This window comes from Clostridioides sp. ZZV14-6154 (assembly GCF_020657785.1).
Lineage (GTDB): Bacteria > Bacillota > Clostridia > Peptostreptococcales > Peptostreptococcaceae > Clostridioides.
In genome coordinates, this window is the sequence record NZ_JAGWCY010000012.1 from 1 (window position 1) to 87,581 (window position 87,581).

The window sequence follows — 87,581 nt, forward strand, 5'->3', positions numbered from 1 at the left end:
CGCATCTAGTCAATTATGTTCTAAATGTGGATATAAAAATCCATTAGTGAAGAACTTAGGACTAAGAGAATGGGAATGTCCAGAGTGTGGAGCATTCCACGATAGAGATATCAATGCAAGTATCAATTTACTAAACTTAGCCATATAAATGGTAATCATAAGGGTTAGGAACTAGCCTAATAGCTTGGAGATACTGATAACAATAGTTATCTTGACCAAGAAGCCACCACTTCAAACATTACTGTAGGTAGTTAAGTGGATGGTAGTTCACTATAATAGTTCCAGCTTATGCAAATACAACTGTTGGCAATTCATTTATGTCAGCAGAACAATCATATAAATACTACAATGAATTTATATGGAATGGAAGATATGCAGAGTGTATTTCTTTAGAAGAAACACTTAAAAGAATGAAATAGATAAGTATAGACTACTATATAAGAAAGAAAATTTAGCTAAATAAGGCACATTAATTTGAATTGATGTGCCATTTTAGGTGTAATAATTTATGTAAAATTGATGTGATTTTTATTTCTTTAAATCTAATTTTTCTTGAGTTCCTTTATTTAAGAAACTCTTTTTTTATGTATTTTATGTATTTTATGTATAGAATATATACTTGTATTATAGTTTGTATTTTAGATAAGTTTAATTTTTGTCTTAATCTAAAACAAAAGTTAGACTTAAATGAAATTGAAAAGGCTAAAATTATCAAATAAAATAAATATTGTGGAGGTGATGAAAATCCAGCGATAATATAAAGACTAATCTTAATAAGAAAGTAGGGATTAATAGAAGTGGACAAAGAAATTGTATCAATTCTTCAGATTTTATTAAATAGCACATTGATTACAGCTGATGAACTACAAGAAGAATCTAATGCATCAAAAAGGCAAATTACTTATAGAATAAATAAAATCAATGACATACTTAAAGTAAAAAAAGTACCACTTATATATTTAAGAGCTGATAAAGATATTATTGTTAAAAAAGATACAAAAGATGCAATTAAAGAAATCCTAGAAAAAAACTATTCTAAGAATACTTACTACTTTAGCAAAACAGAAAGACTTTTATATATGTATTTAATGCTTTTTATTAATATGGAGGATATTTCAATTAATCATTTTATAGATTCTATAAAAGTAAGTAGGTCTACTGTAAATCTTGATTTTAAAGATTTGATACCAGAGCTTGAGAAAAAGAACATTAAAGTTAAGAACAATCGTATAAACGGATATTACTTAGTCGGGAATGAGATGGAAATTAGAAGAGTACTTATTAAAAACATTATAGAAACGCTATCTAATGAGAAAAGTTCAAGAGTATTTGATATTTTTATTGAAGAGTATAAGTTAGATAGTTTTGAAGAAGCTAAAAAAATTATATTAACGCTTGTAAAAAAATATGAAATTACTTTTGTTGAAGATAGATTAATAGAGTTCATATATATCTTTATCTTTCTAAAAGCAAGAATGTATTCAAATAGAATAGTTATTCAAGAAAATATAGATATTCCTAATATTGCAGTCATGAGTTCGATGAAGGAATACAAATTTGCTAGGGAACTATTAGAAGTATATGAGAGTAAAGAGAAGATAAAATCTCATAATATAATGTATATTAGTGCTTGGATTTTAGGTATATCAGTAGGAAATGATGAAGAAGATACAGAAGATAGAGCTGTTATTTCAAAAATTGTAAATAAAATGATGACAAAGTTTGGATATTTAAGTGGAGTTTATTATATAAGCCAAGAAAAAATATTTAAGAGACTATATTCTCATTTTAGACCAGCCTATTACAGACTTTTATTTAAATTGCCTATTTATAATCCAATTTGTGAAAAGGTAAAAGAAGAATATAGATTAGTTTACAGAATTGTGAGTAATGCAATGAAAGAGTTTTGTGGGCTATTTGGAGAAGACATTCAAGAAGAGGAATTAGCATATTTAACTATGCATTTTGCAACCCTTTTCTCAGATAAAAAAGAGTTTGATGGACCTAGAAAAAGGAGAGCATTGATAGTTTGTTCAAATGGTGTTGGTAGTTCAGCTATTTTACATGCAGAACTTACAAGCTTGTTCCCTGATTTGCATTTTCTACCAATATTAGAATCCTCTGAGTTGGGAAATATCAGTGAATCTGTAGACATTGTGTTTACTACTAATTATAAGGCAGAGGGTTTAAAAACAGACGTTCCAGTAATTAAAGTTAATCCTGTTATGACCCCAAAAGAAAAATATAAGGTTACACGTGAAGTGTACATTCAATTGGGTGATATTTTTTTAAGGCAACCTAAAATAGATGAGGTTATGGATATAATAAAAAAATATGCAAAAGTAACTTCTGAGAGTATGCTTTCAAGTGAGTTATTAGCTTATTTTATACAGATAGAAAATTTTACGTCTAAGGAAGGAGAAGGACCTATGCTAAGTGACATTACTAATGAAACACTAATAAAACTAAGGATAAAAGCTAAAGATTGGGAGGAGGCTATTAGACAGTCAGCTTCTGTCTTAGTTGAAAATAATAAAGTAACTGAAGACTATGTCGATGCTATGGTTAACTCAGCAAAGGCATCTGGACCATACATAGTAATTACAAAACATGTGGCGCTTCCACATGCTAGGCCAGAAGCAGGGTCAAAAGAAATTGCAATAGGGATTGCTACTTTAGAAAATCCTATTGAGTTTGGAAATGATGATAATGACCCTGTAAAATATGTATTTTGCTTAAGTGCAATAGATAATAATAGTCATTTACGTGCTATGTCTGAGTTAGTTGAATTATTGGAAGAAGAGGAATTCTTTAGAGTTTTAGATAATGCTAAGGAAGCCAATGAAATTATTGATTTTATAAAAAAACACGAATTATAAAAGGGGGATTTAATTATGTATAAAATTTTAATCGCATGTAGAGCAGGAGTTGGCTCAAGTTTGATGTTAAAAATAAAGACTCAACAAATTATTAAGGAAAATAATTTTCCAATTGAAGTAGAGCATGGTTCATTAGACTCATTAAATGGATTCAATGGAGATGCTGTAGAAACATTAATTGATGTTGCTGAAGAGTTAAAAAATAAAGATTTGAAATTTGATATAATTGGAATTCACAACATTGTTGACCGTAATGAAATTAAAACGGCATTAGAAAAATTTCTTGCATCCAAAGAAAAATAAAATTTAATAGAATAAGGAGGGCTATTTATGGAGTTTATTATTAGTTTATTGAGTACACCAGCTGTTTTACTTGGTGTAGTTGCATTTATAGGATTGATTCTTCAAAAGAAACCAGCTGTTGAAGTATTTACTGGAGCTTCAAAAACACTTATAGGTTTCTTGATATTTGGTATTGGTGCTTCAGCTATGACTGGAGCATTACAGAACTTCAATAAATTATTCCAACAAGGTTTTGGAATTACAGGTGTTATAGCTTCACCAGAAGCAGCTACTGCACTTGCACAAGGTACATATGGTTTTGCGGTTTCATGTACATTGATTCTTGGATTCATATTAAACTTAGTTTTTGCACGTATTACAAGATTCAAAAATATTTTCTTTACAACAGGTCATAGTTTATTCTTTTCTTGTGTATTAGTTTTGATTATGAAAGCACATGGATTCGATAATACAATTACTATTTTAGTAGGTGGTACTATCTTAGGATTTATGTCTGCTGCATTACCTCAATTCTGTCAGCCATTTATGCGTGAACTAACAGGTGGGGATGAACAAGCTATTGGTCACTTCAACATGATTGGCTATGGTTTATCAGGTTATATTGGTCGTTTATTTTCAAAGCATAAAGAAGAAACAACAGAAACGATTAAATTTCCTAAGTGGTTATCAATATTCAGAGATTTCTTAATGGGTCTGTCTATAGTTATGCTAATCTTATTCTATGTAGCAACATTAAAAGCTGGTCACGCATTTACTCAGGAACTTGCTGGCTCAACACACTGGTTGGTGTTCCCTCTTATAGAAGCATTTACATTCGTAGCTGGTATGTCAATATTAATGTCAGGTGTTCGTATGTTCTTGGCTGAAATAACTGCAGCATTCGTAATTATTTCAGAAAAATATATTCCAGGTTCACGTCCTGCATTAGATGTACCAACAGTATTTCCATACGCACCAAATGCAGTTATTATTGGATTTATTTCAGCATATGTGGCTGGTCTATTAGCAATTGTTATTATGGCATCACTTCCTAATATATTCCCTGTAGTAATTATTCCAGCCGCTCATATATGTTTCTTTTCAGGTGGTACAGCTGCGGTATTTGGTAATGCATCAGGTGGATGGAGAGGAGCTATTGTCGGCTCATTCGTTGTAGGATTATTTCTTGCATTCTTACCAGTTATACTATATCCAGTTTATGGGACACTTGGTATAGAAGGTGCAACCTTCCCTAACATTGATTATAACGTGGTTGGTTCAATATTACATAATATTTTACAATTTATAAAACCTATCTAAGACATATTAATATTATACAAGGACAATAGGTATTACCATTATAATTTTAAGGAGGATAAATCTATGGTAGAAAATACATTACCTGTATTTCTAGAGAATCTATCTAATGAAGTTGCGACGTTCATTGCTTCAATAGATGAAGTATCTATAAACAAAGCACGTGATTTAATTTTCGAAGCAGAAAGGAATCATGGACGTGTGCATGTAACTGGTATTGGTAAGCCAGGCCATGTATCAGGATATATTTCCTCATTACTTTCTTCAACTGGGACACCAGCATATATATTGCATGGTACAGAAGCAGTACATGGGTCAAGTGGTCAAGTACTTGAGGGTGACGTTGTTATTGCAATATCTAATAGTGGTGAAACTAAAGAATTAAAAGCAACTGTTGAAACATTAAAAGCAAATGGAGCAAAAATAATTGGTGTAAGTGGCAATGTTGATTCATACTTAAAAAATTCTTCTGATATATTCTTATTTGCAGGTGTTAAACAGGAAGGAGATTGCCTTAATAAGGCTCCTCGTGCGTCAATTCTTGCTGAAACTATAGTATTACAATCATTAAGTGTTGCACTTCAGTACGCTAAAGGTCTTGATGCACAGCAGTATTTGAAGTGGCATCCAGGAGGAAGTCTTGGAAAGTCTATTAGAGAGGGAATGTAATTTTATGAAATACAAAGGTATTATATGTGCAATGATAACGCCATTTGATGAAAATCAAAATATCAATCCACATGCAACATGTGAGTTGATTGATTATCTAATTGATAGAGGAATCTATGGATTATTTATTTTAGGAACTAATGGTGAATGCCATGTACTTACAGATGATGAAAAGGTTGAATTTGCAAAAATTGTTATCAATCATACTAATAATCGTGTACCAGTTTTTGTTGGTACTGGTGGCAATTCAACTCGTGAAGTTATAAATTTATCTAAGAGAATGGAAGGCATAGGTGCAAGTGCATTATCGATTATTACGCCATACTTTGTGGCACCAACACAACAGGAATTAATTTTACACTATAAAGCTATTGCTAAGGCAGTTAACTTACCAATTATGATGTATAACATGCCAGGTAAGACAGGAATTAATATTGAACCTGAGTCAGTATATGAATTATCTAAGGTAAAGAATATTGTTGGAATAAAGGATAGTAGTGGTAAGCTTGATAATATAAAAGCTTATATTGAAATAACTAGGAATGAAGACTTCAGTGTATTTTCAGGTTCAGATTCCCTTATTCTTGATACCTTGAAATCTGGTGGGCAAGGTGCTGTAGCAGCCACAGCAAATTTTCTAACAGAGATTGATATTGCTATTTATGATAACTTTATCAAGGGTGATTTAAAAGCAGCTCAAAAAGCTCAAAATAGTATTGAAGAACTTCGTCGTATCCTAAAATTTGGGACTATCCCATCTGTTATAAAGAAAACTGTTGTCTTAAATGGAATTAATGTTGGAACTGCACGACTTCCTGTAACTGAGCCGACTGGAGAAGTACTTGAAGAAATTAAGCAAGTAGTTGAAAATTATAGATCAACGTTTAATAAAGTGTTATAAATAGAGCAGGCAATCATGTTAATGTGTAGAGAATATATGCCTTATAAGCAATATTAATAAATTAAATAGAGATTAAAACGCTTTAATGAATACAGAGGTGAACGATATGAAAAAGATGAATATAACCAAAAAAATGGTAGAATGTGGAGCTCTAGCAATTGTAAGGGCGGAAACACTTGAGCGTGCATGTGAGATTGCTGAAGGCTGTATTAAAGGTGGAGTACCAGTTATAGAAATGAGTTATACCTTGAATAATGCTGGCGAAATTATTCAAGGGCTTAGCAAGAAGTATGGTAAAGTACTTTGTGTAGGAGCAGGAACAGTTTTGGATAGCGAAACAGCTCGTCATGCCATTTTACATGGAGCTCAGTTCATTATTGCACCGAATTACAATGAAGGTGTAGCAAAAACTTGTAATAGATATCAAATTCCTTACGCACCAGGGTGTACATCATTGACAGAAGCAGTAGATGCATTGAGTTTAGGGGCTACCTTTATCAAAGCTTTTCCAATATCAGATTTCTATGGACCTAAACTAGTGAAGGTATTCAAGACACCAATACCTGATATGCCGATATTGGCAAGTGGTGGAATTACTCTTGATAACTTACATATATGGTTGGAAAATGGTGTTGATGTGTGTGGGTTTGGTGGGTTATTAACCAAAGGTAGCGTTGAAGATATTGCTGAAAATGCTAGAAAGATTCGTGAAATAATTAAAAATACAAGAGAAGCTTAAAGTTGGAGCTGTTGCATGAACAATTATAAATTGATGTGTAACAGCTTTCTTTTTTATGTAGAGTAGCTTATTTTTAATATACAAGGAGAAATTCCTCTTCCTCACTGTAGGAGGTGCTCTACTAGATTTTATAAAACAATACATAGAAAATAAAATATCCTAATAGGTGTAACAGATAACCATATTACAAGTAAGTGATACGGTTTATTATTTATAATTTTATTATTTGAAATGTAGATAAATCCAGCAATGCAACTAATAGTTAACAAGATGCAACCATATAAGTCTTGTGAATAAACCAATAGATAAATATAATTTAAATTGAGATGAGGTGATTATGTTGAACTTGGGGGAAAATTTAAAAAGACTAAGAAAAGAAAGAAATTTATCACAAGAACAACTTGCTGAAATGCTAAATGTATCTAGGCAAGCTATATCAAAATGGGAATCTAATAAAACATATCCAGATATAGAAAATCTAATATTATTAAGAAATCTATTTAATGTAACTTTAGATGATTTGATAGTTAATGAAAATAAAACTGAAGTTGAATATACGATTGTACCAAGTAAATTACCTACTGATAATATCACAGATTATGATAAAAATGAGGAAGAAAATGACCCATCAGATAATTTAATTATAGGTGGTTTTATAATTGGTATATCAATTGGATTCATTACAGATAATTTTATGTGGGGGGTAGTTGGTAGTTTTATAGGTATGGGAATTAGCTATATACTGGAATATATAAAAAAAGAGATAGAATAAGTTAAATTTTAAAAAGGTTAAACCTATAGATTTGCAAGATGAGGTATATGAAATGAGTCCAATAGAAATTTTTAAGGCATTAATAGATAACAGGATTAGATTAGGATTATTTTCTTATGCTATATTAAATGATTATAAATTGAGCCAGGGAGAAAAGTATTTTATTAAATTTATTTAAACAATTTTAGTATATCTACTGTAGGATATTTAAAAATAAAACTTTATAATAATGAATAATTAACATAGACCATATAAGATAATTACTTATGTGGTTATTTTTTAGTGAAGAAAGTACTTTTAAAAGTATAACAGAGAACTATATTATAAGTAATAGATACAGTATTTATGTGTATAGTATATAACATAAATATAGAATCAAAAAAATAAAAATAGCAATGGTCAATCGGACTTGTAGAGTTACTACAAAACACTGTAAATAGTATATTTAAATGTATATGATTTTCTATTATTTTGTACATAATTTCAATGGTTTTATCTTATTTTTTCTATTTAGAAAAGGACTGATTTAAAGTTCAAGTTATGATATAATTTCATTAAAAGAAGGCAAATTTTAGATAAATATCAGAAAATTATGGTTAAGAAACAATAAATTCTATCCTATGTATAAAATGAATCAAGTTTTGTTTGCAATAAATCAAACCTAGTGCCTAAATTAAAAGAAATCAACTTTACAAATTGAAGTTTTGTAATAATGTCAATAAATTTTGAAGTTATAGCATTAGGTAAATCAACAATAGCCACACCTTTAGCATTCGAGCTGGACAAAGAAGTATATCTTCGTTGGATTGTATTTTATAAAAAATTGTATTAGGAAGTGAAAAAATTTATACTAAGCCATCAGAAGAAGCAATTAGACAATTCTATTTACAATATTATCTAAGTGTAAATGAATTAGAGCAATCCTGTAATGATATTGAAATATTGATTGATAAAAAATAAATTTTATTTTTAAAAGCGGTTGAGTATGACAGATTGACTGTTTTTTCTTTTATAAACTTAACTACAATAGGTAAGTATTAAAAAGAGATATTTACTTTTCTAAGTATAGGGCTGTATTTGTCAATATAAGTATAATGTGGTATCATATAGGCTCAAAAGAAATTTTATATATTTAAAAATAAAATTAAAAATAATAAATGGAGGACATATAAATATGGAAAATTTGCCAAATTGCCCGAAATGTAATTCAGAATATACTTATGAAGATGGAACGCTTCTAGTTTGTCCAGAATGCTCTCATGAGTGGACATTAGGATTAGATGCAGAAGAAGATACAGACATTATTAAAGATGCAAATGGAAATGTGTTAAATGATGGAGATGCTGTAACAGTAATAAAAGACCTTAAAGTAAAAGGAAGTTCATCCTCTATAAAGATAGGAACAAAAGCAAAAAGTATACGTTTAATTCATGACCCATCTGATGGGCATGATATAGAATGTAAAATAGATGGTTTTGGAGCTATGAAACTAAAGTCTTCTGTTGTCAAAAAAGCATAGTATAAAAAATTTGTGGTATTTATGAAATAATCTATATAGCTATTGTACAGATATAAATTTAAGATTTTAATGTAGTGAAAATTCATTAGGAGGGTAGCTTATGTGTTATTTTTTAAAAGGTGAAAAACAAGATTACTATGTAAATAAAGTAATGGAAGAAATGAAAAAAGTAGTACCTATAGTGTACAGATGCTGTGAAGATAGTGAAGATGGAGAAGCAGTAGCTGGATGTGATAAAAATGGTGAAGTAAAGTTATGGATAACATTTGACCCAAATGAAAGATTAGAAATGGATAAGCATATAGAAAAAGGTACATTACTAGAATATATTATTGGTTAAGAAAGAAATCTTAGTATTTCTTTCTTTTTTTGTGGCAAATTTAGCTTATAGATTTTTAAAGGATAATTTATATATTTTCTTGTGTGAGTGTAATAGATTATTTTTCAATGGGGGTTCTAAATATTTTACCTGTCCTCCTTAATATACTATTATCGCTTTTATCTGGATTTATAAGATATTGTATGTATAAGATATGTAGATAAAAATCAAGGCAAAATTTAAAATAATACAATTTAAAAATGTAACATAAAATTATATTATAAACAAAATTATAATCAGGCGTGGAAAAGAGCAATTACTTTTATTAAGATGTGATAAGATAAATATAAATAAGAAAATCCTAATATACTAGAACTAAGTATCTTCAAAAAATTACTTTATTTTAAATTCATTAAAATAAAAAATTATAACCATATTTTTAATAAATTTTAAAATATAGCTAATATTGACTAAGGAGTTATTTACTAAAAAATAATCAAAATATTTAAAGATATTTTAGGATATAGGTTAAGTCTAAAATAAAAAATAAATGTATGTTAGAAGTATAATCAAATCTAACATATAGTAGGGTTATATGAGAGAGATAGTAATTTATTCGTTATGCGAAAGAGAGGAAAGTTCTAATAAATATTATAAAGATGTATCACTTTTTACCAATCAAGTAATAGATAAAGTTTCCAAATCTACTGGTATATATACAGAAGAATTTAGAGCGTTTATATATCAAAATGAGATAGAATGTGTAAGAAGTAATATAGAATATGTACTTGAACTATTAGTCTTAGGTTTATTATGGAAAATATATATAAATAAATCAATAACATTAAAGAAAATACCGAAAAGTATGCTTATAAAACTATCCAAATTAAGGGAAAAAAACAATCTAAAAAGAACAGCAGATTTTTGTAGAGGAATTTTAGCAACGATATTTTTGAATAAAGAGTATAGAAATAATATAGATTTAACACTGAAAAACTTTAGAAAACTAATTGATTAGTTATCAGCTACAGGAGAATTTAATCAAGAAGTCAAGAGGTTAAAAATATGGTTGGAGCTGAAATAATTAATAGGTGCTATAGAGAAGAATTTTTGAATGCAAAAGAAAAAAGACTGCTTTTACAAAACAAATGGTAGATGTTGAGGATGTAGGTATAATTGGTGTAGCATGCGTACTTAACCTTATATCTGGAGGATGGAAAGTGAAAAATTTTGGATTTGTTCCTCAATGTGTAGTATTAGATTATTGTGGATGCAAAAATCATTGGCATGAAAAAGGTATTGTTACAGATATTAACGTTGATAGATTACTGTATACTATTGGAATAAAGGACACTTTAACTTATAATTAAGAAGAAGTAATTTTGTACAAATAGTTTAAAAATGACTTATTAATAAATATTAATTTATAAAATGCAAAAACAAAAGGAGAATAGATATGAAAGCTATACATAAAGATAAATATAATAATCAACTATTTGAAAGTTTAAAAATTGACTGTGAAAAGTGTTTTGGACTTTGTTGTGTGGCCCTTTATTTCTCTGCTTCAGAAGACTTTCCTGTTAATAAGGAATCAGGTAAACCATGTACTAACTTACAATCAGATTTTAAATGTTCTGTACATAAAAATCTTAGAAGGCAAGGATTTAGAGGTTGTACTACATATGATTGCTTTGGTTCAGGTCAAAAGGTAGCTCAAGTAACATACAAAGGAAAAAACTGGATACAAGAGCCAGAGTTAGCAAACCAGATGTTTGAAGTATTTTTAGTTATGAGGCAGTTACATGAAATGTTATGGTATCTTAAAGAAGCATCTACATTAGATATATCTGATGCAACCAAAGAAAAACTTAATCTAATAATTGAAGAAACTGATAAGATAACTAATATGAGTCCAGAACAACTAATAGATTTAGATATAATATCACATCGAGCAAAGGTTAATTCATTATTGTCACAGGCTAGTGACTCTGTATTAGAAAAAGTCAAATCTTTTGTAAAGAGTTCCAATTTTAAAAATAAGAAAAAATTAAGTAAAAGTATGGATTTAATAGGAGCTGACCTTAGAAAAACAAATTTAATAGGAGCAGATTTAAAAGGTAAATTTCTTATAGCAGCTAATCTAAGGGAGACAGATTTAAGTGGTGCTAATTTGATAGGAGCAGATTTAAGAGACTGCGATATTAGAGGAGCAAATCTTAAAAATAGTGTATTCCTTACACAATTACAGATTAATACTGCAAAGGGAGATTCTAATACAAAGTTACCAGAGATACTAGTACGTCCTAAATACTGGGATAAATAATTAAATTATTACATAACTTTACAAAATATGAACTTTTTTGACTCCAGTTCATAGTATATATTAGAGGTTCTTTAGAGGAATTTCTTAATATATAATATAATAGGAGAGATATAAAAATGAGTTATCAAAATTGTAAATGTGAAAAAGATTATATGTATGAGGATTATAAATATAATAAATGTAATAAATGTAATAAGTGTTATAATGACTATGAAGAAATGACACATGTTCATGAATACTCAGAAAGTGTTAAATTAGCAGAAGAATGTGACGATAGACATAATCATCGTGCTGCAGGAGTTACAGGTGAAGTTATACCAATAAATGGTGGAACAAATCATGTTCATAAAATAAATGATAATGTAGATTTTCTTGACCATTTCCACAAGATATGTGTTACAACAGGTCCAGCAATTAATATACCAGGAACTAATAAGCATGTTCACTTAGTATGTGGAAATACTACTGTTAATGATGGCCACTGCCATAAATTCCTTTTTACTACTCAAATAGAAGCACCTTTAGTATAAACTAAGGTAAATTATTGTAGTAAATTTATTAAATGTAAGTATGTAAATTATAAAAGTGTATTAGAGATAATATTTAAATTTAATGAGGACTATGATATTAACTTTCATAGTCCTTTATAATTTCTATCTTTGATAAAAAAGAATATTAATTATGGAGAGGAGATTATTATGAGTTCTGAAATAGTTTTTGAAATGAAACAAAGAAGTGCAAAAGAATTTCAAGAGATGTTACAAGTTTGGGAATCATCAGTAAGAGCAACACATGATTTTTTAATAGAAAAAGATATTGAATCTTTGAAGCCATTAGTTAAAATTGGTTTGACACAAGTAGAAACTATGGTTTGTGTAAAAGATGATAATATGATTAAAGCCTTTATGGGAATAGATAAAGATAAAATTGAAATGTTATTTATAAAAGGTGAATATAGGAGTAATGGTATTGGAAAAAAACTAATATTATATGCCATAAATAAATACAATATAAAATATGTTGATGTAAATGAACAAAATAAAAAAGCAGTGGGATTTTATACTCACTTAGGGTTTAAAGAGTTTGATAGGTCTGAAATAGATGGGCAAGGGAATCCATATCCAATATTACATATGAAACTAGGTTAGTATAGATTTAGTACTATATTAAATATATAAGCAAATACAAGTTAATAGTAGAAAGCACTTTTTTAAGAAGAAGAAAGTGCTTTTTTTATTTGTGAATAGTCGTAAATAGAATAATTTGTAAGATATTAAATTATAAATTATTAAAAGATAATATATATTTAAGTTATTTACAGGTTAAAATATAATAAAAAGATTAAGGGGATATCATGAAAAAGAGAATTTTAAATAATTTTATAAAATTGGTGAAATATAACTGGAGTACATTAATTCTATTTGAGTTATTTCATAAAGGATTAGCTTTGTTGATTATATTACCATCAATTAAATTTGTATTAAGTAGTTCTATGAAAAGTGCAAATATAGTGTATTTAAGTACTGATAACATAGGAGAAATATTAACGAATCCTCTATCAATAATATTAGCTATACTGTCAATTATAATATTGGCATTTTATATGTTTTTTGAATTTACTTCAGTAATTATTTGTTTTGATAAATCACGAATTTTTGAAAAAATTACTTTGTTTAAACTTATTAAATTATCCTTAAAAAAATCTATAAACATATTGAATCCTAAAAATATATTATTATTTGTGTTTGTATTACTAATAGTTCCATTAACGAATATAGCCTTAACCTCAGGTTTTATAGGGAAAATAAAACTTCCTGAATATATATTGGATTATATAAGTTCTAATATTGTTCTAAATATAATTTATATAGTTTTAATTTTAATATTATATGTATCAGTTATTAGGTGGATTTTTAGTATACATGAAGTAACTCTAAATACAAATAGTTTTAAAGAAGCAAGAAATAAAAGTGCTAGCCTTACAAAAGGAAAAGCAATAAAATTAATACTTTATTCTTTAGGATTGTCTCTAATAGTTACTGTCATAGGGTATATAATTTATCATGTTATTATTATATTGATAGGAATATGGACTAAAAATTACACCAATGCAAACTTTTTAAAAGATATATTTATTAGTAGATGTATTATGTTTAATGATTATGCAGCATTTATTTCATCAATAGCTATATTTATAATTAGTACTGGATTTATTTCTGCATTTTATTATGAATATAATGACATTCGTGTCTATAAAAAGAATCTAGAAAAACAAAAAAACTCAATAGGGGCAGTATTAAAAGTTACTTTGAAAATAGTAGTAATTTTATTTGTCCTACATATTGAGTCAATGATGTACTCTTTAAACAATGATATTTTATTTAATACTTCATTTTTTTATAACACAACAGCAACGGCTCACAGGGTTTCAGCGTTGGTTGCTCCAGAAAACACTATAGCAGCATTTAAAGAAACCTTTATAACTCAAGCTGAATATGCTGAAATTGATGTTCAAGAAACTAAAGATGAAGAGTTGATTTTATTTCATGATTCTAATTTTGAAAGAGTCACTGGTGTAGATAAAAATGTTTGGGAAGTAGATTATGATGAAATTAAGACATATGATGCAGGAAGTCATTTTAGGTCAGATTTTGCTGGAGAGAAAATACCAACTCTTGATGAGGCAATGAAGTATTCTAAGGGGAAAATAAAATTGCTAATAGAAATAAAGTTTAATGGTCATGAAAAAACTGATGTAGAAAAAAGAGTATTAGAGCTAATTAAATCAAATAGACTAGATAGTCAATGTGTTGTAGCATCAATGAATAAAAATGTATTAAAGAGGGTTAAAAAATTAAATCCCAATATGGTAACTTGTTATTTAACAGCAGTTGCATATGGGAATTTTTATGACTGGGACTATGTTGATATATATGGAATAGAGTCCACATTTATAAACAAAAAAGTAGTAGATAACATACATCAAAAAGGAAAACAAGTTTTTGTATGGACTATTAATAGTAGTAAATTAATGAAAAAAATGATTAATTTAAATGTAGATAGTATAATTACAGATAATCCATTTTTAGTAGATGATGTAATTTATTGGCAGAAAAATGGATTTATAAATAGAGTAGCTAATTATTTATTTAGGTAGATTCTTATAAAGATATAATTGAAGTATATTAGACTAAAAATGTGCAAATTGTAAAATAATATATTTATTTTACAATATTTTAAATAACCGTATCATAGTGAAGCGATACGGTTATTTTTATTTGTTAATAACTTTATGTCTGTAATCATTTCCCCATTCATGCATTGAATTTAGAACTGGTTCAAGACTATAACCAGTTTCCGTTAGGGTATATTCTACCTTTGGAGGAACTTCTGGATAAACTTTTCTAGTTACTAAATCACTTTCTTCCATAGACCTTAAGTTTGATGTTAAAACTTTTTGAGTTATGTTTCCAATAGATTTTTTGATTTCACCAAACCTTTTAGTACCATCTAATAGTTCTCGTATAATTAATACCTTCCATCGATTACTGATGAGTTGTAAAGTAATCTCTACAGGACATTCAGGTAAATCTTTTTTCATAAATCATAACATCCTTTCTTTAATAATCCTCTTTAAAGTATTATATCATTTTAGGTAATATGCATAAAAATTTATTTTAAATATATAAGTATTTAAAAATGAAATATACCAATAGTTTCTATTAGGTAACTATAGTACTTTAAAGTGCTTACTATACAGTAGATACTAATGAGTTTATTATATTATTAAAGAAATAAAAAATACAACAAATTATTTTAGGGGGTAGATGAAATGAATGAAGTAGTAAAGTTTTTAAAGGAAAATCCAGTTCAATATTTTGCAACAATAGGAACTGATGGAAAGCCAAAAGTTCGCCCATTCCAATTTATGATTGAAGAATGTGGGAAATTATATTTTTGTACAAGTAATGAAAAAGATGTATTTAAACAAGTTAAAAAAAGTCCATATGTAGAAATAACTACATCAACTCCTGAATTTGCTTGGATAAGACTATGTGGAAAAGTCATATTCTCAGATAATAAGGATATAAAGAAAAAAATAATTGAATCTAGTGAGCTTGTTAAATCAATCTATAAGAATGAAGAGAATCCTACTTTTGAAATCTTTTATCTTGAGGATGCTAAGGCTGTAATCTCAGATTTTTCAGGGGAGCCACCAAAAGAATATAGTATTTAATACAAAAAAATTAATGCTAATAGCTAACAATATTATTCTAACAACATTAAAATAGAATTTAAGTTAGATGATAATATTATCCTTGCTTTAACATAATTAATTCTAATAAAAAGATAAATGTTTAAAAATATTATACGAATCCATCACATTACAAATAAACAAGAGAGTCATATTATATGAAATTAAATGATTCTCTTATTTATTTGTATAAGTTTATATATTGACATTGACGCTACGTAATTCTATATACTTTATTTTAAAGGAGATGATAAAAATGAATATTATAGAGGTACGCTCAGATAAAATATATAAAAAAATAATTAATGCACCTATAAATAAGAAAGAGGATATATACAGATATGAATTGATGAAACCTTTTGAGTTTAAATGGAAGTGTATAAACGTTCCAATCACTGCAAAACAAGAAGGTGGATATGATGTAATTATGGCAAGTGATATGATGGGGGTTTTATCTCCAAGAGATATTAATGAAAATCAAATAAATAGCATAAATATTTTATCTAATGACAAGCTTTGGAACAGGTGTAAAGAAACTATTGAAAATTCCCTAAAGTCTTTTATAAAAGAGGGATATAAATTGAATACTGAGGAGTATAAATTTTCAATATTATTAGCAAATCCAGAAAGCCCTTATACAATATTAAGTGATGGATATTTTGGTGATGGTGGAATTCCAGGATATATATTTTTATCAATAGTTCCAAATGAGTACACTATTAATAGGTTACCAGTAGCACTAGCGCATGAATGTAATCACAATATTCGATTTCAATTTATAAAATGGAGCAATGACATAACTTTGGAAGAAATGATGATAAATGAAGGTCTTGCAGAAAACTTTGCAACATGGATGTTTGGAGATGATATGGTAGGACCTTGGGTTAGTAAGACTGACCTTGAAACACTGAATACCTATATAAAGCCAATAATTAAAAGTGGCTTAAAGGAAACTGGATTTCAAAATATAATATCATATCTTTATGGTGATGATATAGCTAAAATGCAAGGATATTTTCCAGTAGGACTACCTTATTGCGCAGGGTATGCCTGTGGTTACTATATGATTAAGTATTATTTAGAAAAAACAAACAAGTCAATAGTGGAGGCTACATTATTACCATATAGTGAAATTATAGAGGTAATAAGGGAGTTTTGGGATTAAATCTATAAATTGCATAATCTAAAAAAAGATTATGCAATTATTCTATTTTTGAGAAAAATAAATTGACAATGATTTGTAAGAAATATACAATAATATATATAAAGAAATATTTCAATGATAAAATTTTGAAGATTTCATATCTAGTGTATCTAATACTACATGCTAGTTTCTTATTACTTATCTAAATATTATGTATTTCATAGTTACCTGTAAATTTACTATAAAAATATGAAATACACTAAATAATCGACTGAAAAATGAAATATTAATTAAATAAAATTCAAACTATAAAGATTAAATGAATATAATTAAAGTAAATATATAAAATTGAGTACAATACTCAATTTTTAATAGATTGTTAAATTTTAATTACACTTTGTACAATATAACTTATATCATATTTATACTTAAAGAAGCAGTATAATTACAGATATAATTTAATCTGTAAAATTTATATGAAATGGAGATGATGCTATGACAGAATTGATGATTATAAGTGGATTAGTGCTATTGATTTGTATAACCTCAAGCAAGGTATTATATAAATTTGGAGTACCAATATTATTGATTTTTATCTTATTGGGCATGTTATTTGGGTCTGATGGAATGGTAGGAATCTATTTTGATAACTATGAGTTAACAAAGCAATTATGTTCTATTGGATTGATATTTATAATGTTTTTTGGAGGATTTGGAACAAACTGGAACATGGCTAAACCAGTTGCAGTACCTTCTATACTGATGTCTTCATTAGGCGTAATAATTACAGCAGGTGTTACAGGTATCTTTTGTTACATGGTAATAGGAACTAGTTTATTTGAAGGTTTGTTAATTGGAGCAATTGCAGCTTCAACAGATGCTGCATCTGTATTTGCTGTATTACGTTCTCAAAAACTAAACTTAAAAGGTTCTCTTGCTTCATTATTAGAAGTTGAAAGTGGAAGTAATGACCCAATAGCATATATGTTAACATTAATTATTTTGACATTGATGAATAATTCTGGAGTAGAACTTATTATTCCAATGGTAATAAAACAAATAACTTTTGGATTGGCAATAGGATTTATATTGGCAAAATTATCTGTTTATATTTTGAGAAATTCAAATTTTGAAATAGAAGGATTTTATACTATATTTATTACAGCTATTGCGTTACTTTCTTATGCACTTAGTGAGTATGTTGGAGGAAATGGATATTTAAGTGTATATATTTCAGGTATTATTATAGGTAATAGTAAGATACCTCATAAAAGGAGTCTAGTTCATTTCTTTGATGGAATTTCATGGATTATGCAAATAATGTTATTCTTTATGTTAGGATTGTTATCCTTCCCTTCAAAACTACCAAGTGTATTTGGTATAGCAATAGCCATATCTATATTTATGATAATTATTGCAAGACCATTAGCCACATTTATAACTCTAGCAAAATTTAAATTTTCAAACAAAGAAAAATTGTTTATATCATGGGTAGGTCTTAGAGGTGCTGCGTCAGTAGTTTTTGCAATTTATGCAGTTACTCAAGGAGTAGTCATAGAGAATGATATATTTCATATAATATTTTTCATAGCGTTACTTTCAGTAGGACTACAAGGTACGTTGATACCAACTGTAGCAAGGAAGTTAGACTTGGTTGATGATAATACACCTGTATTAAAAACATTTAATGACTATGATGGTGAAATTAGTTCTAAACTTATAGAAGTAAATATAGACGATGATAGTAAGTGGGCTGACAAGAGTATAATGGATTCTAATATACCAGAGGACATATTAATAGTTATGATAAAACGAAAAGAGCAGGTTTTAGTACCTAAAGGGTCAACTGTTATAAAAAGAGGGGATACTTTAGTATTAAGTGGAGACAGAATTGAAGAATTAATATAATTATAATTTATTTAATATTGACTTTAACCTAAGGGTAAGGTTTAAACTTAAATTAATCAAATCTAATGCGCAGGTGATGAGATGTTTTCTATAGGAATGTTTTCTAAAATAAATAAAATAACTACAAAGACACTAAGGTATTATGAAGATATAGGGCTGTTAGAACCAGAATACGTAGACGAATTTACAAAATACAGATACTATACAACAGAACAATTACCAAAATTGCATCAAATAATCACCTTAAAACAAATGGGCCTATCACTAGTTGAAATAAAAGAAATAATAGAAAAGCCTGAAGAGGTGGAAAAGATTTTAATAAACAAAGAAAAAGATATATTAGATGTAATGAGGAATGAAGAATATAAGCTTATTAAACTACGTAATTACCTTAAAAACTTAAAAGGAGAAGTCGATATGAATAATGTAATTATTAAGTCCCTACCAAAAGTTAAAATTGCTTCTATGAGAAAAGTATTAAAGAATTATGATGAGCTTTTCAATTTGTTTCCAAACGTAATGGCTGGAGAAATGATGAAATCAGGATGCACATGTATGGTTCCAGACTATTGTTTCAATATATATCATGATGGTGAATATAGAGAAACAGATATGGATGTTGAGATGTGTCAAGCGATAAATGACCTAAAAGAAGACACGGATTTATTAAAATTTAAAGAAATAGACGAAGTTGAAAATGCAGTTTGTATATTGCATAATGGGCCATATTCAACATTAGGAAAAACTTATGCAGATGCATTTAAATGGATACAAGATAATAAATATGAAGTAATAGGGCATTTTAGGGAATCTTATATAGATGGTATATGGAATAAAGAAAATGAAGAAGAATGGTTAACAGAAATCCAGATACCTGTGAAACATATTTTATAATAAATTAAAATAATATATAAGTAATTAAGTAAGGTCTGTCTAAATAAAAAGATAGACCTTATTTTTATCATATATAGATTTAGATAGAACTGACAAGATAATACTAAATGAAAGGTATTTTAAAATAGATAGTTTTCCTAAAATGATGGATATAGAGTCTCCACATAGTATCCTTGATGTATTTTGGGATTTAGATAAAGTAAAAGATAAGTATTTTATACAAGAAAATAAGTTTTTAAGGGCACTATTAATTATAATGAGTTACAGTAAATAAATAATAATTGCAAGTGAATATTTTGTAAGTGAAAATAAAAAACATATAAAAATAGCACTAAGTAAAAAGGAGAGGACATATCTAGAACAATTAAGTGATACCTTATTTGATTTTGAAGAAATAGGGTATAATTATTATATAATTGATGCTCTTATGAAGTTGGCACTAAGAGAAAGAGTTTCTCTCTATATATATCTGTTGGATTTGGAAATAGGATTAGAAATAAATGGATTATTTAGCAATGTATATATGGGGTTAAATGGAAGTATAGATATAGTTAAGTATATTTGCAGTGTAGAAGGCTTATATGTAAGATAGAGTATCAATTGTATAAAATAGTAATTCTAAGAATAGTAGGTGATTGTATGGAAATATTTGCAATAGGACATTCAAATTATCCATTTGATAAGCTTATTAATATGATAAAAAAATATAATATAAATTGTGTAGTTGACATTAGAGAAACTCCATATTCTAAATATAATATTCAGTATAATAGAGAAACATTCAATGAATCACTAAGAAAGGCTGGATTTGTATATATATACATGGGTAAGGAATTTGGGGCAAAAAGAACTAATAAAGATGTATATACACAAGAAGGTTATGCAGATTTTGAAGAGGTAATAAAGGAAGATATATTTTCAAAAGGAATAGAGAGATTAAAAAAGGGATGTCAAATGGGTTATAAAATAGTTTTATTAGGTGCAATGCAAGAGCCTATAAGATGTCATAGAAGTATTTTATTAGGAAAAATATTAAATAAAGAAGGTTTCGATGTAAAATATATAATGCATGAAGGACATTTAGCATCTCAAGAAGATATAGAAGAGTCATTGTTAGATAAGTATTTTAGTGATAGAAAACAACTTAGTATTGATAATTTGTTAGGAAATGCATTAACAAGAGAAGAGAAGATAAAAGAAGGTAACGAAACAGTTTATAAAAACTTGTAAATACTTATAAAATATTACAATATTTTATAAGTAAAACTGTAGCCTCGTACGTGTAGAAATATACGTAGGACACGACTTGAAAACCAGTAACTCCTAAAGCCTAACGACTACAATAAGAGATAATCAAACTCTTATGAATGTGAAGAAATTCTGAAACAACAGTTAGGATGATATATGGCGAGAGCCTAAGTATTAATACAATGGATGTTTGGTCGCCAAGCCTAGAAATAGGAAGGTCAAACGACTATCTCGAAAGAGAGTACAACTCAAGTGATTGGAGTTGGAAGCGGGTCGCCCTTAACACGTAATGGTGAAGGTGAAGAAATAGTCTACGCACGTTCTGAAAGGAAGTGACTATTAGTGTGAGCGAAATAGTGTCATAGAAGTAGCGTTCTATGGTAAATAGCATAATACTTATAATATTAAATATAAAAACATATAAAAACATATAAAAACATATAAATATAATATTGTTGATGTTTTGTACCCTTGATATAATAAACATATTGGAGGTGTGAAGTATGAAATATTATTCAATAAGTGAATTTGCTAAAAAAATTAGAGTTACTGAACAAACACTTAGAAATTGGGATAAAAAAGGGACTTTTAAGCCACATCATACATCAGATTATGGAAAAAGATTTTATTCTCAAGAACAACTTAATGATTATTTAGGAATAAATCCAGTAGAAGTATCAGATAGAAAAGTGATTGGTTATTGTAGAGTAAGTTCTCATAAGCAAAAGGATGATTTAACAAGGCAAATTGAAAATGTGAGAATGTATATGATAGCAAAAGGATACCAATTTGAAATAATCACAGATATTGGGAATGGGATAAATTATGATAAAAAAGGACTTAAAAAACTTCTAAAGATGATACAGTCTAATAAAGTTGAAAAAGTTGTGATTCTTTACAAAGATAGACTTTTAAGACTTGGATTTGAATTGTTTGAAAACATTTGTAACTATAACAATACTAAGATTGAAATTATAGATAGTACTAATAAAATAGATGAAGAAGAGTTAGTTGAAGATTTAGTGCAGATAATTACTGTATTTAGTTGTAGGTTACAAGGTAAACGAGCAAAGAAAACTAGAAGAATTATTAAGGAGTTAGCAGAAAATGATAAAAGCGAAGAAAGTTAGATTACTCCCAACTAAAGAACAAGAAGAAATGTTTTTTAAGTGTTCTAACATAGCAAGATTTAGTTATAATTATTCTTTAGGTCTTAGAATCAGATATTATAAGATGTTCAAAAAAACTATATCAGAACAGAGATTAAGAAAACATATAACTAAAAGAAAGAAAACTAAATTAAAATTTTTAAGTGAAGTATCTAATGATATACCTAAGCAAGCAGTTAAAGATATGAACCTAGCTTTTAAGAATTTTTTTCAAAAAGGAAACAAAGGATTTCCAAAATTTAAAAGTAAAAGAAAGTCTAAATTATCTTTTTACAATGATGTTTGTAAATTAAAGATAGAAGATAATAATATAATCCAACTTGCTAAAATAGGTAAAGTTAAAACAAGTGAGCAACTTCCAATAAACACTAAATTTACAAATCCTAGAATAAGCTATGATGGTAAGTATTGGTACATATCTATAGGAATTGAAGTAGACGAAAATCAAGTCGGCTTAAATAAAGATTTAGTGATTGGGGTAGATTTAGGACTTAAAAATCTTGCAATATGTTCAGATAACTCTGTATTTAAAAATATCAACAAAACTCACAAAGTCAGAAAAACTGAAAAGAGGTTAAAAAGATTGCAACGTAAGGTTTCAAGAAAATATGATATGAATAAGCAAGGTAATAAGCATTTGAAAACCAAAAATATCTTAAAACTTGAAAAAGAGATAAAACTTATTCATAGAAAACTTACAAATATACGTAATAATCATTTGCATCAGACCACAAACAGTATCATTAAAAAATATCCTTGCAAAATAGTAATGGAAGACTTGAATGTTGGTGGAATGATGAAAAATATCTACCTATCAAAAGCAGTTGCAAACCAAGGTTTCTTTGAATTTACAAGACAAATGGAATATAAATGTAAATTTAATGGAATTGAGTTTGTAAAAGTAGATAGATTTTACCCTTCAAGTAAAAAATGCAGTCAATGTGGTTCTATCAAAAAGAACTTAAAATTGAGTGATAGAATTTATAAATGTGAGTGTGGACTTGAAATTGATAGAGATTTAAATGCAAGTATAAATTTAGCCAACTATGAAAAATTAGCATAGAATCACTTAAAAGACAATGCTGATATGTAGGGTACGTTGTACCCGAATTTACGCCCTTGGAGTGTACTAGAACTTGTGAGTAGAGTATTTGTCAAAAGCATACACATTGAATAGGGAAGAAAAATAATTTTATGAGTTTTAATATGTTTTTATATTAAATTATAAGTATTATGCAACGGTTATAGATTAGCTAATAAAGAAATAGGATATAGAACAGAAAAAATAGGTAAGTAAAATATATTAACTACCCAAAAACTTAAATACTATTTAATAAGAAAAGTTATTATAAATTTGTAACAGTTAAACATGATGTACTAGCTAAGGTCGTTATGTTAAATTAATATTATTATCTAAAGGGTTACATTGTTTTAAAGAGCACATCATGTTGTACTGTTAAAAAATAAAATCTCTAATATTGCCATAATCAACTGTTCTATTAAGAGTAGGATGGCTAGATATAAATCTAACTGTAATCTTTGAATTTAACAAACAAGGATTTGAAGTTAAAAATATTCTATCTCCATTGACAATAGAAGTAATAGCTACTGGTAAAATATCAACAAAGGTATCATATCTATTTCTAGCAATTTGATAAGGATAGTTTCCTACAAAAACAAATAGATTTAAGTCATATATATTATCAATGAACCAAGCCCATTGACCATAAACTTTGTCAATACTTACTGTACCTAAACCAAGTGTATCAAAGTATGTTGCTATAGTTAAATAAATATTTTCCATGTTTTCTAAGTATGAAACAGTATATCTTCTGAAACGTATAGGTGCTGTGGCAGAAATAGGGTAAACCATATTTACATTTAAATTATTAGCATTCAAATTAACCAAATTATCACATCCTAAAAAGAGTCTATAAGATACAATATTTAAATTGATGTGATTTTGTTACAGATATATTATAAGATTTTATAAATTTGTTTTTAGTAGATGTGACTTAAATGACCATGTCCATTACAAAAAATTTTATGAAGCTAATAAAAAATATGTTTATTGTTATTGTTATATAATAGTGGTACAATATTATCGAAATACAGTGATTGCATTTGATATCCAGCTATATTAATCAGTTAATTTAACTCATAAATATTTTAAATCTAGTATCCATAAAAAATAATAAACATAAGATAATTATAAAGATATACTGTGTTCAAATGATATTAAACAAGATTTATATTATTTGAACACAGTATATTATAACGTTAAAAATACAATTCTAAACCTTATGGTATCAATTCATAGTTCGATAAAATAATTAAAAATTAAATTTATATAAAGAGGGAAAAGAGGAAAAGGGATGTTTATAAGGAAGAATGTTATAAAATTAGCGATTCCTATAATGATAGAGCAGACATTTGTTATGCTTCTAGGGGTATTTAATACAATGATGGCAGGTCATATTGGGGAAGAGGCTGTATCTGCAGTTGGAATGGTTGATTCAATCAATAATATATTTATATCTGTATTTGCTGCGCTATCTGTTGGTGCTACTGTTGTTGTAGCTCAACAAATAGGAAAAAGAGATACTGAAAAAGTAAATGAAACTATCAAGCAAGCATTAATATCTGGTGTAATATTATCACTTACAATAACAATATTAATGTGGATTTTTAGAACAGGTGTAATCAATTTGTTTTATGGTTCAGCAGAAGAATTGGTAAAATCAAATGCAAAACTGTACATAGAGTTTACATTATTCACCTATCCATTTATTGCAACACAGCAGATAGCAAATGGTATTCTAAGGGGTTGTGGAGATGTAAAGAAACCTATGTATGTGACTATGTTTATGAATATAGTAAATGTAACATTAGGATATATACTTATATATGGTGTTGATTTAAATACTTTAGGGATAAATTTACAGACACCTTCTTATGGCATAACAGGAGCAGCTATGTCTATTGCCATAGCTAGAATAATTGGATGTATAGTTATTATAAGAGCTTTATTTAAAGGAAATGAATTTATATCTATAGGTAAAATATTTCCATTTAAGATTGATGTTGAAACTCAAAAATCTATATTTAATATAGGTATACCAGCAGGGGTTGAACAATTACTTTTTAATGCAGGTAAATTGATTGTTCAAGTATTTATAGTTACTATGGGAACATCAGCAATTGCATCAAACGCAATAGGAATGTCAATTGCATCTATTATAAATGTAATTGGAAATGCATTAGCCCTGTCTGCTACGACTTTGGTGGGGCAATATATAGGACGGGGAGACATCAAAGGGGCTAAGAGCACTTTGTTATATCTAACTAAATTTGCAACAGTTTGTTTATTTGCAGTAGGTGCTATATTTATACCAATTGCACCATGGATTTCAAGCATGTATACTCAAAACTCTAATGTAATTGATGTATCAACACAATTAATTCGAAGTGATTGTTTAGCTATGGTAATATGGCCTATATCCTTTGTACTATCCGCAGGTCTAAAAGGAGCTGGAGATACTAGATATACAATGATGACAGCTGTAATAGGAATGTGGATTTTTAGGATTTTTACAGGCTACGTATTAGGGGTTGTATTAGAATTTGGAGTGCTAGGAATTTGGATAGGTATGTATACAGATTGGCTTGTTAGAGGAACCTTATATTGTTTGAGATTAAGAGGAACGAAGTGGCTAAAACATAAAGTTGCATAGAATATAAAAAATCACTTTTAGATAGTAAATTCTATTTAAAAGTGATTTTTTATTTAGAGAATATCATAATTATAAGTATGATATATAGAAAAATTAAAATATGTAAATTAAGGCTATAATTATATGGATACTATAAATTATATATTGTATAGAATTACATAATTTGGCGATAAATATTATAAGTATATATCTATAGAAAATAATATATATGGGTATATTATTAAATATAAAAAATATTAGATATTTATTTAATAATAAAGGTGGGTATTTTTATGATAAATAAAATAGGAAAAATAACTCTCTATGTAAATAATCAAGAGGATGCAAAATTGTTTTGGACAGAAAAATTAAACTTTGTGGTAACTTATGAAAAAGAAATGGGTCCAAATATGAAATGGGTGGAAGTAGCACCAAGTAAAAATGAATTTACAACATTTGTATTGTATGATAAAAATTTGATGATGAAGCAAAATCAAGATGTAAGTTTATCGCATCCATCAATAATTTTAAGTACAAGAGATATTAATGGAACTTATGAACAGATGGCAAAGAATAAAGTTGAAGTAGGAGAATTAATGGAGATGCCTTATGGAAGAATGTTTTCTTTTAAAGACCAAGATGGAAATTCTTACTTAGTCAGAGAGGATAAATAATTTTGCAAAGTGTTAAATTTACTCAATATCTGATATAATTAGAGACAATAATAATTATAATTTAGTATTAAACTATAATTATATAGTTAAAAATCAATTGTAAAATTTGAGTAGAGGTGATGAAATGTTTAAGAAAATGGCAGTGCTAAAAGATATAGCAACTAAAATAGGACGTAAAAAAGCGTATGAATTATTAGAAATGGTTGAGGGTAATGACGCTTTTGTAGCTGAAGTAAAAATAAAAAAGAATGGGATTGAATCTAAAAAAGAAGAAATTATGTTAAAAGATAATCAAAAAATAATACTAGAGTATATAGAAGGTTAATTTTTAGATACATATATAATTAAATAATACTGATTTTTAAAGATGAGTTAGAAAAACTCATCTTTTTTATTTTTTAATAAATTTGTTTTATATTTAATATATATTTTATCCCTTAGAGTTGCTGAGATATAAAAAGTACTGATATAATAAAAGAATGGATATAAATGTAATATTTTACAGAAAAGAGGGGTATTATGCTTGAAATAAAAAATCTTTCCTTTAATGTCGAGTCTAACAATGAGGAGCTAGGAATAATAAATGATGTTAGCCTTTCATTTGAAAAAGGCAAACTTATTGTTATCACAGGTCCAAATGGTGGAGGAAAATCCACAATTGCTAAGCTTATTATGGGAATTGAAAAAGCCACTAGTGGTCAAATACTTTTAGATGGAGAAGATATAACTAATCTTAGTATCACAGAAAGAGCAAAAAAAGGAATAGGATACGCATTTCAACAACCACCAAGAATAAAAGGGATGACAGTTGAAAACCTGCTTACTCTTGCTCATGGAAAACCATTGTCTACTGATGTGTGTTGTCAATATCTTACAGATGTTGGATTGTGTTCAAAAGATTATTTAAATCGTGAAGTTGATAACTCTCTTTCTGGAGGGGAAATGAAAAGAATCGAGATAGCAACTCTTTTTGCTAGAGATTTAAAGGTTTCTATATTTGACGAACCTGAAGCAGGTATAGACCTTTGGAGTTTTGGAAAGCTTAATGAAAGTTTTAAGAAAATTCATGGGGAATCTGACCAAACTATAATCATAATTTCTCACCAAGAAAGAATATTAGAGTTAGCTGATGAAATAATTGTTTTACAAGATGGTTCAGTAAAAAGCCATGGAACAAAAGATGCTATATTACCTGAAATCATGTGCCAAGTTAATTCAAATTGTGAATTAATGAAAGATATGAATTAATTAGAAAGGAAGGCAAATTAAATGAACAAAATAGACTTAAATCTTTTAGAAAAAGTTGCTGAACTTCGCGGAACTCCATTAGGAGCATACAATATACGTAAAAATGGACAAGGTATAGAAAGACATTCAACTGAAAATGTAACTATAGCTCCAAAGACTGATAAACCTGGAATTGATATTATAGTAAAACCAAATACTAAAGGAGAAAATGTTCATATACCAGTAATAGTAACAGAAGCTGGTGTACAAGACATGGTTTATAATGATTTTGAAATTGGAGAAAATGCGGATGTTGTTATAATTGCTGGTTGTGGTATACATAATTGTGGTAATGATGACAGTGAACACAATGGAATACATAGATTCTTCTTACATAAAGGAGCTCGTCTAAAATATGTGGAAAAACATTATGGCGAAGGTGATGGAGAAGGAAAAAGAATTTTAAATCCAGTTACGATTGTTAATATGGGCGAAGATTCATATTGTGAAATGGAAACAATTCAGATTAAAGGTGTTGATTCAACTAAAAGAGAAATGGATGCTACTTTAGGTAAAGGAGCAAAGATAGTTGTATTTGAAAAGTTGTTAACTCATGGAAATCAAGTTGCAGAATCTAATATGAAGGTTATATTGGAAGGTGAAAATTCTTCTGCTCAAGTAATTTCTCGTACAGTTGGTCAAGATAACTCTAAACAAAAGTTTAATCCTTGTGTTATTGGGGATTCTCTTTGTTCTGCACATGTTCAATGTGACTCAATAATTATGGGCAATTCTCAAATTAGTGCGATACCTGAAATTGCTGCAAATCATCCAGATGCTCTTTTAGTACATGAAGCAGCAATTGGAAAGATTGCAGGAGACCAAATTTTAAAGATGATGACATTAGGCCTTACAGAAGAAGAAGCAGAACAACAAATACTAAATTGTTTTTTAAAGTAAGTCCAAGTTTTTATTTAATTTAATATAATTAATATAGTATAATATAATGAATAAGTCTAGAATATTTTTATTTTTAGACTTATTTTCTTTATGTAAGAAAAAACTATTAGAGAAATTATACTGTAATTAGGATGTGGAATAAATGAAAAACTTACTTATAAGGAATGGGACAATAATATCTCCAAAGGATGGTATCAAATTTGAAAAAAGAGATATCTTAGTTTTACATGGAAAGATATATGATATTGGATTAAATCTTAAAGAAATGATAAGAAAAGAAAAAATACTCATAAACAAAGAGTTTGAGATAATAAATGCTAATAACATGTATATTTCTCCTGGATTTATAGATGTTCATACCCATTGTTATAAGAGAAAATTACCTACAGGTATGGATTCTGATTCAATTGGAATTGAAAAAGGTTCAACAGTTATATTTGATGCAGGTACAGCAGGTCCTGTAAATTACTACGATTTTAAGAAAAAATATATGGATGAATGTAAGACTGAAGTATATTCATTTTTAAATGTAACTAATGAGGGATTAAATATATTGAATGAATCAACATCTTTAGATGTTATAAATTTTGATAACATTGAGTCCATTGTAGAAAAAAATATGGAAAAGATAAAGGGTATAAAAGTAAAAGCAAGTAAATTTCAATCTAGTACAGATGGTATAGATATAATTAAAAAGTCAAAACAAATTGCAGAAAAATTAAATTTACCATTAGTGGTATATATAGGGGAGTATCCATCATATATAGATGAAGTAATGAATATTTTAGGAAAGGGAGATATAGTTACACCTGTATATGGAAATAGCACAAATGGAATATTTAATGAATCTGGTGGCTTGAGAGAATCTGTATTAAATGCAAAAGATAGAGGTGTATTATTTGATGTATGTCATGGGTTAGAACAGTTTGACTTTGAAGTCTTTAAAAAAGCAGTAAATCAAGGATTAGAGCCAGATTTAATAAGTACAGATATGCATATAAAAAATATGAAAGATATACATTATTCTCTTTTAAATGTTGTAAATAAAATTATGGAACTTGGTATACCTCTAGAAAAATGTATAGAAAAAGTAACTGAATATCCAACAAAAGTTTTTAATTTGCAAGGAAGTCAAGGTAGGATAAAAGTTGGTGGAGAAGGCGATTTTACAATATTTACAATAGATGATAGTAAAGAAATTATAACAGATTATAATAATAATGAACTAATGCTAAATAAAAAATTGAGCTTACAATATACTATAAAATCATGGATGAAAAGTAGTGAAGTTTATAGACATTGGTATGATGGGACTGTAATAAATTAAGTCATATTGATAAAAAAGGAAAAATATGTTTAAATTAGTATATATTGGATAAATATGTAAGGAACAATAATTATAATTTTAGGGGAGGTATTTTAGTATGAAAGCATTTGTTGATAAGGATGTATGTGTAGCTTGTGGAGCGTGTATAGGAACATGTCCAGACGTTTTTAGTATGAGTGATGAAGGTCATTCAGTTGCAATTGAAGGAGAAATACCAGCAGAATTACAGGATTTATGTAAAGAAGCAGAAGAAGGATGTCCAGTTTCAGCTATAACAGTTAAATAAAACTGTTTAAATTTAGTTTAAAGACAACATATAAGATTTGATTATTATTTAAGCTATAGTATTAGATTAAGATTCTATTACTATAGCTTTTTAAAATAGATAAACTCAAAAGATAAAGTATTATTTTTATAAAAAGTGGAGGATTTAAATATGAAAAAAAATTATGAAATAGTGTTATTTGACCTGGATGGAACACTTACAGACCCTAAAGAAGGAATAACAAAGTCTATTCAATATTCTTTAAGTAGTTTTGGGATAGAAGAAGAATTGGATAACTTAGAACAATTTATAGGGCCACCCCTACATGCTACTTTTAAAGACTATTATAAATTTGAAGATGAAAAGGCAACAGAAGCTGTTGAAAAGTATAGAGAATACTTTTCTGACAGAGGAATATTTGAAAATAAAATTTATAAAGATATAAAAGAGACTTTAAAAATACTTTATGAAAATGGAAAAACATTATTATTGGCTACTTCTAAACCAACAGTTTTTGCAGAAACCATACTTAAATATTTTGGTATAGATAGATATTTTAAATATATCGCAGGCAGTAATCTTGATGGTACAAGAGTAAATAAAAATGAAGTTATAGAATATGTGTTAGATTTGTGTGATGTAACAGATAAAGATAAGGTCATTATGATTGGCGATAGAAAATACGATATAATTGGAGCTAATAAAATAGGTGTAGATTCTATAGGTGTATTGTATGGATATGGCTCTTTTGATGAGATTAGTAAAAGTAATCCTACTTATATTGTCGAAAGTGTTAAATCTATAAAAGATATTTTGCTATAAATATCTTTTATAGACAAAAACAATACAAAATGGTGTAGCATATTTAAAAATATGATATTATAATTAAGGAAGCCATTTAAAAAAGAGGAGGATGCACTTGAAATGAAATCTATTTTAATCATGGGTGGAAGCGACTTTATAGGTTCTGCACTTGCTAAGCGTTTAATTAAATGTGGGTATCAAATAGATATACTTACGAATGGTAAAAAGGAAATAGATTATAAAGGTTTTAGAGAGCACTTAATTTGCGATAGAAAAGTACGCAAAGATATGGAAAACATTATCAATGGAAGACAGTATGATTACATATATGATATGACAGCATATACAAAAGAGGATGTTGGTAATCTTATTGATTTTGTAAACTTAGATAATTTAAAAAAATACATAGTATTGTCAGCAGGAGCCGTATACAAAGATAGTGGAAGAAATGTAAAAGAAGATAATGAAAAAGGTGAAAATGAAAATTGGGGTAAATATGGACTTAACAAAAAAGAAACAGAAGATTTTGTTATAAATAGCTCTATACCATATATAATTATTAGGCCAACTTATATATATGGGGAAAATAATAATTTGTATAGAGAATATTATTTCTTTGAAAAAATAGAAAAAAACGAAAAAATACCAGTACCTAAAGGAAAACAAGTAAGCAATCAATTTATATATATTGGGGATTTAGTAAAAGTGCTAGAAAGTGTAATGAAAAATTCTCATGTAAGAGAAGCGTATAATGTAACAAATCCACAGTTAATATCTTGGGATGAACTTATATATACATGTGGAGAAGTTATTGGGAAGGAACCTATTATAAAATATGTAGACATGGAAAAAGTTGAGTTTAGAGAGAGAACTTACTTCCCATTTAGGAATATAGACTTTAATCTAGATATAAATAAGCTTATTGAACATGGTCTTTATATACCAAATATTTTATTAAAAGAAGGTCTTACAAGAACATATAAATGGTTTTTAGCTAATAAGCCAAAATTACACGATAGAAAAATGGACAAAGTTGAGTCTGTAATTCAAATAGTTTAATATAATAAATAAGTAGGTAGATACTTTGAAATTAAAGACAAAACGTTTTTTAAAATTTTTTATATTGATATTTGTTTTAATTTTTATATACTCAGTTGCAATAGAACCGAGTCTATTAATTGTGAAAACATATAATATAAATGAAGATGGAAACATGATTAAAGAAAATATAGTAAAAAATGAGAACGAGACTATAAAAGTAGTTCAGATTTCAGATACTCAAATAGGCAGTTTTTATTCAACTAATAAACTCAAAAAAGTAGCTAATAAGGTGAATGCCTTAAATCCAGATATATTAGTATTTACTGGAGATTTAATTGATTATTCTAATAAAAATCCAGATATAGATGAAATTACAAAGATTTTATCTAGTATGAATGCAAGGTTAGGAAAATTTTCAGTATTTGGTAATCATGATTATATGTATGAACTTCCTAGGTATTATAGACAAATTATGAAAAATTCTAACTTTCATCTTTTAGTTAATGAAAATAAGAAAATAAAACTTGAAGACAATAAGTATATTAATATACTTGGAGCTGATGAGATATTAAATGGTAACCCAAATATACAAGATTTGGAAAGTAAAACTGATTATAATAGTTTTAATTTATTGCTAGCACATGAACCAGATTTGGTAGATATGCTCAGTAAAGATACCATGAATTTAGTTTTATCTGGACATAGTCATGGCGGTCAAATAAGATTGCCTTTCAAGGGAGCTTTAGTCACTCCTCCATATGGAAGGAAATACACTAAAGGATTTTATGATATAAAAGGAAATCATCTATATGTGAGTTCTGGTCTTGGAAGTACAAAGTTGCCGTTTAGATTTTTTAATGTACCAGAGATAGTCGAATTTAATATTCTAATCTAGTATAGAATATTGTTTTTATGAAATATAGAGGGATAGAAATTTTAAGAATAAATTGAGTTAAGAATATAAAAAGTTTAAGTTATAGTTAATACATTTATTAGAATCGATAATAATATTAATAACTATTAAAATATAGATATAAAAAATAATAAAAATATAAAAGATTATAATATAGCAAGATTGTGTCAATTATAAATAGAGAGTATTTATAATTAATACAATCTTGCATTTCTTTATATAAAGATATTAATTTTTATACAATGTATGAAAGCGATTTAATGTTATATTTAAATTATTTTAAATAAATATTTTTTATCTTTTCTTTATCCCATATAAAAAGTTTTTCTGAATTATTTAAAGCTCCAAATACATTCCTTTTAAAATCTGGCATTTCTTTATTTAAATTAGCAATAAGATTTTTTATGTATTCTCTCCTAGTATGGCCATTTGCAGGACATGGATTTGCTATGATAGGATAGTTACACTCCTTTGAAATCTTCTTAGTCATATATTCTTCTATGTAAATCATAGGTCTTATAACAGTTAAATCTTGTCTATCTAAATATGTCTTTGGTGAAAAACAATTAACTCTTCCTTCATAAAACATAGACATTAAAAATGTCTCAATAGCATCATCCTTATGGTGTCCTAGAGCTACTTTGTTGCACCCAAGTTTCTTTGAGTTGTCATTTAAAGCACCTCTTCTTAAATTAGCACATAATGCACAAGGATTTTTTTCTTTTCTTATATCAAATACGATTTCTTTTATATTAGTTTGAAATTCATAAAAAGGTACATTTATTTCCTCGCATAACTTATTTAATGGGGAGTTATCAATTCCGCCAGTATTTAGTGTTACAGCTATTAATTCAAACTTTTGTGGAGAAAATCGTTGATAATTTTTAAGCATATGAAGTAATGTCAAACTATCTTTTCCACCAGAAAGACCAACTGCAATTTTATCATTTTCTTGTATCATATCAAAGTCTTGTATAGCCTTACGGGCTTTACTAAGAAGTTTTTGCATAGACATTTTTAGCACCATCCTTTATTTGAAAATATAAACTTAAGAATAACTTAAGGTTTACTTATAAAATACTTAAAACTTATACTCTAAAATTAACATTAACAAACATAACAAAGGAGACGATTTAACCATGAAAAAATTAAAATTGATGTTAGCCATTATAGTATTAGTATTTATAAGTATGTTTATAGTTAAAGATAAAATTCTGAAAGATGAAGAACTGACTGGAACTGCTCAATTTGCTTCATCAGAAGATGTTGAAGCAAATTCTCAGAAAAAAAATCACTCAAATAGTATAGCAGATAATATATTATTGGTAAACAAGACAAATGAACTTAGTAAAGATTATATGCCAAAAGATATTACTAAAGTAAATATAGAGTTTGTTCCAGAAGCTACTGAAGAGGAAAAACAAATGGCAGGAGAACCTGCAAAAGCAGTAGAAGACTTAGTTAGACAAGCTAATGAAGAAGGAATACAGTTTTTAGGGTCTTCAGCATATCGGTCTTATGATACTCAACAAGATACTTATACAAGAAGAGTAAATTCTCAAGGTCAGGAAAAAGCCGATGCATATGTAGCAAAACCTGGACATAGTGAACATCAATCTGGACTGTGTATTGACTTGACAAATCCAGAAAGATGGTTTGTTGGAAGCACAAAAGAAGCCATATGGTTGGCAGAAAATGCTCATAAATTTGGATTTATAATAAGATATCCTAAAGGTAAAGAAGATATAACAGGTACAGCATATGAGCCATGGCACATTAGATATGTGGGTAAGGATGTCGCTGAGGAAATTTATTCAAAAGGGTTAACTTTGGAAGAATATTTACAAAGCAAATAATAAAACAACATAACATAAATTGTATAATATTACTAAATGTAATATAAATAAATTTGATAGATTAGACTACTTTAAGTATAGTATAATTTTAGATGAGTAAGAACTATATTAAAGTAAGTTAGGACGTGAAAAAGTGAAAGATACAATTCTTGTTGTGGATGATGAAAAGGAAATAAGAGACCTTGTAGAGATATATCTTTTAAATGATGGATATAATGTAATTAAAGCTAAAGATGGACAAGAAGCTTTAGATATTTTAAAAAAAGAAAATATTCATCTGATGGTATTGGATATAATGATGCCAAAGATGGATGGGATAGCAGTTTGTAGAAAAGTTAGAGAAAGTTTAAATATACCAATACTTATGCTGAGTGCAAAATCAGAGGATATGGACAAGATACAAGGAATAATGACGGGTGCAGATGACTATCTAACAAAGCCATTTAATCCACTTGAACTTACTGTGAGAGTAAAAGCATTACTTAGAAGAGCGTATTATTTTAGTGGTACTGACAAAGAAAATAAAGATGTCATAGAAGTAGGAGTGGTGTTAATAGATAAGGAAAAACATAGTGTAACAGTAGCTGGCAAGGATATATTTTTGACATCAAGAGAATTTGATATCTTGTATTTACTAGCAAATAATAGAGGTAGAGTATATAGTACAGAAGAGATATTTGAAAAAGTGTGGAAAGAACAATACTACCAATCTAACAATACTGTAATGGTTCATATGAGTAGGATAAGAGATAAAATTGAAAAGTATACAGATGGAGAAAAAATAATTCATACTGTATGGGGGGTAGGATATAAAATTGAAAAATAAGAGTGTATTAAATTATATGTTTCGCCCTATAGTAGACTTTATAATAAGTTGTATTATAACCCTAATGATTATGTTAACAAGTGTATATATAATAAAGATATTATATATTAGAACTACTTTATCTACGATTAATTACCTTATGCGTAGTTTAAGAGGCATTAGAGCTGTTATAGGAGACAGTACATTATATTCTGTTTTATTTCTGACAGCATCATTATCAATTTATTCATTAATGTCATACAAGAGAAATAAAAAACTTGTAAATTTTCTAAAAGATACTGATAACAAAAATAAAAAACTAGAAATTATCATGGATGCTGTAAACTCAATGGAGGAAGGCGATTTAGAAAAAAGTATAGATATTGAGTATGAGTCAAATGGATTAAGTGATAAAAAAATTGATGAGATTGATGAACTTGCAAATAAAATCAATAGTATAGTTTATCAACTTAGAAATATAACTGTTGAAGAAAGACAAGCTCAACAGACTAAAACGGATTTAATAACAAATGTTTCGCATGACTTAAGAACTCCTTTAACCTCAATAATGGGTTATCTGGGATTGATAGAAGATGGTAAGTATAAAGATGAAGTTCAGTTGATGTATTATGTTAATATTGCATATGAGAAATCAAAAAGTTTAAATATACTTATAAATGATTTATTTGAACTTACAAAAATGCAAAATAATACAATAAGATTAAAAAAAATAGATATAAACTTGGTAGAACTATTAAGTCAAATAGTATCTCAACTTGGATTTTATTTTAAAAAAGAATTTATGGTTAGTAGAGTTAACTTCAATGAAGAAAAATTAATTATAAATGCTGACCCAAATAAATTGGTGAGAGCTTTTGAAAATCTTATAACCAATGCTATGAAATATGGAAAAGAAGGAATTTATGTAGATATAGTAACTGCCAAAAAAGGAAATATGGCGATTGCAAAAGTTATAAATTATGGAGAACCCATTCCAGTATTGGATTTACCAAATATATTTGATAGATTCTATAGAGTTGAAAAATCAAGAAATAGCAATGATGGAGGTTCTGGATTAGGTCTTGCAATTACAAAAAATATTGTGAATTTACATGGTGGGGAAATTACTGTTTCAAGTAATATACATCAAACTGTATTTGAGGTACAGCTACCAATAATACAAGAAACTGTGCAATAAGATAAAAGTATGATTTAGATGCACAAATATTTATAGCATAAAGTGTTTACAAAAATAAAAAAGTAATATATAATTTAAGTCAGTTTAATAAGATACTTATCAAGAATTAGGGGAGAGAGTTAGCTCAGTGAACCTATACCAACCTTTTATTAGGTGGTCCTGCTAACAACGATGAGATGATTGGAAATAATATACTCTTCTTATCAATAGTGGATAGGGAGAGTTTTTTTATAGATTTAAAGTAACAAATTTTTAAGTGATAATGGAGGATTCAAAAATGGAAAAAGTAGAAAGTTTTAAATTAGACCATACAAAAGTTAAAGCTCCTTTTGTGAGAAAGTGCAGTGTACTTGATGGAGTTAAAGGAGATAAAATAAGTAAATTTGACTTGAGATTTTTACAACCAAATGTAGAAAGCTTTGGAACTGCTGCTATGCATGGTTTAGAACATTTACTAGCAACTTATTTAAGAGAGACATTAGATGGTGTGATAGACTTATCTCCAATGGGATGCAGAACAGGATTTTATTTAATATTATGGGGAGATGTAGATGCTAAGACAGTTAAAGATGGTTTAGAAAAGGCATTAAAGAAAGTAATTGAATCTGATAAAATGCCAGCTGCTACAGCTTTAGAATGTGGAAATTATAGAGACTTATCTTTATTTGGAGCAAAAGAATATGCAAAAGATGTTTTAGATAAAGGATTTTCTCTTAATATATATGGAGAATAATTTAATTGAAAGAGAAAGTATAAGCATAAATCAAAGTGAAGTTTTAAGGTATTTACAATATAAAGGACAAGAAATAGATAAAGAACTTAAAGAAACTATTGATGAATGTATAGAAACAGCCAAAAACAAGATAAATCCTAGATATATATCTAGGATTTATCCTATCAAAATAAATAAAGATAAGATTGTAGAACTAGAGGGAACAAATTTAACTTTAAAGAGTAAGGATATATATGAACTTCTAAAAAACTGTGATGAATGTGTAATTATGGCAGCGACTTTGGGAATAGAAGTAGAAAAGGAAATAAAAAGATACTCTTACTCAGATTTAACAAAAGGACTAATAATTGATTCATGTGGAACAACAGCAATAGAAGAAGTATGTGATATTGTTCAAAACAACATAGAAAAGGTTTTTTTAGAACAAAACAAATTTATAACTATGCGATATAGCCCAGGATATGGGGACTTACCAATAGAGAAAAATATAGATATATTAAATGTTTTAAATGCTCAAAAACAAATAGGACTCACAATTACATCAAATGGGATTATGATACCAAGAAAATCAGTAGTAGCTATTATAGGCATTTCTAATTTAAAAATAGATAAATCAAAGAAAGAAAAATCGTGTGAAAATTGTAAAAACTACAGAAATTGTACATATAGAAAAGGAGCGAATTCTTGTGGAAATAAGACAATATCTAAAGGATAATATATTAATATTTGATGGTGCAATGGGAACAATGCTTCAACAAAAGGGGTTAAAAATAGGTGAAAATCCAGAAGTATTTGGTCTTCAAAATCCAGAAAAACTTATAGAGATACATACATCATATTTAGAGGCAGGCTCAAATGTAATTCTTACAAATACTTTTGGGTGTAATGAATTAAAATTAGATAGTGAATATACAGTAGAAAAAGTTATCGACAATGCCATTTTAGTGGCTAGAAAAGCTATAGAAAATGTAGATAACACTAAACCTAGATATGTAGCACTAGATATTGGTCCTATAGGAGAAATGTTAGAGCCTATGGGAACTTTAAGCTTTGACAGAGCATATGAGATATTTAAAAGACAAGTATTACAGGGTGTTAAATCTGGAGCTGATGTAATAGTAATAGAGACTATGATGGACTTATATGAAGCTAAAGCTGCTGTTTTAGCGGCTAAGGAGAATTCTGATTTACCTGTTTTCTGTACTATGACATTTGATGAGAGTGGGAGAAGTTTTACTGGATGTATGCCAGAAAGTATGGTTGCTACAATAGAAGGGCTGGGGGTTGACGCAATAGGAGTAAACTGTTCATTAGGTCCTAAACAACTTTTACCAATAGTAAAAAAAATCGTGTCAAGAGCTTCAATACCTGTAATGGTTCAAGCAAATGCAGGTTTACCAAATATAGTTGATGGAGAAGCTATATATGATGTTGATGCAAAGGAATTTTTTGAGGGAGTCAAAAAATTTGTTGAAGCTGGAGCAACTATAATAGGCGGATGTTGTGGCACAAATCCAAGCTTTATAAAAGAAATATCTGAAAATATAAGTTCTGTTAAAAAGGGAAGTACCGAAAAGATTGATAAGTGTGTAGTTTGTTCGCCATCAAAATTTGTGGAAGTAGAATCGCCTACAGTTGTCGGAGAAAGATTAAATCCAACAGGTAGAAAATCTTTACAAGAAGCTTTAAAAAATGAAAATTTAGATTATGCAATAAATTTAGGGCTAGAACAAGTAAGTGCTGGGGCACAAATATTAGGTGTGAATGTTGGTTTGCCAGAAATAGATGAAAAGAAATTAATGCCAAAGTTAATAAAAGAGATTCAAGCAGTAGTAGACACACCATTACAAGTCGATTCTTCCGATGTAGAGGCTTTAGAACAAGGTCTTAGATATTATAATGGTAGAACAATCGTAAACTCTGTAAACGGCAAAGAAGAGTCTTTAGAAAGTATATTACCAATAGTTAAAAAGTATGGTGCATGTGTGGTTGGTCTTGCATTAGACGAAAAAGGTATACCAAAAAAAGCTGAGGAAAGATTTGAAATAGCAAAAAAAATAGTTGATAGAGCAGTTTCTTATGGAATAAAACCAAAAGATATATTTATAGATTGTTTATCACTAACTGTTTCAGCTCAACAAGAGGAAGCAATAGAAACTATAAAGGCCATAACAATGGTTAAGACATTAGGGGTAAAAACTATACTAGGGGTTTCAAATATTTCATTTGGACTTCCAAATAGAAAAGCACTTAATGCCTCTTTTTTAACACTAGCTTTAGGAGCTGGGCTTGACTTAGCAATTATAAATCCAAACGAATATAGCATGATGGAGGCTGTTAATTCTTTTAGAATCTTAAATAATACAGATAAAGGATGTATAAATTACATAAATCAATATAGCAATATAAATAATTCAAAACAGTCTGATTCCACTGTTAAAGCTAATAAAGATTTGTCACTAGATGTTTTAGTTGAAAGAGGATTAAAAGAAGAAGCCAAAAATGTAACATTGAATCTTTTAAAAGAGAAGGATGAAAATTATATATTAGATAAAATTTTAATTCCAGCTCTTGATAGAGTAGGAAAGAAATACGATAGTGGAGACATCTTTTTACCACAACTGATTCAATCAGCAGAAACAGTAAAAACTTCACTAAATACAATAAAAGAAACCTTACTAAGTAGAAGTAGTGACAATGTATCTAAAGGAAAAATAATAGTTGCTACAGTAAAAGGGGATATTCATGATATTGGAAAAAATATAGTAAAAATAATGCTAGAGAATTATGGATATGAAGTTATAGACCTAGGAAAAGATGTTCCAATTGAAGAAGTAGTAGAGGTTGCTAAAAAAAGAAATATAAAGTTAGTGGGATTGAGTGCACTTATGACTACAACTGTTCAAAGTATGAAAGATACAATTCAAGCATTAAGAGATAATGAAATAAATGCAAAGGTATTTGTAGGTGGTGCAGTTTTGACAGAGGAATATGCTGAGGAAATGGGAGCTGACTATTATTCAAAAGATGCAAAATCTGCTGTTGAGATAGCAAAGTTAAATTTTTAGCATGGAAATTAAAATAAAGGTTTTACTAAACAGGATATTTTATATATAATATAGATATAAGTTTTAGAAACTTATATCCAAAATAATAGGAATTAATCTATAATAATGAGATTAATTAATATAAAAAAATATTTATCATCAACATTAAAAAGGGCTGGGAAGTCTGGTATAACTTCCGTCAGCCCTTTTTAGTATAAAAATAAGTTAAAAAGCCCAATTGCCATTTTTGAAAATCTGTATATGTTTTCCATCATGAGTTTCTCCGACAATATCCATGTCTGAAGAGCCAACCATAAAGTCAACATGTGTTAGACTATCATTTACTCCATGTTCATCCAATTCTTCATCTTTCAAATCATTTCCACCATCTAAGCAAGTCTTATAAGCAGAACCAATTGCAAAGTGGCAAGAAGCATTTTCATCATATAAAGTATTATAAAAAATAATATTTGTATCAGATATTGGAGAGTTATATGGAACAAGAGCAACCTCTCCTAGATAATGAGAACCTTCATCTGTTTCAATAAGTTTCTTTAATGTTTCCAATCCCTTTTCAGCAGAGAAATCTACTATTTTACCATCTTTGAATGTCAAAAAGAAATTATCAATTATATTTCCTCCATAAACAAGAGGTTTAGTGCTGTAAACAGTTCCATTGACTTTAAACTTGTGTGGCATTCCAAAAATCTCTTCAGTTGGAATGTTAGGATTAAAGCTTACTCCATTAGGGTCTTTAGATGCTCCGCTCAACCAAATATGACCTTTTGGTAAATCCAAAGTTAAATTAGTTTTTGAAGATTTATACTTTAAAGTTTTGAAATTACTTTCATTTAAAAAATCCATTTTAGACTTTAGATTTTCATTATGTTCTTTCCATGCTTTTATAGGGTCTTGTCCATCAACTCTTGAACACTTAAATATGGTATCCCATAACTTATCTACTGCTTCGTTTTCTGATAAATTTGGAAATACTTTTTTTGCCCAATCTTTTGTTGGTACAGAAACTATACTCCATTTACATTTATCTGTTAGCGTATAAGAACGCCACTCTTTTAAAGCCTTTCCAGAAGCTTTTTGAAAGTTAGCAACTTTCTCAGGGTCAACATCTTTTAATAAATCTGGGTTTTGAGCATATACTGATAAAAATGCTCCACCTTCTTTAGCTATGTCTACATATTGATCTGCTGTCCATTTTGGAAACTCATGAAATGCTTCGTCTGGTGCATATAAATATTTAATAAGAGTACTTTCTTCATCAGACCATTCTATATATACATTTTTAGCACCACATTTATATGCTTCCTTTAGTGCATTTCTTGCAAAATCAGCACATTCAATTGGTGATTTTATAAGTAAAGTTTGACCTGGTTGTATGTTAACTCCGACCTTAATTGCTAACTCAGCATATTTTTCTAAATTTTTATTAAAATCCATATTATTCCTCCTGTATTTTTAATATTAAATAACTTATAAAATATTATATCATTAAATAACTTATAAAATATTAATATCATTACTTAGATTTTGGGTCATATTTAAAATATTTATACTCAATAGACTGAGAAATAAAAAACACTTATTTTAATTAAAATAGATTGTTTAAATATATAATTGCAACTAAGACGTTATTTTTTGTTGATAATAGTATTAAAGTAGAAATAAAAATACTTTTTTAGTGAAAAGCTATACAAGAATACCGAAAAAAACTTATAATATAATAATGAGATAGATATTTATAATGAAATAAAAAATTTTCTGGCAAAGCTTATATATGTTTAAATATAGTAGTTTATATATTATGAACAGAAGATTTCAGTTAGGAGGGCATAAATGGAGCTTTATGAAGCCATTTTTTATAGAAAATCTGTAAGAAATTTTTCCAGTACAAAACTAAAAAAGCCATTAATGGAAGAAATAAAAAGAAGTTGTAAAAATTTAGAATACTTAAATGAAGATTTAAATATTAAAGCACATGTTGTTGATAGAGGTCATATAATACACTTTTTAATGGGAAAAGAGTGTAAAGTAAAAGCACCTCATTATATAGTAGTCACATCAGATAAAGGAAAAGACTATCTACAAAATATAGGTTTTGCCACTGAAGGTATAGTCTTACGTCTTACAACGTTAGGAGTAGCTACTTGTTGGTTGGAGTCGACATTAAAAAGAGAAGATATCTTGGAATTTGTAGATATTGGCAACAAAGACCCAAGAGAAGATGAAGAAGACGATTTAGATTATTTAGCTGGAATAAAAACGGAAGAAGAAGATGAAAACAAAATAGAGAATCCATATATAATAATAGCTTTTGGATATCCGGCAAAAAATGAAGATTTATTTAGGACAAGACACGCTAGGCCTGATAGAAAACCAGTAAAAGATATCATAAATAAAATAAATAGAAATAGGAAATGGAAAGAAATATTAGAATTTACAAGAAGAGCTCCATCTGTGAAAAACTCTCAACCTTGGTATTTTCATAAAGATGAACGAGGTCTTCATCTATTTGAAAAGAAACCTAAGAAACATTGTGAAGATATGAATAAGGTTAGCTTAGGAGTAGGCTTAAGACATTTTGATATAGCATGTATAAAAAATAAAATAGATGTTTCATATGAAAAACTTCCTATAAAGAATAGAATAGGAAAGTCATATTTTATAACTGTAGTTGAACATGTAAAACCAGAAGAAGAAACTCAAGATGAAAATTTAAGTTTGGAAAAAGAAGAATCACAAAATGAATAAAATTTTGAGAGGGGATAGTAGGTATGTATAAGTGTGGGAAATGTAATCTTAGAGGCTGTTCAGATGGAGATATGGATAAGCTAATGAAGATATGTCCAACTAGAGAAATTGAGTTACAAGAAAAAGCAAAAAAACTTTATGAAGATGAAGAAAATAGAAAAATAGCTTATAATGCTGGATTAATTGAAACAGAGGGATACTGTCAATATACTAGGTTAAAAGAGATTATAGAGTTTGCTAAAAAATGTGACTATAAAAAAATTGGTATAGCGTTTTGTATTGGTTTAAAAAGAGAAATGCAAACAGTACAAAAGGTATTTGAACATCATGGATTTGAAGTGTTTTCTGTGATATGTAAAAATGGAGCAATGCCTAAAAGTACAGTTGGATTAGAAGCATCTCAAACGATATCAAAGTGTGCAGATGAAATAATGTGTAATCCAATAGGGCAGGCTTTGTTTTTAAATGAAGCTAAAGTTGACCTTAATATAATTCTTGGACTATGTGTTGGACATGATACATTAGCTATGAAATATATGGAAGCTCCTATAACAACTCTAATTGTCAAAGATAGAGTAACTGGGCATAATCCAGCTGCTGCGATATATAATGCAGAGTCTTATTTTGAAAAAAAATTGTTTGATAAAGATAAAGAATAATTCAAAGACTTATTGACATAAAAAGCAATTAGTGGTTTAATTATAAAAAAGATGAAACTTTAAAATATCCTTAAGATACATAAAGTTATATAAATAAAGAAAAATATTACAGCTAAATTCCTTAAATTAGTCCAGAGAGACTAAAGGGTTATAGATAGTGTTAATATATAACCTCTAGTAAATCTTCTAGAGGTTTTTGATGAGTATAAAATAAAAATTTAAATATAATAAAGTCTTTTAAACTAGTCCAGAGAGACTGGGAAAGATATCTCATAGCTAATAAATAGAGTTATGTATAGATAAAATCCTTGTGCCTCTTTTGGTGTGAGGATTTTTTTATGAGGATTTAGGCTTTATTAAAAAGGAGATGTAAAAATGATAAATGGTAAAGAGAAGCTAATAGTTGCAATTGATACTGACGAATTTGATAAAGCTAAAGAACTAATAGACAAATTAGAAGATAGTGTAGATATATTTAAAGTAGGACTAGAACAATATGTGGCTACAAAAGGAAAGACTATAGACTATTTAAAAGAAAAAGGTAAAAAAATATTTCTAGACCTTAAATTCCATGATATTCCAAATACTATGAAAAGTGCAGTAAGAGCTGCAGTAAGAGATAATGTTTGGTTAATGACAATACATGTATCAGACATGGAAGGGATGAGACAATGTGCACTAGTTGCTAAAGAAGAAGCAGAGAGATTAAATATAGAAAAACCTTTGGTGGTTGGAGTAACAGTTTTAACTTCATTAAGCAACCAAGACTTACAAGATATAGGATGTAATATGACAACAGAAGAATTGGCTATAAAGAGAGCTAAATTAGCAAAAGAATCAGGAATAGATGGAGTTGTTTGCTCAGCTCAAGAAGTAGATAAGATAGTAGAAGCGTGTGGAACTGATTTTATAACAGTTTGCCCAGGGATAAGACCTAAGTCAGCAGAAGTTGGAGACCAAAAAAGAGTTGTTACTCCATCAGATGCAATAAAAAGAGGAGCTCATTATTTAGTTGTTGGAAGACCTATAACAAAAGCAGAAAGTCCAAGAGAATCAGCTATTAATATTGTAAAAGAAATAGAAAATGCTTAGATAAAACATTTGGGAGGTAGCTTATATGAAGGGGAAATTAATTTTAGAAGATGGAACAGTATTTGAAGGAAAAGCATTTGGATATTTAAAGGAAGCTGTTGGTGAAGTTGTGTTTAATACTTCAATGGCAGGATATGGTGAACTACTGACAGATGCAACTTATTATGGACAAATAGTGACAATGACATATCCACTTATAGGGAACTATGGAATAAATTTAGAAGATGTTGAATCAAATAAAGTGCAAGTAAAAGGACTTATAGTAAGAGAAAAAAGTGACAACCCAAATAATTTTAGATGTGAAATGGATATAGACACATATCTAAAGCAAAATAAAGTAATTGGACTTGAAGGAATAGATACAAGAGCATTGACTAAGATTATTAGAAATAATGGAACAAAAAGAGGTATTATAACTTTAGAAAATGTATCATTACAAGAAGTTCAGTCTAAATTGACAGAGTGTTGCAATAAAGATTCAGTTAAAAGTGTTACAAGAAAAGAAATTGAAAATATTAAAGGGACTGGTGCTAAAGTTGTAGTTGTAGACTTTGGTGTTAAAAATAGTATATTAGATTCACTGAAAGCTTGTAACTGCGACATAACAGTAGTACCAGCAATGACTACTTCAGAAGAAATTTTAAGAATAAACCCTGACTTGATATTATTATCTAATGGGCCAGGTAATCCAGAAGATATAAATGATATAGTTGAAAATATAAAGAAATTAGTAGGCAAAAAACCACTAGCAGGAATCGGTTTAGGACATCAAATTTTGGCATTAGCATTAGGTGGAAAAACTTCAAAACTTGCATTTGGACATAGAGGAGGAAATCATCCAGTTAAATGTTTAGAAACAGGAAAAGTATTTATAACTTCTCAAAATCATGGATACAATGTTTCAGAAATGCCAGAAAATACAGAGATAACTCATGTAAATTTAAATGACAATACTATAGAAGGAATGAGACATAAGGAATTACCAATATATAGTGTTCAGTACATTCCAGAATACACAACAAAAGAAGATTTAGATTGTATATTTAATAAATTCTTAGCATTAATATAGATTTAGTATTATTTACAGATAGTAAAAACCATTTAGATAAGGAGAAAAATTTATGCCTAAATTAGATAGTATAAAGAAAACTTTAGTATTAGGGTCAGGACCAATAATAATAGGTCAAGCGGCAGAATTTGACTATTCAGGAACTCAAGCATGTCAATCTTTAAAAGAAGAAGGAATTGAAGTTGTATTAATAAATAGTAATCCAGCTACAATAATGACTGATAAAGAAGTGGCAGATAAAATATATATAGAACCATTAACAATAGAATTTATAGAAAAAATAATAGAGAAAGAAAGACCAGATAGTTTACTTGCAGGTATGGGTGGACAAACAGGATTAAACTTAGCAGTTGAGCTTTATGAAAAAGGCATACTAGATAAATACGGAGTAAAAATAATAGGTACTTCAGTAGAATCTATCAAAAAAGGTGAAGATAGAGATATATTTAGAGATGTAATGAAAGAAATAAATCAACCTGTAATAGTTAGTGATATAGTTACAGAGTTACAAGCAGGTCTTGATTATGCACTTACAATAGGGTATCCAGTAGTTGTAAGACCAGCATACACATTAGGTGGAACCGGTGGAGGTATAGCTGATACAGAGGAAGAATTAAGAGAGATACTTTCGCATGGATTGCAATTAAGCCCAGTTGGACAAGTATTAATTGAAAAAAGTATAAAAGGTTGGAAAGAAATAGAATATGAAGTAATAAGAGATTCAAAAGGAAACTGTATAGTTGTATGTAACATGGAAAATATAGACCCAGTTGGAGTTCATACAGGAGATAGTATAGTAGTTGCTCCAACACAAACTCTAAGCAATAAAGAATGTGCGATGCTTAAAAAAGCATCTTTAGATATATTAAATGCAGTAGAAGTTCAAGGTGGATGTAATGTTCAGTTTGCATTAAACCCACATAGTTTTGAATATGCAGTTATAGAGATAAATCCAAGAGTTAGTAGATCATCAGCACTAGCATCAAAAGCCACAGGATATCCAATAGCCAAAGTTTCATCAAAAATAGCTTTAGGATATACTTTGGATGAAATAGAAAATGCAGTAACTAAAAAAACTTATGCTTGTTTTGAGCCAACTATAGACTATGTAGTGGCTAAGATACCAAAATGGCCATTTGATAAATTTAAAAAGGCAAATAGAAAATTAGGAACTAAGATGATGGCAACTGGTGAAATAATGAGTATAGGAAGTAACTTTGAAGCTGCTATTCTTAAGGGAATAAGATCACTTGAAACAGGAAAATATTCATTAGTTCATGCACCATCAGAAGAGAGAAGTATTGAAGCGTTAAAGAAAAGAGTTGTAGTACCTGATGATGAAAGACTATTTGATTTAGCTGAAATGATAAGACGAGGCTATAAAGTAGAAATGATAGAGCAAATCACAGGAATAGACAAGTGGTTTATAAATAAATTTAAATGGATAGTTGAACAAGAAGAAAAATTAAAAGTTATGAAGATTGAAGACTTAACTAAAGATTATCTTCTTGAGTTAAAGAAAAAAGGATTCTCTGATAAAGGTATATCTGATTTAATGAAGATTAGCCCAGAAAAATTATATGAATTAAGAAGTCTATATAACATAAAACCAGCATACAAAATGGTCGATACATGTGCGGGAGAAATAGATGCTATATCTCCATATTACTACTCAACTTATGAGCAATATGATGAAGTAGTTGTTAGCGATAAGAAAAAAGTAATAGTGTTAGGCTCTGGGCCAATAAGAATAGGTCAAGGTATAGAATTTGATTATTGTTCAGTTCACTGTGTAAAATCTTTAAGAAAGATGGATATAGAAACTATAATCATAAACAATAACCCTGAGACAGTAAGTACAGATTTTGATACATCAGATAAACTATATTTTGAACCATTAACAGAAGAAGAAGTTTTAAGTATAATTGAAAAAGAAAAACCAGAAGGTGTAATACTACAATTTGGAGGACAAACAGCTATAAAACTAGCTAAGTTCTTACATGAGAAAAATATACCTATATTGGGAACGGACTTTGATGATATAGATGCAGCAGAAGACAGAGAAAAATTTGACGAATTATTAGAGAGATTAGATATAAATAGACCAAAAGGAAAAGGTGTATGGTCACTTAATGAAGGTATTGAAGTTGCTAATGAATTAGGTTATCCAGTATTAGTTAGACCATCTTATGTACTTGGTGGTCAAGGTATGGAAATAACTTACAATGAAGAAAAATTATCTCAATACCTACAGGATGCATTTGATAGAGACCATAAAAATCCAGTACTTATAGATAAATATCTAACTGGTAGAGAAATAGAAGTAGATGCTATATGTGATAAAGAAGATATATTAATACCTGGAATAATGGAACACTTAGAAAGAGCTGGGGTTCACTCTGGAGATAGTACAACAATGTATCCAAGCCAAAATATATCTGATAAGATAAAGGAAAAGATAGTAGAATACACTAAAAAAATAGCTTTAGACCTTAATGTACTTGGTATGGTTAATATACAATTTATAGAATTCCAAAATGAATTATATATAATTGAGGTTAACCCTAGAGCCAGTAGAACAGTCCCATATATAAGTAAAGTGAGTGGAGTACCAATAGTTGACTTAGCTACAAAATGTATGCTAGGAGCTAAATTAAAGGATTTAGGATATGGTACAGGGGTTTATAAAGAGCCTAAACTAGTATCAGTAAAAGTGCCAGTATTCTCAATGTCTAAATTAGCTAAAGTTGAAGTAAGTCTTGGACCTGAAATGAAATCTACAGGAGAAGTTTTAGGTGTAGGAGAAAATCTAGAAGAAGCTTTATATAAAGGATTCTTAGCAGCAGGTAGACATATGTCCGATGAAAGAGGAGTAGTGCTTGCTACTGTCAATAATAACGATAAAGATGAATTTATAGCAATAGCAAAAGATATGAAAGAGTTAGGATATACTTTTGTTGCAACAGAAGGTACAGCTAAGAGTCTAAGAGAAAATGGAATAGAAGCTGATATAGTAAACAGAGTGGAAGAATCTAGACCAAACATACTAGATGCTATAAGAAATAAACAAGTTGATATAGTAATAAATACACCTACTAAAGGTAATGACTCAACAAGAGATGGATTTAAAATAAGAAGAACAGCTATTGAATTCTCTACTGAAATAATGACATCTTTAGATACATTAAAAGCCTTAGTAGAGGTTAAGAAAAAACACCTAAACAAAGATAAGTTAAAAGTTTACAATATAGCTGAATAGAAATTAAGTTGATTGTATAGTTTAAGAATTTAATCATTAAATTAAAAAGAAGAAGTTATTTTTTCTAGGAGTTTTTACTTTTGAGATAACTTCTTTTTTTTAAGAAATTTGTAGTATAATAGAAAAAGATAAAAAATAAATGCAAATGAGTATAAAACTAGAATGTAAAAGTGAAAAATATATATAGATATTTAAAAGATTATATTTAGTTAATGTTCTTTAGTTTGCCTAAAGAGAATTATAGGAGGTACTGTAATATGAAAGCAAGGTTAATATTAGAAGATGGGACAGTTTTTATAGGAAAAGCATTTGGATATTTAGAAGAAAGTGTAGGAGAAGTAGTATTTAATACTTCAATGATAGGATATGGTGAAGTTTTAACAGACCCTTCTTACTATGGTCAAATAGTTACTATGACTTATCCTCTTATAGGAAATTATGGTATAAATTTATCATCAGCAGAATCTGAAAAAGTGCAAGTGAAAGGATTTATAGTAAGAGAAAAAAGTGATTCTCCAAGTAATTTTAGATGTGAAATTGATATAGACCAATATTTAAAGCAAAATAAAGTGATAGGACTAGAAGGAATAGATACAAGAGCTTTAACTAAGATACTTAGAAATAATGGGACAATGAAAGGTATAATTACGTTAGAAGATAGTAAATTAGAAGATGTTAAACATAAATTAGATAAGTTTTCAAATACAGAAGCAGTTAGAACGGTTACAAGAAAAGAAGTAGAGCATATAGAAGGAAATGGTCCAAAAGTAGCTGTTATGGATTTTGGAGTTAAAAGAAACATCTTAAGATCATTTATAGCTCGTGGATGCGATATAACAATATTCCCAGCTACAACATCTCCAGAAGATGTATTAAGTATAAATCCTGATTTAATATTTTTATCAAATGGGCCTGGAGACCCAGAGGATTTAGAAGATGTTATAGAAAATATAAAAGTTCTAATTGGTAAAAAGCCTATAGTTGGAATATGCTTAGGACATCAGCTTTTAGCCTTAGCTCTTGGCGGAAAAACTGAGAAACTTAAATTTGGACATAGAGGTGGAAATCATCCAGTTAAAGATTTAGAAGAGGGAAAAGTATTTATAACTTCTCAAAATCATGGATATTATGTTTCAGAAGTTCCTGAACAAATGAAAGTGACACATATAAATTTAAACGATAATACTGTTGAAGGAATGAGACATGAGAAGCTAGATGTATACAGTGTTCAATACCACCCTGAAGCTTGTCCAGGGCCAAAAGACAATGACTATATTTTCGATAAGTTTTTAGAGTTTATAAAATAAATAATATCAGAATATATAGCTAAAAATAAGACTAACTTAAATCAAAAAAAGTATTGGTTTAATTAATATAGATATAATAAATAAACTCAAATTTAAAGATGAAATAAAGTAATTAAAATTGATTGTATAGATTATGAAGATAAAAACTGTGAAAATTGTTTAGATAAGGAGAAAGAGTTATGCCTAAATTAGATAGTATAAAGAAAACTTTAGTATTAGGGTCAGGGCCAATAATAATAGGTCAAGCAGCAGAATTTGACTATTCAGGAACACAGGCCTGCCAAGCACTAAAAGAAGAGGGAATAGAAGTTGTATTAGTAAATAGTAATCCAGCTACAATAATGACTGATAAAGAAATTGCAGATAAAATATATATAGAACCATTAACAATAGAATTTATAGAAAAAATAATTGAAAAAGAAAGACCAGATAGTTTACTTGCAGGTATGGGTGGTCAAACAGGACTAAACTTGGCTGTAGAATTACATGATGCTGGTATACTAGATAAATATAATGTAAAAGTTATAGGTACGTCTATAGAGTCTATAAAAAAGGGTGAGGATAGAGATTTATTTAGAGAAGTAATGAAAGAAATAAATCAACCTGTAATAGTTAGTGATATAGTTACAAATTTAGAAGCAGGTCTTGAATTTGCAAATAAAATAGGATATCCAGTGGTTGTAAGACCAGCATACACATTAGGTGGAACTGGTGGAGGTATAGCTGATACAGAGGAAGAATTAAGAGAGATACTTTCACATGGATTGCAATTAAGTCCAGTAGGTCAAGTTCTTCTTGAAAAGAGTATAAAAGGTTGGAAAGAAATAGAATATGAAGTAATGAGAGACGGAAATGGAAACTGTATAACTGTATGTAACATGGAAAATGTAGACCCAGTTGGAGTTCATACAGGAGATAGTATAGTTGTTGCTCCAAGTCAAACTTTAAGTGATGAAGAATACCAACTACTTAGAAAAGCATCAATAGATATAATAAATGCAATAGAAGTTCAAGGTGGATGTAATGTTCAAATAGCTTTAAATCCACATAGCTTAGAATATGCAATAATAGAAATAAATCCAAGAGTTAGTAGATCATCAGCACTAGCATCAAAAGCTACAGGATATCCAATAGCAAAAGTGGCGGCTAAAATAGCTTTAGGATATACTTTGGATGAAATAGAAAATGCGGTAACTAAAAAAACTTATGCTTGTTTTGAGCCAACTTTAGATTATGTGGTAGTAAAAATACCAAAGTGGCCATTTGATAAGTTTAAAAAGGCAAATAGAAAATTAGGAACTAAGATGATGGCAACTGGTGAAATAATGAGTATAGGAAGTAACTTTGAAGCTGCCATTCTTAAGGGAATAAGATCACTTGAAACAGGAAAATATTCATTAGTTCATGCTCCATCAGAAGGTAGAACATTAGAAGAGTTAAAGAAAAGAGTTGTAGTACCTGATGATGAAAGACTATTTGATTTAGCTGAAATGATAAGAAGAGGCTATAAAGTAGAAATGATAGAAGAAATCACTGGTGTTGATAAGTGGTTTATAAATAAATTTAAATGGATAGTTGAGCAAGAAGAAAAATTAAAAGGTCTTAAAATAGAAGATTTAGATAAGGAATACTTACATGAATTAAAGAAAAAAGGATTCTCTGATAAGGGTATATCTGACTTAATGAAGATTAGCCCAGAAAAATTATATGAACTAAGAAGTCTATATAATATACAACCAGTTTATAAAATGGTTGATACATGTGGAGGAGAATTTGAAGCTCTATCTCCATATTATTACTCAACTTATGAGCAATATGATGAAGTAGTTGTAAGTGATAAGAGAAAAGTGGTAGTATTGGGTTCTGGACCAATAAGAATAGGTCAAGGTATAGAGTTTGACTATTGTTCAGTTCACTGTGTAAAATCTTTAAGAAAAATGGGTATAGAAACTATAATTGTAAACAATAACCCTGAAACAGTAAGTACAGATTTTGATACATCAGATAAACTATATTTTGAACCATTAACAGAAGAAGAAGTTTTAAATATAATTGAAAAAGAAAAACCAGAAGGTGTAATACTACAATTTGGAGGACAAACAGCTATAAAACTAGCTAAGTTCTTACATGAGAAAAATATACCTATATTGGGAACTGATTTTGATGATATAGATGCAGCAGAAGACAGAGAAAAATTTGACGAATTATTAGAGAGATTAGATATAAATAGACCAAAAGGAAAAGGCGTATGGACAACTAATGAAGGTATTGAAGTTGCTAATGAATTAGGTTATCCAGTATTAGTTAGACCATCTTATGTACTTGGTGGCCAAGGTATGGAAATAACTTACAACGAGGAAAAATTAACTCAGTATTTAGATGATGCTTTTGCTAGAGACCATAAAAATCCAGTACTTATAGATAAGTATTTAACTGGTAGAGAAATAGAAGTAGATGCTATATGTGATAAAGAAGATATATTAATACCTGGAATAATGGAACATTTAGAAAGAGCTGGAGTTCACTCTGGAGATAGTACGACAATGTATCCAAGCCAAAATATATCTGATAAGATAAAAGATAAAATTCTAGAATATACTAAAAAAATAGCTTTAGACCTTAATGTACTTGGTATGGTTAATATACAATTTATAGAATTCCAAAATGAATTATATATAATTGAGGTTAACCCTAGAGCCAGTAGAACAGTCCCATATATAAGTAAAGTGAGTGGAGTACCAATAGTTGACTTAGCTACAAAATGTATGCTAGGAGCTAAATTAAAGGATTTAGGATATGGTACAGGAGTTTATAAAGAGCCTAAACTAGTATCAGTAAAAGTTCCAGTATTCTCAATGTCTAAATTAGCTAAAGTTGAAGTAAGTCTTGGACCTGAAATGAAATCTACAGGAGAAGTTTTAGGTGTAGGAGAAAACCTAGAAGAAGCTTTATATAAAGGATTCTTAGCAGCAGGTAGACATATGTCTGATGAAAGAGGAGTAGTGCTTGCTACTGTCAATAATAACGATAAAGATGAGTTTATAGCAATAGCAAAAGATATGAAAGAGTTAGGATATACTTTTGTTGCAACAGAAGGTACAGCTAAGAGTCTAAGAGAGAATGGAATAGAGGCTGATATAGTAAACAGAGTTGAAGAGCCTAGACCAAACATACTAGATGCTATAAGAAATAAACAAGTTGATATAGTAATAAATACACCTACTAAAGGTAATGACTCAACAAGAGATGGATTTAAAATGAGAAGAACAGCTATTGAATTCTCTACTGAAATAATGACATCTTTAGATACATTAAAAGCCTTAGTAGAGGTTAAGAAAAAGCATATAAACAAAGATAAATTAAAAGTTTATAATATAGCGGAATAAAAAAATAAACTAATATTTAGATTAATTAAAGGCGTTAGTCCGTAGAAGCTTTCGCCTTTAATTAATACTCTATAATTATTTTTTTATGTGAACTAAAATAAATATTAATCTTGATACTATCAGTTTTTTCTTTAATCATTAGATAGAGGATAAGAGTGGTAGTCATGAATTTCTTCATGTATAAGATTTTCATATTTATCATAATAGTATTTAATTGTAACAACTATTTTATCTCCCTTAGATACATTTCTATAGAGTTTTTTACTTTTAATAGAGTAGACCTCATCTTTATATATGGCATTAACTATAAAAATTTCTGACTCATAATCAAATGTGCCCATTACTGGATTATAGTGTTTTGAATCTTCTTTATAGCAGAAGCTTTCAACAGTCATTATATAAGTTCCAAATGAAATCCATTTGGTATATTTAAATAAATTTACTTTCTCATTAATATATGAAACTCCTGGCGTATCAAGAATTTTTTCTAATAATATTTTTTTCTCCATATACAAAAACTCCTTTCATATTATTTATTAATATTGTAGTACTTACTCATATAAATAAAACAAAAATATATTTATTAATGTGACTACATAACATAATCATTTTCTATTTCTTTCTTTAATCTATTAATTATAATGCTTAAAATTATTAATATAGCTACTACGATTATCAAAGCTACAATCAACCAAGGTGGAACTATGTGTCCAAAACCTCTATTGGCTGTAAATGCAGCAGTTGCAACAAGCCATCCAAATAAATTTAAAAATAAGAGCCTTGAATTTGATAATCTTCGCAATAAAACTTTTTTAGGTTCTATTTTTTGTTTAAATATTGAACGTAATTCTACTGACATCTCACCGCCACCATCGAATCTCTCGATTGCCTTATTTTGTGCTTCATCTATGTTATATCCATTTTCAATAAATTCATTTGCAGATGTTGTTAGATGTTCTCTTAGCTCTTCTTTTAAATCTTGAATCTCTTTGTTATTTTCGTTCTTATATAGTGTTTCTAAATACTCTTCTATTATTTTCATAAATCTAATCCCCCTTCTTTAGAAATTTGTTCATAATACCCTGTATAAAGTCCCACTCCTGAATTTTTATTTCTAAGTTATCCTTTCCGTCATCTGTTATATTGTAATACTTTCTCCTGCTTCCTACGCCTTGGTCATTTCCCCAATAAGATTTTATCAAACCCTTAGATTCTAATCTTTTAAGAGACACATAGAGTGTACTTTCTTTTAACTCAAATGTAGTTTCATCTCTAACCACTTTTGCTATTTCATATCCATATGAATCTCCTTTGTTTAGTATTGATAATATTAAAGTATCAATATGACCTTTAAGCACTTCTTTATTTAAGTCCATAAATTCACCTACTTTATGTTATCATATACCTCGTATTATAAGGTATATAGATATATAATAAAACATTTCATATTATTTTCCAAGTGTAAACTATAAAATTTTAATTATTATTTAAAAAGGGCATTCCATTTATGATTTAAAAATCATTTGGAAACGCCCTTTTTTATAATAATTGATTATACTAGACATCTTAAATCAATTTCCCTCTTTTTAACCTGTATCTGAATTTCGGTTAGAAGTTCCTCTTCATTGTTTGTAGATAGAGGGTCTATTATAGGTATCTCATATATATAATTTTCAATAGGTATCCTTTTATAATCAACATAGTCAACTAACTTTTTAAAAGCAGTATAATTTTCTCTGTAAGAACCTTTATATGTCATACAAATAAAATCACCAGCTGAAATTTCAGATATATATTTTTGAGATTTAGCATCAAATAAATCTCTTTCAACATTTACAAAGCTATTTTCATAGATGACTTTATCTTCGTTTAAGAATTTATCTATAGATACAAGACCACTTACTCCACCATAAAACACAGAGATATTATCTTCTAGTATATTTGCTATTTGTCTTCTGGAAAGTTCCATAGTTTCTTCACTACTTAAACCTTCTTCATATTCTATGGATAAAATACTTCTTCTTGGAATATGTTTTCTTACTATTTTACCTACTTCATCTACTTTCATACCTTTTTCCATTGTTTCTTTTTTTGTACTTAATACTTTTTTTATAAGTTCTAATTCTTTAATTTTTTCATCTACTATATTAATCTTATTAGTTAATAATTTTAGAATTTCTTCATTGTTTTCATCTAACTTTTCTTTGATTTCTTTTAATGGCATACCTAGATACTTTAAGTATTTTATAATATCCAATTGTGAAAATTGGTCAATTGAGTAATATCTGTAATTGCTTTCTTGATCAACATGAACAGGTTTAAATAAATCTATTTGGTCATAGTATCTTAGTGTTTGTATGCTTATTTTGTGAAGCTTTGACATTTCACCTATTGAAAACTTTTTACTCATATAATCACCTCATTTGAGATTTAGAATATATTCCATGGATATTCATCAGGTGGAGTACATATAAATTCCATTTTTTCCTTTGTTGTTGGATGGCAAATTTCTATTTTATTAGACCAAAGAGAAATCTGTTGTCCAATTTTATTTACTTCTTGGCCATATCTTTGGTCTCCATATAAAGGGTGTTTTCTAGTTGCAAATTGAACTCTTATCTGATGAGAACGGCCAGTTTTTAAGTTTACTTGAACTAAGCTTAGATTTTCTTTAAAACCCAATACTTTATAACTAAGTTCAGCTTCTTTAGCATCTTTATGTTTTTTTTTCACGACACTTACCATATTTGTCTTTTTATTTTTATATAAAAAATCTTTTAATATGTCTGAATCGGATTTCATTTTACCATGAACAACTGCCATATAGGTTTTTTTGAATGTCTTATTTCTTACTTGTTCAGACAATCTTGAGGCAGCTTTTGATGTTTTGGCAAAAACCATGACTCCACCTACTGGTCTATCCAATCTATGTACCAAACCAATATATACGTTTCCAGGTTTATTGTACTTTGTTTTGATATAGTCTTTTAAAAGATTTACCATGTCCTTATCATTGGTATCATCTCCTTGAGATAATACATTTACAGGTTTCTCTACAACTAATAAATGGTTATCTTCATATATGACTTTTATCATTATTTGTTCTCCCATCTTCCAAATATACCACAAGGAAGTATTTTACCATCCCTAGAAGCTGGTATTCCTAGTTCACCGCCATAAATTTCTCCATTATTTGCCTTTTTTCCTATTGTTGTAGATAGTACATTTTCAAGAACTATTGGAGAGAAGCCTGTTGTGTAAGAATTAATTAGAAAGAATAAAGGATTATCAGATAAAACACCCATACATAAATCCACAAAGCTATATAATTTTTCTTCTATCTGCCATACTTCTCCCTTAGGTCCTCTTCCATAAGAAGGTGGGTCCATTATTATTGCATCATATTTCTTACCTCTTCTTATTTCTCTTTCAACAAACTTTACAACATCATCTACTATAAATCTTACTGTTTGATTTTTAAGTCCTGATAACTCTATATTTTCTTTTGCCCAGTTGACCATACCTTTTGCAGCATCAACATGACATACTTCTGCACCAGCGGATGCACATGCTACTGTAGCTCCTCCTGTATATGCAAAAAGATTTAATACTTTTATAGGTCTGTCAGCTTTTTTGATTTTGTCCATCATCCAGTCCCAATTGGCTGCTTGTTCTGGGAATAATCCAGTATGTTTAAATCCAGTTGGTTTAATGTGGAATTTTAAGTTTTTGTAATTTATAGTCCATTGTTCTGGATATCTTTTTTTGTGTTCCCATTGACCTCCACCTTTATTACTTCTATGATAATGTCCATGAGGGTTTTTCCATAGAGCCCATTCAGACTCCATTGGCCATACAACCTGTGGATCTGGTCTTCTAAGTACATACTTACCCCAACGCTCTAATTTTTCTCCATTTCCCATATCTATAAGTTCATAATCTTTCCATTTATCTGCTAATAATAACATATCTTTCCTCCTATAAAATAACTCTCAATCCTATGTATTATACCACAAAATCAGTCATTTTTTGCTGTTTTAGATACTTTCTATTCTTTACATTTATTGTTAACATTATTACTCTTTTAAACATATTATATAGTATCTGATTTTTTTAATAAGAGGAGGAGAGTTTTAATGGAAAATTATCAAGCTACAAATACTTGTACATATAACATATTATATGTGCAGTTTAATGAAGACTTTGGCAGAAGTAAGTACTTTTCATATGATGTAAAATATCCTATTCTTTACAATATTAGAAATCAATCTACCTATGTAAATCCGCCTATTTTAAACAACATAAATTCTGCTGTAAAAATGACTGTAAATAATTTTAAGGTTGGATTACAAGAAGAAGAACAAGAATATAATAATGCAGCTTCTCAAAATTCACTTCCAAAACAAAGTTACTGGGTTTCTACTAATTATGCAGTTACTTTTAGTAAAAACTATGTACTAAGTATGATATTAAATCTTATGGGATTTGCTGGTAGTTCTGGGCCTAAATACAATACATTAAATAATTACAATATAGATTTAACAAATGGAAAAGAACTTTTACTAAGTGATATTTTTAGAGATGGGGTCGACTATATAAACATAATAACTGATTATATAAAATCTGAAATTAATGAAAATAGAGAAATGTATTATTCTAATGTAGAATTAGTTATACCTGTAGATCAGGCATTTTATATTACAGATGATGGGCTTGTTATCTATTTTGGTGTAGATGAAATAGCACCTGAAAGTTTTGGAATTCCTAAATTTAAGATAAGATTTTCTGATTTTGGAAATTTTATAAACCAACGTTTTTATTGCATTTCTCCAGACATATACATTCAATCAAGAGGAAGAGCTAAGCATTTTATGGTATAAAAATATAGATAATTCTGAGCCCTATTTTAGTGTATCTAGATTTATGCTGGAGTAGGGTTAAGATTTATCTATCTTAAAAACATAATTTAAACAGTACTATTTGTATATGTTAGTTATATAGACTTAGACCTACTGATAAACATTTATATAGTACAATTTGTATTAAAAGTTTTAACTTTTGACTCAACAAGAAGATTATATTATTATATATATTTAAGTTGCTATTTTTTTTTATACATTTGTTGATAAGCAGAGTTTTTATTGATTACTTCTACCTTTAAATTGGGATTACTTACTACCTCATACAAAAAAAGTTTTCCTAATTTTAACCTGATGTTCATCTCCAACCTGTTCCATTCATAGCCTTTGAACAATTCTTTTAATAAAAAAACCTCTCCACAATGGATGTTTTTTAACTCATCTATTGCATCATTTAACAGACTATTCATATTATTTCCTCCAATTTGTATAATTTCATTAACTTCATTATATTGTTAATTTTTGACATAGTCAAACAAATTATAAAGGAATTATAATGGTGTCAAAAGTTAACAGTATTGACACCAAAAAATCGTTTTAGTAAAATGTATAAAGACATGTAGATACAGATATCTACAAATTTCTGCATTAAATATTTACGTTAGGAAGTGATTATTATTATATATGGATATTGCCGTGTCAGTACAAAGAATCAGACAGATAACAACAGTTTGTATCAACAACAGCAAGAGATATTAAGCAAGTATAACAATGCCAAAATAATAAAAGAAACTTATACAGGTACTACTACAAATAGACCTAAATTTGAAAAAATTATATCTTCTTTAAAAAAGGGAGATTTACTTGTTGCAACTAAACTTGATAGACTGGCTAGAAGTACATCAGAAGGAATACAACTGATAGAGGGTTTGTTTGCTAAAGAAGTTAGTGTCCATATTTTAAATATAGGTCTCCTAGAAAATACTTCAATGGGGAAGTTCTTTTTAACTACATTACTTGCAGTTGCAGAACTTGAAAGAAATATGATAATAGAACGAACTCAGTTGGGAAAAGAATTTGCTAGAAGGAAAAAAGATTTTAAGGATGGTAGACCAAAGAAATATAGTAATCAGCAGATACAATACGCATTGGGATTATTAAATTCTAAACCTTATAGAGAGGTTGTGAAGATGACTGGTATCTCTAAAAGCACACTTATTCGTGCGAAGAAATCAATTTAATGAGATTTTACTTATGAAAAATTAGAGGTATAAATAAATTGGATGATTTGAATATATTTATGCCTCTAATTAATTTTATTTACAGATATATGGATATAATAAATAGTAAAACTTTTTTTGATTTTTATATAAAGTTTTATAGAGTATATAATTTTCTTGATGTAGTATATTTTATTACATATGTTAAATCATAGTAATGTGTATAATTACTATAGACTTTTGATGAGAAAATGACAATGAAAGAATTTACACAGAGAACAAAAAATTGATGTTTTATGTATTGAATCAAATTTAATATAAAAAGAGATATGCATTAAAATAAGCTTATTTTAATACATATCTCTTTTTATGTTAAATTTTTTAAACATTGTAAAAAAAATATCAAAAATATATTGACTCTATAGTTACTATAGAGTTTATAATTAAAACTGTAAAAAAGCAAAATAAGTGTCAGATTTTTAGAAATTATAACAAATATAAAAGTATACTTAAAAAGTTTGTACTAATTAAAGCTGAATTGGTGAAATTTGGCAGGGAAAACGTTGTATAAATAGGTCAAAACAGGAGGAATTAAAATGAGTAATAATATTAATCAAGATTTGGAGACAAAAATAATACATTGGGGACATAGTGCAGATCCAACAACAGGTGCATTAGCTACTCCAATATGTCAAACAGCAACATTTGCTGCAAAGACAGTAGAGCATTTTGAAGAGTTATGTATGACATGGGGGTATGTATATACAAGAGAGTGTAATCCTACACTTACAGAGTTAGAAGCTAAATTAGCTATGCTTGAAAATGCAGAAAGTGCTATATCTAGTACATCAGGTATGGGAGCAATAACATCTACTATATTAGCATTAGTAAAAAGTGGAGACCATATAGTTAGTTCTGATGGAATATTCTCACATACTAAATTATTTATGTCTGAGTTGTTGGCTAAATTTGGCGTTGAAGTTACGTTTGTGGATGCAGTAAATCCACAAAATGTAAAAGATGCAATGAAATCAAATACTAAGATAGTTTATATAGAAAGTCCATTAAATCCATCATTAGATTTAGTAGATATAAAAACAATAGCAGAAATAGCTCATGAAAATAAGAGTTTAGCTATTGTTGACAGCACTTTTGGTACTCCAATTATACAAAGACCAATAGACTTAGGTGCAGACTTAGTAATACATAGTCTTACTAAATTTATAAATGGACATGGAGATACTTTAGGGGGAGCTGTAGCAGGTTCAAAGGAATTAATAGATTTAGTGAGATGGCCAAGTTTATGTTGTTTTACAGGAGCATCTTTACCACCAATGAGTGCGTGGATGATTTTAAGAGGTATGAAAACGTTAGATATGAGAATGAAAAAACACTGTGAAAATGGATTGGCAGTAGCAGAGTTTTTAGAGCAAGAAGAAAATGTAGAATTGGTAAAATATCCAGCACTAAAAACTCATCCTCAGTATGAACTTTGCAAAACTCAAATGAATGGTTTAGGTGGAGGAGTAGTTTCATTTAAACTTAAAGATGGAATAAATGGATTAACAAGAGACCAAGCTAGTAGAAAATTAATGAATTCTTTAGAACTTGCAACAATAGCAACAAGTTTAGGAGAAGAACATACATTAGTTCAAATGAATGGAGAAAATCTAATAAGAATAGCAGTAGGATTAGAGTCTGCAAATGATATAATAAATGACTTTAAACAAGCTATAGAAAAATTAAAATAAAGTTATAGAAATAAAACTAGAAAATTAAAATCTTAAGGAGAGAAAATCATGGAAAACAAAAATAATGTTAAGAGATTTTTGGTAATATTCATATTGGCATTTGGAACAACAGCCATGTATAGTTTACCATATATGAAGTCATCATTTTATGATCCAATGCAACAAGCATTAGCATTGAGTCATACGCAAATAGGGAACTTATTGAGTTTATATGGATTAGTAGGAATGGTATCTTATTTTATAGGTGGATGGTTTGCTGATAGGTTTTCAGTTAGAAAACTGATAACTTTTTCTTTAATTGCTTCAGGAGCATTAGGGTTTTACTTCTCAACATTTCCATCATACAACATGATTCTTTTAATATTTGTATTATGGGGATTTACAACAATATTAACATTCTTCTCAGCTTCTGTTAAGGTTGTTAGAATGCAGGGTAGTGAATCAGAACAAGGAAGAATATTTGGATTTTATGAAGGGTTATCAGGGGTATCAGGTACGTTAATTTCTTTTATAGGTCTTTACTTCTTTGGAAAATTTGCTGAAATAACTATTGGATTTAAATATGTAGTATGGTTATATTCTGCAGCATCTATAATATGTGGTATACTTTTATTCTTCTTAGTAGAAGAAAAGAAAGATACTGGAGCATCAGATGAAGGATTAAGTATTAAATCATTACTAAAAGTAGTTACAATGCCAAAAGCTTGGCTGATTGGTCTTATAATATTTTCAACTTATTTAGTATTTTCAAGTTTAACTTATTTAAGCCCATACTTATCAGAAGTTTATGTAATGCCAATGACTTTAGTTTCAGCTTTATCAATAATTAGAACTTATGTTATAAAAATGGGAGCATCCCCTATTGCAGGTGTTATAACAGATAAAGTTGGTTCATCTATAAGAGTAATGTTTGTAGGGTTTATATTAATGACAATAAGTACAGCAGCTTACTTAGTAATCCCTAAGAGTGCAGGACTTATATGGATAGCTGTAATAAATATGATAATACTAAGTGTAATCTTATTTGGATTTAGAGGTATATACTTTGCATCTGTTTCAGAGTCTAATATATCTTTAGAAACTACAGGAGCAGTAGTTGGATTCGCTTCATTTATAGGATTTTCTCCAGATGCATTTTACTATACAGTTGCAGGTAACTGGTTAGATAAATATGGACAAACAGGATATACGTATATATTTATTTTATCTGTAGTGTGTGCAGTTATAGGTATATTTGCCACTTATGCTTTAAATAAAATAAATAAAAAAGAAAATAAAAACTTGAATAATAAAATTGCTTAAATACTTATAATTATTTATATAACTCTACCTATTTTTAAAAATGGGTAGAGTTGTTCATGTTTAAAATAAGAAATAGTTTCAGTTTAGAGATTTCATAATTATAAAATAACTTTATAACATGTGGTATAAAGTAAGTTTAATTAAAAAATGACAGTAACCATTTAAATATTAAAATAGAAAATTAAGACAATAATAAGAATATGGAGAGTAGATATGTTAGCATTATGGGAAAATGGAATTATAATTATATTTGCATTTCTATTGTTAGGGATAGGCTATTATTTTTCTAGAAATGTAAAAGATATGGAAAGTTATTACCTAGGAAATCGAAGTTTACCATGGTCTTTGATAGTAGGTACTTTGGTTGCCTCTTGGTATGGTGGAGTTGGTACAGTTGGTAGTGTAGAGTATGCAGCTATATATGGGATATCTGCATGGGCAGTATGGTCAATAGCTGCACACATTGGAAGAATGCCTTTAGCATTGTGGGTTGGACCAAGAATTCATATAAGAACTAATATAACAGTTCCTGATTTATTAGAAAGTTTTTATGGAAAGCAAGTTGCTATAATTGGAGCAGTTTTAATGTTTATATATTGTGCACAACTTGGAGAAATAACAGCTATGGGAACTATAGGTAATGTAGCTTGGGGAATTGATAAACAACTAATAGGGTTTATAATGGTAGTGGTAGTAGTTATATTGACAGTTCTTGGTGGTCTTATGGGAGTTGCCATTACAGATATGGTATTGTTTTTCTGCATGGTATTTGGTCTAACTATGGTCATGCCAGGTCAATTTGACCAAATAGGTGGTTTTCAAGGTCTTACAGAAGCACTTAAAGATGCACCTCAGCTAATGCATCCTACAAAAGGTATGTCAGCAATGAAAGCATTGATGTTAATAGTATATTCATTTGGAGCTTATTCAGACCCAACTTTCTATCAAAGGTTTTCGGCAGCAGATTCTCCAAAAGTTGGTAGGAGAGCCTTGTTGACTTGTTTTTCTCTGTGGATATGTTTTGACATGGTGTTAACTATGACAGGTCTTATAGTTAGAGCCACTTATCCAGAAATGGCTCCAGCAGCTGGATATATAACTTTAGTTTTAAATACATTGCCAGAAGGTATAAGAGTAATATTTATAATAGGAATTTTAGGTTCAATAATATCAACACTAGATAGTTATTATCTAGCAGCAGGAGCCACTTTAGCAAATGATATATATGGAAGAATTACTAAAAAAGAATTATCTCAAAAGCAATTAGTTAAACTTACTAGAGTAGGTGTATGTTTAGCGGCAGTTATGGGACTTAGTGTGGCGTTTAGATTTGAAAATGTATATGATGCATGTATATTTGTAGGAAGTATTTGGATGGGTTCAGCATTTGTACCTATAGTAGGAGGACTTCTTGGTAATGGAAGAAGAACATCTATGGGCGGTATTTTGGGAATGATTGTAGGTGGAGTAACTTTTGGTTATTTTAAAATGTTTCCAGTTCAAAGTTTTGAATTAGAGCCTCTTGTTATAGCCATCCCTCTTTCATTTATTGCATGGACAATAGGAAATAGAATAGGCGAAAATTTAAATACACAAAATAATCTATAAAAAGGAGTAGTTATTATGTCTAAATTGGTCTCTAAAGTAAAAAAAGATTTGGAAATAAAATGGATTGGTATAGATGGTTTTTTAGTCCTATTATACTTCTTAATAACAGGATTTATATTTTATGGTATAGTAACTAAAAATGATATTATAGTTGGAAAGATAATCCCATATGGAGTTATGATAGCAGTAGTTATAATATTTTTTGATTATCTATATAGAGTATTCAAAATGACAAGAAAAAAAGAGGAAAGGGAATGATTTTATGGATATAAGAGCATTGCCTATAAAAATTACAAAAGATGAAGCTATAGATATAGCAAAAAGTGGAAAGAATTCCTTATTAAGTATGTTGATATTAAAAAATAAAGAAGTTCATGAAGTTAGACTTCATTATATAGAGTTTAAAGTCGTTACACTTAAAATTTATCAAAATAAATCTCCTTTCATGAAAAAAAAACAAGCTAGCAATATAAATGAATTAAATATTTTAGTAAATGGCTCTACAGGTGCTGGTAGTATAGTACAAGAATTACCAGTATCTGAAATTGTAAAAAATGTAGATAATGACATCATACAATATAGTGATAAGGATGAGAGAAGGGTAAAAGCAAAGGCAAATAAAATGGCTATAAGATTAAGTCACAGGTTTATGGGGGGAATACCAGAGATTGAGATAGTTAAAATTGAAAGTATCTTTAGACCATACTGGGTAGTATTCTTTGGAAAAGTGGAATTAAATACAAGAGTAAGTTACTTGCCAATTGAAGCAGATGGCTTTGTTATAGGAATGTAAGATATTTTATATAAATATATTTTACACTTATTGTATAATACATATTGAGAGAAGAGATAATATTTAGTTATATACAAAGTAGCTTCTATATTAGATAACCTAATTTATAATAAGTGATTTTAATGTATATAGATTATAATAATGGAGGAAATTTTCTTATGACAAACTATAAATATACAGGATTTTATATAGAAAAACCAGTAGGAAATAATGTATTTTCATATGAAGAAAGAGAAAATAAGAGTATATATGTTCCAAAACTAATAAGTGGAACACTGGATGATGTGAAATTGGGAAATAAAGTAGTATTTAATGAAATTGATGAAAATAAAGAGATAAAAGCAAAAGGATTGGAAAATATGGTCGAATATGTCCTGGGAAATAAAAGAATATATGTTTTTGATAATCATAACCATGCATTTTATTTTTGGATAAAATCTATGATGGCAAATGAATTCACAAGAGGATGTAAACTAGTACATGTAGACCAGCATAAGGATACTAGAGAGCCTAAAAACTACAATGTAGATATAAATAATCTGGAGGATGTATTTAGGTATACAAATGAGGTTTTAAATGTAGGAAGTTTTATAAAACCAGCATTAAAACATAGTATATTTTCAGAATTAATAATAATAGATAGCTCATATGGCTTTGATTTAGATATAGAGCCAGAGTTTGTTCTTGATATAGATTTAGATATATTTTCAGAGGATATGGACTATATACCATTTGATTTTAAACTAGAAAAGATAAAAAATCTAATTAAAAAGGCTAAAGTTGTAACAATTGCTACTAGTCCTTACTTTATAAACCAAGAGTATGCTATAAAAGTATTAAAAGAATTGTTTAATTATGATATAATGTAAGAGTTAACTTTAAATAGAATATGGTATAATCAAAAAGAAGAAACTTCCAATCTAACTAAAAGATTTTATACTATAAAAAAACTAAAAAAATATAGATATACTTAGGAGGAAAAAAGTATGAGTTTATATACTGAATGGAGAAATTTAAGTGATAACCACGAGAATCAAGAAACAGAGGTAAAATTCTGGGAAGAATATTTAAAAGTTGAAGCTGGAATATACAATGAAATATTAAATAATAAAATGGATGTTGTTGAAGGTAAAGTAAGTGAATTAGCTGAGAAATTTGGAACTACTAATGAATTTTTCATGGGATTCATAGATGGAATAAGTGAGAGTTTAAAAGAAGATATAGTTTTAGAAGATGTAGAAGCTGATAAAGAAGTTTCTATAAAAATAGATTGGGAAAAATTATATAACAATATGGTAACTGTTGAGGCTCATTGGCTATATAATTTACAAGGTTGGGAAGAAATATTACCAGCAGACCAAAGAAAAGAAATAATAAAAGCATACAAAAAATCTAAAACAGTAGTTAAAGAAGCAAAAATAGGAAGAAATGATTCATGCCCATGTGGAAGTGGTAAAAAATATAAGAAATGTTGTGGAAAGTAAGGTAATCTTATGTTTATTTTAAGATTTGCAGATGATGATGACAATTTATCAGTTAAAGATTTTACATCTTTAACTGATTTAAAAAAATATATTAGTGAAAATAGTATAGATAAAACATGGCATCAAATTGAAGAAGTTAAAAAAGTAATACCTAACCTAAAAGAGGAATAAAATTAAGTAACACTAAAAAGAATATTAAAAAATAGTTGTCAATAGTTGTCTATAAGGACAACTATTTCTATTTTTAGATATAAATATAAAATATACAGGGGGTATAAATATGAAATTTATTGATTTACATTGTGATACTATAGCAAAATTAATGGAAAATGTGGAAACAAGTGAACTTAAAACTAACAAATATTCTGTTGATATAGACAGGTTGAAAAAAGGGGATTCATTGGCTCAAACATTTGCTCTTTTTGTTGATACTGAAGAAGTAAAACATCCTTTTGATTACTGTATGAGTATGGCAGATAAATTTCATAAAGAAATGAAAAAAAATAGTGATGTAATAGCTCTAGCTACTAACTATGAAGAAATTATGAAAAATCAATCAGAGAATAAACTTACAGCACTTTTATCTATAGAGGAAGGGGCAGTACTTGAAGGTAGAATAGAAAACTTAAAGAAGTTTTATGATTTAGGTGTTAGAATGATGACAATAAGTTGGAATCATGTGAATGAGTTAAGTTTTCCTCATAATAAGATAGAGTATAGAGAAAAAGGTCTTACAGATTTTGGTAGAGAAGTTGTACATAAGATGAATGAACTAGGTATGCTAGTTGATATTTCTCATATTTCAGATGGTGGATTTTATGAAATTGCAAAAATATCTTCTAAACCAATAATAGCTACACATTCAAATTCAAGAGCAATGATGAATCATACTAGAAACCTAACTGATGATATGATTAAAGTGTTGGCTAATAAGGGTGGGGTTACAGGAATAAACTTCTTCCACTTGTTTTTAAGTGATAAAAGTGAAAGTAAGCTTGAAGATATGGTTAGACATATAAAACATATTGTAAATGTTGGAGGAATTGATGTTGTAGCTTTAGGCTCAGATTTCGATGGAATACATTCAAAGGTTGAGATTGAAGATATATCTCAAATGGGTAAATTATATGAACCTCTAAAAAAAGAAGGATTTAGTGAAGATGAAATAGAAAAAATATACTATAAAAACGCTTTAAGGGTAATAAAAGAAGTGTTATAAGAAATGTTTTTTTGACATTAGGAAACAAAGTTTTATATCGAACATAGTATAAACTAAGATAAAAATTTATTGGAGGTTTAACTATGAAGGTAGGAGACATTGTAGCTAGAAAGTCACATAACAAAGATATTGTATTTAAAATAGTCTCTTTTGGTGTAGATGAAAATAATGAAAAAATAGCTATACTAAAAGGAATTGCATTTAGAGTAATAGCAGATGCTTATATTGATGACCTTGAATTAGTAAAAGCACCTGATATAAAAGATATATTAATAGATAAAAATGTAGAAAATTTATTATATAAGTCAGTAAGAAAGGCTAAAGAGAGACAGAAAAAGATGACAAGGGCAGTTCCAAAACTTCAATTAAATTCTAACACATATGGGATGCCTGGAAAAGTACTACAAATAGATGGAGATAAAGAGTATTTAAAAATTTGTTTGGATGTATATGCTCAACTTGGAATACCTGCAGTAGGAGTAGCAGTTTCAGAGCAAAATCAGCATAAAGAAATAAGAGCATTACTAGAAAAATATAATCCGGATATACTAGTAATTACAGGACATGATGCAATGACAATAAAAAGAGGAGATATAGAAGATATGAATAACTATAGAAACTCTTTAAATTTTATGAAAACAGTTAAAGAAGCGCGTAAATGGCAACCAAATTTGGATAATCTTGTAATATTTGCAGGTGCATGTCAGTCAAATTATGAAAAAATAATAAATGCAGGAGCGAATTATGCAAGTTCCCCTGGTAGAATAATGATACATGCTTTAGACCCTGTTTTTGTAGTAGAAAAAATTGCATGTTCAAGAATTGATGTAGTAGTACCTATTGATGAGGTTATAGAGCAGACTATCACAGGTGTTAAGGGTATTGGTGGCTCTGAAACAAGAGGGAAATTTAGATGGGCAATGCCAAAAACAATATTGCATTAACAAAAATTAACATAATTATACTGTATATATTCAAAAATAGTATTGACATTTTTGCAAAAAATATATAAAATAATTAGTTTAAACGTTTGACAAAAATGTTTATATGTGATATTATGTAAACATATAAACGTTAAAGAAGGTGATATTGTGGCTACTGTTCAAACTCTAGATAAGATAAGAGTAAGCTTAGAAAGACATATAGGAAAGAAGATATTGTTGAAAGCTAATAAAGGAAGAAAGCAGATTATTACAAAAGAGGGTATACTAGAAAAAGTTTATCCAAGCGTGTTTGTTATAAAATTAGATGATGAAAGTAATGGATATCCTAGGGTATCTTATAGTTACTCAGATTTATTAACATCTAATGTAAAGTTGCAAGTTTTTAGAGATCAAGATAAATTACAAATAAGTTAAAATTATACCTATTAAAAATAGGTGTAATTTTTTTTTTGCTCCTTAAATATAAATATAGTGTGATACTTTTATAATACTTAAGGGGGTAAACTATGGAATTAATTAAAGATGTAATTAAAATTGACAATAGAATAGACTTTGGGAAATTTCAAACATTTATTGAGGCAGAAGCAGTAGTGCCAGACAAGAAACTAGATGTATATGAGATTGTAAAGACTGAGGGTTACATATCACTTAAAAAAATTGAGATAGCAGACGGAAAGATACTTTGTAGAGGAAGTTTTAATTACAACGTAATTTACATCGCAGACGATAAAAATACTGTTTCTAATGTAGATGGAAAAGTGGATATAAACGAAGTAATAGAAAAAGATAATGTTATGCAAGATATGGAATACATGTTATTTTCAGAGGTAGAGCATATGGACTGCACTATAATGAATGAGAGAAAGATTAAAGTAGGAGCTCTTATGAATATAAGAGGAAGTTTATTTGAAAAACAAAGATTAGATATTGTAAAGGATGTAGCACAGGTAGAAGGCATACAAAAGCATAGAAAGGAAATTTGTTTTCAAGATATAGTGGGAATAGAAAAAGCAGAAAGTTCTATAAGAGACACTATAACTATAAATACAGAAGAAATTCAATCTATAATAAGCTTAAATCCTTGTGTTAAAGTAAAAGAAAGTAGAGTAACTGATAATAAGGTTATTATTGGTGGAGTGTTAGAAATAAATCCATTGGCTTGTACATATGAGGGTGAACTTGTAGAGTTAGATAGAGTGGGTATAGAGTTTACTCAGTTTGTAGAAGTTCCTGGAGTGAGTGATGGCATGACTGAGGAAGTATTATTGTCCATGTCAGACTTTAATCATATTTTTAAACAAAATAGTGAAAGTAATACAGGTCTATTAGAAATAGATTGTATGGCTTGTTGCAAGGTAAAAGTTACAGATGAAGTGACAAGAGAGGTATTACAAGATGCATACTCTCCTCAAAAGATAATAAAATTTGACCATAAACCTATTCAACTAAATAAGACTTTGAGAAATAGTGAAGAAACATTTATGGTTAGAGAAGGAATAAGAAATGATAATGATGATATACAAATAAAAGATATTGTAAGCGTTTGTCCAACTATGTCTATAGAAAATAGCTACATTGAAGGAAATAAAAGTATTATACAAGGGATTATAAAAGTTGAAATTTTATTTATTCCAGTTGAAGGGCTAAAGTTAGTTTATAAAATTAGTGAAGAAATTCCATTTGAGCATGATATAGAGATGGATAATTTAACTGATACAGCATCTGTTTTTAATACAGCATGTATTGATAAAATTGAAGTTGATTTAAATAGAGACCAAATAGATTTAGTTATAAAAATCAAAAGATTTACTGAAGCATTAGATAAAAAGGCAGAAAGCTTTATTGTTAAAGGTGAAGATCAAGGTGTGTATGATTTATCTAAAGCCCCAAGTATAATTGTATATATATGTAAAGAAGGAGATACTTTCTGGAATATTGCAAAAAAATACAATACAACAGAAAATGAAATTGCAGAACTTAATGATATAAAACTTGACGAAGCAATTAAGCCTGGTAAGTGTCTTATTTTAGAAAAAAAAGTCGTATTAGTAGATTAATATTAAAAAATTTAAAGTAATTAAGTATAATAGGGTATTATAATACCCTATTATTTTATTTTTTGTAGTATAATATTATTGTTAGTGATGCATTATTCTTTAAACAAGGAGGATAGAATGGATTTTATAAAACTAAAGAGCAGAGCAAAAATAAATTTATCCATTGATGTCTTAGGAAAAAGGCAAGACGGTTATCATTTTGTTGAAATGATAATGCAAACGATAGATTTATACGATATAGTAAAAATAAAAGGATTAGATAAAGATGAAATAAAGGTAAAAAGCACTAGTTTAGATATTCCTTTAGATGAAGATAATATTGTTTATAAAGCTGCCAAAATAATTAAGAATAAATTTAATATAAAAAAAGGTGTAGAAGTATTCATAGAAAAAAATATTCCTGTAGCAGCAGGGATGGCTGGAGGAAGTTCCAATGCCGCCGCAGTATTAGTAGGATTAAATGAATTATGGAAACTTGAGTTATCTGAAGATGAATTAAAAGAAATAGGATTTAATTTAGGAGCAGATGTTCCATTTTGTATATCAGGAAGGCCTGCTTTAGCTCAAGGTGTTGGAGAAAAACTAACAGATATTAAAGGTTTACCATGTGATATAAGTATTTTAATATGTAAACCAGAATTATTTGTTTCTACAAAAGAAGTTTATCAAGGATTAGACTTGAATAATATTAAAAAAAGACCCAATAATAAATATTTGATGGAGTGTTTAAATTCAGAAGATATAAGAGCTGTATCAGAAAATATGATAAATGTTCTTGAAAATGTTACTATAAGTAAATATGAAGAAATAAATAATATAAAGCAAGTTATGATGAAAAATAATGCTTTAGGTTCTATGATGAGTGGCAGTGGTCCTACAGTTTTTGGATTATTTGAAAGTAAAGAAGACGCTCTAATTGGAAAAAAAGAATTATTAAAAAAATATAAACAGGTATATGTTGTTAACAGCAGTCAAAAAGGGGTTGAAATTTGTGGAGAATTTAACTAAACTAAACTTGGATAATTACAAGCCATTAAGAGATGTAGTCTTCGAAAATTTAAGAGAGGCAATCTTAGAAGGGAAATTAAAGCCTGGTCAAAGGCTGATGGAAGTACAACTAGCAGAACAATTAGGCGTAAGTAGAACTCCAGTAAGAGAGGCAATAAGAAAGCTTGAATTAGAAGGTTTAGTTGTTATGTTACCTAGAAAAGGTGCATATGTAGCAAATATGTCTTTAAAGGATCTTCTAGATGTATTAGAAGTAAGAGCAAGCTTAGAAGGTTTAGCAGCGTCTCTTGCTGCTGAAAGAATTAGTGATGATGATATAAAAAAACTTAAAGATATATCAGAAGCGTTAAAAAAAAGCATTTTAGAATCAGATTTAGATGCACTATTGAAACAAGATGTAGAATTTCATGAATGTATATTTAAAGCAACAAACAATAAAAAATTAATCCAATTGATAAACTCCTTATGGGAACAAGTGTATAGGTTTAGAGTTACTTATATGTCTGATTACGACTCATCACTTAATATTGTTGAAGAACATAGATTTTTACTTGATGCCATAATCAAAGGTGATAGTGAATTGTCGAAGAAATATGCTACAGAGCATATAGAAAAAGCAGAGCAATTTATGATAGATAAGGCTATGATGAATAAAGACTTATAAAATTTAAAAACTACTTTGAAATGGTTATAATCATTTCAAAGTAGTTTTTTTATTGATATTGAAAAATATTATGAATAAATTAAATTTAATTGGACATAATTGATGATATAAATTTATCTTGAGGGGGACTTTTCAATGAGAAAAATTAAGGTTAGATTGGGAATATTAATATTAAGTCTTATATCAGTCATATCAATAATGACGATAGTAATAAATGGTGAAGTAAAAAAAGTTGATAATATATCAAAAGACTATAAAGATAAATTAATAAGATTTCATGTTATAGCAAATAGTAATACAGATGAAGATCAAGAACTTAAATTAAAAGTTAGGGATGAAGTAATAAAATATTTACAGCCAAAGCTACAAAACTCAAAAAGTATAGAGGAAAGTGAAGCTATTATAAAAAAAGAATATAGTAATTTGGAAGAAATAAGTAAAAATATTATTCTCGAAAATGGATATAATTACAGTGTAAAGGTAGGTATACAATATAGTAACTTTCCTACAAAGCAATATTCTAATATAGTTCTTCCAGCAGGTGAATATAAAGCACTAAAAATTATAATTGGAAAAGGTGAAGGAAAGAACTGGTGGTGTGTTATGTTTCCTCCATTATGCTTTGTTGATGAGTCTAATGGTGTTATAGATAAATCTACAGATGATAAGTTAAAAGAAGTTTTAACTGACAAGGAATATAAGCTAATAAAACAAGACACACCAAAGAAAACAAGTAAAGTAAAAATCAAGTTTAAAGTAATTGAAGTAGTAAAGGATTTAGAAGAAAAATTTTAAAAAAATAAAATTATAAGGAGTGGTTTTAATCATGGACAGGTGGAGTAAACTGATAGCTATATTACTAGCCTTAACCTATATATTTATGCCTATTAAAGAGGTATTTGCAGATGAGCCAACAGAGACAGTTAAGAAAGTAAATAAACAAGAACAAAATGTAGCAAAGAAGGAAGTAATAAATTTATCTAATAATGATTTAATGTTACTGTCTAAATTGGTTGCAGGTGAAGCTAGAGGAGAAAGCTATGAGGGACAGGTTGCTGTAGCAGCTGTAGTAATAAACAGAGTATTGGACCCTAGGTTTCCAGATTCAATAGAGGAAGTTATATATCAGAAAAATGCTTTCTCAGTTGTGCTTGATGGTTCAATAAACAAGACACCAACAGATTCAGCATGTAAAGCAGCTAAAGAAGCTCTTTATGGAACTGACCCAACAAATAAAGCAGTATATTTCTGGAATCCAGAAATAGCCACTTGCAAATGGATAAATAGACTAAATCCATATATGAGAATAGGGAATCATGTGTTTGCAAAATAAATTTAAATTTTTGAGTACTGAAAGGAGTTGTCTTTTTCTAGAAATTATTTTCTAATTTGAGATAGCTCCTTTATTTTTTGTTTAAAATAAACTATAATAATCATTTAGGTAATAATATATTAACTGTGAATATAAAAATAAATTTTAGCGATAAATAAGATGTTGTTAAACACAAAAATGTAAAGTAGGTGTTGTATAAAAATGAGCAATAAACCAATAGGAGTTTTTGATTCGGGATTAGGCGGATTGACGGTTTTGAAAGAAATAATGAAGATATTACCAAATGAGGATATAATATATTTTGGAGATACTGCTAGAATACCATATGGTTCGAGATCTAAGGAAACTATAATTAAATATACTTTTCAAGCTATAAATTTTTTAAAAACTAAAGATGTAAAAGCTATAGTTATAGCTTGTAATACTGCTACTGCGAGAAGTTTAAAAGAGGCTCAAGAAAAATATGATATACCAATAATAGGTGTTATAGAAGCAGGCGCTAGGACAGCTGTAAGCTCCACTAAAAACAAGATTGTAGGTATAATTGGAACAGAAGGAACTATAAGTTCAAAGGCATATAATTTAGAAATATCTAAAATAGATAAAAATATAGAAATTGTTAATAAAGCATGCCCTTTATTTGTACCAATTGTTGAAGAAGGATGGGCAAATACAGAAGTAGCTAAATTAACAGCAAAGATATATCTACAAGAATTAAAAGATAAGAATATAGACTCTTTAGTATTAGGATGTACTCATTATCCTATTTTAAAGAGAACAATAGGTGAAGAGGTTGGAGAACACATAAAATTGGTTAATCCAGCTAAAGAGACAGCTAAAGATTTAAAAAAGATTTTAGAAGAACGAAATATTATAAATAGCACAGAAGCTCATGGAATTTATCAATATTATGTATCAGATATACATGAAAAATTTTCAGATATAGCGAAAGAATTTTTAAAGAAAAAAATTGATAAAATTCAAAAAGTGGAGATACAAAAATATTAGTTTATATGAAGAAGTCTATGGAGGAAAAATCGTTGAGTGTAAAAATAAGTATAAATACTAGACAATATGATGAAAAAGGAAATATGGACACCATAGAGATGACTGCTTTTGGTAAAATTTTTTATAAAAATGATGGAATATATGTTATTTACAAGGAAAAAGAAGAAAATATAGAAATAACTAATACTATAAAAATACTTAAAAATGAAGTTAGTATTAAAAAGTTTGGTTCTATTAATTCAACCATGATGTTTAAGTGTGGAGAAAGTAGTACTACAAAATATGTAACCCCACAAGGTACCTTATTAATTGATATTGACACAAGAGAATTGGATATAAATATACAAGAAGGGGAACACATAAAATTGAAAATAGACTATAATATAAAGATACAAGATTTATTTTTAGGTAGAAACAAAATAGATATATACATAGATATTAAATAATAACTATAGCTATTTTCCAGAAATTTTATAAAGGTAGTGAAAAAACTACCTTTTATTTAATTTATTTGGTATTATTATATTTATATTAAACTTTAATTTCTTAAAATTGATACAAGGGTTTAGCGTTTTTTTATAGAAAGTATACTTAAAAGTGAATAAAACTAAGTGTAAGAGGGATAAATATGATATTTGATAAGGTACTAAGTACTATAAATAAACATAATTTAATACAAAAAGGCGATAAAATAGTTTTAGGTCTTTCTGGAGGACCTGATTCAGTTTGTTTATTGCATGTACTAAATAGATTAAAAAAAGATTTTAATATAGAAATATATGCAGCACATTTAAATCATCAAATAAGAGGAATAGAAGCTCAAAAAGATGCATTATATGTATCTAAGCTTTGTGAGGATATGGGAATTGTATTCTTTGTAAAGTCTATTAATGTACCAAAATATTGTGAAAATGAGGGGTTATCATTAGAAGAAGGAGCAAGGAAGCTAAGATATGAAATGTTTTATGAAATTAAGGATAAGATTAAAGCTAACAAAATAGCTATAGGTCATAATCTCAATGACCAAGCTGAGACTGTCATGATGCGTATTATGAGAGGAACAGGTCTTAAGGGGTTAAAAGGAATTGATTATATTAGAGATAACTGTATAATTAGACCAATCTTGGATGTAGAGAGAATAGATATAGAGGAATATTGTAAAGCTTATAATTTAAATCCTAGAATAGATAAAACAAATTTAGAAAACATATACACTAGAAATAAAATAAGGTTAGACCTTTTACCATATATGAAGGATAATTTTAATTCAAATGTAATAGAATCTATAGTGAGGATGAGCAATAGCTTAAAAAGTGATAACGATTATATTGAGAAAGAGGCAGAAGCTAAATTTAGAGAAGTTTCAAATATAAAAGAAAAGAGCTTTGTAGACATAAATTTAGAAGCTTTTATTTGCTTACATGATGCTATCAAAGTTAGGGTTCTTAGAAATTCTATAAAACATATACTAGGAGATACTAATTTTGTTGATCAAAAACATATAGAGGACATAATGTCTTTAGAAAGCGATTCAAAAGTAAATAAAATGATAACTCTTCCGAGAAATATATTTGTTTATAGAAAAAAAGACAGTATAATATTAACCAATGAGGAAATTGTTAGTGAGGAAATTGAATTTTATTACAATATACCTAGTAATGGGTTTATAAAAATAAAAGAATTAAAACAAATTATTGAGACCCAAGTAATGAGTATAGATAGGTATAAGAGTATGAAATTAGACAATTCATCTAAAGGGTTTGATTTTAATAAGGTAAAAGGGGGTATAGTAATAAGGAGCAGAAGGCAAGGTGATAAGATAAAACTTGCTATGGGAAGTAAAAAAGTGAAGGATTTATTCATAGATTTAAAAATCCCAAGAGAAGAAAGATGTAAAATTCCTATAATCACAGATAGTGAAGGAATAATATGTGTTGGAGATTATAAAATCAGTGAGAATTATAAAATTGATGAAAGCACAAAAGAAGTATTAAAAATTAATTTTAACAAATTATAGGGCAAAGCAATGTATGAAAGGAGGGCTTCTATATTGAATAAGTTGCTAAAAGGGGCAGGTTTTTATCTACTTGTTTTTATAATTATAGTAGGTATAGTTCAATTCTCAGGTAAGCCTACAGAAAAAATAAAAGATTTAAAATTTTCCCAAGTATATAGGGAATTAACCGATGAGAATATATCAAGATTGTACTTTGTAAATCAAACTTCTGTAGAAGGTACTATAAAAGATACAAATACAAAGTTTAAATCATATGTTCCAACAGAAATAATGGGAGATAAACTGGCAGATGAAGTGTTAGATCAAGCTAAGGCTGGAAAATTAACATTTGGTGGTGAAGCTAAACCATCTACACCTTGGTTTGTTGAGATGCTACCTACATTACTGTTAATATTCTTTATGGTAATTCTTTGGTTTGTATTTATGAATCAGTCTCAAGGTGGAGGCGGAAAGGTTATGAGCTTTGGTAAGTCAAAGGCTAAGGTTCATAAGGATGATGAAAAAACTAGAGTTACGTTTAAAGATGTAGCTGGATTGGATGAAGAAAAAGAAGATTTACAAGAAGTAGTAGACTTCTTGAAGAATCCTAAGAAATATATTGAATTAGGAGCAAGAATACCAAAAGGAATGCTTATGGTAGGACCTCCTGGAACTGGTAAAACATATCTATCAAGAGCAGTTGCTGGAGAAGCAGGAGTGCCATTTTTCAGTATAAGTGGTTCTGATTTCGTTGAGATGTTTGTTGGGGTTGGGGCTTCAAGAGTAAGAGATTTATTTGAGCAAGCTAAAAAAAGCGCTCCAGCTATAATATTTATAGATGAAATCGATGCAGTTGGTAGAAAGAGAGGAGCAGGTCTTGGTGGAGGTCATGATGAAAGAGAACAAACTCTTAATCAACTTCTAGTTGAGATGGATGGATTTGGAGTAAACCAAGGTATAATAATCATGGCAGCAACAAATAGACCAGATATACTTGACCCAGCCTTACTTAGACCAGGAAGATTTGACAGACAAGTAGTTGTTGGTACACCAGATGTAAAAGGTAGAGAAGCTATATTTAAAGTTCACTCAAGAAATAAACCACTAAATGATGATGTTAAAATGGATGTATTAGCTAGAAGAACACCAGGATTTACCCCTGCTGATATAGAAAACTTAATGAATGAAGCTGCAATACTAACAGCTAGAAAAAGAGAAAAGAAAATTAAGATGGAAACTATAGAAGAAGCTATAACAAAGGTTATAGCAGGTGTAGCTAAGAAATCAAGAGTAATAAGTGAAAAAGAAAGAAGACTTACAGCATATCATGAAGGCGGGCATGCAGTTTGTGCTCATATACTTGAGGAAGTAAGTCCTGTTCATCAAGTTACAATAGTACCAAGAGGAAGAGCAGGAGGATTTACAATGCAGCTTCCTGTTGAAGATAAGTTCTATGCTACTAAAAATGAGATGAAAGAAAACATAGTAGTTTTACTTGGAGGTAGAGTAGCAGAAGAGTTAGTGCTAAAAGATGTGTCTACAGGAGCATCAAATGACTTAGAAAGAGTTACAGCTACTGCAAGAAGTATGGTAACAAAATATGGAATGAGTTCTAAACTTGGTCCAATGTCATTTGACAGTGATGATGAAGTATTTTTAGGTAATAGTTTTTCAAGTAAGAGAAATTATTCTGAAGAGGTTGCTTTTGAAATAGACCAAGAAACAAAACGTATAGTTGATGGTGCATATGATAAGACAAGAAGTATATTACAAGAAAACATGGATAGACTGGAGTATGTAGCTCAAGCCCTACTTATCTATGAAACTTTAGATGCAGATCAATTTATAAAAGCATTTAATAAAGAATTACCATTAAATGATATTGAAAATGCAATTACAGAGGAAAATTCTCCTAAAGAAACTGAAGAGCAATTAACTATAAATCTAGAAAAAGATAGAGAAGAAAGAAACAATGTTGTTGATATAAATAAAAATCAAGAAAATAAATCTGATGAAGATAAATAATTTTAAAACATTGATTATTTTAAGAGTATTATCTATTAAGGATTAAATATTAAGACTGAAAGTATAATGTTAAATTGATAAACAAAGTATATTTGCATATATCAATTTAATTAATACTTTCAGTTTTTTTGTGATTTTATCAAAGATTAGGTAGAATATTAAATTATGGAAATCAATGGTATGGGTATATACGTTTACTTATGATAATATATTAAAAAGGAATTTTAAAATTAGTAGTATTAAAAATATATTAATAATGTATAATTACTTATTAGAAGAAAATAAGTCATGAAATCATGTCATATTAGAGGTGAAGTATGCGAGAGAAGATAATAGAAATTATATTAAATAATAAATCTGAGTTTATTTCGGGTGAAGAGTTGTCAAAGCAATTAGGTGTGTCACGTGCAGCTATATGGAAACATATGAAAGCTCTAAAGGAAGAGGGATATAATATAGAATCTGTAAATAAAAAAGGTTATAGATTAGCAGAAAATCCAACTGATTTATTAAGTCCACAGAACATCTACTATAAATTAAAAACAGAGTTTATTGGTAAGAATATTGAGCATCTTGATACTGTAGATTCAACCAATGAATACGCAAAAAGAGTGGCTGTGAATAGTATAGATGGAACTGTGATTTTAAGTGAACATCAAGATATGGGAAAAGGACGATTAGGAAGAACTTGGGATTCCAAACCTCATGAAGGGATTTGGATGAGTATTATTCTAAAACCAGATATGGAACCGTTTAAAGCGCCATTTATAACTTTAATAGCAGGAGCAAGTGTAACACAAGCTTTAAATAATCTAGGGGCAAAGACTTTAATAAAATGGCCAAATGATGTTATTTTAAATGGGAAAAAAATATGTGGTATACTAACAGAATTGTCTGCTGAGATTGAAAGAACAAATTATGTTGTTCTTGGTATTGGAATAAATGTTAAAATAATGGACTTTGAGCCAGAAATAGCTGAGAAAGCTACCTCATTGTATAAAGAAGGATACAAATTGTCTAGAGTAGATATTGTCAGAAATGTATTGGCTGAATTCGAAAAGTTATATTTAGATTATATTGCAAATAACTCAAAAGAAGAAACTCTAAAAATATGTAGAGATTATTCTGCGATTATAGATAAGAATATATATGTACTAAAAGGAAATGATAAAGAATTAGTTAAATGCTTAGATATAAATGAAGATGGTAACTTAGTGGTTCAAAGTAGTGATGGAAGTGTAAAAGAAATTGTTTCGGGTGAAGTTTCTATAAGAGGAGAAAAGGGATATGTATGATAATATTTTAGATATAGAAGGTTTAAAGGTTGGGCAAGTTGAGGATAGAAGAGGGATGACTGGATGTACAGTAGTGATTTGTGAAGAAGGTGCAACTTGTGGTGTTGATGTAAGAGGGTCAGCTCCAGGAACTAGAGAAACCGATTTATTAGACCCTGTAAATATGGTTCAAAAAGTTCATGCTGTAGTTTTAGCAGGAGGTTCTGCATATGGTCTTGAATCTACTTGTGGAGTAAGTAGATACTTAGAAGAGAGAGGAATTGGTTTTGATGTTGGAGTTGGCAAAGTTCCTATAGTTGTGGGCGCAGTTTTATTTGATTTAGGAGTAGGAGATTTTAAGTGTAGACCAGATATACAAATGGGTTATAAAGCTTGTGAAGTAGCAAATACAACTGTTTTAAATCAAGGGAATTATGGAGCAGGATGTGGAGCTACTGTTGGAAAGATAAGAGGGCAAGAATATGCTATGAAAGGTGGAATAGGAAGTTATTCTATAAAACTTGATAATGGATTGATTGTATCTGCATTGATTGCTGTAAACGCTCTTGGAGATGTTTATGAGGATGGAAAGGTTATAGCAGGTGCCTTAAATGATAAAAAAACAGAAACAATTGATACATACAAATTGATGAAACAAGGTGCAAGTAAAGGCGGATTTAGTATAGATAATACTACTATTGGAATTATAGCAACGAATGCTAAGTTGACTAAAGCTGAATGTAAAAAAATATCTCAAATGGGTCATGATGGGTATGCAAAAGCTATTTTTCCTATCCATACACCTCATGATGGAGATACAATATTCACAATGTCAAAAGGTGAAATAGAAGCAGATATAACGTTATTAGGTTCATTAGCTGTAGAGGCTGTGGAAAAAAGTATAATAAATGCAGTAAAAAAAGCTGATAGTGTAGAAAATATAATAGCATATAAAGACATAGTAAAAAAATGAGAAATATGATGAAATTAGCATATTTTTCTTGTCAAATTGTTGACAATGGCAACTCGTCTTGATAAAATTATTCTTGTTAGAGCAGGCATCCTGAAAGTAGTAGCCTGACTCATAATGATAAAAAATAAGAGTAAGAAAAATCAAAAAATTAAGTAGTCCGGCATCGTTAGTGAGCTGGAACGGAGGTGTATTTTTTATGATGAACACAAGTGCATCAGTAAGAAAAGTAAATGTAAGAAAGATGACTATAATAGGAGTACTATCAGCTATTTCTATTATGCTATCTATGACTCCATTGGGATTTATTCCAGTTGGACCTACAAAAGCAACTATAATGCATATACCAGTTATTATTGGAGCTATTATGGAAGGACCAATAGTTGGGGCAGCAATAGGCTTTATATTTGGAGTATCAAGTCTTTTAAACGCTATAGTAAACCCAACAGTAACATCTTTTGTTTTTATAAATCCATTAGTTTCAATATTGCCAAGAGTTATGATAGGTATATTGGCTTATTATGTATATCAACTAATAATCAATGCTACAAGTAAGGTATACATATCTGGATTAATTACAGGAGCTGTAGGTTCTTTGTTAAATACAGCTGGTGTTTTAGGAATGATATATGTTTTATATGCTGACAAGTATCTTCAAGCAATGGGTCAAAATGGTTCAGCAGGAAAGGTTATAATGGCTCTTGCCGCAGCAAATGGAGTACCAGAAGCAATAGTAGGAGCTTTAGTAGTAGCTGCCGTTGCTGCTGTACTTAAGAAAAGCAAAAAATAGAAAGAAGGTTAATGACATATGCTTCTAGTATTTGATGTTGGAAATACTAATATGGTTTTAGGTATATATAAAGGTGACAAGTTAGTTAATTATTGGAGAATTAAAACAGATAAGGAAAAAACATCTGATGAATATGGAATTCTAATAAGTAGCTTATTTAAGTATGATGATGTGGATATAAATGCTATTGATGATGTAATAATATCATCTGTAGTTCCAAACGTTATGCATTCTCTTGAAAATTTTTGTATAAAATACTGTAAAAAGCATCCATTGATAGTAGGTCCAGGCATAAAAACAGGTCTAAATATAAAATATGATAATCCAAAACAAGTTGGAGCAGACAGGATAGTTAATGCTGTAGCAGGCATAGAAAAATATGGAGCACCAAGTATACTTGTAGATTTTGGAACAGCAACTACATTTTGTGCTATTTCTGAAAAAGGTGAATATCTAGGGGGTACAATAGCACCAGGAATAAAAATATCTAGTGAGGCATTATTCCAAAGTGCATCTAAATTACCTAGGGTAGAATTAGCAAAACCAGGTATGACTATTTGTAAAAGTACTGTATCAGCTATGCAATCTGGTATAATTTATGGATATGTAGGTTTAGTTGATAAAATAATAAATATGATGAAAAAAGAATTAAATTGTGATGATGTTAAGGTTATAGCTACAGGTGGACTAGCTAAACTAATTGCTTCAGAAACAAAAAGTATAGATTATGTAGATGGTTTTTTAACGCTAGAAGGATTAAGAATAATATATGAAAAAAACCAAGAATAATTAATACAGGGAATTGGATTATATATCCAATTCCCTTTTTATGATAGTTTTTTAGTGTTATGTGGTATATTATAATGAGGAAATGCAGATTTAGAAATAAAATCACAAAAACAAAGGAAAATATAGGAGAAAAACGATGAAAGTAGGAAATTTAGAATTAAAAAATAAAGTTTTTCTGTCACCTATGGCAGGGGTAACAGACCTTCCATTTAGATTAATTTGTAAAGAACAAGAATGTGGACTTTTATATACAGAAATGATAAATGGTAAGGCACTTTGCTATGATGATGAAAATACTAAAAAAATGCTTAAGATAGAAAAAGAAGAGCATCCTGTAGCTGTTCAGATATTTGGTTCTGAACCAGATTTTATGGGAAGAGCAGCAGAAATAATGAATGAATATCCAAATGAAATCCTTGATATAAATATGGGATGTCCAGCTCCAAAAGTAGTTAAAAATGGGGATGGTTCAGCACTTATGAAAAATCCTAAACTTGCAGAGCAGGTATTAAAGGCGGTAGTGAAGAATTCAAAGAAACCAGTTACTTTAAAAATAAGAAAAGGATGGGATGATAATAATATAAATGCTGTTGAGATAGCAAAGATGGCAGAAGCTTGTGGAATAAGTGCTTTAGCAATACATGGAAGAACGAGAGAGCAATATTATACAGGTAAAGCAGATTGGGATATAATTGCAGATATTAAGAAAAATTTAAATATACCTGTTATAGGAAATGGTGATGTATTTACAATAGAAGATTCAATAAATATGTTAGACAAAACGGGTTGTGATGCTATAATGATAGGTAGGGGTGCTCAGGGTAACCCGTGGATATTTAAAAGAATAAACCATTATATGAATACAGGCGAGATTTTACCAGAGCCAACTCTTAACGAAAAAATAAGTACTGCCATTAAACATTTAAAGCTTGCAGTAGAAGAACATGGAGAGTATGTAGCTGTAAGGGAAATGAGAAAACACATCGCTTGGTATTTAAAAGGTCTTAGAAACTCTGCAAGACTGAGAGATGAAATTAATAAAATAGAAGACTATCAAGAAGTTGTGTCGAAATTGGAGTACTATATGGAAGACTCCTTGACATAAAAATAATAGTGACTTATAATATAGCGCATAAATTAAAAAAAGATTATAAAAATTTTAAAATATAATTAGGAAAATTCCTAAGAAATTTGTGAAGGAGTTGTATTTATAATGGAAGAGAATAAAGAATTTTTATTGACACAAGAGGGATACGATAAATTAGAAGAAGAATTAGAGAATTTAAAGGTTGTAAAGAGAAAAGAAGTTGCAGAGAGAATAAAGGTTGCTATATCTTTTGGTGATTTATCTGAAAATGCTGAGTATGATGAAGCTAAAAAGGAACAGGCACAAGTTGAAGAAAGAATCTTAAAATTAGAAAATATGGTTAGAAAAGCTGTTATCATAGATGAAAGCAAAATAGACCTTAATGTTGTTACAATAGGTTCAATAGTTAAAGTTAAAGATTTAGAATTTGATGAAGATGTTGAATATACTATAGTTGGTTCAACAGAAGCAGACCCATATGACGGTAAAATATCAAACGAATCTCCTGTAGGAAAAGCGCTTTTAGGAAGAGCTGCTAAAGAGGTTGTAGAAGTGCAAGTTCCTGATGGAGTTGCTAAGTTTGAAATATTAGAAATAAGAAGATAATCTGGAGGAAAAAAATGAAAAATAATCAACAAAGCAATGAAGAAGCACAAATTCAAGAAGACCTTAGTGAAGTACTTCAAGTAAGAAGAGATAAACTAAAAAAATTACAAGAGTCAGGTAGAGACCCTTTTAAAGAAAGTAGATATGATAGAACTCATTATTCTATGGAAATAAAAGATAACTTTGAAGCTCTTGAAGGTCAAACTACAAAAGTAGCAGGACGTATAATGAGCAAGAGAATACAAGGTAAAGCTGGTTTTATAGATATTCAAGACCAAGAAGGAAGAATTCAATCTTATGTAAGATTAGATGCTATAGGGGAAGAAGAATATAGTGTATTTTCAACATATGATATTGGAGATATAATTGGTATTGAAGGGGAAATATTTAGAACTAAAAAGGGAGAAATATCTGTAAAGGCTAAATCTGTAGTATTATTATGCAAATCTTTACAAGTTTTACCAGAAAAATACCATGGATTAAAAGATCAAGAATTAAGATATAGACAAAGATATGTTGATTTAATAGTGAACCCAGAAGTAAAAAATGCTTTTTTAATTAGAACGAAAGCATTAAAAGCATTAAGAGCATATTTAGATGACAGAGGATTTTTAGAAGTTGAAACTCCAATATTAAATACTATAGCGGGTGGAGCAAATGCTAGACCTTTCATAACTAACCATAACACTTTACATATACCAATGTATTTAAGAATAGCAAACGAATTATACTTAAAGAGACTTATTGTTGGTGGATTTGATAAAGTTTATGAAATGGGAAGAATGTTTAGAAATGAAGGTATGGATTTAAAACATAATCCTGAATATACGGCTATAGAATTATATCAAGCATATGCAGACTACACTGATATGATGGAGATAACAGAAAATGTTGTTGCACATATGGCTGAAGTTGCTACAGGAAGCATGATAATCAACTATCAAGGAACAGAAATAAACTTTACACCTCCTTGGAAGAGAATGACTATGGAAGATTGTGTGAAGGAATATTCTGGTGTAGATTTTTCTACAATAAATACAGATGAAGAAGCATTAGAAATTGCTAGAGAAAAAGGCATAGAAATAAAACCTGGAATGAGAAGAGGGGAAGTAATAAATGCTTTCTTTGAAGAGTTTGGAGAAGATAAATTAATCCAACCAACATTTATAACACATCATCCAGTTGAAGTATCTCCATTATCTAAGAGAAATGCTGAAGACCCAAGAAGAACTGATAGATTTGAAGCTTTTGCTAATAAGTGGGAATTAGCTAATGCATTTTCTGAGCTTAATGACCCAATTGACCAAAAAGGAAGATTTATGGACCAATTGAGAAAAAGAGAATTAGGAGATGATGAAGCTTTTGAAATGGATGATGATTTCTTAAAAGCATTAGAAGTAGGTTTACCTCCTACAGGTGGACTAGGAATAGGTATAGATAGAGTTATTATGCTATTAACTAATTCTCCATCTATAAGAGACGTATTATTATTCCCAACTATGAAACCTATTGATAATAATCAAAATAAAGAAGAAGAAGAAAAATAAAAAATACAAGCATTCTACTAAGTTTTAAATAGAATAGAGCTATTAAATTATCAATAAATAGCTTTATTTTATTTAAAATGTCAATGTAGAATGCTTTTTATATATTCTAAAAAAATTTTCATGTATTTAATTTATAAATTACCAACAAACGTTACAAACTGATATTAGTTTTTGTTGATTGGAACTTTATATTTAGAAAATATGATTGAAAGTAATTTATTATGAAAATATTTAAAGTAATTTTTGGGAAGGAAAAAGGAATAAGTTTTGAGAATACTATATATAAAAAATTATTGGGGGAATGTGTGATGTTTCAAGTAATTGATTTTTTATGTTTAGCTTGTATTGGATTTTTAGTTCTTGATGTTATGGTATATTTTTGTAAGGATGCAATGGATATATTTGAAAGTACAACTAAGGTTAATAAAGTTAAGAGTATAAATGTTTGGGCAGATAGAGTCAGAGCTAACTCATATTCTTATGAAAATAAAATTGCAAAATAGGAAAAACTGTATATGCATGTGTTACTTGTAATATCAAGGGTTATATCTGTTAGTTTTAGTTAAATGTATTAAAAAAAACAAAGAGCTATAACCTTTTTTAAAATAAAAAACAAAAAAAGTATTGACGAATTATTTTTAAGGTGATATAGTATTACTTGTCCTTAAGAAAAGGGCAAACATGAAAAATGAACTTTGAAAATTAAACAGTAGGTTAATTTATAAAACAAGAAACAAACCATAAAGCCAGATATTTTGATAACAATAGTATCTGAGCCTGATAAACTTTTATTTGAGAGTTTGATCCT

90 protein-coding genes are annotated in these 87,581 nt (G+C 28.6%); 79 read left to right on the forward strand and 11 right to left on the reverse strand.

The annotated features are described in order from the left end of the window. The 17 genes from KGF45_RS16900 to KGF45_RS16980 all read left to right on the forward strand — a co-directional run. A partial coding sequence (locus KGF45_RS16900) for a transposase (RefSeq protein ID WP_227842932.1) occupies positions 1 to 148 on the forward strand: 148 nt, incomplete at its 5' end. A gap of 649 nt (positions 149 to 797) precedes the next feature. Beyond that, the gene (locus tag KGF45_RS16910; RefSeq protein ID WP_227842919.1) at positions 798 to 2,879 is read left to right on the forward strand and encodes a BglG family transcription antiterminator; all 2,082 of its coding nucleotides are present in this window, start codon (positions 798 to 800) and stop codon (positions 2,877 to 2,879) included. A 15-nt stretch (positions 2,880 to 2,894) separates the two neighbouring features. Next, positions 2,895 to 3,182, forward strand: a complete 288-nt coding sequence (locus KGF45_RS16915; RefSeq protein ID WP_227828608.1) for a PTS sugar transporter subunit IIB — start codon at positions 2,895 to 2,897, stop codon at positions 3,180 to 3,182. A gap of 27 nt (positions 3,183 to 3,209) precedes the next feature. Then, positions 3,210 to 4,481: a PTS ascorbate transporter subunit IIC gene (locus KGF45_RS16920; RefSeq protein WP_227842920.1), complete on the forward strand. Its 1,272-nt coding sequence runs from the start codon at positions 3,210 to 3,212 to the stop codon at positions 4,479 to 4,481. A gap of 63 nt (positions 4,482 to 4,544) precedes the next feature. Continuing rightward, entirely contained in the window at positions 4,545 to 5,147 is a 603-nt protein-coding gene (locus tag KGF45_RS16925; protein ID WP_227828610.1) for an SIS domain-containing protein, read from the forward strand. A gap of 4 nt (positions 5,148 to 5,151) precedes the next feature. Continuing rightward, a complete protein-coding gene (dapA, locus tag KGF45_RS16930; RefSeq protein WP_227842933.1) occupies positions 5,152 to 6,048 on the forward strand; it encodes a 4-hydroxy-tetrahydrodipicolinate synthase in 897 nt (298 codons plus the stop codon). Between the two features lie 106 nt (positions 6,049 to 6,154). Further along, the gene (locus tag KGF45_RS16935; protein ID WP_227839122.1) at positions 6,155 to 6,787 is read left to right on the forward strand and encodes a ketohydroxyglutarate aldolase; all 633 of its coding nucleotides are present in this window, start codon (positions 6,155 to 6,157) and stop codon (positions 6,785 to 6,787) included. A gap of 337 nt (positions 6,788 to 7,124) precedes the next feature. Beyond that, entirely contained in the window at positions 7,125 to 7,559 is a 435-nt protein-coding gene (locus KGF45_RS16940; RefSeq protein WP_227842921.1) for a helix-turn-helix domain-containing protein, read from the forward strand. A 52-nt stretch (positions 7,560 to 7,611) separates the two neighbouring features. Next, complete coding sequence (locus tag KGF45_RS20210) at positions 7,612 to 7,737, forward strand: hypothetical protein (RefSeq protein ID WP_255612776.1); 126 nt, start codon at positions 7,612 to 7,614, stop codon at positions 7,735 to 7,737. Between the two features lie 996 nt (positions 7,738 to 8,733). Further along, positions 8,734 to 9,078, forward strand: a complete 345-nt coding sequence (locus KGF45_RS16945; RefSeq protein ID WP_227828613.1) for a zinc ribbon domain-containing protein YjdM — start codon at positions 8,734 to 8,736, stop codon at positions 9,076 to 9,078. A 100-nt stretch (positions 9,079 to 9,178) separates the two neighbouring features. Continuing rightward, a complete protein-coding gene (locus KGF45_RS16950; protein ID WP_227828614.1) occupies positions 9,179 to 9,418 on the forward strand; it encodes a hypothetical protein in 240 nt (79 codons plus the stop codon). Positions 9,419 to 9,992: 574 nt separating this feature from the next. Next, positions 9,993 to 10,415, forward strand: a complete 423-nt coding sequence (locus KGF45_RS16955; protein WP_227828615.1) for a hypothetical protein — start codon at positions 9,993 to 9,995, stop codon at positions 10,413 to 10,415. A gap of 130 nt (positions 10,416 to 10,545) precedes the next feature. Then, positions 10,546 to 10,767 carry a DUF116 domain-containing protein gene (locus KGF45_RS16960; RefSeq protein ID WP_227842922.1) on the forward strand — a complete coding sequence of 74 codons (222 nt, stop codon included), beginning with the start codon at positions 10,546 to 10,548 and terminating at the stop codon, positions 10,765 to 10,767. Positions 10,768 to 10,853: 86 nt separating this feature from the next. Continuing rightward, positions 10,854 to 11,720 carry a pentapeptide repeat-containing protein gene (locus KGF45_RS16965; protein ID WP_227842923.1) on the forward strand — a complete coding sequence of 289 codons (867 nt, stop codon included), beginning with the start codon at positions 10,854 to 10,856 and terminating at the stop codon, positions 11,718 to 11,720. Positions 11,721 to 11,836: 116 nt separating this feature from the next. Next, positions 11,837 to 12,250, forward strand: coding sequence for a YmaF family protein (locus tag KGF45_RS16970; RefSeq protein ID WP_227842924.1), 414 nt, complete (start codon positions 11,837 to 11,839; stop codon positions 12,248 to 12,250). Between the two features lie 168 nt (positions 12,251 to 12,418). Further along, positions 12,419 to 12,868, forward strand: coding sequence for an acetyltransferase (locus KGF45_RS16975; RefSeq protein ID WP_227839115.1), 450 nt, complete (start codon positions 12,419 to 12,421; stop codon positions 12,866 to 12,868). Positions 12,869 to 13,074: 206 nt separating this feature from the next. Beyond that, entirely contained in the window at positions 13,075 to 14,877 is a 1,803-nt protein-coding gene (locus KGF45_RS16980; protein WP_227842925.1) for a glycerophosphodiester phosphodiesterase, read from the forward strand. Between the two features lie 117 nt (positions 14,878 to 14,994). Here the strand turns inward: KGF45_RS16980 and KGF45_RS16985 are convergent, their stop codons facing one another. Continuing rightward, positions 14,995 to 15,321: a winged helix-turn-helix transcriptional regulator gene (locus KGF45_RS16985; RefSeq protein WP_227828621.1), complete on the reverse strand. Its 327-nt coding sequence runs from the start codon at positions 15,319 to 15,321 to the stop codon at positions 14,995 to 14,997. Positions 15,322 to 15,552: 231 nt separating this feature from the next. Here KGF45_RS16985 and KGF45_RS16990 point away from each other — a divergent pair, with 231 nt between their 5' ends. The 9 genes from KGF45_RS16990 to KGF45_RS17025 all read left to right on the forward strand — a co-directional run bounded on the left by KGF45_RS16990 (position 15,553) and on the right by KGF45_RS17025 (position 23,401). Next, entirely contained in the window at positions 15,553 to 15,957 is a 405-nt protein-coding gene (locus KGF45_RS16990; protein WP_227828622.1) for a pyridoxamine 5'-phosphate oxidase family protein, read from the forward strand. 274 nt (positions 15,958 to 16,231) lie between these two features. After that, positions 16,232 to 17,140, forward strand: a complete 909-nt coding sequence (locus KGF45_RS16995; protein ID WP_227842926.1) for a DUF2268 domain-containing protein — start codon at positions 16,232 to 16,234, stop codon at positions 17,138 to 17,140. A gap of 474 nt (positions 17,141 to 17,614) precedes the next feature. Next, a complete protein-coding gene (locus tag KGF45_RS17000; RefSeq protein ID WP_227828624.1) occupies positions 17,615 to 19,027 on the forward strand; it encodes a potassium/proton antiporter in 1,413 nt (470 codons plus the stop codon). A 96-nt stretch (positions 19,028 to 19,123) separates the two neighbouring features. Further along, the gene (locus KGF45_RS17005) at positions 19,124 to 19,921 is read left to right on the forward strand and encodes a MerR family transcriptional regulator (RefSeq protein ID WP_227828625.1); all 798 of its coding nucleotides are present in this window, start codon (positions 19,124 to 19,126) and stop codon (positions 19,919 to 19,921) included. A 142-nt stretch (positions 19,922 to 20,063) separates the two neighbouring features. Further along, positions 20,064 to 20,195 carry a hypothetical protein gene (locus KGF45_RS20215; protein WP_255612775.1) on the forward strand — a complete coding sequence of 44 codons (132 nt, stop codon included), beginning with the start codon at positions 20,064 to 20,066 and terminating at the stop codon, positions 20,193 to 20,195. 153 nt (positions 20,196 to 20,348) lie between these two features. Beyond that, a complete protein-coding gene (locus tag KGF45_RS17010) occupies positions 20,349 to 20,513 on the forward strand; it encodes a hypothetical protein (RefSeq protein WP_227828626.1) in 165 nt (54 codons plus the stop codon). Between the two features lie 47 nt (positions 20,514 to 20,560). Next, positions 20,561 to 21,151: a DUF488 domain-containing protein gene (locus KGF45_RS17015; RefSeq protein ID WP_227828682.1), complete on the forward strand. Its 591-nt coding sequence runs from the start codon at positions 20,561 to 20,563 to the stop codon at positions 21,149 to 21,151. Positions 21,152 to 21,672: 521 nt separating this feature from the next. Then, on the forward strand, positions 21,673 to 22,299 hold the full coding sequence (locus tag KGF45_RS17020) for an IS607 family transposase (RefSeq protein ID WP_227828627.1): 627 nt from the start codon (positions 21,673 to 21,675) through the stop codon (positions 22,297 to 22,299). Beyond that, the gene (locus KGF45_RS17025; protein WP_227842927.1) at positions 22,277 to 23,401 is read left to right on the forward strand and encodes a transposase; all 1,125 of its coding nucleotides are present in this window, start codon (positions 22,277 to 22,279) and stop codon (positions 23,399 to 23,401) included. The genes KGF45_RS17020 and KGF45_RS17025 overlap by 23 nt, the downstream gene beginning before the upstream one ends. A gap of 393 nt (positions 23,402 to 23,794) precedes the next feature. Here KGF45_RS17025 and KGF45_RS17030 read toward each other — a convergent pair whose 3' ends face one another. Then, a complete protein-coding gene (locus KGF45_RS17030; RefSeq protein ID WP_227828629.1) occupies positions 23,795 to 24,247 on the reverse strand; it encodes a staygreen family protein in 453 nt (150 codons plus the stop codon). 466 nt (positions 24,248 to 24,713) lie between these two features. Here KGF45_RS17030 and KGF45_RS17035 point away from each other — a divergent pair, with 466 nt between their 5' ends. The 10 genes from KGF45_RS17035 (at position 24,714) to KGF45_RS17080 (ending at position 33,244) form a co-directional block, all read left to right on the forward strand. After that, positions 24,714 to 26,072, forward strand: coding sequence for an MATE family efflux transporter (locus KGF45_RS17035; RefSeq protein ID WP_227828630.1), 1,359 nt, complete (start codon positions 24,714 to 24,716; stop codon positions 26,070 to 26,072). 272 nt (positions 26,073 to 26,344) lie between these two features. Then, on the forward strand, positions 26,345 to 26,725 hold the full coding sequence (locus KGF45_RS17040; RefSeq protein WP_227828631.1) for a VOC family protein: 381 nt from the start codon (positions 26,345 to 26,347) through the stop codon (positions 26,723 to 26,725). Positions 26,726 to 26,861: 136 nt separating this feature from the next. After that, entirely contained in the window at positions 26,862 to 27,050 is a 189-nt protein-coding gene (locus KGF45_RS17045; RefSeq protein ID WP_021376715.1) for a hypothetical protein, read from the forward strand. A 194-nt stretch (positions 27,051 to 27,244) separates the two neighbouring features. After that, positions 27,245 to 27,973 carry an ABC transporter ATP-binding protein gene (locus tag KGF45_RS17050; protein ID WP_227825061.1) on the forward strand — a complete coding sequence of 243 codons (729 nt, stop codon included), beginning with the start codon at positions 27,245 to 27,247 and terminating at the stop codon, positions 27,971 to 27,973. Positions 27,974 to 27,994: 21 nt separating this feature from the next. Then, positions 27,995 to 28,912: a SufB/SufD family protein gene (locus KGF45_RS17055; protein WP_227436436.1), complete on the forward strand. Its 918-nt coding sequence runs from the start codon at positions 27,995 to 27,997 to the stop codon at positions 28,910 to 28,912. Positions 28,913 to 29,054: 142 nt separating this feature from the next. Then, positions 29,055 to 30,239 (forward strand): amidohydrolase family protein, encoded by a 1,185-nt coding sequence (locus KGF45_RS17060; protein WP_227828632.1) that lies wholly within the window; start codon positions 29,055 to 29,057, stop codon positions 30,237 to 30,239. A gap of 97 nt (positions 30,240 to 30,336) precedes the next feature. Then, positions 30,337 to 30,525 (forward strand): ferredoxin, encoded by a 189-nt coding sequence (locus KGF45_RS17065; RefSeq protein ID WP_227436432.1) that lies wholly within the window; start codon positions 30,337 to 30,339, stop codon positions 30,523 to 30,525. A 150-nt stretch (positions 30,526 to 30,675) separates the two neighbouring features. Further along, positions 30,676 to 31,326 carry an HAD family hydrolase gene (locus tag KGF45_RS17070; RefSeq protein ID WP_227828633.1) on the forward strand — a complete coding sequence of 217 codons (651 nt, stop codon included), beginning with the start codon at positions 30,676 to 30,678 and terminating at the stop codon, positions 31,324 to 31,326. A 102-nt stretch (positions 31,327 to 31,428) separates the two neighbouring features. Continuing rightward, entirely contained in the window at positions 31,429 to 32,367 is a 939-nt protein-coding gene (locus KGF45_RS17075) for an SDR family oxidoreductase (protein WP_227828634.1), read from the forward strand. A 121-nt stretch (positions 32,368 to 32,488) separates the two neighbouring features. Beyond that, a complete protein-coding gene (locus KGF45_RS17080; RefSeq protein WP_227828635.1) occupies positions 32,489 to 33,244 on the forward strand; it encodes a metallophosphoesterase in 756 nt (251 codons plus the stop codon). Between the two features lie 292 nt (positions 33,245 to 33,536). Here the strand turns inward: KGF45_RS17080 and KGF45_RS17085 are convergent, their stop codons facing one another. Beyond that, positions 33,537 to 34,277, reverse strand: a complete 741-nt coding sequence (locus KGF45_RS17085; protein WP_227828636.1) for a tRNA 2-thiocytidine biosynthesis TtcA family protein — start codon at positions 34,275 to 34,277, stop codon at positions 33,537 to 33,539. A gap of 124 nt (positions 34,278 to 34,401) precedes the next feature. Between KGF45_RS17085 and KGF45_RS17090 the strand changes: the two genes are divergently transcribed. The 6 genes from KGF45_RS17090 to KGF45_RS17115 all read left to right on the forward strand — a co-directional run bounded on the left by KGF45_RS17090 (position 34,402) and on the right by KGF45_RS17115 (position 40,922). Continuing rightward, positions 34,402 to 35,118, forward strand: coding sequence for a M15 family metallopeptidase (locus KGF45_RS17090; RefSeq protein WP_227828637.1), 717 nt, complete (start codon positions 34,402 to 34,404; stop codon positions 35,116 to 35,118). Positions 35,119 to 35,251: 133 nt separating this feature from the next. Further along, positions 35,252 to 35,944, forward strand: coding sequence for a response regulator transcription factor (locus tag KGF45_RS17095; protein ID WP_227828638.1), 693 nt, complete (start codon positions 35,252 to 35,254; stop codon positions 35,942 to 35,944). A 139-nt stretch (positions 35,945 to 36,083) separates the two neighbouring features. After that, on the forward strand, positions 36,084 to 37,121 hold the full coding sequence (locus KGF45_RS17100; protein ID WP_413894751.1) for a sensor histidine kinase: 1,038 nt from the start codon (positions 36,084 to 36,086) through the stop codon (positions 37,119 to 37,121). Between the two features lie 277 nt (positions 37,122 to 37,398). Continuing rightward, entirely contained in the window at positions 37,399 to 37,854 is a 456-nt protein-coding gene (locus tag KGF45_RS17105) for an S-ribosylhomocysteine lyase (protein ID WP_227828640.1), read from the forward strand. Beyond that, positions 37,844 to 38,569 (forward strand): vitamin B12 dependent-methionine synthase activation domain-containing protein, encoded by a 726-nt coding sequence (locus tag KGF45_RS17110; protein WP_227828641.1) that lies wholly within the window; start codon positions 37,844 to 37,846, stop codon positions 38,567 to 38,569. Before KGF45_RS17105 ends, KGF45_RS17110 begins: the two co-directional genes overlap by 11 nt. Next, positions 38,541 to 40,922: a homocysteine S-methyltransferase family protein gene (locus KGF45_RS17115; RefSeq protein ID WP_227828642.1), complete on the forward strand. Its 2,382-nt coding sequence runs from the start codon at positions 38,541 to 38,543 to the stop codon at positions 40,920 to 40,922. Before KGF45_RS17110 ends, KGF45_RS17115 begins: the two co-directional genes overlap by 29 nt. A 204-nt stretch (positions 40,923 to 41,126) precedes the next feature. On the opposite strand, the gene KGF45_RS17120 is transcribed toward KGF45_RS17115, so the two are convergent. Further along, a complete protein-coding gene (locus KGF45_RS17120; protein ID WP_227828643.1) occupies positions 41,127 to 42,356 on the reverse strand; it encodes an aminopeptidase in 1,230 nt (409 codons plus the stop codon). A 396-nt stretch (positions 42,357 to 42,752) separates the two neighbouring features. Here KGF45_RS17120 and KGF45_RS17125 point away from each other — a divergent pair, with 396 nt between their 5' ends. The 7 genes from KGF45_RS17125 (at position 42,753) to carB (KGF45_RS17155) (ending at position 54,439) form a co-directional block, all read left to right on the forward strand. After that, positions 42,753 to 43,667 (forward strand): nitroreductase family protein, encoded by a 915-nt coding sequence (locus KGF45_RS17125; RefSeq protein ID WP_227828644.1) that lies wholly within the window; start codon positions 42,753 to 42,755, stop codon positions 43,665 to 43,667. A 23-nt stretch (positions 43,668 to 43,690) separates the two neighbouring features. Then, positions 43,691 to 44,326 carry a DUF1847 domain-containing protein gene (locus KGF45_RS17130; RefSeq protein ID WP_227828645.1) on the forward strand — a complete coding sequence of 212 codons (636 nt, stop codon included), beginning with the start codon at positions 43,691 to 43,693 and terminating at the stop codon, positions 44,324 to 44,326. 375 nt (positions 44,327 to 44,701) lie between these two features. Next, positions 44,702 to 45,418 carry an orotidine-5'-phosphate decarboxylase gene (gene pyrF, locus KGF45_RS17135; protein ID WP_227436407.1) on the forward strand — a complete coding sequence of 239 codons (717 nt, stop codon included), beginning with the start codon at positions 44,702 to 44,704 and terminating at the stop codon, positions 45,416 to 45,418. A 25-nt stretch (positions 45,419 to 45,443) separates the two neighbouring features. Continuing rightward, positions 45,444 to 46,487, forward strand: coding sequence for a glutamine-hydrolyzing carbamoyl-phosphate synthase small subunit (gene carA / locus KGF45_RS17140; protein ID WP_227828646.1), 1,044 nt, complete (start codon positions 45,444 to 45,446; stop codon positions 46,485 to 46,487). 52 nt (positions 46,488 to 46,539) lie between these two features. Then, positions 46,540 to 49,746 carry a carbamoyl-phosphate synthase large subunit gene (gene carB, locus KGF45_RS17145; RefSeq protein WP_227828647.1) on the forward strand — a complete coding sequence of 1,069 codons (3,207 nt, stop codon included), beginning with the start codon at positions 46,540 to 46,542 and terminating at the stop codon, positions 49,744 to 49,746. A gap of 257 nt (positions 49,747 to 50,003) precedes the next feature. Then, positions 50,004 to 51,053 (forward strand): glutamine-hydrolyzing carbamoyl-phosphate synthase small subunit, encoded by a 1,050-nt coding sequence (carA, locus tag KGF45_RS17150; protein ID WP_227828648.1) that lies wholly within the window; start codon positions 50,004 to 50,006, stop codon positions 51,051 to 51,053. 179 nt (positions 51,054 to 51,232) lie between these two features. After that, on the forward strand, positions 51,233 to 54,439 hold the full coding sequence (gene carB / locus KGF45_RS17155) for a carbamoyl-phosphate synthase large subunit (RefSeq protein WP_227828649.1): 3,207 nt from the start codon (positions 51,233 to 51,235) through the stop codon (positions 54,437 to 54,439). A gap of 131 nt (positions 54,440 to 54,570) precedes the next feature. On the opposite strand, the gene KGF45_RS17160 is transcribed toward carB (KGF45_RS17155), so the two are convergent. From KGF45_RS17160 to KGF45_RS17185, 6 genes are all read right to left on the reverse strand, one after another. Further along, positions 54,571 to 54,948, reverse strand: coding sequence for a DNA polymerase III subunit delta (locus KGF45_RS17160; RefSeq protein ID WP_227828650.1), 378 nt, complete (start codon positions 54,946 to 54,948; stop codon positions 54,571 to 54,573). 83 nt (positions 54,949 to 55,031) lie between these two features. Further along, positions 55,032 to 55,481, reverse strand: coding sequence for a permease prefix domain 1-containing protein (locus tag KGF45_RS17165; protein ID WP_227828651.1), 450 nt, complete (start codon positions 55,479 to 55,481; stop codon positions 55,032 to 55,034). A 4-nt stretch (positions 55,482 to 55,485) separates the two neighbouring features. Beyond that, positions 55,486 to 55,815: a PadR family transcriptional regulator gene (locus KGF45_RS17170; RefSeq protein ID WP_227828652.1), complete on the reverse strand. Its 330-nt coding sequence runs from the start codon at positions 55,813 to 55,815 to the stop codon at positions 55,486 to 55,488. 176 nt (positions 55,816 to 55,991) lie between these two features. Then, positions 55,992 to 56,849, reverse strand: a complete 858-nt coding sequence (locus tag KGF45_RS17175; protein WP_227828653.1) for a MerR family transcriptional regulator — start codon at positions 56,847 to 56,849, stop codon at positions 55,992 to 55,994. 20 nt (positions 56,850 to 56,869) lie between these two features. Beyond that, positions 56,870 to 57,535, reverse strand: coding sequence for an RluA family pseudouridine synthase (locus tag KGF45_RS17180; RefSeq protein ID WP_227828654.1), 666 nt, complete (start codon positions 57,533 to 57,535; stop codon positions 56,870 to 56,872). Beyond that, a complete protein-coding gene (locus KGF45_RS17185; protein ID WP_227828655.1) occupies positions 57,535 to 58,407 on the reverse strand; it encodes a class I SAM-dependent methyltransferase in 873 nt (290 codons plus the stop codon). Before KGF45_RS17185 ends, KGF45_RS17180 begins: the two co-directional genes overlap by 1 nt. 168 nt (positions 58,408 to 58,575) lie before the next feature. Between KGF45_RS17185 and KGF45_RS17190 the strand changes: the two genes are divergently transcribed. After that, complete coding sequence (locus KGF45_RS17190; protein ID WP_227828656.1) at positions 58,576 to 59,319, forward strand: RsiV family protein; 744 nt, start codon at positions 58,576 to 58,578, stop codon at positions 59,317 to 59,319. A 221-nt stretch (positions 59,320 to 59,540) separates the two neighbouring features. On the opposite strand, the gene KGF45_RS17195 is transcribed toward KGF45_RS17190, so the two are convergent. Further along, complete coding sequence (locus KGF45_RS17195; protein ID WP_227437569.1) at positions 59,541 to 59,768, reverse strand: single-stranded DNA-binding protein; 228 nt, start codon at positions 59,766 to 59,768, stop codon at positions 59,541 to 59,543. A gap of 201 nt (positions 59,769 to 59,969) precedes the next feature. On the opposite strand from KGF45_RS17195, the gene KGF45_RS17200 reads away from it, so the two are divergent. From KGF45_RS17200 to KGF45_RS17340, 29 genes are all read left to right on the forward strand, one after another. Then, the gene (locus KGF45_RS17200) at positions 59,970 to 60,539 is read left to right on the forward strand and encodes a recombinase family protein (protein ID WP_227828683.1); all 570 of its coding nucleotides are present in this window, start codon (positions 59,970 to 59,972) and stop codon (positions 60,537 to 60,539) included. Between the two features lie 575 nt (positions 60,540 to 61,114). Then, a complete protein-coding gene (locus KGF45_RS17205; protein WP_227437567.1) occupies positions 61,115 to 62,269 on the forward strand; it encodes a trans-sulfuration enzyme family protein in 1,155 nt (384 codons plus the stop codon). A 48-nt stretch (positions 62,270 to 62,317) separates the two neighbouring features. Then, positions 62,318 to 63,571, forward strand: coding sequence for an MFS transporter (locus KGF45_RS17210; RefSeq protein ID WP_227842928.1), 1,254 nt, complete (start codon positions 62,318 to 62,320; stop codon positions 63,569 to 63,571). Positions 63,572 to 63,784: 213 nt separating this feature from the next. Beyond that, positions 63,785 to 65,179, forward strand: a complete 1,395-nt coding sequence (locus KGF45_RS17215) for a sodium:solute symporter family protein (RefSeq protein WP_227828658.1) — start codon at positions 63,785 to 63,787, stop codon at positions 65,177 to 65,179. Between the two features lie 15 nt (positions 65,180 to 65,194). Continuing rightward, a complete protein-coding gene (locus KGF45_RS17220; protein WP_227828659.1) occupies positions 65,195 to 65,437 on the forward strand; it encodes a hypothetical protein in 243 nt (80 codons plus the stop codon). A gap of 4 nt (positions 65,438 to 65,441) precedes the next feature. Further along, positions 65,442 to 65,972 (forward strand): hypothetical protein, encoded by a 531-nt coding sequence (locus tag KGF45_RS17225; protein WP_227828660.1) that lies wholly within the window; start codon positions 65,442 to 65,444, stop codon positions 65,970 to 65,972. A gap of 158 nt (positions 65,973 to 66,130) precedes the next feature. Then, a complete protein-coding gene (locus KGF45_RS17230) occupies positions 66,131 to 66,841 on the forward strand; it encodes a UPF0489 family protein (RefSeq protein ID WP_227828661.1) in 711 nt (236 codons plus the stop codon). A 117-nt stretch (positions 66,842 to 66,958) separates the two neighbouring features. After that, positions 66,959 to 67,456 carry an SEC-C metal-binding domain-containing protein gene (locus KGF45_RS17235; RefSeq protein ID WP_227828662.1) on the forward strand — a complete coding sequence of 166 codons (498 nt, stop codon included), beginning with the start codon at positions 66,959 to 66,961 and terminating at the stop codon, positions 67,454 to 67,456. Positions 67,457 to 67,465: 9 nt separating this feature from the next. Continuing rightward, positions 67,466 to 67,627 (forward strand): hypothetical protein, encoded by a 162-nt coding sequence (locus KGF45_RS17240; RefSeq protein WP_227437552.1) that lies wholly within the window; start codon positions 67,466 to 67,468, stop codon positions 67,625 to 67,627. Positions 67,628 to 67,736: 109 nt separating this feature from the next. Beyond that, positions 67,737 to 68,675, forward strand: a complete 939-nt coding sequence (locus tag KGF45_RS17245; protein WP_227828663.1) for a dipeptidase — start codon at positions 67,737 to 67,739, stop codon at positions 68,673 to 68,675. 83 nt (positions 68,676 to 68,758) lie between these two features. Next, a complete protein-coding gene (gene yabG / locus KGF45_RS17250; RefSeq protein ID WP_227828664.1) occupies positions 68,759 to 69,619 on the forward strand; it encodes a sporulation peptidase YabG in 861 nt (286 codons plus the stop codon). Between the two features lie 147 nt (positions 69,620 to 69,766). Next, positions 69,767 to 70,033 carry a Veg family protein gene (locus KGF45_RS17255; protein WP_009892135.1) on the forward strand — a complete coding sequence of 89 codons (267 nt, stop codon included), beginning with the start codon at positions 69,767 to 69,769 and terminating at the stop codon, positions 70,031 to 70,033. Between the two features lie 92 nt (positions 70,034 to 70,125). Then, positions 70,126 to 71,676 (forward strand): DUF3794 and LysM peptidoglycan-binding domain-containing protein, encoded by a 1,551-nt coding sequence (locus KGF45_RS17260; protein ID WP_227437546.1) that lies wholly within the window; start codon positions 70,126 to 70,128, stop codon positions 71,674 to 71,676. A 117-nt stretch (positions 71,677 to 71,793) separates the two neighbouring features. Continuing rightward, positions 71,794 to 72,684 carry a 4-(cytidine 5'-diphospho)-2-C-methyl-D-erythritol kinase gene (gene ispE, locus KGF45_RS17265; RefSeq protein ID WP_227828665.1) on the forward strand — a complete coding sequence of 297 codons (891 nt, stop codon included), beginning with the start codon at positions 71,794 to 71,796 and terminating at the stop codon, positions 72,682 to 72,684. Further along, positions 72,668 to 73,348: a GntR family transcriptional regulator gene (locus tag KGF45_RS17270; protein WP_227828666.1), complete on the forward strand. Its 681-nt coding sequence runs from the start codon at positions 72,668 to 72,670 to the stop codon at positions 73,346 to 73,348. Before ispE ends, KGF45_RS17270 begins: the two co-directional genes overlap by 17 nt. A 135-nt stretch (positions 73,349 to 73,483) precedes the next feature. After that, positions 73,484 to 74,143, forward strand: coding sequence for a stage II sporulation protein R (spoIIR, locus tag KGF45_RS17275; RefSeq protein WP_227828667.1), 660 nt, complete (start codon positions 73,484 to 73,486; stop codon positions 74,141 to 74,143). Between the two features lie 31 nt (positions 74,144 to 74,174). Continuing rightward, the gene (locus tag KGF45_RS17280; protein WP_227828668.1) at positions 74,175 to 74,681 is read left to right on the forward strand and encodes a cell wall hydrolase; all 507 of its coding nucleotides are present in this window, start codon (positions 74,175 to 74,177) and stop codon (positions 74,679 to 74,681) included. 201 nt (positions 74,682 to 74,882) lie between these two features. Next, positions 74,883 to 75,689, forward strand: a complete 807-nt coding sequence (gene murI, locus KGF45_RS17285; protein WP_227828669.1) for a glutamate racemase — start codon at positions 74,883 to 74,885, stop codon at positions 75,687 to 75,689. A 17-nt stretch (positions 75,690 to 75,706) separates the two neighbouring features. Then, positions 75,707 to 76,135, forward strand: a complete 429-nt coding sequence (locus tag KGF45_RS17290) for a DUF1934 domain-containing protein (protein WP_413894753.1) — start codon at positions 75,707 to 75,709, stop codon at positions 76,133 to 76,135. Between the two features lie 182 nt (positions 76,136 to 76,317). Next, a complete protein-coding gene (gene tilS, locus KGF45_RS17295) occupies positions 76,318 to 77,706 on the forward strand; it encodes a tRNA lysidine(34) synthetase TilS (protein WP_227828671.1) in 1,389 nt (462 codons plus the stop codon). A 33-nt stretch (positions 77,707 to 77,739) separates the two neighbouring features. Then, a complete protein-coding gene (gene ftsH / locus KGF45_RS17300) occupies positions 77,740 to 79,710 on the forward strand; it encodes an ATP-dependent zinc metalloprotease FtsH (RefSeq protein WP_227842930.1) in 1,971 nt (656 codons plus the stop codon). A 317-nt stretch (positions 79,711 to 80,027) separates the two neighbouring features. Beyond that, a complete protein-coding gene (locus KGF45_RS17305; protein ID WP_227828673.1) occupies positions 80,028 to 81,005 on the forward strand; it encodes a biotin--[acetyl-CoA-carboxylase] ligase in 978 nt (325 codons plus the stop codon). After that, on the forward strand, positions 80,998 to 81,957 hold the full coding sequence (locus KGF45_RS17310; RefSeq protein WP_227828674.1) for a P1 family peptidase: 960 nt from the start codon (positions 80,998 to 81,000) through the stop codon (positions 81,955 to 81,957). Before KGF45_RS17305 ends, KGF45_RS17310 begins: the two co-directional genes overlap by 8 nt. Before the next feature lie 196 nt (positions 81,958 to 82,153). Next, a complete protein-coding gene (locus KGF45_RS17315; protein WP_227483268.1) occupies positions 82,154 to 82,744 on the forward strand; it encodes an ECF transporter S component in 591 nt (196 codons plus the stop codon). Between the two features lie 18 nt (positions 82,745 to 82,762). Next, on the forward strand, positions 82,763 to 83,533 hold the full coding sequence (locus KGF45_RS17320) for a type III pantothenate kinase (protein WP_227437521.1): 771 nt from the start codon (positions 82,763 to 82,765) through the stop codon (positions 83,531 to 83,533). Positions 83,534 to 83,669: 136 nt separating this feature from the next. Then, positions 83,670 to 84,638 carry a tRNA dihydrouridine synthase DusB gene (dusB, locus tag KGF45_RS17325; protein WP_227828675.1) on the forward strand — a complete coding sequence of 323 codons (969 nt, stop codon included), beginning with the start codon at positions 83,670 to 83,672 and terminating at the stop codon, positions 84,636 to 84,638. A 108-nt stretch (positions 84,639 to 84,746) separates the two neighbouring features. Continuing rightward, positions 84,747 to 85,226, forward strand: a complete 480-nt coding sequence (gene greA, locus KGF45_RS17330) for a transcription elongation factor GreA (protein ID WP_227828676.1) — start codon at positions 84,747 to 84,749, stop codon at positions 85,224 to 85,226. A gap of 14 nt (positions 85,227 to 85,240) precedes the next feature. Next, on the forward strand, positions 85,241 to 86,773 hold the full coding sequence (gene lysS / locus KGF45_RS17335; protein ID WP_227828677.1) for a lysine--tRNA ligase: 1,533 nt from the start codon (positions 85,241 to 85,243) through the stop codon (positions 86,771 to 86,773). 308 nt (positions 86,774 to 87,081) lie between these two features. Further along, positions 87,082 to 87,276: a hypothetical protein gene (locus KGF45_RS17340; RefSeq protein ID WP_227842931.1), complete on the forward strand. Its 195-nt coding sequence runs from the start codon at positions 87,082 to 87,084 to the stop codon at positions 87,274 to 87,276. Positions 87,277 to 87,581: the final 305 nt, after the last annotated feature.

Coding starts and splice junctions, on each gene's coding strand:
- KGF45_RS16915 (WP_227828608.1), top strand. CDS start 2,895: ATGTATAAAATTTTAATCGCATGTAGAGCAGGAGTTGGCTCAAGTTTG.
- KGF45_RS16920 (WP_227842920.1), top strand. CDS start 3,210: ATGGAGTTTATTATTAGTTTATTGAGTACACCAGCTGTTTTACTTGGT.
- KGF45_RS16925 (WP_227828610.1), top strand. CDS start 4,545: ATGGTAGAAAATACATTACCTGTATTTCTAGAGAATCTATCTAATGAA.
- dapA (WP_227842933.1), top strand. CDS start 5,152: ATGAAATACAAAGGTATTATATGTGCAATGATAACGCCATTTGATGAA.
- KGF45_RS16935 (WP_227839122.1), top strand. CDS start 6,155: ATGAAAAAGATGAATATAACCAAAAAAATGGTAGAATGTGGAGCTCTA.
- KGF45_RS16940 (WP_227842921.1), top strand. CDS start 7,125: ATGTTGAACTTGGGGGAAAATTTAAAAAGACTAAGAAAAGAAAGAAAT.
- KGF45_RS20210 (WP_255612776.1), top strand. CDS start 7,612: ATGAGTCCAATAGAAATTTTTAAGGCATTAATAGATAACAGGATTAGA.
- KGF45_RS16945 (WP_227828613.1), top strand. CDS start 8,734: ATGGAAAATTTGCCAAATTGCCCGAAATGTAATTCAGAATATACTTAT.
- KGF45_RS16950 (WP_227828614.1), top strand. CDS start 9,179: ATGTGTTATTTTTTAAAAGGTGAAAAACAAGATTACTATGTAAATAAA.
- KGF45_RS16955 (WP_227828615.1), top strand. CDS start 9,993: ATGAGAGAGATAGTAATTTATTCGTTATGCGAAAGAGAGGAAAGTTCT.
- KGF45_RS16960 (WP_227842922.1), top strand. CDS start 10,546: ATGGTAGATGTTGAGGATGTAGGTATAATTGGTGTAGCATGCGTACTT.
- KGF45_RS16965 (WP_227842923.1), top strand. CDS start 10,854: ATGAAAGCTATACATAAAGATAAATATAATAATCAACTATTTGAAAGT.
- KGF45_RS16970 (WP_227842924.1), top strand. CDS start 11,837: ATGAGTTATCAAAATTGTAAATGTGAAAAAGATTATATGTATGAGGAT.
- KGF45_RS16975 (WP_227839115.1), top strand. CDS start 12,419: ATGAGTTCTGAAATAGTTTTTGAAATGAAACAAAGAAGTGCAAAAGAA.
- KGF45_RS16980 (WP_227842925.1), top strand. CDS start 13,075: ATGAAAAAGAGAATTTTAAATAATTTTATAAAATTGGTGAAATATAAC.
- KGF45_RS16985 (WP_227828621.1), bottom strand. CDS start 15,321: ATGAAAAAAGATTTACCTGAATGTCCTGTAGAGATTACTTTACAACTC.
- KGF45_RS16990 (WP_227828622.1), top strand. CDS start 15,553: ATGAATGAAGTAGTAAAGTTTTTAAAGGAAAATCCAGTTCAATATTTT.
- KGF45_RS16995 (WP_227842926.1), top strand. CDS start 16,232: ATGAATATTATAGAGGTACGCTCAGATAAAATATATAAAAAAATAATT.
- KGF45_RS17000 (WP_227828624.1), top strand. CDS start 17,615: ATGACAGAATTGATGATTATAAGTGGATTAGTGCTATTGATTTGTATA.
- KGF45_RS17005 (WP_227828625.1), top strand. CDS start 19,124: ATGTTTTCTAAAATAAATAAAATAACTACAAAGACACTAAGGTATTAT.
- KGF45_RS20215 (WP_255612775.1), top strand. CDS start 20,064: ATGATGGATATAGAGTCTCCACATAGTATCCTTGATGTATTTTGGGAT.
- KGF45_RS17010 (WP_227828626.1), top strand. CDS start 20,349: ATGAAGTTGGCACTAAGAGAAAGAGTTTCTCTCTATATATATCTGTTG.
- KGF45_RS17015 (WP_227828682.1), top strand. CDS start 20,561: ATGGAAATATTTGCAATAGGACATTCAAATTATCCATTTGATAAGCTT.
- KGF45_RS17020 (WP_227828627.1), top strand. CDS start 21,673: ATGAAATATTATTCAATAAGTGAATTTGCTAAAAAAATTAGAGTTACT.
- KGF45_RS17025 (WP_227842927.1), top strand. CDS start 22,277: ATGATAAAAGCGAAGAAAGTTAGATTACTCCCAACTAAAGAACAAGAA.
- KGF45_RS17035 (WP_227828630.1), top strand. CDS start 24,714: ATGTTTATAAGGAAGAATGTTATAAAATTAGCGATTCCTATAATGATA.
- KGF45_RS17040 (WP_227828631.1), top strand. CDS start 26,345: ATGATAAATAAAATAGGAAAAATAACTCTCTATGTAAATAATCAAGAG.
- KGF45_RS17045 (WP_021376715.1), top strand. CDS start 26,862: ATGGCAGTGCTAAAAGATATAGCAACTAAAATAGGACGTAAAAAAGCG.
- KGF45_RS17050 (WP_227825061.1), top strand. CDS start 27,245: ATGCTTGAAATAAAAAATCTTTCCTTTAATGTCGAGTCTAACAATGAG.
- KGF45_RS17055 (WP_227436436.1), top strand. CDS start 27,995: ATGAACAAAATAGACTTAAATCTTTTAGAAAAAGTTGCTGAACTTCGC.
- KGF45_RS17060 (WP_227828632.1), top strand. CDS start 29,055: ATGAAAAACTTACTTATAAGGAATGGGACAATAATATCTCCAAAGGAT.
- KGF45_RS17065 (WP_227436432.1), top strand. CDS start 30,337: ATGAAAGCATTTGTTGATAAGGATGTATGTGTAGCTTGTGGAGCGTGT.
- KGF45_RS17070 (WP_227828633.1), top strand. CDS start 30,676: ATGAAAAAAAATTATGAAATAGTGTTATTTGACCTGGATGGAACACTT.
- KGF45_RS17075 (WP_227828634.1), top strand. CDS start 31,429: ATGAAATCTATTTTAATCATGGGTGGAAGCGACTTTATAGGTTCTGCA.
- KGF45_RS17085 (WP_227828636.1), bottom strand. CDS start 34,277: ATGTCTATGCAAAAACTTCTTAGTAAAGCCCGTAAGGCTATACAAGAC.
- KGF45_RS17090 (WP_227828637.1), top strand. CDS start 34,402: ATGAAAAAATTAAAATTGATGTTAGCCATTATAGTATTAGTATTTATA.
- KGF45_RS17100 (WP_413894751.1), top strand. CDS start 36,084: ATGCGTAGTTTAAGAGGCATTAGAGCTGTTATAGGAGACAGTACATTA.
- KGF45_RS17105 (WP_227828640.1), top strand. CDS start 37,399: ATGGAAAAAGTAGAAAGTTTTAAATTAGACCATACAAAAGTTAAAGCT.
- KGF45_RS17110 (WP_227828641.1), top strand. CDS start 37,844: ATGGAGAATAATTTAATTGAAAGAGAAAGTATAAGCATAAATCAAAGT.
- KGF45_RS17120 (WP_227828643.1), bottom strand. CDS start 42,356: ATGGATTTTAATAAAAATTTAGAAAAATATGCTGAGTTAGCAATTAAG.
- KGF45_RS17125 (WP_227828644.1), top strand. CDS start 42,753: ATGGAGCTTTATGAAGCCATTTTTTATAGAAAATCTGTAAGAAATTTT.
- KGF45_RS17130 (WP_227828645.1), top strand. CDS start 43,691: ATGTATAAGTGTGGGAAATGTAATCTTAGAGGCTGTTCAGATGGAGAT.
- pyrF (WP_227436407.1), top strand. CDS start 44,702: ATGATAAATGGTAAAGAGAAGCTAATAGTTGCAATTGATACTGACGAA.
- carA (WP_227828646.1), top strand. CDS start 45,444: ATGAAGGGGAAATTAATTTTAGAAGATGGAACAGTATTTGAAGGAAAA.
- carB (WP_227828647.1), top strand. CDS start 46,540: ATGCCTAAATTAGATAGTATAAAGAAAACTTTAGTATTAGGGTCAGGA.
- carA (WP_227828648.1), top strand. CDS start 50,004: ATGAAAGCAAGGTTAATATTAGAAGATGGGACAGTTTTTATAGGAAAA.
- carB (WP_227828649.1), top strand. CDS start 51,233: ATGCCTAAATTAGATAGTATAAAGAAAACTTTAGTATTAGGGTCAGGG.
- KGF45_RS17160 (WP_227828650.1), bottom strand. CDS start 54,948: ATGGAGAAAAAAATATTATTAGAAAAAATTCTTGATACGCCAGGAGTT.
- KGF45_RS17165 (WP_227828651.1), bottom strand. CDS start 55,481: ATGAAAATAATAGAAGAGTATTTAGAAACACTATATAAGAACGAAAAT.
- KGF45_RS17170 (WP_227828652.1), bottom strand. CDS start 55,815: ATGGACTTAAATAAAGAAGTGCTTAAAGGTCATATTGATACTTTAATA.
- KGF45_RS17175 (WP_227828653.1), bottom strand. CDS start 56,849: ATGAGTAAAAAGTTTTCAATAGGTGAAATGTCAAAGCTTCACAAAATA.
- KGF45_RS17180 (WP_227828654.1), bottom strand. CDS start 57,535: ATGATAAAAGTCATATATGAAGATAACCATTTATTAGTTGTAGAGAAA.
- KGF45_RS17185 (WP_227828655.1), bottom strand. CDS start 58,407: ATGTTATTATTAGCAGATAAATGGAAAGATTATGAACTTATAGATATG.
- KGF45_RS17190 (WP_227828656.1), top strand. CDS start 58,576: ATGGAAAATTATCAAGCTACAAATACTTGTACATATAACATATTATAT.
- KGF45_RS17195 (WP_227437569.1), bottom strand. CDS start 59,768: ATGAATAGTCTGTTAAATGATGCAATAGATGAGTTAAAAAACATCCAT.
- KGF45_RS17205 (WP_227437567.1), top strand. CDS start 61,115: ATGAGTAATAATATTAATCAAGATTTGGAGACAAAAATAATACATTGG.
- KGF45_RS17210 (WP_227842928.1), top strand. CDS start 62,318: ATGGAAAACAAAAATAATGTTAAGAGATTTTTGGTAATATTCATATTG.
- KGF45_RS17215 (WP_227828658.1), top strand. CDS start 63,785: ATGTTAGCATTATGGGAAAATGGAATTATAATTATATTTGCATTTCTA.
- KGF45_RS17220 (WP_227828659.1), top strand. CDS start 65,195: ATGTCTAAATTGGTCTCTAAAGTAAAAAAAGATTTGGAAATAAAATGG.
- KGF45_RS17225 (WP_227828660.1), top strand. CDS start 65,442: ATGGATATAAGAGCATTGCCTATAAAAATTACAAAAGATGAAGCTATA.
- KGF45_RS17230 (WP_227828661.1), top strand. CDS start 66,131: ATGACAAACTATAAATATACAGGATTTTATATAGAAAAACCAGTAGGA.
- KGF45_RS17235 (WP_227828662.1), top strand. CDS start 66,959: ATGAGTTTATATACTGAATGGAGAAATTTAAGTGATAACCACGAGAAT.
- KGF45_RS17240 (WP_227437552.1), top strand. CDS start 67,466: ATGTTTATTTTAAGATTTGCAGATGATGATGACAATTTATCAGTTAAA.
- KGF45_RS17245 (WP_227828663.1), top strand. CDS start 67,737: ATGAAATTTATTGATTTACATTGTGATACTATAGCAAAATTAATGGAA.
- yabG (WP_227828664.1), top strand. CDS start 68,759: ATGAAGGTAGGAGACATTGTAGCTAGAAAGTCACATAACAAAGATATT.
- KGF45_RS17260 (WP_227437546.1), top strand. CDS start 70,126: ATGGAATTAATTAAAGATGTAATTAAAATTGACAATAGAATAGACTTT.
- ispE (WP_227828665.1), top strand. CDS start 71,794: ATGGATTTTATAAAACTAAAGAGCAGAGCAAAAATAAATTTATCCATT.
- spoIIR (WP_227828667.1), top strand. CDS start 73,484: ATGAGAAAAATTAAGGTTAGATTGGGAATATTAATATTAAGTCTTATA.
- KGF45_RS17280 (WP_227828668.1), top strand. CDS start 74,175: ATGGACAGGTGGAGTAAACTGATAGCTATATTACTAGCCTTAACCTAT.
- murI (WP_227828669.1), top strand. CDS start 74,883: ATGAGCAATAAACCAATAGGAGTTTTTGATTCGGGATTAGGCGGATTG.
- KGF45_RS17290 (WP_413894753.1), top strand. CDS start 75,707: ATGGAGGAAAAATCGTTGAGTGTAAAAATAAGTATAAATACTAGACAA.
- tilS (WP_227828671.1), top strand. CDS start 76,318: ATGATATTTGATAAGGTACTAAGTACTATAAATAAACATAATTTAATA.
- KGF45_RS17305 (WP_227828673.1), top strand. CDS start 80,028: ATGCGAGAGAAGATAATAGAAATTATATTAAATAATAAATCTGAGTTT.
- KGF45_RS17310 (WP_227828674.1), top strand. CDS start 80,998: ATGTATGATAATATTTTAGATATAGAAGGTTTAAAGGTTGGGCAAGTT.
- KGF45_RS17315 (WP_227483268.1), top strand. CDS start 82,154: ATGATGAACACAAGTGCATCAGTAAGAAAAGTAAATGTAAGAAAGATG.
- KGF45_RS17320 (WP_227437521.1), top strand. CDS start 82,763: ATGCTTCTAGTATTTGATGTTGGAAATACTAATATGGTTTTAGGTATA.
- dusB (WP_227828675.1), top strand. CDS start 83,670: ATGAAAGTAGGAAATTTAGAATTAAAAAATAAAGTTTTTCTGTCACCT.
- greA (WP_227828676.1), top strand. CDS start 84,747: ATGGAAGAGAATAAAGAATTTTTATTGACACAAGAGGGATACGATAAA.
- lysS (WP_227828677.1), top strand. CDS start 85,241: ATGAAAAATAATCAACAAAGCAATGAAGAAGCACAAATTCAAGAAGAC.
- KGF45_RS17340 (WP_227842931.1), top strand. CDS start 87,082: ATGTTTCAAGTAATTGATTTTTTATGTTTAGCTTGTATTGGATTTTTA.